The 114279-nt window shown below is 67.4% G+C and carries 100 protein-coding genes and 1 tRNA gene (1 of these 101 only partly in view); 66 read left to right on the top strand and 35 right to left on the bottom strand.

What is annotated here, in order from left to right; genetic code table 11:
* The 5 genes in view from LQV39_RS20850 to LQV39_RS20830 are tightly spaced (each overlapping or abutting the next) and all read left to right on the top strand, a layout consistent with a single transcriptional unit that may run on beyond the window.
* Positions 1-71, top strand: partial view of an NAD-dependent epimerase/dehydratase family protein gene (locus tag LQV39_RS20850; protein WP_230028631.1) — the end only. Its footprint begins 940 nt before the window's first position; only the last 71 of its 1011 coding nucleotides appear in the window; its start codon lies off the left edge, out of view; it ends in the stop codon at positions 69-71.
* Positions 64-1083, top strand: coding sequence for a glycosyltransferase family 2 protein (locus LQV39_RS20845; RefSeq protein WP_230028629.1), 1020 nt, complete (start codon positions 64-66; stop codon positions 1081-1083). The genes LQV39_RS20850 and LQV39_RS20845 overlap by 8 nt, the downstream gene beginning before the upstream one ends.
* Positions 1080-2693: a glycosyltransferase family 39 protein gene (locus LQV39_RS20840; protein ID WP_230028627.1), complete on the top strand. Its 1614-nt coding sequence runs from the start codon at positions 1080-1082 to the stop codon at positions 2691-2693. The genes LQV39_RS20845 and LQV39_RS20840 overlap by 4 nt, the downstream gene beginning before the upstream one ends.
* Entirely contained in the window at positions 2690-3529 is an 840-nt protein-coding gene (locus tag LQV39_RS20835) for a phosphatase PAP2 family protein (protein ID WP_230028625.1), read from the top strand. The genes LQV39_RS20840 and LQV39_RS20835 overlap by 4 nt, the downstream gene beginning before the upstream one ends.
* Positions 3522-3806 carry a lipid-A-disaccharide synthase N-terminal domain-containing protein gene (locus LQV39_RS20830; protein ID WP_230028623.1) on the top strand — a complete coding sequence of 95 codons (285 nt, stop codon included), beginning with the start codon at positions 3522-3524 and terminating at the stop codon, positions 3804-3806. Before LQV39_RS20835 ends, LQV39_RS20830 begins: the two co-directional genes overlap by 8 nt.
* 3 nt (positions 3807-3809) lie before the next feature.
* On the opposite strand, the gene LQV39_RS20825 is transcribed toward LQV39_RS20830, so the two are convergent.
* The gene (locus LQV39_RS20825; RefSeq protein WP_230028621.1) at positions 3810-4787 is read right to left on the bottom strand and encodes a succinylglutamate desuccinylase/aspartoacylase family protein; all 978 of its coding nucleotides are present in this window, start codon (positions 4785-4787) and stop codon (positions 3810-3812) included.
* Positions 4788-4891: 104 nt separating this feature from the next.
* Here LQV39_RS20825 and LQV39_RS20820 point away from each other — a divergent pair, with 104 nt between their 5' ends.
* Both LQV39_RS20820 and LQV39_RS20815 read left to right on the top strand, forming a co-directional pair.
* Positions 4892-6034 carry an acyltransferase gene (locus LQV39_RS20820; RefSeq protein WP_230028619.1) on the top strand — a complete coding sequence of 381 codons (1143 nt, stop codon included), beginning with the start codon at positions 4892-4894 and terminating at the stop codon, positions 6032-6034.
* A gap of 80 nt (positions 6035-6114) precedes the next feature.
* On the top strand, positions 6115-6474 hold the full coding sequence (locus LQV39_RS20815) for a hypothetical protein (RefSeq protein ID WP_230028618.1): 360 nt from the start codon (positions 6115-6117) through the stop codon (positions 6472-6474).
* A 167-nt stretch (positions 6475-6641) separates the two neighbouring features.
* Here LQV39_RS20815 and LQV39_RS20810 read toward each other — a convergent pair whose 3' ends face one another.
* The 3 genes from LQV39_RS20810 to LQV39_RS20800 are packed head-to-tail and all read right to left on the bottom strand — an operon-like array spanning position 6642 to position 8665.
* Complete coding sequence (locus LQV39_RS20810) at positions 6642-7112, bottom strand: hypothetical protein (protein WP_230028616.1); 471 nt, start codon at positions 7110-7112, stop codon at positions 6642-6644.
* A 32-nt stretch (positions 7113-7144) separates the two neighbouring features.
* A complete protein-coding gene (locus tag LQV39_RS20805; protein ID WP_230028614.1) occupies positions 7145-8026 on the bottom strand; it encodes a pirin family protein in 882 nt (293 codons plus the stop codon).
* Between the two features lie 45 nt (positions 8027-8071).
* Positions 8072-8665, bottom strand: coding sequence for an FMN-dependent NADH-azoreductase (locus LQV39_RS20800; protein ID WP_230028612.1), 594 nt, complete (start codon positions 8663-8665; stop codon positions 8072-8074).
* 109 nt (positions 8666-8774) lie between these two features.
* Here LQV39_RS20800 and LQV39_RS20795 point away from each other — a divergent pair, with 109 nt between their 5' ends.
* Both LQV39_RS20795 and LQV39_RS20790 read left to right on the top strand, forming a co-directional pair.
* On the top strand, positions 8775-9701 hold the full coding sequence (locus tag LQV39_RS20795) for a LysR family transcriptional regulator (RefSeq protein ID WP_230028610.1): 927 nt from the start codon (positions 8775-8777) through the stop codon (positions 9699-9701).
* A 113-nt stretch (positions 9702-9814) separates the two neighbouring features.
* Positions 9815-10267: a GNAT family N-acetyltransferase gene (locus tag LQV39_RS20790; protein WP_230028608.1), complete on the top strand. Its 453-nt coding sequence runs from the start codon at positions 9815-9817 to the stop codon at positions 10265-10267.
* An 8-nt stretch (positions 10268-10275) separates the two neighbouring features.
* Here the strand turns inward: LQV39_RS20790 and asd are convergent, their stop codons facing one another.
* Positions 10276-11130, bottom strand: a complete 855-nt coding sequence (asd, locus tag LQV39_RS20785) for an archaetidylserine decarboxylase (RefSeq protein WP_230028606.1) — start codon at positions 11128-11130, stop codon at positions 10276-10278.
* Between the two features lie 195 nt (positions 11131-11325).
* Between asd and LQV39_RS20780 the strand changes: the two genes are divergently transcribed.
* The 8 genes from LQV39_RS20780 (at position 11326) to LQV39_RS20745 (ending at position 21310) form a co-directional block, all read left to right on the top strand.
* On the top strand, positions 11326-13512 hold the full coding sequence (locus tag LQV39_RS20780; protein WP_230028604.1) for a TonB-dependent siderophore receptor: 2187 nt from the start codon (positions 11326-11328) through the stop codon (positions 13510-13512).
* A 136-nt stretch (positions 13513-13648) separates the two neighbouring features.
* Positions 13649-15274 carry an AMP-binding protein gene (locus LQV39_RS20775; protein WP_230028602.1) on the top strand — a complete coding sequence of 542 codons (1626 nt, stop codon included), beginning with the start codon at positions 13649-13651 and terminating at the stop codon, positions 15272-15274.
* A 7-nt stretch (positions 15275-15281) separates the two neighbouring features.
* Positions 15282-17657 carry a bifunctional salicylyl-CoA 5-hydroxylase/oxidoreductase gene (locus LQV39_RS20770; RefSeq protein WP_230028600.1) on the top strand — a complete coding sequence of 792 codons (2376 nt, stop codon included), beginning with the start codon at positions 15282-15284 and terminating at the stop codon, positions 17655-17657.
* Positions 17657-18412, top strand: coding sequence for an SDR family NAD(P)-dependent oxidoreductase (locus tag LQV39_RS20765; RefSeq protein WP_230028598.1), 756 nt, complete (start codon positions 17657-17659; stop codon positions 18410-18412). The genes LQV39_RS20770 and LQV39_RS20765 overlap by 1 nt, the downstream gene beginning before the upstream one ends.
* A gap of 26 nt (positions 18413-18438) precedes the next feature.
* Positions 18439-18900 (top strand): MarR family winged helix-turn-helix transcriptional regulator, encoded by a 462-nt coding sequence (locus LQV39_RS20760; protein ID WP_230028708.1) that lies wholly within the window; start codon positions 18439-18441, stop codon positions 18898-18900.
* 4 nt (positions 18901-18904) lie between these two features.
* A complete protein-coding gene (locus LQV39_RS20755; RefSeq protein ID WP_230028596.1) occupies positions 18905-19759 on the top strand; it encodes an enoyl-CoA hydratase family protein in 855 nt (284 codons plus the stop codon).
* Position 19760: 1 nt separating this feature from the next.
* Positions 19761-20918 (top strand): acyl-CoA dehydrogenase family protein, encoded by a 1158-nt coding sequence (locus LQV39_RS20750; protein ID WP_230028594.1) that lies wholly within the window; start codon positions 19761-19763, stop codon positions 20916-20918.
* Complete coding sequence (locus LQV39_RS20745; protein WP_230028592.1) at positions 20918-21310, top strand: RidA family protein; 393 nt, start codon at positions 20918-20920, stop codon at positions 21308-21310. Before LQV39_RS20750 ends, LQV39_RS20745 begins: the two co-directional genes overlap by 1 nt.
* Positions 21311-21350: 40 nt before the next feature.
* Here LQV39_RS20745 and LQV39_RS20740 read toward each other — a convergent pair whose 3' ends face one another.
* The 8 genes from LQV39_RS20740 to LQV39_RS20705 form a co-directional block, all read right to left on the bottom strand.
* Positions 21351-21980, bottom strand: a complete 630-nt coding sequence (locus LQV39_RS20740; RefSeq protein ID WP_230028590.1) for a PEP-CTERM sorting domain-containing protein — start codon at positions 21978-21980, stop codon at positions 21351-21353.
* A gap of 150 nt (positions 21981-22130) precedes the next feature.
* On the bottom strand, positions 22131-23396 hold the full coding sequence (locus LQV39_RS20735; RefSeq protein ID WP_230028588.1) for a cyanophycinase: 1266 nt from the start codon (positions 23394-23396) through the stop codon (positions 22131-22133).
* 110 nt (positions 23397-23506) lie between these two features.
* Positions 23507-24382, bottom strand: coding sequence for an EamA family transporter (locus tag LQV39_RS20730; protein WP_230028586.1), 876 nt, complete (start codon positions 24380-24382; stop codon positions 23507-23509).
* Complete coding sequence (locus LQV39_RS20725) at positions 24379-25611, bottom strand: MFS transporter (protein WP_230028584.1); 1233 nt, start codon at positions 25609-25611, stop codon at positions 24379-24381. Before LQV39_RS20725 ends, LQV39_RS20730 begins: the two co-directional genes overlap by 4 nt.
* 41 nt (positions 25612-25652) lie before the next feature.
* Positions 25653-26315: an HD domain-containing protein gene (locus tag LQV39_RS20720; RefSeq protein WP_230028582.1), complete on the bottom strand. Its 663-nt coding sequence runs from the start codon at positions 26313-26315 to the stop codon at positions 25653-25655.
* Entirely contained in the window at positions 26296-26982 is a 687-nt protein-coding gene (locus tag LQV39_RS20715; RefSeq protein ID WP_230028580.1) for a ribonuclease HI family protein, read from the bottom strand. Before LQV39_RS20715 ends, LQV39_RS20720 begins: the two co-directional genes overlap by 20 nt.
* Positions 26983-27059: 77 nt before the next feature.
* Positions 27060-27608 carry a YXWGXW repeat-containing protein gene (locus LQV39_RS20710; RefSeq protein WP_230028578.1) on the bottom strand — a complete coding sequence of 183 codons (549 nt, stop codon included), beginning with the start codon at positions 27606-27608 and terminating at the stop codon, positions 27060-27062.
* 310 nt (positions 27609-27918) lie between these two features.
* Entirely contained in the window at positions 27919-28146 is a 228-nt protein-coding gene (locus LQV39_RS20705; protein WP_230028576.1) for a hypothetical protein, read from the bottom strand.
* Between the two features lie 196 nt (positions 28147-28342).
* Here LQV39_RS20705 and LQV39_RS20700 point away from each other — a divergent pair, with 196 nt between their 5' ends.
* The 7 genes from LQV39_RS20700 (at position 28343) to LQV39_RS20670 (ending at position 39961) form a co-directional block, all read left to right on the top strand.
* A complete protein-coding gene (locus LQV39_RS20700; RefSeq protein WP_230028574.1) occupies positions 28343-31462 on the top strand; it encodes a penicillin-binding transpeptidase domain-containing protein in 3120 nt (1039 codons plus the stop codon).
* A gap of 89 nt (positions 31463-31551) precedes the next feature.
* The gene (locus LQV39_RS20695) at positions 31552-32847 is read left to right on the top strand and encodes a hypothetical protein (RefSeq protein WP_230028572.1); all 1296 of its coding nucleotides are present in this window, start codon (positions 31552-31554) and stop codon (positions 32845-32847) included.
* On the top strand, positions 32844-33425 hold the full coding sequence (locus tag LQV39_RS20690; RefSeq protein WP_230028570.1) for a hypothetical protein: 582 nt from the start codon (positions 32844-32846) through the stop codon (positions 33423-33425). Before LQV39_RS20695 ends, LQV39_RS20690 begins: the two co-directional genes overlap by 4 nt.
* A gap of 15 nt (positions 33426-33440) precedes the next feature.
* Complete coding sequence (locus LQV39_RS20685) at positions 33441-34490, top strand: hypothetical protein (protein ID WP_230028568.1); 1050 nt, start codon at positions 33441-33443, stop codon at positions 34488-34490.
* Positions 34487-35497, top strand: coding sequence for a hypothetical protein (locus tag LQV39_RS20680; protein ID WP_230028566.1), 1011 nt, complete (start codon positions 34487-34489; stop codon positions 35495-35497). Before LQV39_RS20685 ends, LQV39_RS20680 begins: the two co-directional genes overlap by 4 nt.
* Positions 35498-35588: 91 nt before the next feature.
* The gene (locus LQV39_RS20675) at positions 35589-37652 is read left to right on the top strand and encodes a hypothetical protein (protein ID WP_230028564.1); all 2064 of its coding nucleotides are present in this window, start codon (positions 35589-35591) and stop codon (positions 37650-37652) included.
* Complete coding sequence (locus tag LQV39_RS20670) at positions 37649-39961, top strand: SUMF1/EgtB/PvdO family nonheme iron enzyme (protein ID WP_307727861.1); 2313 nt, start codon at positions 37649-37651, stop codon at positions 39959-39961. The genes LQV39_RS20675 and LQV39_RS20670 overlap by 4 nt, the downstream gene beginning before the upstream one ends.
* 139 nt (positions 39962-40100) lie before the next feature.
* On the opposite strand, the gene LQV39_RS20665 is transcribed toward LQV39_RS20670, so the two are convergent.
* Positions 40101-41627 (bottom strand): FHA domain-containing protein, encoded by a 1527-nt coding sequence (locus LQV39_RS20665; protein WP_230028563.1) that lies wholly within the window; start codon positions 41625-41627, stop codon positions 40101-40103.
* 130 nt (positions 41628-41757) lie between these two features.
* The gene (locus tag LQV39_RS20660) at positions 41758-42732 is read right to left on the bottom strand and encodes a PP2C family serine/threonine-protein phosphatase (RefSeq protein ID WP_230028561.1); all 975 of its coding nucleotides are present in this window, start codon (positions 42730-42732) and stop codon (positions 41758-41760) included.
* A gap of 74 nt (positions 42733-42806) precedes the next feature.
* Here LQV39_RS20660 and LQV39_RS20655 point away from each other — a divergent pair, with 74 nt between their 5' ends.
* Positions 42807-43286 (top strand): GNAT family N-acetyltransferase, encoded by a 480-nt coding sequence (locus LQV39_RS20655; RefSeq protein ID WP_230028559.1) that lies wholly within the window; start codon positions 42807-42809, stop codon positions 43284-43286.
* Here the strand turns inward: LQV39_RS20655 and LQV39_RS20650 are convergent.
* The 5 genes from LQV39_RS20650 to LQV39_RS20630 all read right to left on the bottom strand — a co-directional run bounded on the left by LQV39_RS20650 (position 43248) and on the right by LQV39_RS20630 (position 49292).
* Positions 43248-43745: an SH3 domain-containing protein gene (locus LQV39_RS20650; RefSeq protein ID WP_230028557.1), complete on the bottom strand. Its 498-nt coding sequence runs from the start codon at positions 43743-43745 to the stop codon at positions 43248-43250. The genes LQV39_RS20655 and LQV39_RS20650 overlap by 39 nt on opposite strands.
* A gap of 6 nt (positions 43746-43751) precedes the next feature.
* Positions 43752-45353: a hypothetical protein gene (locus tag LQV39_RS20645; protein WP_230028555.1), complete on the bottom strand. Its 1602-nt coding sequence runs from the start codon at positions 45351-45353 to the stop codon at positions 43752-43754.
* Positions 45354-45366: 13 nt separating this feature from the next.
* Positions 45367-47751 carry an FtsW/RodA/SpoVE family cell cycle protein gene (locus tag LQV39_RS20640; protein WP_230028553.1) on the bottom strand — a complete coding sequence of 795 codons (2385 nt, stop codon included), beginning with the start codon at positions 47749-47751 and terminating at the stop codon, positions 45367-45369.
* A complete protein-coding gene (locus LQV39_RS20635) occupies positions 47748-48725 on the bottom strand; it encodes a protein kinase (protein ID WP_230028551.1) in 978 nt (325 codons plus the stop codon). The genes LQV39_RS20640 and LQV39_RS20635 overlap by 4 nt, the downstream gene beginning before the upstream one ends.
* Positions 48726-48839: 114 nt before the next feature.
* Positions 48840-49292 carry a YMGG-like glycine zipper-containing protein gene (locus tag LQV39_RS20630; protein ID WP_230028549.1) on the bottom strand — a complete coding sequence of 151 codons (453 nt, stop codon included), beginning with the start codon at positions 49290-49292 and terminating at the stop codon, positions 48840-48842.
* A 207-nt stretch (positions 49293-49499) separates the two neighbouring features.
* On the opposite strand from LQV39_RS20630, the gene LQV39_RS20625 reads away from it, so the two are divergent.
* Positions 49500-50636: a metallophosphoesterase gene (locus LQV39_RS20625; RefSeq protein WP_230028547.1), complete on the top strand. Its 1137-nt coding sequence runs from the start codon at positions 49500-49502 to the stop codon at positions 50634-50636.
* A 98-nt stretch (positions 50637-50734) separates the two neighbouring features.
* Entirely contained in the window at positions 50735-52198 is a 1464-nt protein-coding gene (locus LQV39_RS20620) for a M20/M25/M40 family metallo-hydrolase (protein WP_230028545.1), read from the top strand.
* 45 nt (positions 52199-52243) lie between these two features.
* Here LQV39_RS20620 and LQV39_RS20615 read toward each other — a convergent pair whose 3' ends face one another.
* The gene (locus LQV39_RS20615) at positions 52244-52588 is read right to left on the bottom strand and encodes a DUF1566 domain-containing protein (RefSeq protein ID WP_230028543.1); all 345 of its coding nucleotides are present in this window, start codon (positions 52586-52588) and stop codon (positions 52244-52246) included.
* A gap of 281 nt (positions 52589-52869) precedes the next feature.
* On the opposite strand from LQV39_RS20615, the gene LQV39_RS20610 reads away from it, so the two are divergent.
* The 3 genes from LQV39_RS20610 to LQV39_RS20600 all read left to right on the top strand — a co-directional run bounded on the left by LQV39_RS20610 (position 52870) and on the right by LQV39_RS20600 (position 57718).
* Positions 52870-54303 carry a choice-of-anchor Q domain-containing protein gene (locus tag LQV39_RS20610; RefSeq protein WP_230028541.1) on the top strand — a complete coding sequence of 478 codons (1434 nt, stop codon included), beginning with the start codon at positions 52870-52872 and terminating at the stop codon, positions 54301-54303.
* A 291-nt stretch (positions 54304-54594) separates the two neighbouring features.
* Positions 54595-56016: a right-handed parallel beta-helix repeat-containing protein gene (locus LQV39_RS20605; protein ID WP_230028539.1), complete on the top strand. Its 1422-nt coding sequence runs from the start codon at positions 54595-54597 to the stop codon at positions 56014-56016.
* Positions 56017-56137: 121 nt separating this feature from the next.
* Positions 56138-57718, top strand: a complete 1581-nt coding sequence (locus tag LQV39_RS20600) for a right-handed parallel beta-helix repeat-containing protein (protein ID WP_230028537.1) — start codon at positions 56138-56140, stop codon at positions 57716-57718.
* Between the two features lie 57 nt (positions 57719-57775).
* On the opposite strand, the gene LQV39_RS20595 is transcribed toward LQV39_RS20600, so the two are convergent.
* Positions 57776-58459, bottom strand: coding sequence for an SOS response-associated peptidase (locus LQV39_RS20595; RefSeq protein ID WP_230028535.1), 684 nt, complete (start codon positions 58457-58459; stop codon positions 57776-57778).
* Between the two features lie 260 nt (positions 58460-58719).
* Positions 58720-59070, bottom strand: coding sequence for a hypothetical protein (locus tag LQV39_RS20590; protein ID WP_230028533.1), 351 nt, complete (start codon positions 59068-59070; stop codon positions 58720-58722).
* Between the two features lie 139 nt (positions 59071-59209).
* Here LQV39_RS20590 and LQV39_RS20585 point away from each other — a divergent pair, with 139 nt between their 5' ends.
* Positions 59210-59404: a hypothetical protein gene (locus LQV39_RS20585; protein ID WP_230028531.1), complete on the top strand. Its 195-nt coding sequence runs from the start codon at positions 59210-59212 to the stop codon at positions 59402-59404.
* A gap of 3 nt (positions 59405-59407) precedes the next feature.
* Here LQV39_RS20585 and LQV39_RS20580 read toward each other — a convergent pair whose 3' ends face one another.
* From LQV39_RS20580 to LQV39_RS20570, 3 genes are all read right to left on the bottom strand, one after another.
* Positions 59408-59959, bottom strand: coding sequence for a hypothetical protein (locus LQV39_RS20580; protein WP_230028529.1), 552 nt, complete (start codon positions 59957-59959; stop codon positions 59408-59410).
* Between the two features lie 400 nt (positions 59960-60359).
* Complete coding sequence (locus tag LQV39_RS20575) at positions 60360-61808, bottom strand: NAD-dependent succinate-semialdehyde dehydrogenase (protein ID WP_230028527.1); 1449 nt, start codon at positions 61806-61808, stop codon at positions 60360-60362.
* Positions 61809-61889: 81 nt separating this feature from the next.
* A complete protein-coding gene (locus tag LQV39_RS20570; protein WP_230028525.1) occupies positions 61890-62357 on the bottom strand; it encodes an Lrp/AsnC family transcriptional regulator in 468 nt (155 codons plus the stop codon).
* Positions 62358-62486: 129 nt separating this feature from the next.
* On the opposite strand from LQV39_RS20570, the gene LQV39_RS20565 reads away from it, so the two are divergent.
* From LQV39_RS20565 to LQV39_RS20510, 12 genes are all read left to right on the top strand, one after another.
* Positions 62487-66008, top strand: a complete 3522-nt coding sequence (locus LQV39_RS20565; protein WP_230028704.1) for an indolepyruvate ferredoxin oxidoreductase family protein — start codon at positions 62487-62489, stop codon at positions 66006-66008.
* Positions 66009-66076: 68 nt separating this feature from the next.
* Positions 66077-66161 (top strand) — tRNA-Leu (locus tag LQV39_RS20560).
* An 88-nt stretch (positions 66162-66249) separates the two neighbouring features.
* On the top strand, positions 66250-67035 hold the full coding sequence (locus tag LQV39_RS20555) for a hypothetical protein (protein ID WP_230028523.1): 786 nt from the start codon (positions 66250-66252) through the stop codon (positions 67033-67035).
* A gap of 29 nt (positions 67036-67064) precedes the next feature.
* Positions 67065-69299 carry a penicillin acylase family protein gene (locus LQV39_RS20550; protein WP_230028521.1) on the top strand — a complete coding sequence of 745 codons (2235 nt, stop codon included), beginning with the start codon at positions 67065-67067 and terminating at the stop codon, positions 69297-69299.
* Between the two features lie 132 nt (positions 69300-69431).
* Positions 69432-70055 carry a PEP-CTERM sorting domain-containing protein gene (locus LQV39_RS20545; RefSeq protein ID WP_230028519.1) on the top strand — a complete coding sequence of 208 codons (624 nt, stop codon included), beginning with the start codon at positions 69432-69434 and terminating at the stop codon, positions 70053-70055.
* A gap of 120 nt (positions 70056-70175) precedes the next feature.
* On the top strand, positions 70176-70727 hold the full coding sequence (locus LQV39_RS20540; RefSeq protein WP_230028517.1) for a thymidine kinase: 552 nt from the start codon (positions 70176-70178) through the stop codon (positions 70725-70727).
* 14 nt (positions 70728-70741) lie between these two features.
* Positions 70742-71230, top strand: a complete 489-nt coding sequence (locus LQV39_RS20535; RefSeq protein ID WP_230028515.1) for a hypothetical protein — start codon at positions 70742-70744, stop codon at positions 71228-71230.
* Between the two features lie 81 nt (positions 71231-71311).
* Positions 71312-73606, top strand: a complete 2295-nt coding sequence (locus LQV39_RS20530; RefSeq protein ID WP_230028513.1) for a carboxy terminal-processing peptidase — start codon at positions 71312-71314, stop codon at positions 73604-73606.
* Between the two features lie 179 nt (positions 73607-73785).
* Positions 73786-74400 (top strand): PEP-CTERM sorting domain-containing protein, encoded by a 615-nt coding sequence (locus LQV39_RS20525; protein ID WP_230028511.1) that lies wholly within the window; start codon positions 73786-73788, stop codon positions 74398-74400.
* A 141-nt stretch (positions 74401-74541) separates the two neighbouring features.
* The gene (locus tag LQV39_RS20520) at positions 74542-75732 is read left to right on the top strand and encodes an acyl-CoA dehydrogenase family protein (protein ID WP_230028507.1); all 1191 of its coding nucleotides are present in this window, start codon (positions 74542-74544) and stop codon (positions 75730-75732) included.
* A gap of 12 nt (positions 75733-75744) precedes the next feature.
* Positions 75745-76887, top strand: coding sequence for an acyl-CoA dehydrogenase family protein (locus tag LQV39_RS20515; protein WP_230028499.1), 1143 nt, complete (start codon positions 75745-75747; stop codon positions 76885-76887).
* On the top strand, positions 76884-77348 hold the full coding sequence (locus LQV39_RS20510) for a MaoC family dehydratase (RefSeq protein WP_374199454.1): 465 nt from the start codon (positions 76884-76886) through the stop codon (positions 77346-77348). Before LQV39_RS20515 ends, LQV39_RS20510 begins: the two co-directional genes overlap by 4 nt.
* Here LQV39_RS20510 and LQV39_RS20505 read toward each other — a convergent pair.
* The 5 genes from LQV39_RS20505 to LQV39_RS20485 all read right to left on the bottom strand — a co-directional run bounded on the left by LQV39_RS20505 (position 77345) and on the right by LQV39_RS20485 (position 85941).
* Positions 77345-78265, bottom strand: a complete 921-nt coding sequence (locus LQV39_RS20505; protein WP_230028493.1) for a diguanylate cyclase — start codon at positions 78263-78265, stop codon at positions 77345-77347. The two genes, LQV39_RS20510 and LQV39_RS20505, sit on opposite strands and share 4 nt — an antisense overlap.
* On the bottom strand, positions 78262-82761 hold the full coding sequence (locus tag LQV39_RS20500) for a PAS domain-containing protein (RefSeq protein ID WP_230028487.1): 4500 nt from the start codon (positions 82759-82761) through the stop codon (positions 78262-78264). Before LQV39_RS20500 ends, LQV39_RS20505 begins: the two co-directional genes overlap by 4 nt.
* A 39-nt stretch (positions 82762-82800) precedes the next feature.
* On the bottom strand, positions 82801-84018 hold the full coding sequence (locus LQV39_RS20495; RefSeq protein ID WP_230028481.1) for an acyl-CoA dehydrogenase family protein: 1218 nt from the start codon (positions 84016-84018) through the stop codon (positions 82801-82803).
* 75 nt (positions 84019-84093) lie between these two features.
* Positions 84094-85158 carry a phosphotransferase gene (locus LQV39_RS20490; RefSeq protein WP_230028475.1) on the bottom strand — a complete coding sequence of 355 codons (1065 nt, stop codon included), beginning with the start codon at positions 85156-85158 and terminating at the stop codon, positions 84094-84096.
* An 87-nt stretch (positions 85159-85245) separates the two neighbouring features.
* Positions 85246-85941: a histidine phosphatase family protein gene (locus LQV39_RS20485; RefSeq protein ID WP_230028468.1), complete on the bottom strand. Its 696-nt coding sequence runs from the start codon at positions 85939-85941 to the stop codon at positions 85246-85248.
* Positions 85942-86171: 230 nt separating this feature from the next.
* Between LQV39_RS20485 and LQV39_RS20480 the strand changes: the two genes are divergently transcribed.
* From LQV39_RS20480 to LQV39_RS20405, 16 genes are all read left to right on the top strand, one after another.
* Positions 86172-87878, top strand: a complete 1707-nt coding sequence (locus LQV39_RS20480) for a GspE/PulE family protein (RefSeq protein WP_230028461.1) — start codon at positions 86172-86174, stop codon at positions 87876-87878.
* Positions 87879-87881: 3 nt separating this feature from the next.
* Positions 87882-89129, top strand: a complete 1248-nt coding sequence (locus tag LQV39_RS20475) for a type II secretion system F family protein (protein ID WP_230028454.1) — start codon at positions 87882-87884, stop codon at positions 89127-89129.
* Positions 89126-89602 carry a type II secretion system protein gene (locus tag LQV39_RS20470; RefSeq protein WP_230028448.1) on the top strand — a complete coding sequence of 159 codons (477 nt, stop codon included), beginning with the start codon at positions 89126-89128 and terminating at the stop codon, positions 89600-89602. The genes LQV39_RS20475 and LQV39_RS20470 overlap by 4 nt, the downstream gene beginning before the upstream one ends.
* A 64-nt stretch (positions 89603-89666) precedes the next feature.
* The gene (locus tag LQV39_RS26435; RefSeq protein ID WP_290368616.1) at positions 89667-90194 is read left to right on the top strand and encodes a type II secretion system protein; all 528 of its coding nucleotides are present in this window, start codon (positions 89667-89669) and stop codon (positions 90192-90194) included.
* A 46-nt stretch (positions 90195-90240) separates the two neighbouring features.
* Positions 90241-90807 (top strand): prepilin-type N-terminal cleavage/methylation domain-containing protein, encoded by a 567-nt coding sequence (locus LQV39_RS20460; protein WP_290368615.1) that lies wholly within the window; start codon positions 90241-90243, stop codon positions 90805-90807.
* The gene (locus LQV39_RS20455; protein ID WP_230028436.1) at positions 90797-91423 is read left to right on the top strand and encodes a type II secretion system protein; all 627 of its coding nucleotides are present in this window, start codon (positions 90797-90799) and stop codon (positions 91421-91423) included. The genes LQV39_RS20460 and LQV39_RS20455 overlap by 11 nt, the downstream gene beginning before the upstream one ends.
* Positions 91420-92424 (top strand): prepilin-type N-terminal cleavage/methylation domain-containing protein, encoded by a 1005-nt coding sequence (locus tag LQV39_RS20450; protein ID WP_374199453.1) that lies wholly within the window; start codon positions 91420-91422, stop codon positions 92422-92424. Before LQV39_RS20455 ends, LQV39_RS20450 begins: the two co-directional genes overlap by 4 nt.
* Positions 92421-92843: an agglutinin biogenesis protein MshP gene (locus LQV39_RS20445; protein ID WP_230028426.1), complete on the top strand. Its 423-nt coding sequence runs from the start codon at positions 92421-92423 to the stop codon at positions 92841-92843. The genes LQV39_RS20450 and LQV39_RS20445 overlap by 4 nt, the downstream gene beginning before the upstream one ends.
* Positions 92843-96118, top strand: a complete 3276-nt coding sequence (locus tag LQV39_RS20440; protein ID WP_230028425.1) for a DUF6701 domain-containing protein — start codon at positions 92843-92845, stop codon at positions 96116-96118. The genes LQV39_RS20445 and LQV39_RS20440 overlap by 1 nt, the downstream gene beginning before the upstream one ends.
* Before the next feature lie 143 nt (positions 96119-96261).
* Positions 96262-97203, top strand: a complete 942-nt coding sequence (locus LQV39_RS20435) for an agglutinin biogenesis protein MshI (RefSeq protein ID WP_230028423.1) — start codon at positions 96262-96264, stop codon at positions 97201-97203.
* Complete coding sequence (locus tag LQV39_RS20430) at positions 97200-97853, top strand: PilN domain-containing protein (protein WP_230028421.1); 654 nt, start codon at positions 97200-97202, stop codon at positions 97851-97853. The genes LQV39_RS20435 and LQV39_RS20430 overlap by 4 nt, the downstream gene beginning before the upstream one ends.
* Positions 97850-98551 carry a hypothetical protein gene (locus LQV39_RS20425; RefSeq protein ID WP_230028419.1) on the top strand — a complete coding sequence of 234 codons (702 nt, stop codon included), beginning with the start codon at positions 97850-97852 and terminating at the stop codon, positions 98549-98551. Before LQV39_RS20430 ends, LQV39_RS20425 begins: the two co-directional genes overlap by 4 nt.
* Entirely contained in the window at positions 98548-98931 is a 384-nt protein-coding gene (locus LQV39_RS20420; protein ID WP_230028417.1) for a hypothetical protein, read from the top strand. Before LQV39_RS20425 ends, LQV39_RS20420 begins: the two co-directional genes overlap by 4 nt.
* A 23-nt stretch (positions 98932-98954) precedes the next feature.
* Positions 98955-100727, top strand: a complete 1773-nt coding sequence (gene mshL / locus LQV39_RS20415; RefSeq protein ID WP_230028415.1) for a pilus (MSHA type) biogenesis protein MshL — start codon at positions 98955-98957, stop codon at positions 100725-100727.
* Positions 100727-101635, top strand: a complete 909-nt coding sequence (locus LQV39_RS20410) for an ExeA family protein (protein ID WP_230028413.1) — start codon at positions 100727-100729, stop codon at positions 101633-101635. The genes mshL and LQV39_RS20410 overlap by 1 nt, the downstream gene beginning before the upstream one ends.
* Before the next feature lie 10 nt (positions 101636-101645).
* Positions 101646-102968: a tetratricopeptide repeat protein gene (locus LQV39_RS20405; protein ID WP_230028411.1), complete on the top strand. Its 1323-nt coding sequence runs from the start codon at positions 101646-101648 to the stop codon at positions 102966-102968.
* 108 nt (positions 102969-103076) lie between these two features.
* Here LQV39_RS20405 and LQV39_RS20400 read toward each other — a convergent pair whose 3' ends face one another.
* Positions 103077-104234 (bottom strand): pyridoxal phosphate-dependent aminotransferase, encoded by a 1158-nt coding sequence (locus LQV39_RS20400; protein ID WP_230028410.1) that lies wholly within the window; start codon positions 104232-104234, stop codon positions 103077-103079.
* A 28-nt stretch (positions 104235-104262) separates the two neighbouring features.
* Positions 104263-104718 carry a putative toxin-antitoxin system toxin component, PIN family gene (locus tag LQV39_RS20395; RefSeq protein ID WP_230028408.1) on the bottom strand — a complete coding sequence of 152 codons (456 nt, stop codon included), beginning with the start codon at positions 104716-104718 and terminating at the stop codon, positions 104263-104265.
* Between the two features lie 36 nt (positions 104719-104754).
* Here LQV39_RS20395 and yaaA point away from each other — a divergent pair, with 36 nt between their 5' ends.
* Positions 104755-105525: a peroxide stress protein YaaA gene (gene yaaA, locus LQV39_RS20390; RefSeq protein WP_230028406.1), complete on the top strand. Its 771-nt coding sequence runs from the start codon at positions 104755-104757 to the stop codon at positions 105523-105525.
* 147 nt (positions 105526-105672) lie between these two features.
* On the opposite strand, the gene LQV39_RS20385 is transcribed toward yaaA, so the two are convergent.
* Entirely contained in the window at positions 105673-106512 is an 840-nt protein-coding gene (locus LQV39_RS20385; RefSeq protein ID WP_230028404.1) for an outer membrane protein assembly factor BamD, read from the bottom strand.
* 66 nt (positions 106513-106578) lie between these two features.
* On the opposite strand from LQV39_RS20385, the gene LQV39_RS20380 reads away from it, so the two are divergent.
* Both LQV39_RS20380 and pgeF read left to right on the top strand, forming a co-directional pair.
* Positions 106579-107628: an RluA family pseudouridine synthase gene (locus tag LQV39_RS20380; RefSeq protein WP_230028402.1), complete on the top strand. Its 1050-nt coding sequence runs from the start codon at positions 106579-106581 to the stop codon at positions 107626-107628.
* Positions 107628-108419 (top strand): peptidoglycan editing factor PgeF, encoded by a 792-nt coding sequence (gene pgeF / locus LQV39_RS20375; RefSeq protein ID WP_230028400.1) that lies wholly within the window; start codon positions 107628-107630, stop codon positions 108417-108419. Before LQV39_RS20380 ends, pgeF begins: the two co-directional genes overlap by 1 nt.
* Here the strand turns inward: pgeF and LQV39_RS20370 are convergent.
* Positions 108409-108615, bottom strand: coding sequence for a hypothetical protein (locus tag LQV39_RS20370; RefSeq protein ID WP_230028398.1), 207 nt, complete (start codon positions 108613-108615; stop codon positions 108409-108411). The two genes, pgeF and LQV39_RS20370, sit on opposite strands and share 11 nt — an antisense overlap.
* Before the next feature lie 52 nt (positions 108616-108667).
* Between LQV39_RS20370 and phaC the strand changes: the two genes are divergently transcribed.
* From phaC to LQV39_RS20350, 4 genes are all read left to right on the top strand, one after another.
* A complete protein-coding gene (phaC, locus tag LQV39_RS20365) occupies positions 108668-110425 on the top strand; it encodes a class I poly(R)-hydroxyalkanoic acid synthase (protein ID WP_230028396.1) in 1758 nt (585 codons plus the stop codon).
* Positions 110426-110607: 182 nt separating this feature from the next.
* A complete protein-coding gene (phaR, locus tag LQV39_RS20360) occupies positions 110608-111165 on the top strand; it encodes a polyhydroxyalkanoate synthesis repressor PhaR (protein WP_230028394.1) in 558 nt (185 codons plus the stop codon).
* 185 nt (positions 111166-111350) lie between these two features.
* Positions 111351-112802, top strand: a complete 1452-nt coding sequence (rimO, locus tag LQV39_RS20355) for a 30S ribosomal protein S12 methylthiotransferase RimO (protein ID WP_230028392.1) — start codon at positions 111351-111353, stop codon at positions 112800-112802.
* Between the two features lie 138 nt (positions 112803-112940).
* Positions 112941-114104 (top strand): cystathionine beta-lyase, encoded by a 1164-nt coding sequence (locus tag LQV39_RS20350; RefSeq protein WP_230028390.1) that lies wholly within the window; start codon positions 112941-112943, stop codon positions 114102-114104.
* Positions 114105-114279: the final 175 nt, after the last annotated feature.

The raw sequence follows: 114279 nt of genomic DNA, 5'->3' as shown, positions 1-114279 counted from the left end.
CCACGCCGCTGCGCATCGGCATCGCGCGCTTCGCGGCCTGGTTCCGGCAGCATGGGGCCTGCCATGCATAGCCTGTCGCTGGTGGTGCCCCTGCACGACGAGGAAGACAACGTGCTGCCGCTGACCACCCAGGTACAGGCGGCGATGGCGGCCTCGCCCTGGCCCTGGCAGCTGATCCTGGTCGACGACGGCAGCCGCGACCGCACGCTGGACCGCATCCGCGAAGCCGTGGCCAGCAGTCCGCGCCATGTGCGGGCGGTCATCCTGCGCCGCAACTTCGGCCAGACCGCCGCCATGCAGGCCGGCATCGACGCCGCGCGCGGCAGCGTCATCGCCACCATGGACGGCGACCTGCAGAACAACCCGCACGACATCGTGCGCATGGTGCGGCGCCTGTTGGACGAGGATCTCGACCTGCTGGTCGGCTGGCGCCGCGAGCGCAAGGACGGCTTCTGGCTGCGCCGGCTGCCATCGATGCTGGCGAACCGCCTGATCGCCACCGTCACCGGCGTGCGCCTGCACGATTACGGCTGCTCGCTCAAGGTCTACCGCAGTGCGGTCCTGCGCCAGGTCCGGCTGTACGGGGAGATGCACCGTTTCATTCCGACCTGGATGGCGACCGTGACGGCCCCGGAGCGCATCTGCGAGGAGGAAGTGCGCCACTTCCCGCGCCTCCACGGGCGCTCCAAATACGGCCTGTCGCGCACCTTCAAGGTGCTGCTCGACCTGCTGTCCATGTATTTTTTCGTGCGCTTCCGCGCCAGCCCCGGCCACTTCTTCGGGCGCATCGGCCTGGCCTGCGGCTTCGCCGGCATGGCGGCGCTGGGCTGGCTGGCCTGGCTGAAGCTGGGGGAGGGCGAAGCCATCGCCAGCCGTCCCTTGCTGCTGCTGGCGGTGCTGCTGGTGGTGATCGGGGTGCAGTTCGTGTGCACGGGCATCGTGACCGAAATGCTGGCGCGGACCTATTTCGAAGCCGGCGCCGCGCGGACCTACCTGGTGCGCGAGACCTTGGGCGGCCCGGGCGGCAGCGGCGGCGCCGGGAGTGCCGACCAGCGGCTGCCGGGCAGTGTGGAGCGGCGATGAGGGGCGTCCGCGGCGGGGCCTCCCTCCTGCGCGCCCAGGGAACGCGCGAACGCCGGCTGGCGCGGCGCGCCGGCTTGCGCGAGGCGGCCTTGCCGCTGCTGCTCGCGGCCACCGTGTTGCTCGGGCTGTTCCTGAACCTGGGGGCGATGCCGCTGTTCGATGTCGACGAAGGCGCCTTCGGCGAAGCCACGCGCGAGATGCTGGAACGCGGCGACTACGTCTCCACCTGGCTGAACGGCCAGCCACGCTACGACAAGCCCATCCTCATCTACTGGCTGCAGGCAGCGTCGGTGGCGATGTTCGGGCTGGACGAATTCGCGCTGCGCCTGCCGTCGGCACTGGCGGCCAGCGCCTGGATCGCGGCAATTTTCGCGTTCGGGCGCCGCCACCTGGACCGCGACACCGGCTACGCCGCCGCCTTCATCGCCGCCAGCACGGCCGGCCTCACCGTGATCGGGCGCGGCGCGATCGCCGATGCGCTGCTCAACCTGTTCCTGGCGCTGGCCATGTTCGACATTGTCCGCTATGCCTTTGAACCGCGTCCGGCCCGGCGGCGCCGCGCCTTCCTCTGGATCGGTCTCGGCCTGCTGACCAAGGGGCCGGTGGCGCTGCTGGTGCCGGGCGGCGCCAGTCTGCTGGCCTTCGCGCTGCAGGGCAGGACGCGCGACTGGTGGCGCGCCGTGCGCGACCCGGCAGGCTGGGCGATCCTGCTGGCGGTGGCCTTGCCCTGGTATCTGCTGGAGTACGGGCAGTGCGGCGACGCCTTCCTGGCCGGCTTCTTCATGCGCCACAACGTCGAGCGTTTTCTGGCGCCGCTGCAGGGGCATGGCGGCGGGCCGCTGTACTACCTACCGGCCATCCTGGTGCTGCTCCTGCCCTATACCGGCTTGTTCCTGCGCGCGCTGCCCGGCCTGCGCCGCCTGCGGGCTTCAGCGCTCGACAGCTTCCTGTGGAGCTGGTTCCTGTTCGTGTTCGTGTTCTTTTCGCTGGCCGGGACCAAGCTGCCGCACTACCTGCTGTACGGCGCCACGCCCTTGTTCCTGCTGATGGCGCAGCGGCGCGGGGTCCTACGCTCGAGGCTGCTGGCCTTCGGGCCGCCGCTGCTTTTCCTCGGCCTGGTGGCCGCGCTGCCCCAACTGCTGCAGCGCTTCGCGCCGGGCATCGCCAACCCCTACCTGCGCGAGGCGCTGGGGCAGGACGGGGTGTTCGGCCCGCTGTGGCAGGCGGGGGCGGCGCTGCTGCTCGTGGCCGTGCTTGGTCCGGCCTTGTGGCGTGAGCCGCCGCTGTGGCGGCGCCTGGCCGCGTCCGGATTGCTGTGCTCGCTGGCGCTGGTCGGCCTGTTGCTGCCGGCGGCGGCCGCGATCCAGCAGGGGCCGGTCAAGGAAGCGGCGCTGCTGGCGCGGCGCGCGGGCTGGGAAGTCCACAGCTGGCGCATCAACGTGCCCAGCTTTTCCATCTATCGCGGCGCCGTCACGCCGGCCACGGCGGCGCCGCGCGCCGGGCAGGTGATCCTGACCCGCAGCGACGCCCTGGGCGCGCTCGGCCGCGTGCAACTGCTGTACCGCAAGGGCGGTATCGTGCTGGCCCGCATGCCGGGAGCAAACGGATGAGGCCGCCGCTGCGTTCGCCCTGGGTCTGGCTGCCGCCCGCCACCACGCTGGCGCTGCTGGCGCTGCTGCTGGCCACCGGCGGCAACCAGCCGGTCTTCCTGGCGCTCAACCACGCCGGCCATGCCGTGCCGCCGCTGTTGTGGCTGCACCTGACCATGTTCGGCGACGGCGCGGTGGCGCTCGCCCTGGTGCTGCCCTGCATCCGGCGCCTGCCGCACTGCTTCTGGGCGGCGCTGGCCGCGGCCATTTTCGCCGCCCTCTGGACCCAGCTCACCAAGCAGTTCATCGACCTGCCGCGACCGCTGGCGGCGCTGCCGGTGGACCAGTTTTATCAGGCAGGGCCAGCGTACCGGCGCGTGTCCTTCCCCTCTGGTCACGCGGCGGCGGCCTTCGCCATAGCCGGCATCTGGGTAATGGGGGTGGAGAACAAGCGGCTGCTGCGCGCGCTGGCCCTGGTCCTGGCCACCCTGGTCGGCCTGTCGCGCATCATGGTGGGCGTGCACTGGCCTGTCGACGTGCTGTGGGGCATGCTCGGCGGCTGGCTGGGCGCCGGGGTGGGGCTGGCGCTGCATGGGCGCTGGGGCTGGCGCAGCTCGGGCGTGGCCGGCTTGCTGGCGGGCCTGGTGCTGGCCGCAGTGGCAGCCTCGTTGCTGGTCAGCAGGCATATCGGCATTCCGGACGTGCTGCCGGCGCAGCGTCTGGTCGGCTGCGTCTGCCTGCTCTGGGGCGGCCGGGAGATGGCGCGCATGTGGCCGCAGCTGCGCCGGCGCCGGCGCAGCGCCCGCTCGCCGCCGCAGGCCAGGGAGCCGCAGGTCAAGGAGGGTATCGATGGCTGAGGACGGCTGGTGGTTGCTGGTCGGCTTCGGCGGCCAGGCCTTGTTCATTGGCCGCTTCGTGATCCAGTGGCTGGCCAGCGAGCGCCGGGGCCGCAGCGTGATCCCGGTGGCCTTCTGGTACCTGAGCATCCTGGGCGCGCTGGTGCTGCTCGCCTATGCGCTGCACCGGCGCGACCCCGTGTTCGTCGCCGGCCAGGGGCTGGGGGTGGCGATTTATTTGCGCAACCTGCACCTGATAAAGGTGGAGCAAGCGCAGGCTGGCGAGACCTCGTCGTAAAGCTTATTCGCGGCCGAACTGTGGATTCGGGCGGGTCAGGTAATACCACTCCTGGTTCGGACCGGCGTTCGTGTCCGGGAACAGGATGCGGCCCGAGAACTCGGCCGTGACCGGGGTGCCGTCGGCGCGTACGCCGATCTGGTCGCCTTCCTGCACCGGATCGAAGCTGGCCCAGGTGCGGGTGAAGCTGTCGCCGGCGTCCAGCTTGTCGTGGACGACGACCATCTGCAGCGCTTCCATCTCCTCGAAGGGGACCGGTTCCGGCGCCGGCGCCTCGATCAGCTTCAGGTGAGCGAGGGTGTTCAGGATGGCGCGGTAGGCGACTTCCGGCGCCTGCGGGTCGAGGTGCTGGCCGCACTCCAGGGTCAGGGCGTAGCCGCCGGTGCTGCGCATGTATTCGGTGGTGCCCATGCCGTAGCGCAGGACCGTTTTCAGTTCGGCGGCATCGCCGCGCGAACGGCGCTGTACGCCGCCGCCATAGGCCGCCATCCAGCCGGTCACGAAGCGGCGCACGCCCAGGCGGCGCGCCAGTGCGCGTTCCTCGCGCATGTGCTTGAAAGGCTCGATATCCCCCTCATTGTCGAGCGGGCCGACCATCACGAAAGGCTCGCCGTGGGCGGCGTTGAAGGAGTGCAGGTCGAGCAGCACGTCATGCCGGGCCAGCAGCGGGCACAGCCAGTTGGCGACGCGGTCCTCGAAATCCTGCGGATTCTCTTTCGGCGACAGGTCGCGGTTCAGGTTGCGGTCGCCCGAGCGCGTGTTCCTGGCGTAGGCCAGCGGGTTGACGATGGGGACGAAGGTGACGCTGCCGTTGGCGACGCGCAGCGCGCCGCTGTCGAGCTCCGCCATGACGCGGGTAATGGCCTGGGTGCCGCAGATCTCGTTACCGTGGGTCGCGCCCATGATGATGACGCGCGGGCCGGCGCCCTGGCCGGTGTAGTTGACGGATTTGAAATGCGACAGGCTTGCTGCGGAGCTCATGCTGGTGTTCCAAAGAAATATCGATCCAGCCATTTTATCGGGAATTCCTGGCACGAGGGCGAAGCGCGTGGCATCATCCGGCGTTTTCGTCGACGATCTTCCACATGAGCCCTGTATCACAGCGTATCGATGGCCTCGACACCCTGCGTGCGCTCGCCGTCACGCTGGTGGTGCTGCATCACTACGTGCTGTTCGTCAGCTTCGATGCCAGCTTCGGCTGGGTCGGCGAGATTGGCTGGGTCGGCGTCGACCTGTTCTTTGCCCTGTCCGGCTATCTGATCGGCAACCAGATCTTCCAGGCCCTGCGCCGCCCGGAAGGCCTGTCCTTGCCCCGCTTCTACGCGCGCCGTCTGCTGCGCACCCTGCCGAATTTCTACGTGGTGCTGGCGCTGTATGCGCTGTGGCCGGCCTTTCGCGGCAATACGCCCATGTTGCCGCTGTGGGCTTACCTCAGCTTCACCCAGAACATCGGACTTGAGCCGGGTACCGCGTTTTCGCACGCCTGGTCGCTGTGCATCGAGGAGCAGTTCTACATGCTTCTGCCGGCCTGCGCGCTGCTGGCCGCGGCGCTGGGCCGGCGCGGCGCCGGCGTGCGCCTGGCCTGGTTCGCGGTCGCGCTGGCCTTCGCGGCCGGGATGGCGATCCGCGCCGGCACCTGGCTGGAAGGACAGGAGGCGCGCAACTGGATGCACTTCTATTACAAGTACCTCTATTACTCGAGCCTGTGCCGCTTCGACGAATTGCTGGCCGGGGTCGCGCTGGCGCTGCTGAAGCATGCGCACCCCGGGCTGTGGACGCGGCTGATGGGGCAGGGCAGGCTGCTGCTGGCCGCGGGCCTGCTTGCGTCCGCGCTGGCGCTGCGCTGGTTTTTGGTCGACCACTACGGCCTGTGGACCAGCGTGTTCGGCTTCCCGCTGCTGGCGCTGGGCTGCGCGCTGCTGATCCTGGCGGCGCTGGCGCCGGCCTCGCCGCTGCACCGCTTGCGCGTGCCGGGGGCGTCCAGCCTGGCTTTGTGGTCCTATGCGATCTACCTGATCCACAAGCAGGTCAGCATCCTGGCCGGCCAGGCCATGGGCGGAGCCGGCTATGGCCCGCAACACCCGCTGACCATCGCCGTGGCGCTGGGGGCTTCGGTGCTGGCCGGCTGGCTGCTGTATCGCCTGGTGGAGACGCCCTTCATGTGGCTGCGCGAGCGCTACGTGCCGGGGAATGCCGTGGGGTCGCACGCGGCGGCCGCGACGCGGTGAGAATCCGTGCATTTCGGCGGTATGGCGGTCTGATAAGCTCGCTCTGCCCAAACCCGGGCGGCCCGTTTTCGAGACCGACGATGAAAAACCGTTTATTCCCCTTGCTGGCAATTTGCGCCGTGCTGGCAAGCAGCCTTGCGTGTGCCGAGCCCGCGGCCCTCGCCACCACCACGACCAGGCTGGGCATCTCCGCCACCACGTTTTCCTGCAGCGGAACGGGCAGCTGCCACTATCTGCTCCTGAATTCCCTCTGCCAGGAAAGAATGCTGGACGGTGCGACCAAGGAACGAAGCTGCCGCTATACGGAGGCTGCGCGCTTCAGGCTGTTGCCAGGCCAGAAGAAGACGGTCGCAAACCTGCCTGCCGACTACCTGTACGGGATGAAGATGAACGGGGATCCGAGCGCCCAGGACGTCCTGAACGCGCCGGTGCCGCACTAAGAACCTATCCCAGTAGGCCGGAGTCGCTGCTGGCGCGCCTGACCAGCGAGTGCAGCGTTGCTCGTCGTTGCATGGCTCGCCATGCGGCCTCCTCGCGCCTTGCCCTCGCTTGCCAGTCATCGCCATCAGCTTCCCCCTGTCTACTGGGATAGGTTCTAAGCCGAGGCTCAGCCGGCCTCGATGACGTCGAAAGCGGCCGGCATATCGGCCAGCCAGGCCGCCAGGTGGGCGACCCGCATCGAGGGATCGTAGCCGTCGGTACTGGCGATTGCAGCACGCAGGCCGGGCATGGCGTCCGGCGTGCGCGGACTGGCATAGGCCTCGATCAGCATCGCCAGCAAATCGTTGGGCGGCGTGCCGCCGCGGCGCAGGCGCGCATGGATCACGGCGAGGAGGGCGCGCTGCATGCGCGGGGTCGGATGGGCGATATACGCGAACACGCTGGGAGTATTCGTGATGGCCTCCGCGATGGCCTGCTCGATGCGCTCGGGCTTCCAGTCGGAGGGAATGTCGAAATAGGCCTTGTCCCAGCGTGTGTGGGCGTAGCGGTGGCCCGGCGGGAACGCGTCGACGGTTTCCAGCCCGAGCGCGCGGCTGGCGCGCCCGAGCAGGATTGAGATGGTATCTAGCAGCGGCATGCCGCTAGTCTAACTGAAGATCGTCCGGGCGATCAGGCGAAGCGCCCGGCGCGGAAATCCTCTACCGCCTGGAACACCTCGGCGTTGGTGTTCATCACGAAGGGCCCATACTGCGCGATCGGCTCGTTCAGCGGCCGCCCCGCGATCAGGATGAATCGCGCATCGGCGCTGGCCTTGATGCGCACGCCGTCCGCTTCTTTCGCATTGTCGAGGATGGCCATGCGCGCCTGCGGCACCGCCTTGCCGTCCACCACGACTTCGCCGCGATAGACATAGAAGAAGGCATTGTGCCCGGCCGGCAGCGGCTGCTCGAATTCCACGCCCTGCGGCAGGTGGATGTCGAGGTAGAGCGGCTGGGTCGCTTCGCGCTGCACGGCGCCATCGACGCCATGCGAGCTGCCGGCGATCACCTGCACGGACGCACCCGACGGCAGCGTGAAGCGCGGCACTTCCTCGTTCGGGATGTCGCGGTACCAGGGCGCGCACATCTTGTCCTTCGCCGGCAGGTTGAGCCACAGCTGGAAGCCTTCCATCAGGCCCTCGTTCTGCTCGGGCATCTCGGAGTGCGCCACGCCGCGGCCGGCGGTCATCCATTGCACGCCGCCGTCGCTGACCACGCCTTCGTTGCCGGCGCTGTCGCGGTGGCGCATGCGGCCGGCCAGCATGTAGGTGACGGTCTCGAAGCCGCGGTGCGGGTGCTCGGGGAAGCCGGCGATGTAGTCGCCCGCCTTGTCGCTGCCGAAGGCATCCAGCATCAGGAAGGGATCGAGGCGGCGCTGCAGCGGCTGGGTCAGCACGCGGTTGATCTTCACGCCCGCGCCATCCATCACGAACTGGCCGCCGAGCACGCGCTCGATGCGGCGGCTTTGTGCAACATGCTCCGGTGCGATGTCGACAGCAGTCTGGTTTTCCATCTCGATCTCCTGTTGAAATAACAAGCGGCCCGAAGGCCGCCGGATTTAGGCGATGGCGGCGACGACCGCGTCGGCCTCGGCCTGGCCCTTGCCAGCGGCATCCGGGCCCATCGACTGGCCGTTCGAGTACACGAAAGTCGAGTCGGTCATGCCCAGGAAGTTCAGCAGCATGCGGATGTGCGGCACTTGCGGATCCGCGTCTTCCGGGTAGATGCCGCCGCGCGCGGTGGCCACGAAGACCTTTTTATTCTTCAGCAGGCCTTCCGGACCCGATTCGGTATAGCGGAAGGTGACGCCGGCGCGAGCGATCGCGTCGAACCAGGCCTTCAGCTGGATCGGCATGCCGAAGTTGTACATCGGGGCGCCGATCACGACCACGTCGGCGGCCTGCACTTCGGCGATCAGCGCGTCGTCCAGGGCCACGCGGGCGGCCTGCTCGGGGGTACGCTGGTCGGCCGGAGTGAACAGGGCGCCCAGGGCGGCTTCGTCCAGCACCGGGTGCGATTTCGCGCCGACGTCACGCACGGTCACGATGGCGCCCGGGTTGGCGGCGCTGAGCCTGGCGACGATGTTGCTGGCCACGCGGTTCGATTCGGAGTTGGCGCCGCGCAGGCTGGAATTGATTTGCAGGATGTTCATTTGGTGTCCCTTCGTGTCGGTTGGTGTGTCGATGGAGACACTTTAACGGTTCCATCTATCGTGCGGAAGGCGCTAGAATGGATAACATTATTCAACCAGTGGAACAATTATGCACCTCGAACCGAACGACATGCTGCTCTTCGCCCGCATCGTGGAGGCCGGCAGTTTCAGCATGGCCGCGCAGCGCCTCGACTTGCCGAAATCGACGGTTTCGCGCCGTATCGCCCTGCTGGAAGCCAGCCTGGGCGAGCGCCTCCTGCAGCGCACCACGCGCCGGCTGGTGCTGACGGAATTCGGCGAAAGCCTGCTCGAGCACGCGCGCAAGGTGGCCGAAGAGGTGGAGGCGGCCGGTGCGCTGGCCCAGCACCGCCAGGCCGAGCCGAGCGGCAAGCTGCGGATCTCGATGCCGGGCGACTTCGCCAACCTCGGCATGACGGAGATGATGTCGCGCTTCCTGGCGCGCTATCCGGCGGTGTCGCTGGAACTGGATCTGTCGCCGCGCCGGGTCGACCTGGTGGCCGAGGGTTTCGACATCGCGATCCGCATGGGCGACCTGCCCGAGGATTCGACCCTCAACGCGCGCCGGGTCTCGCTGGAGCGCTTCGGCTTGTACGCGGCGCCCTCGTACATTGCGCAGCATGGCCTGCCGGAGCATCCCGACGACCTGCTGAAGCACGACTTGCTGTGCATCCTGAGCCGCAGCGGCGGCGCCGCGCAATGGATGCTGGAACGCGGCAAGACCCGCTGGGAGCGCCCGGTGCAGGCGCGCCTGACCGCGAACTCGCCGGAGCTGCTGGCGAAGATCGCCTGCGGCGGCGCGGGCATTGCGGCGAGCTCGGATCTTTTCGCCGGGCCGATGCTCAAAAAGGGAGAGCTGGTGCGGGTGCTGCCGGACTGGGACTTGCCGGCGGCGACCGGGTGGGCCGTGTTCCCTGGCCGGCGGCTGATGCCGGCCAAGACCCGGGCTTTCCTGGACATGCTGGACGAGGCTTGCTGTGCGCGGGCGCGGCAGCAGGCAGAGAGCAGGGCGGCTTGATCCACCGCCTACCTCTTCATATGACTAGGTCGACCCGGGCCGGCGATTGCGGCATGCTTCTGAACAGGTCTCTTGAGTACAGGTAGTAAAACACCAACAAAGAGAGGTTCATCATGACGGTGAATGCATTGCTTGAAGAGCTGCCCGGCGAGCCGGCGCAATTCGGTCTTTTTGACGATGTCCGTCACCTGGCTCACGGCCGGACAAAGCTACTCCTTGAAGGATACAAGTTCGATCCCGAACGCAAGCTTCCACTGTATCTGTTCAATCTGCAGGCGTCCGACGGCAGCTATGTCGGGCAATATCATTTCACGCCGGGTACGCCGGACCTGGTAGGGGATACCGGAAACTCCGGCGGCCATGTCGATCCGCCGTATCGAAATCGCGGCCACAGCAAGGCAGCGGTCAAGGCGCTGGCTGCGCTGGCCAGGCGGCATGGGATGAAAAACTTCATCATCACCTGCGGCATGGATAACGACGCGGCCAGGCATGCCCTTGCGCAAGTTGGCAAGGAATTGGCGCTGCCGCATCCCACTCTGCACTTCTTCGAAATACCGGCAGAATAAGTCGGGCTTCAGCCGCCGCTGAAGTCGCCCATCAGCTCACCCAGGCGCACTGAACGCTCCGGCGCCCAGTCCTGGTTGAAGCTGATGGTATTCGCCTTGAACAGCATGACGATGGTCGACCCCAGCAGGAAGCGCCCCATCTCCTCACCCTTCTTCAGGACGATGTTCTGGTCGAGATAAGACCACTCGCTGATCTTCTGCGGGCGCTTCGGGTTCACCACGCCGTGCCACACCGTCGCCATGCTACCGACGATGGTCGCGCCGACCAGCACCATCACGAAAGGCCCGTACTGCTCCGACTCGAACACGCAGACCACGCGCTCGTTGCGCGCGAACAGGTTGGGCACGCCGCGCGCCGTGGTCGGGTTCACCGAGAACAGGGCGCCCGGCACGTAGATCATGCGGGTCAGGCGGCCGTCGCAGGGCATGTGCAGGCGGTGGTAATCCTTCGGCGACAAATACAGGTTGGCGAAGCTGCCGTGCTGGAACTGCTTGGCCAGTTCGGCGTCGCCGCCCACCAGTTCGGTGGTGGTGAAACGGTGGCCCTTGGCCTGCAGGATGTGGTGGTCGTCGATCGAACCGAACTGGCTGATGGCGCCGTCGACCGGGCAGACGAAGGCGGCGTCCGCCAGCGGCCGCGCGCCGGCTTTCAGGGGGCGGGTGAAGAAGTCGTTGAAGCTGGTGTAGCTGGCGATGTCCGAATTCTCGGCTTCTTCCATGTTGACCCCGTACTTGCCGACGAACCAGCGGATCAGCCTGGTCGTCATCGAGCCGCCCTTGGCGCCGGCGACGCGGCCGGCAAAGGTCGTCAGGCGCTGCTTGGGCAGCAGATATTGCGGCAGGACTTTGATGCGATCGGACACGGTAAAACCTCGAATAGAAGATGTCTGATTATAACGGGCAGGCCGGACAAAGGGGCAGCGTTGCATTCTGACATCGTTTTCAGTATGCATACATATTAATTGATGCATGCATATCAAAAATATTTACGTATTGGCAACTGAATGGCGTAAAGATGACGGAAAATGGCGGTCCATTTCAACTTTGAACAGATTGACATGCCAGCCTTTCCATTCCGTTTGACCATCGTGGCCGCCGCCGTTGCGGCCGCCATGGTCCCCGTCCACGCCCAGCAGGCGCCTGTTTCGAAAGAGCAGGCGCCGGCCGCGGACTCCCAAAAAATCCAGCAGGTCGAAGTGAAGGGCGCCGCCGCTTCCTACGACCCGCGCCGCGACGACACCGCCAGCAAGATCGTCGTCAATAACGAGGAAATCGTCAAATACGGCGACACCAACGTGCTCGACGTCCTCAAGCGCGTGCCCGGCGTGACCGTCAGCAGCAGCGGTCGCGGCGGCGAGATCCGCATGCGCGGCCTCGGCAACGGCTACACGCAGATCCTGCTGAACGGCGAACGCGCACCGGCCGGCTTCGACATCAGCTCGCTGTCGCCGGAAGTCATCGAGCGCATCGAGGTGCTGCGCGCCGCCAGCGCCGAGTTCTCGACCCAGTCGATCGCCGGCACCATCAACGTGGTGTTGAAGAAGTCCGTCAAGGCGGCACAGCGCGAACTGAAGCTGGGCTATGGCCATGGCGCCGCGCAGAACAGCCCGACCGCCAGCCTGCAGCTGTCGGACAAGCTCGGCAAACTGTCCTATTCGTTTGCGATGAACGTGTTCCAGAACCGCTTCACCAACGAGCCGGAGACGATCGAAACCTTCTTCAATCCCGCCGGCGTCATGACCGGCCTGCGCCAGAGCAAAACCCCGCAGGACGCCCGCATCAGCGCGGTCAACCTGACCCCGCGCATCAACTACACCTTCGGGAACGGCGACACGCTGACTTCGCAAACTTTTGCCAACTGGGCAAACTTCAGCCAGGTCGAAGCCGGCCGCATCGAGACGCTCCTCGGTCCTATCCCCGCCTATCCGCGGCTCGACCAGAGCATGACCAACCATAACCACGTCTTCCGCGAAGAGCTGAACTGGGTCCACAAGTTCGAATCCGGCGCCAAGCTGGATGCGAAGCTGAGCGGCCTGTATGTCGGCGCCGGCAACTCGATGTACCGCTTCGGCGGCGGCAATCCGGCCGCCAGTCCGCTGAGCGCCTTCATCGAGTCCGATGCCGCCGTGCGCGGCCTGACCTCGACCGGCAAGTACACCAGCAGCCGCTTCGAGGGCCACGCGCTGGCCTTCGGCTGGGACGGCGGCTACCAGAGCGGTGACGACCGGCGTCTCGAACGCGACGCCGCCGCGCCGACGGTCTCGCTGCCGGGCGGCGACGAGTTCTACGAATCCGCCGTGTCGCGCCTGGCCGTGTATGGCCAGGACGAGTGGAACGTGACGCCGGCCTGGTCGGTGTACCTGGGCGCGCGCTGGGAAGGCATCCGCACCTCGACGGAAGGGAATACCTACGCCCAGGTGAAGAACAATTCCTCGGTCCTGAGCCCGATCGCGCAAACCCTGTACAAGATTCCCGGCACCAAGGGCGACCAGCTGCGCCTGGCCGTGACGCGCACCTACAAGGCGCCGAACCAGCAGCAGATCATCCCGCACCGCTTCACCTCGGTGAACAACAGCCAGACCGAACCCGATTCGATCGGCAACCCGAACCTGAAGCCGGAGCTGGCGCTGGGCATCGACGCCTCCTGGGAGCATTACTGGGCCGAAGGCGCACTGCTGTCGGCCAGCGTGTCGAGCCGCCGCATCACCGACTACACGCGCAGCCTGGTGGTATTCGACGGCGCGCGCTGGGTCTCGACCCCGACCAACAGCGGCAATGCGAAAACCTACGGCGTCGAACTGGAAGCCAAGTTCCCGTTGAAGGCGGTGATGGAAACGACGACCAACCTCGACCTGCGCGCCAGCCTGTCGCGCAACTGGTCGACGGTGGACTCGGTGCCGGGCCCGGACAACCGCCTGGACGGCCAGACTCCGCTGTCCGCGACCCTGGGCGCCGACTACAAGACCGGCGCGCTGACCCTGGGCGGCAGCTATGTCTTCAAGAACGGCGGCTTCGTGCGCGTCTCGGGCAACCAGATCAGCTACCAGTCAGTGCGCCGCGACCTGGATCTGTACGCGCTGTGGAAGTTCACGCCGAAGCTGCAGCTGCGCGTGGCGACCTCGAACCTGCTGGCCCAGGACGTCATCAGCCAGAGCAGCTACACGACGGCGGCCGGGACCCAGACCAGCCGTACCTTGAATCCTGTGCATCGCAGTGTTCGCGCAACCGTCGAAATGAAATTCTAAGTCTGCATGCAACCGTGGGCACGGTGTGCCCACCCTACCGGTTGCGCCAGCTCGAGAATAAGCTTGTCTTGAATTTGCTTTAGGCTTAAAGTATCTGCCGGTACGCACCGACCGATCCTTTCTCCGGAGCGCTTCAATGACAAGCTTTTCCGCAGCAGAATTCACGCCCACGGCCCACGTCGACAGCTTCGCGCGGGACCACCTTCCGCCACGCGAGCAGTGGCCGGACCTCGTCTTCGATCTTCCCGAACTCCAGTACCCGGCGCGCCTGAACTGCGTGGCCGAGCTGCTGGACGCCCACGTGGCTGCGGGCCGTGGCGAACGCACGGCCGTCATCGGCGATCAGCTGCGCTGGACCTATGCCGAGCTGCAGCGCCAGGTCGACCGCATCGCCCACGTGCTGCGCGCCGACCTGGGCCTGGTGCCCGGCAACCGCGTGCTGCTGCGCGGTGCGAACTGCCCGATGATGGCGGCGTCGATTCTTGCGGTGCTCAAGGCAGGGCTGGTGGCCGTGCCGACCATGCCGCTGCTGCGCGCCCGCGAGCTCGGCGTCATCGTCGAGAAGGCGCAGGTGAACGCGGTGCTGTGCGCGCGTTCCCTTGCCGGCGAGCTGGAACAGGTGGCGGCGCATCCGCCAGTCGTCTGGTTCGACGATCCCGACAACGCGGACGGCCTCGAAGCGCGCATGGCCCGGCACGAGGCCCCGTTTGCGGCGCTCGACACGGCAGCCGACGACGTCTGCCTGATCAGCTTCACCTCGGGCACCACGGGCGTCCCGAAGGGCACCATGCACTTCCACCGCGACATCCTCGCGATCTGCGACTGCTTCCCGCGCCATACCTTGAAAGCCGGCTCGGACGACATCTTCATCGGCACGCCGCCGCTGGCCTTCACCTTCGGCCTGGGCGGGCTGCTGCTGTTCCCGCTGCGCTTCGGCGCGGCCGGGGTGCTGATCGAGAAGCTGACGCCCGAGGGACTGCTGGCGGCCATCGCGCGCTTCCGCGCCACCGTGTGCTTCACGGCGCCGACCTTTTACCGGCAGATGGCGCCATTGGTGCCGAAGTTCGACCTTGGTTCGCTCGAAAAATGCGTCTCGGCCGGCGAAGCGCTGCCGCTGGCCACCCGCGAGGCGTGGCAGGCCGCCACCGGCATCGCCATGATCGATGGGATCGGCGCCACCGAAATCCTGCACATCTTCATTTCCGCCAGCGGCGACGACATCCGGCCCGGCGCGACGGGCAAGCCGGTGCCGGGCTACCGTGCCTGCATCGTCGACAAGGACGGCCAGCCCGTCGGCCCGGGCACGATAGGGCGCCTGGCCGTCAAGGGGCCGACCGGCTGCCGCTACCTGGCGGACGAGCGCCAGCGCAACTACGTGCTGAACGGCTGGAACCTGACCGGCGACGCCTACGAGATGGACGGCGATGGCTATTTCCACTACCGCTCGCGCACCGACGACATGATCATCTCGGCCGGCTACAACATCGCCGGCGCCGAGGTCGAGGACGTGCTGCTCACCCATCCGGCGGTGCTCGAGTGCGGCGTGGTCGGCCGCGCCGACGAGGAGCGCGGCCAGATCGTCGAAGCCCATGTCGTGCTCAAGCCGGGGTTCGAAGGAACGGCCGGGATGGTGCGCGCGCTGCAGGACTACGCCAAGCAGCACATCGCGCCCTACAAATACCCGCGCGCCGTGCGCTTTACCGACAAGCTGCCGCGCACGGAAACGGGCAAGCTGCAGCGCTTCAAATTACGTGAGTCCTGAACATCGTATGAATATCGTTTGCATAGGCGGCGGACCGGCCGGCCTGTATTTCGCGCTGCTGATGAAGAAGCAGCAGCCCGGGCACCGCATCGTGGTGGTCGAGCGCAACCGGCCCTACGACACCTTCGGCTGGGGCGTGGTGTTCTCGGACCAGACCCTGGGCAATCTGGTGGCCAGCGACGAGCCGACCGCGCGCTCGATCCTGCAGGCTTTCAACCACTGGGACGACATCGACGTCTTCTACAAGGGCGCGCGTGTGACCTCAGGCGGGCATGGCTTCTGCGGCATCGGCCGCAAGCGCCTGCTGAACATCCTGCAGCAGCGTTGCGAGGAGCTGGGCGTCGAGCTGGTGTTCGAGACCGACGTGCAGGACGACCAGGCGATCGCGGCGCACTACGCGGCGGACCTGGTGATTGCCGCCGATGGTCTCAACAGCCGTATCCGCACGCGTTACGCCGAAGATTACCAACCCTTCGTCGAGACGCGGCGCTGCCGCTTCGTCTGGCTGGGCACGAAGAAGAAATTCGACGCCTTCACCTTCGTGTTCAAGGAGACGGCATTCGGCTGGTTCCAGGCCCACATCTACCAGTTCGACGGCGACACCTCGACCTTCATCGTCGAGACGCCGGAAGACGTGTGGCGCAAGGCCGGCCTGGCCGACATGTCGCAGGAGGAGGGCATCGCCTTCTGCGAGCGCCTGTTCGCCGAGCACCTGGACGGCCACCCGCTGATGTCCAACGCCGGCCACCAGCGCGGCGCCGCGATCTGGATCGCCTTCCCGCGCATCGTCTGCGAGCAGTGGGTGCACTGGAACGGCGGCGTGCCCGTGGTGCTGATGGGCGACGCCGCGCATACGGCCCACTTCTCGATCGGCTCCGGCACCAAGCTGGCGCTGGAGGATGCGATCGAGCTGGCGCGCTGTTTCTCCGCCCACGCCGATGATGTGAAAGCCGCACTGGCCGCCTACCAGGCCAGCCGCTCGGTGGAAGTGCTGAAGATCCAGTCCGCGGCGCGCAATTCGATGGAATGGTTCGAGAACGTCGAACGCTACAGCGCGCTGGAAGCCGAGCAGCTCGCCTACTCGATGCTGACCCGCAGCCAGCGCATCTCGCACGAGAACCTGCGCCTGCGCGACCCCGGCTATGTGGCGCGCTTCGAGGACTGGTTCGCGCAGCGGGCGTGCGAGCAGGCCGGCGTTCCCCTGCCCGCGGGCGCGCATGTGCCGCCGATGCTGACGCCCTACCGGGTGCGCGAGCTGCTGCTGAAGAACCGCATCGTGGTCTCGCCGATGGCGCAGTATTCGGCCGTCGATGGCGTCCCCGGCGACTACCACCTGGTCCACCTGGGCGCACGCGCCATGGGCGGCGCGGCGATGGTGTTCGCGGAGATGACCTGCGTGTCGGCCGACGCCCGCATCACGCCGGACTGCCCCGGCATGTACACGCCGGAACACACGGCCGCATGGAAGCGCATCGCCGGTTTCGTGCATGGCCACACCGATGCGAAGATCGCCATCCAGCTCGGCCACGCCGGCGCCAAGGGCTCGACGCGGGCGATGTGGGACGGGATCGACCAGCCGCTCGCCGCCGGCAACTGGCCGCTGATCTCTGCATCCGAGCAGCAGTACCTGCCCGGGATTTCGCAGATGGCGCGCGCGGCGACGCTCGAGGACCTGGCAAGGGTCGAAGCCGATTTCGTGCGCGCCACGCTGGCGTCCGACGAAGCCGGCTTCGACTGGCTGGAACTGCACTGCGCCCACGGCTACCTGCTGTCCTCCTTCATCTCGCCGCTGACCAACCGCCGCACGGACGCATACGGCGGCAGTCTGGAAAACCGCTGCCGTTATCCCTTGCGCGTGTTCCGCGCCATGCGCGCCGCCTGGCCGGCGCACAAGCCGATGAGCGTGCGCATCTCGGCCCACGACTGGGTCGAGGGCGGCATCATGCCGGAGGACGCGGTGCAGATCGCGCGTCTGTTCAAGGAAGCTGGCGCCGACATGATCGACTGCTCGTCGGGGCAGGTGAGCAAGCAGGAAAAGCCGGTGTTCGGGCGCATGTACCAGACCCCGTTCGCGGACCGCATCCGCAACGAGGCCGGCATTCCCACCATCGCCGTGGGCGCGATCTTCGAGGCCGACCACGCCAACAGCATCATCGCCGCCGGGCGCGCCGACCTGTGCGCGGTCGGGCGTCCGCACCTGGCGGATCCGGCCTGGACCCTGCACGAAGCGGCGAAGATCGGCTTTACGGCCATCGCCTGGCCGAAGCAATACCTGGCCGGCAAGGCGCAGCTGGAGCGCAACCTGGAGCGCGAACGCCAGCTGGCCGCGGCGAATACCGGACTTTCGCCGCAGCAGATCGCGGCGCGGCTGCTGGAGGGTTGATGGAAACGCTCGAGGGAAAACATGCCGTGGTGACGGGCGCCAGCCGCGGGATCGGGCTGGCGATCGCGCGCGGCTTGCTGGAACAGGGCGCGCGCGTGACCCTGATGGCACGCTCCGCCGAAGCACTGGATGCCGCGGCGCGCGGCCTGGGAGGAGGCGTGGCCTGGCAGACAGTGGACGTGAGCGATCCGTCCAGCGTCGAGCAGGCCTTCGCGCTCGCGGGCGCGGTCGACATCCTGGTCAACAATGCCGGCCAGGCGGTGGCCGGCCCCTTCCTGCGCACCGATACGGAAACATGGCAGCAGATGCTGGACGTGAACCTGAACGGCGCCTTCCACTGCATCCAGGCCGCGCTGCCGGGCATGCTGGATGCAGGCTGGGGGCGCATCGTCAACCTTGCCTCGACGGCCGGGCTGACCGGCTACCGCTACGTCGCCGCCTACTGCGCGGCCAAGCACGGGCTGGTCGGCCTGACGCGCGCACTGGCGCTGGAGCTGGCGACGAAAGGCGTCACCGTGAACGCGGTCTGCCCCGGCTATACGGACACCGATATCGTGCAGGATGCCGTCGCCAACATCGTGCGCAAGACCGGCCGCACCGAGGAACAGGCGCGCGCCGAGCTGGCGTCCGCCAATCCGCAGGGACGGCTGGTGGCGCCAGGCGAGGTGGCGCATGCAGTGACGATGCTGTGCTTCCCCGCGGCTGCCGCCATGAACGGCCAGGCGATCGCCGTGGCCGGCGGGGAGGTGATGTGAAGCCACAGGGGGAGGCCGCGCCGGACATGACCGCGCGCCTGACCGGCGAGCACCACCAGGCCCTCAAGCTGTGGCTGCGCATGCTGTCCTGCACGGTGCGGGTAGAGGACGCGATCCGCAGCCGCCTGCGCACCACCTTCGGCATCACGCTGCCGCGCTTCGACCTGATGGCGCAGCTGGAGCGCGAACCGGAAGGCCTGCGCATGGGCGAGCTGTCGAAGCGCATGATGGTCACCGGCGGCAACGTCACCGGCATCGTCGACCAGCTCGAACGCGAGCAGCTGGTGGCGCGGGTGCCGGACCCGCTCGACAAGCGCGCGTCGATGGTGACGCTGACGCCGGCCGGGCGCGGCGCCTTTGCCGAGATGGCCGCGGTCCACGAAGGCTGGGTCGCCGAGCTTTTCGCCGACATACCGCCTGCGGACAAGAAAAAGATGATATCGCTGCTCGACACCATGAAGCAGCACCTGAACGACAACAAGGAGTAAGACCATGCGACACTTAGCCGGAGAGCCGCATACGCTGCCGCGCAACCGCAACAACCTGGCCGGCTATCGCGCCGAGCATTTCCTGTACGAGGTCGCTGACGGCGTCGCCACCATCACCCTCGACCGCCCGGAACGCAAGAACCCGCTGACCTTCGAGTCCTACGCGGAACTGCGCGACCTGTTCCGCGCGCTGGCCTACGCGGACGATGTGAAAGCCGTGGTCATCGCCGGTTCGGGCGGCAATTTCTGCTCGGGCGGCGACGTCCACGAGATCATCGGCCCGCTGACCAGGCTGGACATGCCCGGCCTGCTGGCCTTCACCCGCATGACCGGCGATACCGTCAAGGCCATGCGCGCCTGTCCGCAGCCGATTATCGCGGCAGTGGATGGCGTGTGCGCCGGCGCCGGCGCCATCCTGGCGATGGCCTCCGACCTGCGCCTCGGCAGCACGCGCAGCAAAACCGCCTTCCTGTTCGCGCGCGTCGGCCTGGCCGGCTGCGACATGGGCGCCTGCTCGATCCTGCCGCGCCTGATCGGCCAGGGACGGGCGGCGGAGCTGCTGTACACCGGCCGTTCGATGACGGCCGAGGAGGGCGAGCGCTGGGGCTTCTTCAACCGCCTGTGCGCGCCGGATGCGGTGCTGGCGGAAGCGCAGGCGCTGGCGCGCGGCCTCGCCGGCGGCCCGACCTTCGCCCACGGCATGACCAAGAAGATGCTGCAGCAGGAGTGGAACATGGGCGTCGACGAAGCGATCGAAGCCGAGGCCCAGGCCCAGGCCATCTGCATGGCGACCAACGACTTCCACCGCGCTTACCACGCCTTCGTGGCCAGGCAGACACCCCTGTTCGAAGGAGACTGAGATGGCTGACAAGTCCTACCTGCAGTGGCCCTTCTTCGACGGCCGCCACGCCGACCTTGAAGCGGCGCTCGACGGCTGGGCCGGCGATCACGTGCGCGGCGTGCATGGGCATGACGTCGACGCCGATTGCCGCCAGCTGGTGCGCCTGCTGGGCGAAGGCGGCTGGCTGCGCCATGCGATCGCCGGCGATGGAGAGGCGATCGACACCCGCGCCATCTGCCTGATCCGCGAAACGCTGGCGCGGCACAACGGGCTGGCGGATTTCGCCTTCGCCATGCAGGGCCTCGGCTCCGGTGCGATCAGCCTGTTCGGCACCGCGGACCAGCGCGAACATTATCTGCCGCGCGTCGCCCGCGGCGAGGCCATCGCGGCCTTTGCGCTGTCCGAGCCGGGTGCCGGCTCCGACGTCGCCGCGATGCAGTGCGCGGCCCGGCTGGACGGCGATGCCTATGTGCTGGACGGTGAGAAGACCTGGATCTCGAACGGCGACATCGCCGACTTCTACGTGGTCTTCGCCCGCACCGGCGAGGCGCCCGGCGCGCGCGGCATCAGCGCCTTCATCGTCGATGCCGGAACAAAGGGTTTCGAGATCGCCGAGCGCATCGACGTGATCGCGCCGCATCCGCTGGCGCGCCTGCGCTTCGACGGCTGCCGCATTCCGGCATCGCAGCGCATCGGCGAGGCCGGGCAGGGCTTCAAGGTGGCGATGGCGACCCTGGACGTGTTCCGCACCTCGGTGGCGGCGGCCGCACTCGGCTTCGCGCGCCGCGCCCTGGACGAAGCGATGGCGCACGCGACCTCGCGCCAGATGTTCGGCGGCGTGCTGTCGGACTTCCAGCTGACGCAGGCAAAACTGGCGCAGATGGCGACGCAGATCGACGCCAGCGCGCTGCTGACCTACCGCGCCGCCTGGCAGCGCGACCGCGGCGGCAAGGTGACCAGGGAAGCGGCGATGGCCAAGATGACGGCGACCGAATCGGCCCAGCAGGTCATCGACGCCGCGGTACAGATGTTCGGCGGCCTGGGCGTCACCAGCGGGCACCCGGCCGAACAGCTCTACCGCGAGATCCGCGCCCTGCGCATCTACGAGGGCGCGACCGAAGTGCAACAACTGATCATCGCGCGCGAACTGCTGCGCGAGGCAAAGGAATCGACGTGATGGACATACTCCAACCCCCGGGCTGGCCGCGGCCGCGCGGTTATTCGAACGGCGTCGCGGCGAGCGGCCGCCAGGTGTTCGTGAGCGGGATGATCGGCTGGAATGCCGAGGGCCGCTTCGAGAGCGACGATTTTGCGATGCAGGCGCGCCAGGCTTTAATGAACGTGGTCGCCGTGCTGCGCGAGGCCGGGGCGGGGCCGGAGCATATCGTCCGGATGACCTGGTATGTGGTGGACAAGCGCGAGTACCTGGCGGCATCAAGCGAGCTGGGGGCGGCTTACCGCGAGATCATCGGCAAGCATTATCCGGCGATGACGGCGGTGGAAGTCCGGGCCCTGATCGAGGATCGGGCCCGGATGGAGATCGAAGTCACGGCGGTGATGCCGGCCTAGAGCCTGGCGGCCGGGCCACCGCCTGCCGCGACGGCTGAGGTCAGCTGCGGCGTGCCTTGCGGCGGGCGCCGGCGACGCCTGCCAAGCCAAGCCCAAGCAGTGCGAGACTGGCCGGCTCCGGTACATCGGACGCGGCCTCCTGCACGACGAAATCCCTGCCGACGATATAGGCTTCGCTCAGGGTGAACCTGCTGATGTCGGCAGTGTCGCGGACGAAACCGTAGAATGCGCCGCCATTGGTCGCATTCGGTGTCGAAATATTCAGGTCGAAGCTTTCAAGCAGGACATCGGATGCATCGTAAATGGCGATCCTGGCCTGGCCGTAACCCGGAGCATAGTTCAACAGGCCGCCGAAACCCTTGACCGCGCTGCTGAACATGAAGCTCATGCTGTCGTTACCGCCATTCGTGCCGACCATGGGGGCACCGTTCCAGACACCGTTACTGGCCAGGCCATAGCCTCCTGTATAGCCGAACAGAGCGTCGGGATTGCTGGCGCCCCAGTCGATCGTACTGGTTACGACTTCCGGGCCTGGCCCTTGAGCGTTCACGCCCGGCAGTGGCACGGCGGTGCCGGTCATGGAAGTGACCACGGCGGCGCCTGCGCTTGCAGAGAAAACCAGTGCCGTCAGCAAACCGCCGGCGCTCGCCAATTTCAGGAGTTTGTTCATTGTTATATCCCTCGTGTTTTGATGCACTCGGTTAAGCAATAATTGTGCCTGAAATCAATTTCCTATGAGAATCAACGATTTGCCGGCGAGGCAGAGGGTGGCGCCGGATGTTCCGTAAAAAATTCCGACACCAATAGCGCCCGACTGGCATCAACGGATCGAACTACCCAGCACCGCACCGCCCGAAGCACCGTAGTAATACGGCCCGTTCAAGGACGATCCATCCGCATAGGTCTGCACCAGCTGCGAAGCCCAGTTCGACGTATTGAAAGAAGCATTCGCCTTGAAGCTGTACTGCGGCGCCGACGGGTAAGGCGAAGGCTTGCCCGGCTGCCCGCTCAGGCGGTACACCTGGATCCCGCTATTGGAAACCAGGGGCTGTTTCGCCGCGCATTGCGAAGGCGCCGCGGTATATTTGACGAAATAAGCCGAATTCTGCGCGGTATACAGCGAAGTCGTGTTCTCGGCGTTATACGGATTCACCGCCAGTTCCGCCTTGGCCGCGCCGGGTGCGCCGGAAATCAACACCGCCGTTTCCTCGTCGATACCGATCCCCGCCACATCGCCGTAATTCGTCACGCCGCCGGTGCAGCCATTGCCGATCCGCGCCACGAAGGAAAACAGCCGTCCCAGTCGGTCGCGCGTATTGAAATGCGAGTCGGTGATCATCTTGCCCAGCGTCGGCACGCTCACGAAAGGTCCCGTCTGCACGAACTTTTTCGAGGAGGTATTCAGCGGATCGATCGTCACGGCCCTGTCGAAGGGATTGCTCAGCGCCCCGGGCGTCTCGATCGAACCATTCAACGCGGCGAAGGCATACTGCCCCAGCATGGCAGTGCCGGCGCTGGTGCCCCCCACCGGAATGCCCGCGTTCACCGCCTTCTGGATCAAATTGGCCAGCGAGGTGCTTTGCCAGTAATTGTAGTAATCCGCCTGGTCGCCGCCGGCGATGAAGATGGCATTCGCCCGCCCGACCACCTTCAGCACCTGGGGATCTTCGGCCATGGCGCGGCTGGAAATCACCAGTGTTTCGACGGAACTGAGGCCGAGATCGATGCCGCCGACCATTTCGTAGCCGCGCGGCGAGCTCGTGTCGACCTGTCCGAGGCGGCTGTAGATGTAGGGGTTGTAGGCATCGGTGCCGGTCGCGCGGATGATCACGAAACGGCCGCCGGTCGCCGGCGTGATACCGGCGCGGGCGATCATCCAGCGGAAGGCTTCGCCGACGTCGTAGCCGCCGCCCACCAGCGCAATCGACGGACTGCAGGCTCCCTGGGCGCAGGACACCGGTTTGGCGGTGACATTCGCGGTTTCCGGATTGCCGAGATAGGAATAGGTCACCGCCTTGGCCGCCGTAGCGGTATTGGACGCCAGCAGGAAAGCCACGATGCACAGGGATGGATTACGGAATTTCATTGAACCTCCGTCGAAAGGAAAGGGCGTCACTGGGATTGCCGATGCAGGCCTGGAAACCTTAACAAATCCGGCTCATCCAAAATACACACATTTCCACAATCCGGGTGCGCTTAGGCCAGGCGCATGGCAATCGCGCCACAGGCGATCAGCCCGGCCGCCAGCAGGCGACCGCGGCCCACGTGCTCGCGCAGGACCAGCGCCGCGATTGCGGTGGCGAACAGGATCGAGCTTTCCCGCAGCGCGGCGATGGCCGCCACCGGCGCCAGTGTCATCGCCCACAGCGCAATGCCGTAGGAGCCGAGGGTGCTGACGCCGCCCACCGGCAGCAGCAGCGGCCGGGTTCTAGCCAGCGCCGCCAGCGCCTGCGTACGTCCGCGTGCGGCCCAGGCGAGGACCGCGACGCCCGTCAGCAGGAAGATCCACATCGTGTAGGCGGCCGGCGCACCCGAGCGGCGCACGCCGGCCCCGTCGATGAGGGTGTACAGTGTGATCACGCAGGCCGTCATCAGCGCGAAGACGGTGGCGCGCCGCTGGTTCCGCTTCGGCTGGGCGTGGTCCGTACGCGCCGCAAGGAGCATCGCGAGCACGCCGCCGCAGATCAGGCAGACCGCCAGCCACTGCGCGCCGCTCAGGTGCTCGCCAGTCAGCAGGCCGTTCGACAGCGCCACCAGCAGCGGTGCGCTGCCGCGCATCAGGGGGTAGGCGTGGCTCATGTCGCCGTGCTGGTAGGTTTCGATCAGCAGCAGGTAGTAGACGGTCTGGAGGAGGCTCGAGGCGGCGATGAAGGGCCAGCTGGCCGGCGCGGGCGCCGTCAACAAGGGTAGCAGCAGGCCGCTCGCCAGCGCGCCGCCGGCCACCACCAGCACCGTGGACAGCAGCGGATCGCCCTGGCCGGCGCGGCCCTTGACCAGCGCGTTCCAGGTGGCGTGCAGCAGCGCGGCGCCCAGCACCGCGGCGATCACATAGGGCGGTATGCCGGTGCTCACGCGTGGGCGTGGCTGCGGAAGTAGCGCCGCGCGACGACGATCGCCGCCGCCTGCATCGCCGCGCACAGGAAGAAGGGGCCGCCCAGGCGCCAGTCCTGCGGCGGCAGGTGGCTGGCGGCGCCCAGCAGCCAGGTGCCGAGCAGCGGCATCAGGATCACGCCCAGGCTGCCGACCGACTGCAGGGAACCCATCAGCTCACCCTGTTCGGCGCTGCCGCTGGTCTTCGAGATGATGCCCTGCAGGGCCGGTCCGGCGGCGAAGGCCAGCAGGTTACACAGGATGAAGACGTACATCATCCAGCCCTGGGTGGCGAGGGCGTACAGCATGTAGGTGATGGCGCCCGAGGCGAGACCCAGCAAGGACAGCCGGACTTCGCCGAAGCGCCGGATCAGCGCGGACAGCAGGCCGGCCTGCACCACGATGCTGGCGATGCCGACGCAGAACATGGCGATGCCGTTGTCGCGCGGCGTCCAGTCGAAGCGGAAGGTGGTGTACAGCACCCAGATCGACTGCAGCATCATCTGGGCAAAGGTGACCAGCGTGTAGGTGACGACCAGGCCGCGGATCTCGCGCCGGCGTACCAGCCGCGCCAGCCCGCCGAATGGGTGAATATCGGATAAGCGGAACGGCTTGCGCTGGCCGGGCGCCAGCGATTCCGGCACCGCGATCCAGCCGTAGACGAAGTTGGCGGCCGACAGGGCGGCGGCCACGTAGAAGGGCAGGTGCAGCGAGACGTTGCCGAGTAGGCCGCCCAGCACCGGGCCGCAAACAAAACCCATGCCGAAGGCGGCGCCGATCTTGCCGAAGCTTTTGGCACGGTCTTCTGGGCGCGTCACGTCCGAAGCATAGGCCGAGGCCACCGACATGCTGGCCGAGGAGGCGCCGCCGATCACGCGGCCGATGAACAGGCAGGCGAGGTTGGGCGCCCAGGCCGTGGCCAGGAAGTTGATGCACATGCCGCCCATCGAGTACAGCAGGATGGGACGGCGTCCGAGGCGGTCGCTGGCCGCGCCCACCATCGGCATGAACAGGAACTGCATCAGGCCGAACACCGCCGCCATCAGGCCGTACCACAGCGACTGCTGCTCGTTACCGTGGACGAATTCGCCGACCAGCGCCGGCAGCACCGGCACGATCAGGCCGATGCCCAGCATGTCGATGAACACGCAGATCAGGACGAAGTTCAGGTTGCCGGCAGAGGGCTTGGTGAGGGTCGCGCTATTGGCCATTCCCTAATGGTAGCACTGTGCGTGACAGATCCTGTCAGGAGTCAGCCGCCGCACCACTCGGCGGCAAAATCGTCGCGGAAGTCCATCAGCACTGCCAGGCGCCGCTCGCCCAGTCGCCGTCCGGCTTCGGTCTGCATCATGCCGGGCAGGCGCGCCAGCTTGACCATGATATGGTCGAGCGAATACGCCTGGTCGTCGAGCGGGCGGTCGAGGGCCAAGGGGTCGCTGCCGTGCGCAAGACCGCGCCCCATTTTTCCTGAGATGTAAAACATGCGCGCCAGCCCGACCAGGCCAAGCCCGTCGAGGCGGTCGGCGTCCTGCACGATCTGCGCTTCCAGCGTGCGTGCCGTGATCGCAGCGGAAAAACTGTGCGCTTCGATCGCATGGGCCAGCGCGTCCATTTTTTCAGCCGGGAAGCCGAGCGCCGGCAGGCGTTCGCGCGCCAGTTCGGCCGACAGGCGTGAGGCGGTGGCGCGGGCCGGGTCGTTCTTCGGCAGGTTGACCAGGTCGTGCAGGTAGCAGGCGGCCAGCACCACCAGCACGTCGGCCTCGGGATGGTCGCTCAGCAGGGATTGCGCATTGCGCCAGACCCGGTCCAGGTGGCTGGCGTCGTGGGCGCCGTCAAGGTCGCCGGCGGCGCATTCGAGGGCGAGGGCGGCCAGGCGGGTGCGCCAGGCTTCGAGTTCAGGGGTGTTCAGCTGCATCGATGTCAAGTGTGGGTGAATCGTCGAAGGCGCGCTGCGACAGCGCGTCCGCCTGGGTGTTCTTGTGGCGCGGGATCCAGCGCAGCGTGAGGCCGTCGATGCGGGCCATCAGGGCGCGCGCCGTATCGCGGTAGGCCTGCAGGGCCGGCGCGGCTTCGGCGTCCGGACCGGCGGCGTCGCCGATCACGACCTGGCTGTCGCCATACACGGTGAGGCTGGACACGCCGCGCGCGACTGCCGCTTCGAGCAGGGCGATGAGGGCGCGGTACTCCGCTTCGCTGCTGTTGCCGTAGCCGGCAGGCTGCGAGATCTCGACGCTGCCCTCCGGGCCTTCCAGGCGCGCGCCGATGCCGCAGCGGCCCGGATTCGGGCGTGCCGAACCGTCGAACCAGGCGCGCCAGGTGCTGGCCTTCCCCTCGTGGCGGCGGGCCTGGCGCAGGCGGGCCTGCTCGCGCAGGGCGTCGCGCGCGGCGCTGCGGCTGGCCTGGGCTTGCTGCTCGGCGGTGCGGGACTCGACCAGGGCGGCGAGCCCGGCCAGGCCGGCCTTGAGTTCGAGGGTGCGGCGCAGCGCCTGCTCGTCGCTGAGGCCCTGGGTGGCGGCCAGGCGCCGGCTGGCCGCGCGTTCGCCCTTGTAGGCGATCTGTTGAAGACGGTAATGCTCAATCATGCCGGCAGGATACCCGAAAATGCAGAAAGCGCCGGCAAAGCGGCGCTTTCGAGGGGGAGGGACTTGCCGGTCAAGACTTAACGGCGCCAGCCGTTGTCCGGACGACGGTCGTAGCGGTTGGGCACGCCGTCGCCGTCGCGGTCGCGGTCATAGCGGTTCGGGACGCCATCGCGGTCCTGGTCGCCGCGTCCGCCGCGGCGGCCGTGCTCGTAGCGGTCGGGGATGCCGTCGCGGTCGCGGTCGTGGCCGCGGCGCGCTTCGTAGCGGTCCGGGACGCCGTCGCGGTCACGGTCGCGGTAGCCGCGGTCGTAGCCGCCATAGGCGCTCCAGGCTGCCGGCCGCATGGCCCAGCCGCCGCGGTCCTGGTACCAGGTCGGCGCGTTGTAGACATAGCCCGGGCGTTCGGCAATCCAGTAGCCCGGCGCCCATACGTGGCGGTGGCCGTTCCAGTTCCAGTAACCCGGCGCCCACACATAGCCGTGGCGCGGGGCAGGGACGCGTTCGTACAGGGGCGCCGGCGGCGCGCTGCCGATGTAGAGGCTCACGTTGCTCGCGGCAAGCGAAGGCAGGGGAGCGGCGGCTGCGCCGGCGAGAATCAGTGCTGCGAGGGTAAGGGTGCGTTTCATGTTCGGTCTCCAGTCCAGTGCGGATCAAGATGCGTTTGCGACGATTCCACTATAGCCCGCTGTGCGGCGACTGTGCGTGCCTGAAAGACTCGCTTACATCTGAAACAGAATTCAGCCGTTCTGCGATGCCTGGGAACCACATGCATGTGGAAATGGTCGTACGGAATCCTGCGCGGCCGAGCGGGCGCTGGAAGAGGGACTGCGAGGGAGGTCAGACGGAGGAGGTAAGGCGGCGGAGCGGAGGCGGCAGTTCAAACGGCCGCGGGCAGGGTCCGGCAGGGGTGCCGGTGCCGCCCGCGGACGCCGGCGTTCAAATCCTGCTCCCGGCGCGCTCGGCTTGCAGCGAGGCGCGTTTTTCGGCGTCGGTCATGCGCTTGGCGGACACGTGCACGATCGGCATGTTCGGCTGGACGGCGACTTCGACCCGGGCTGGCACGCTGGCCTGTGCGGGCGGGATCGCATCGACAGCCACGCTGGCCACGCCGGCAACGCTGAGCGAAAACAGGAAGGCGGCTTCCATGTGTTTGAGGACGTTCATGATGTATCTCCTTTCGGTTGGGGTGGTAATTCGTGTTTCGATGTGAGCACTGTATCCAAGTGGACCTTTAGTCTCCAGCAGCTTGCGACAGGCCGTCAAAAAAGCGGCATGAAATGCGAAAAAGCGCGGCCGAAGCCATGCCTTTTCCGGCGCCCCCCGCTAGGGACGCTCGACAATGACGAGTGGGAGAGCGGGCATGATGGGGACGGTGTTCGAGGCCCTGGCGGCTGGACAGGCGCGCTGGCGGCGCGCGCGCAACCTGCGGGCGGGACAGGCAGGCGCAAGGCCGCGCACGCAGGCGCCGGCGCGCGCGATGCCGGCCGGCCCAAGCGCGCTGCGCTGGCTGGGCGCGGCCTGCTGCCTGCTGGCCTTGGCCGGCGCCGCTGCGATTGCCGTGCATGCCCGCTGGATCGCGGCCTCGGGCGAAGCGGCGGCTGCCGGCCCGGCCGGGCTGGCGGCGCTGCAGCCTGTGCTGGCGGGCGCCGCGTTCACGGTGCCGTCCGGGCCGGCGGCCGTGCTCGAGCCCCACGGCGATGCCGCGCTGCTGATCCTGTCCGGCCTGCGTCCCGAGCCGGCCCAGCGCATCGACCTGTGCAGCCAGATGCTGGAGCCGGCGCGCGGCCACCTGCTGCCGCTGCGGATCGGCTACCGCTTCGATGAGGTCGCGGCGCTGGCCGCCCGCAACGCCACTGCCGCCAGCCCGGTCGCGCTGCGCAACGTCGTGCTGGCGGATGAGGCCATGCCGCGCGTGCTGGTCAGCGGCAGCGCCGCGGCGCCCGCGCTGCGCTGGGAGGGCTATCCGGCGCGCTGGGCCGGCGATGCGGGCGCTTCTTTCTTCGCGGCCACGGCCGCCGGCCAGGCGCGGCTTGGCCGCCAGGGCTGGCTGCTGTGGGACCGGAAAGCCATGCGCATCCTGCGGCGCTCGAGCAGCGCCTGCGCGGTGGGCGAACTGGTGCTGCAGCTCTTCCGTCCATCGCCCACGTCCGGCACGCGCGCGCTGGTGCTGGCATTCCCGGTTGCGGGCGCGCCGGTGGAGGCCTGGCTGGCGCCGGGCGCTTACCGTGTGCCCCGGCAAGCTGCGCCGGCCATGGAAGACCAGCGGCTGTTCGACGCTTTGCTCGAGCATGGCCTGGTGCGTATGAAAGCGGACGGCCTGGCCGAGCTGGCCCCGCCCGACCTGGCGGCCTGGCGCACGCAGGGCCGCACCGGCTGGGATCAGGTGGACATGGGCGCCGATACCCAACGCCTGCTCGAGCGCCTCTACCGCCACGCCGATGGCGATTTCGTCCGCGAGCAGGTCCGCATCTTCAACAGCGAGCGCCGTCTGCTGGCCTGGCGCCTGCGTCCCTCGCCGGGCTTCGATGCGCTCAGCTGGCGGATCGAAGCCGCCGGTGCGCCGGCGCCGCTGGCCCGCGACCTGCCGGCGGCCGCGACCCGCCTGTTCGCGCGCCTTCCGCAGGGCTGGGGCGGCTGGCAGCGCGTGGCCGCCTGGCCGCTTGGCGGTGAGCGTGCCCGCCTGCGCCTGTCCCTGCCGGCGCCGGCGCGGGAGGGCGAGGCGCTGCAGCTGATGCTGGTCGGCCGCCTTGCCGGCGTCACGGGAGCACATCTGCGTTCCGCCACGCCGGCCTGCGGCGGCCGTGCCTGCACCGGCGCCGACGAAGTGCAAATACTCGACCTGGCGCTGGAGCAGGGCGCGCGCGAACTGGTCCTGGACGCCGCGCCGCTGGGCATGGATGCGCTGGCGGCGCCGGGCGATGCGCGCTACCGCCACCTGGTGCTCAAGGATGGCGCGCTCGCCTGGCAGCGGCTGCCGGCGGCGCAGGGACGGCGCGGCGGCGCGCAGGCCGAGGTCGCACTGGCGGATCGGCGCGGGCGCAACCTGTGGGTCGACGGCGCCCCCAGCGAGCCCGCGCGCCTGGCCGGGCTGGCGCCGCTGCTGGGCGTGCACGCCGGGCATGCCAACAGTGTGGCGGGCATGCTGGCGCGCCTACCGGGTGCCGGCAGCCACCGGGCCGCGCTGACGCTCGACCTCGAACTGCAGGCGCAGGCGAAGGGGGCGCTGGACTGCATCGCCATGCGCCGCGGCGCCTGGGATGGCCGGCGCTGCAGCGGCGGCGCCGCGGTCCCGGCCGGGCGCCAGGCCGGCATGGTGGTGCTGGATGCCTCCACCGGCGACATCCTTGCCGCGGCCGGCGCGGGCGCGGGCCAGGTCGATGCCGCCAACTGGGCGGAAGCGCGCGATTTCGACCGCATCGATCCGGCTGCCAGCCCGCTGCGTCTGCCGGCCTTCCAGCACGACGGCGGCGCCGAACGCAGTCCCGGCTCGACCTTCAAGATCGTCAGCGCCCTCGGGCTGGAGCTGGCGGCGCGCCAGGATCCACGCCTGGAAAGCCTGCTGGCGGGCGCGCCGCTGGCCGCCATCAACGCCGCCGCGGCCTCGCGCGGCTACGCCTTCCGCACCGATGCGCCCACCTATCCCTTCGACGGCCGCGCGCGCATCACGAATTTCCGCGACCAGGGCCTGGACCGGCGCGCCCAGGACGGCCGTCTCGGCCTTCAGCAGGCCCTGACCTACAGCCTGAACACCTGGTTCGCCTGGACCGGAGAACTTTCCGACCGCAGCCTGCTGGGTCGGTCCGAGGGCGGCGCGCCCGACCTGCAGCCCCTGAGCCCCGACGCGCTGGACCAGGTGCGGCCCATCGTCGCGATGGCGCGCCGGCTGGGCTTCGGCCAGGCGCTGCGGCTGGACGGCGGGCTGCTGCCGGCGGACTACGCCTGGTCCACCTGGGATGCGCTGCAGGCCAGCCCCAGCGGTATCGACCCCGTCCACACCCGCCACGAGCTGCGCCAGATGACGATCGGACTGCGCATGCAGGCCACGCCGCTGCAGATGGCGCTGGTGGCGGCCTCGGTGGGCGAGGGCAGGATCGTCACACCGCGCCTGCTGGCCAGCCTGGACGGGCGCGCGGCGCAGGCGTCGAAGGGGCCGGCACTGGACGTCCGGCTGGACCGTATCCGCGCCGGCATGAAGGGCGTGATCGATACCGGCACCGCCGCCGGCGCATTCCGTGGCGCCGAGCTGGCGGCGCTGCGCCCCGGCCTGTACGGCAAGACCGGCACCGCCCCGGTCGGCGACGGCGACCTGGCCACGGTCTGGTTCACCGGCTGGCTGGAGCCCGGCAGCCTGCCCGGCCAGACCCGGCGCCTGGCCTTCGCCGTGTTCGTCAGCCGCTCGGAAGAGACGGGCGGCGCCCATGCCGCGCCGGTGGCCGCCGCCGTGCTGCGCGCCATGCAAGGAAGCAAATGGACGCCGTAGCCCGAATAGAAGGGTGATTACCGTCCTTCAGCGCGCCTCGCTTTTGTGTTTGTATGGCATCATTTGCTGAACACACGAAAGAGGAAGGTATGCGTCTGCCGGGAACCCGGTACCAGGAGCCAGGTTGGGAAGAAGTGCGCAAGCTGTTGGGGCAATGCTCGCTGGCGGCCTTGCGCACCTGCGATCCCGTGCGCCTGTTCGATCCCGCCGCGCGTGAGGAACTCCTGGCCGACTACGTCGAGCTGACCGGCGAGCGCCTGCGCCAGGCCCGCCACAGCCCGCGCGCCCAGGCATCCGGCAACAGCTATGGCGACACCGTGCTGGAACTGGCGCTCGGCCTGCTCTACGAATTGCAGGCGCGCCGCGCCGACTGGGAAGCCTTTTGTACGGCCGCCGCGGCCGAGCATGCGCGCATCGAAGCCTTCTGGCGTGAGGCCGGCGGCGAAGCCCTGCTGCGCAAGAAGCTGAACGACATGTACGCGGTCCTGCGCGACAAGGTCGACGCCGACAATTACCAGGCCGCCTGCGGCCGGCCCTGCAGCCCGAACCGCATCTACGCCTACCGCATGCTTGACACGGCCTATGGCGACATCGCGCGCCTGTTCGCGGACTGGGAGCAGCACCGCGCCCAGGTCGGCGCCATCCTCGGGCGCGAGCTGCAGGGCACGCCGATCGAGGTCCGCCAGCTGCGCACGATCGCCGACTGCCGCCCCGAGTGGGTGATGCGCTGGAGCGGGACGCTCGAATCCTTTACGGGCAGCCCGGGCCCGCTGCACACCCGTTCCAAGCGCTTCGCCAGCCTGAAGGCAGCGCCGGACAAGATTTGTGAGATGCTGCGTGAGATCGGCGAGTACGAAGCGCTGTCCTCGAACCAGGACCGCGACTGGCTCCAGGACCGCGACGATGCAGCGCTGTGGATGGACGACTACTGGCGCGTGCTGCAGGAATCGGAAGAGGCGTCGACGCCCGGACCCGACCGCATCCTCGAAGCGCGCGAAGATGCGCTGGACGCCGGCGGCATGGCGGAACCCGAACGGGACTCAATTGAAGCGCCGGTCCACGACCCGCAACTGGAAGTGCTGGCCGCGGCCGTTTCACTCCCCCCCGGCTACATGCAGGCAGCGGGCGAGGCCGAGCAGCGCGCCGGCTGGGTGGCGCGCGAACTGGCCGGGGATGGCCTGATCGTCAGGCTGGCCGTGTATGCGAAGCTGCTGGGACCGGGCGACGAATCCTACCCGGACGCCTGGCGCGACTCGGCCAGCGGCCAGCTGCCGACCATGCAGCAGCTGGCCGGCCTGGCCCAGGTATCGCTGCCGACGCTGCGCAAGCGGCGCGACGCGGCGATCGCCCGCCTGGAGGCGGCAACCATGAGGAGAACGGGATGAACACGAAGACCGCAGCGCAATCCTCGCTGGCGCAGCGCGTGCAGGAAAGCCTGCTGCTGGGCCGGCGCGTCGAGGGCGACCGCCTGGTGCTGGCTGACGCCACCCTGCTGGCGGCGTTGGACGGCACGCGGCCGCTGACGGCGAACGAACGTGCGGCCCTGCAGGCCTCGCCGCTGACCGCAAGGCGCTTGCGCCAACTGGCGATCGAGCGCAGCGCGGCGCAGGCGGGCGAGGTGGCGATGCAAGGATGGCGCGGCAGCCAGGGCCGCCTGCGCGCGGCGAGCAGCGGCGAGATCGACGCCCTGCGCACCGACGACGGCTGGTTCACCCTGCACCTGGTCGCGGAAGGCAGCGGCTGGCGCACCATCCTGCAGATGGCCGCCGATGCGCCTTTCGCGCCGGCGCTGCTGGCCGCCCGCGCGCCGCTGCGTGTGCGGGACGGCGCCGGCCGCACGATCCTGGAAGGCCGGCTGGACGCGGATGGCGAATGCGAAGCGGCCTGGCCCTTCGCCGCCTCGCCGGCCAGCCATTTGCAGGCGCACGACGCGGCCTTCAGCGTCGAAGCGCTGCCTGGATGAGGACAGGATGAGAACATGAGGCTGGGTTTCTTCAAGCGCGCCGCACCTGCCGTTGACGCCTGTGAGCTGGGCAGGACCGTGGTCGCGCTGACGTTGCCGGCGGGGAGCGCGCCGCCGTCCGGCTGCCAGGCGGTCGTCGTCGGTGTCGATGGGCGCACGCGGCGCCTGCAGGCCGCGCGCCGGATCGAGGCGCGCGAGGGCGAGACGGTTTTCGCCTTCCACCCCGGCCCGTACACGGCCGACCTGCAGCCTTTCGAGACGGCGCCGGAAATCGGCCTGCGCACCAGTTTCGCCATCGACGCGCCGGACCCCCAGGCTTCCCAGCAGCGCTTCGACCTTTACCTGTCGTCCGAGGTGCCGGGCCGGCTCGAACTGGCGGCCCTGGTGGCGGGCATCGAGGCCGCGCTGCGCCACGAACTCGCCGGCGGCGGCCTCGAACTGCCGCCCTGCACGACCCTGGACGAGTGGAACGCCTTCCGCCAGGGCCTGAACCAGCTGCTCTACATGCGCTTCGGCGTGACTGTCGACGACTGCGTGCCGGTCGACCTGGGGAACACCCGCGACTATGCGCGCGAGCTGGGGCAGCGTGCGCTGGCGGCGGCCGGGCCGGCGCCGGCGAAGGTGGAAGCCAGGCCCCCCGCGGCCGAGCGCTTCGACCCGGCGCTCGAAGATGCCAGAGCGCTGCGCCGCCTGTTCCTGGAACTGCCTTGCCTGATGTGCGGCCTGCGCCTGGCGGCGATGCCCGCCGCCCAGGAGCAGTTCCACCGCCAGCAGGCCCTGCTGCAGCGCCTGGACCTGGTGTCGGTGGGCGTCAACGCCATGCCGGCGCTGGCGCTGGCGGCGCCCGGACAGGCCTTGCCGGCCGGGGAACAGCTGCGCCGTGCACGCCACAGCCGCCGCGCCTGCGTCTCGCTGGACGAGGCCTGGGCCCTGCTGGCGCGCCTGCGCCAGGCCGGCGAGGCGGCGCTGCCGCAGCTGTACGGCGAAGCCGAACGCATCGTGTCCAACCTGGAGGCGGATTGCGCCGGCCGGCGTACCGTATCCGACGATGAGGAGATGCCATGACGCCGGACACCGTGCAATGCCGCTGCCCGCTGGCCGACGGATCCAGCCTGACGCTGACCGCCACGCGCCGTCCGCGTATGAACCGCGCCGACGTCAAATGCAGCGTGCCGGACGACGCGCGCCAGGCCGAGCGGATGCAGCAGGTGCTGCGCCTGGCGCGCCTGACCGAAGCCAGTTTCGACAGCCGCGACCAGGTCGTGCTCAGCATGGACCGTCGCCCGCCCGAGGGTGAGCGCGGCTGGGAGCTGGCGGCGGTGCTGGCCGACCGCATGGTGCGCGGCCTTCTGCGTGCGGATGCGGCGGCGGCGGCGAACGGCTGGTCGGATGTATGGGAGCGCGGTTGTATCGACGGGCATACGCTGGGCGCGGCGCTGGCCGGCAGTGTCCTGCTCGGCGGCCCGGACGGCCTGCCGCATCTGGGCCTGCTGAGCGGTCATGCGGATCCGTCGGCGGCGGTATCGAGCGCGCGCGCCTGGTTCCCGCTGCACAGCGGCGCGGAAGGCGGCATGGGCTGGGTCGAGGTCAGCGTGCATCCGCTGGCGCGCGTCAGCGGCGAGGACGCGGTCGAGGAAGAGCAGACCATCGCGGCGCCGGACCAGGATGCGGCGCGCCAGCTGGCCGTGCGCCAGGTTTTGAGCAGCGCGCGCCACTTCGACGGCCGCGCGCTGGGACGCTGGCGCAGCGTGGTGCGCTTCAGCACCGGGGAATTCGCCGGCCGCTCCTGGGAGCTGGCGCTGGTGATGGCCGACCGGCTGGCGCGGGGAAGGGAATTCGTGCCGCGCGGGCGCCTGATCGCCAGCGGCTGCTCGAGCGCCTGGCATGCGGGACGGGTCGACACGGTCGAGGGCGTGAACCCCAAGTGCGCGCTGCTGCTGCGTGAAGCCGGCCCCGGCGACCGTATCCTGCTGCCGCGCGCCTGGCAGGAGCAGCTGCCGGACGGCTTTGCGGAACAGCTGCGCATGCAGGGAGCGAGTATCGCCTGCGTGGAGCGGATCGGGATCATTTGAAGGCGTCGCACGATAGGTGTGCGCAAAACGGACTGGTCTGGCGGCTGCTAGAATCGTCGGGCTGCTGAGTGGGTAGAAGAAGGAGTAGGGTATGTTCAAGATGTTCGGTATCGGCGGAAGCGCCTGCCCCCGTTGCGAGCACGGGAACCGCGGCGAAGCGGCTTACTGCGAAAGCTGCGGCCTGCTGCTGGGCGCGCCGCGCCACAAGCCGGTGCTGGTCGATAACCGCTGGGCGCCGGGGCCGGACGAACTGGCCGTGTTCTTCGGCGTGCGCGAGCTGTCCGGCATCTTCGTCAAGACCCTGCACGTGCCGGCCACCGCCCGCGCCTACATCCTGCAGGGCGAGCAGGCCACCGAAGTGCCGCAGGGCGAATACGAGATCGAAGGCTTCTTCACGCGCCTGAACAACCTGCTGCGCAACCAGCATGCCGAGATCCTGGTCACGCGCAGCGGCGCACTGCCGGTCGCATTCAGCCTGCAAGGCCTGGCCACCTGCGAACACCTGCAGGTCGACGCCACGCTGACCCTGTCCATCAGGATCGAGAACGTGCCGGCCTTCGCGCGCCACTTCATGACCATGCCGGGCACGATCAAGGACGTGCAGCTGCGCGAGCTGATCGAGCCCCAGGTCGCCCAGCTGGCGCGCGAATTCATCGCCGCGCGCTCGCTGCGCGACATGGCTGGAAGGCAGGCGCTGCGCCTGGAGCTCGACCAGCACCTGCAGGGCGGGCTGGCGCTGCTGCTGTCCCAGTACGGCCTGGCGGTGACGCGGGTCGACACCATCGCGCTGCGCCACGATAAATTCGACGCCAACCGCGCCCGCATCGGCACCCTGTGGCTGGCCGCCGACGAGCAGCGGGTACGCATCGAACATGCCAGGCACCTGGATGAGCTGTACAACGAACAGGAATGGAACCGCGTCCGCCGCGAGGAGCAGGAAGGCCGGCTGCGCCACCGCCGTGCCGAGCTGGCCCAGGACGCGAGCCTGGAACGCGCCGGCCTGTCGCTGAAGAATGCCGAGCGCGCGCAGGCGATCCGCGGCCGCCAGATCGAACTATATGGCCGCATCGTCGAATCGCGCACGCGCAAGCAGGCCATCGAACGCGGCGCCGTCGACACGGTGGCGGCGCTGGAACACGAACTGGCCGGCAAGCGCGGCGCGCGCCTGGACGAGGCCGCGCAATGGCAGCAGCTGCGCGAACTGGCCGGTATCCGCATGCGCACCGAACTCGAAGTGGCCAGGCAGGATGCGGCGCAGGCGCGCGCCATTGCGCAGCAGCGCTTTGCCCACCAGCTGCTGCAGCAGCAGATCCGCAACAAGATCGAGCAGGCGCGTGGCATCGAGGATGCCAGCCGCCAGCGCACGGAACTCGCCCGCCTGCACGAAGCGGAGCAGGCCGCTGCGCGGCGCGCGAAAGAAATCGAGGACGAGGAACACGCGGCCCGCCTGAAACTGCTGCAGGTCGAGAACGAGGCGCACCGCCGCGAAGCCGAGCGCGTGCTCGAATGGCAGGAAGCCCAGGCGGCGGGCCGCCTGTCGGTGGACGGCGAGCAGGTGCGCCAGCAAGTGGAAAGCCTGCGTCGCGAAGGCGCCTCGCAGGACGCCCTGGCGCAGCACGAAAAGCTGCTGCGCACCATCGAGGCCGATGCGCTGGCCGGCAGCTACGAGCGCGAAGGCCTGCGCGAAGAGCGCGCCCACGAACTGGACCTGGCGCGCGCCGAGATCGAACGCGCGCAGGCGCTGGGCGCGCTCGACGACAGCGCGAAGCTGGCGCTGGTGAACCCGGCCAACGCGGCCCTGCTGGCGGACGTGATGAAGACGCGCGAGCATGTCAACATGAGCCCCGAGCAGCTCGCGGCCCTGGCCGGGGTGGTCGCCGCCGCGAATACCGATGCCTGGCGCCTGGCCCAGGAGCAGGTGGAGCAGGAACGCGCCCGCCGCAACGCCGAAGCGGAACGCGAGCGCCGCCACCAGCTCGAACTGCTGGCGCTGCAGAACGACGTCAACAAGACGGCGCTGGCGACCCAGGCCCAACTGGGCGCCGGGGTCGCGGGTGCGCTGGCGGGCGCCGTGAAAGCCTGCCAGCACACCGCAGCCCACCAGGGCGACCGCTACTGCGCGGCCTGCGGCGCCGCGCTGCCGGCACGGGGATGATGCAGACCGCGATCGACAAACTGCGCGAGCTGCGCGCCTTGCACGAAGACGGCCTGCTGAGCCGCCAGGAGTTCGACAGCCGCAAGAACGCCATCCTCGACGCCGCCTATGCGCCGCCGCTGGCGGACGGCCCGCCTGCGTCCGGGCCGGCGCTCGCATCGGCGCCCATGCGCGGCACCGAGATCGGCCTGATGGCCGGCCAGGAAGTCGGTCCCTTCGAACGCCGCTACCGGCTCGAGCGCCTGATCGCCCACGGCGGCATGGGCCAGGTGTGGCAGGCCACCGACCTCGCCACCCAGGCGGAACTGGGCCACAGCGCCCAGGTCGCACTGAAGATCCTGCCGCCCCAGCTGACCCAGCACACGGCCCATGCGCGCCTGCTGATCGAAGAAGCGGCGCGGGCGCGCCAGCTGGCGCATGAGCACATCGTGCGGGTCTACGACTGGGCCCAGGACCCGGCCACGTCCAGCTACTTCATCATCATGGAATGCCTGGAGGGCGAGGACCTCGACAGCCTGCTGGCGCGCGAAGGCAGGCTGGGACTGGCGCGCACGCTGGCGCTGCTGCGGCCGGTCGCCGCGGCCCTCGACCATGCCTGGGAGCGCCATCACCTGGTCCACCGCGACATCAAGCCGGCGAATGTCTTCCTGACCCGTGACGGCGACGTCAAGCTGCTCGACTTCGGCATCGCCGCGCGCGCCCGCGGCAGCGGTGGGGCAGTTGGCAATGGCGCACTGGAGGCGCCGGCCAGCTCCGGCACCGCCGGCTACCGCGCGCCCGAGGCGGGACAGGGCCAGGAGGCGCCGGCGCGGGGGCTGGACGTGCACGCGGTGGCGGCCATGGTCTACCGGATGCTGAGCGGACGCCTGCCTTTCGATCCCGGCCAGGCGGAACGCGGGTCGCCGGCGCGGCCGGAAGGCCTGAACGACGGCCAGTGGGCAGCATTGCAGGCCGGCTTCGCGGCCAGCGCCGCCGAACGGCCCGGCAGCGTCAGCGAGTTGCTCGACCGCCTGGAACACGCGGCGGGACCGAGCGAGGACGAGTTGCGCGCCCAAAGCGAAGCGGAGCAGGCCGCGCGCCAACAGGCCGAACAGGCCGAACAAGCCGCGCGCGCAGCCAGCGAGGCGGAAGCCCAGCGCCGCGCCCAGGAAGCCGCCGCCCGCAAGCGCATCGAAGTGGAAGCGAAGGCCGCCGCCCAGGCCGCAGTCGACCGCCAGCGCCGCGAACAGGAAAAACTGGCGCGCCTGGCGGCCGAGGAAGCCCGCCGCGTGCGCAAGGAAGAACTGCGGCGCCAACTGGCCGAGCGCCGCGCCGAAGAGGCGGAAAAGGCGCGGCTGGAAGCCGAGCAGACCCAGCGCAAGCTGGCCCAGGCCAAGGCCGCGGCAGCCTATCTCGCCCAGCAGCAGCGCGCCCGCGCCGAGCAGGCGGCGCGCAACCAGGCCGAGCTCGAGGTCATGATGCCGACCCCGGCCAGCCCGGTGGCCGACCTCGAAGGCATCCTGCGCGACCGCTTCCTGGATGGCGAGGGCAAGGGGCCGGAACTGGTGCTGCTGCCGACCGGACGCTTCCAGATGGGCTCACCGGACCATGAGCGCAAGATCGCGATGGATGCCGGCTCGCAGAAGGGCTGGCTGGCGCGCGAGCTGCCGCAGCACTGGGTCGGCATCGACAGGCCGATCGCCATGGGCCGCTATCCGGTAACGGTGGGCGAATGGCGGGTCTTCGTGCGCGCCACCGGCTGGCGCCAGAGCGGTGAAGTGAACTGGGAAGCGCCGGGCTTCCCGCAGACCGATGCCCACCCGGTGGTCGGCGTCAACTGGTACGACGCGCTGGAGTACGTGCGCTGGCTGTCGGAAGCCACCGGGCGCAGCTACCGCCTGCCGAGCGAGGCCGAGTGGGAATACGCCTGCCGCGCCGGCACCAGGACGGCCTTCAGCTTCGGCGACACCATCTCGACGGAGCAGGCCAACTACGACGGCAACTTCACCTACAACGGCGGCGTGCGCGGCGAATACCGGCGCGGAACGACCCCGGCCGGCATGTTCCCGCCGAATCCCTGGGGCCTGTTCGACATGCACGGCAATGTGTGGGAGTGGGTGCAGGACGTGGTGCACGACAGCTACGAGGGCGCCCCCCTCGACGGCAGCGCCTGGGAAGAGGGCGGCGACCAGGCCCGCCGCATCCTGCGCGGCGGTTCCTGGCTCTACAACCCGCGCTACCTGCGCTCGGCGCTGCGCAACGGATTTTCGAGCGCCTTGTCGAACGACATCGTCGGCTTCCGTGTCGTGCGCGAGCTGATGGTGGGATAATCGGTCACGTAACATCAGTGACTGGAGGTTGCCGTGCGCATCCCCGACGATATCCGTATTCCCATCATTGTCTTTTCGCTGCAGGCCGTGTTGTTGACGGGTGCAGCCCTGATCTTCCTGGTGCTGCGGCCGGGCTGAGTCAGGCGCCCGACAGCTGGAGCGCCGCGCGGCGGTCGGCGCCGCGGGCGGCCCGGTAGTCGGGATAGGGACTTGCCGTAAAACGTACCCGGCCGTGGAAACCGGCCAGGCGCTCGAGTGCGGCCGTGGGGCCGAGCGGGGTGTCCGCGCCGGTGGCCGGATCGCGGTGCCAGAAGCCGCCGTCGCGGTGGAAGAGTTGCGGCAGCACGGCGGCACGCGGCAACGCGGCGCCTGGGTTCGCCGAGGGTGCGGTGTCCGGTGCGACCAGCATGATGCATTCGGCGGCGCCGCCGGCGTCGATGCGGTGCAGGACCACGGCATGCGGCAGCAGGGCCGTCACCACCAGCGCCGCGACGCCCTTGATGCTGGCGGTCAGTTCGATGCGCATGCCGACCCGCAGCGCCACCGGGCTGTGCTTGCCGGGCCAGACGCCGTCCAGCAGGACGCCGTAGCGCGACACATCCTCGATTTCGAATCCCTGCCGGCCCTGGCGGATCACGGCATGGCGGCCCGAGATGCGCCGGGTCAGGCCGTCGTGCTCCGGACCATGCTCGCCGTAGTGGCACAGCAGGACGTCGGCCTCGGCTTCGAGCAGGCTACCGTTCGGACCCGCTTCCATCCGGCCGACTACCCACTCGTCCAGCGCGAACAGGCGCAAATGGCGCTGCATGCCCGCATCCGGCTCGGCATAGACCAGGCAGGCGCGCGAGGCCGGGCAGGGGTGGGCCGGGCGCGTGGCCGGGAGGTCGATCTCGATCAGGTCCTCGTCCCAGGCGATGGTCGGCAGGGCCATGTCGATCTTGCCTTGCCGGGCGCCGAACTGCAGCTGGGCGATGGAAGCGTTGCGGGCGTCGATCGCGATGTCGAGCGGGCCGGCGGCGTCGAGGCCGTGCAGGCGTGCGATCGAGGCGTCGTCCGCATGGATGCGCACGTTCTTGCGCGCCGCCAGGTAGGTCTGGTGGATCTCGGCCAGAGAGGCGTCCGCGCGCGGGACCAGCAGCACCATGGTGGCGACCCAGGTGCGGGCGCTGCCGCTGTGCTGCTCATCGCGCGCGTGCAGCTCGACGTCGACGCGGTACTGGCCGTGTTCGCGGCCGCGCGAGGAAAACTCGACCACCAGCGGACGCCAGCCGCCGCGCAGGCTGCGCGTGAAGGTCTGCCGGCCGCCGCCCTGGGGCAGCAGGGCCGATTGCAGCAGCAGGGTCAGTTCGGCCGGGGTGTCGTCCGGCATGCCGCGCAGTTCCAGCTTGATGGCCTGGCGGCCGCCGGCGGCGCGCGGATCGAAGCCGCTGATGTGCAGGTGCGGGCGCATTTCCGGACGCGCGGCGGGCGCCGTGTTTGGACGGATGGCGTCGGGGGCGTCGCGCCGGGCGCGCACCGATTGCAGCATGTCGAAGCTGGAGCCGAGGGCATCCGCCGCCGTAGGAGACGCCAAAGCGGGCTGGCCGTGACCATGCGCGCAGGCCTGCTCGCCGGGCATGACCCAGGCGGTACAGTGCGGATGGTCGGGACTGCTGCAGCGTTTCATGGGCGGCGGGTTGAACGGTTGACGGTCGGGTCGAGCTTACGTGATTTTAAGCTGAGGCGGCGCGCCGTATTCATCATTCGGCAAGATTTTTTGCTAAAAAGCATTTTTTGCCACACTGAAGCGGAGCGCCTCAGGCGCCCGGCAGCACGGTCTCCTCGCGCGCACCCGTGCCCGGCGTGCGCAGCAGGATGGCGCTCACGTTATCCGGGTAGAAGAAGGCCGGCGGATGCGATTCGTAGGCGCGCAGCAGGGTGGCCAGCATGCCGGCCGCATCCAGCCGCCCGCCCAGCAACTGCGGCCACTGGCCCACCCAGCCATAGGGATCCGAACAGGACCACAGGCCGTCGGTGGCCAGCAGGTAGCTGGCGTCCGGTCGCAGGCGGAGCGCGCGGCGGTCCGGCAGCGCGCACAGCCAGGACGGCAGGTTCAGCGGCGTCAGTTCGAATAAGGGGTCGTTCAGCTGGGCCGGATTGGCGAAGGCATTCCCGAGGATGAAGGCTTGCGACACCTGCGGCCGGTGCTCGCCGTGCACCTGCTGCCACCATTCCTGCTCGCCCAGCAGGCCGCCCATCGCGAAGGCGGTGGCCGGCACGTGGTCGACGGTGAGCGGGGCCACGCGTTCGCGCGTGATCTCGTACAGGCGCGAGTCGCCCACGTGGTAGAGGATGGGCTCAAGGCCTTCCGGCAGCTCGAGCATGGTGAGCGTGGTGCCGGGACGCGGCCCCGGCCCGGCCAGCTGGGCGAAATGGCGCTGCAGCTCGGCGTGCAGGGCATCGAGGCGGCGCGCCAGCTCGGCCGCGGAGTCCATCGGCGGGATCGCCAGCAGTCCGGCCACCACCGCTTCCGCCGCTTCCCGGCCGTGGCCATGCCCGCCCATCCCGTCCAGTACGGCGATACGCGCATGGCCCTGGCGCCAGCGCGCCAGCTGGCGGCGCTGCGGCTGCTGGTTCTGCAGCCAGACGGCCTGGCCGCCGCTGTCGATCAGCAGCAGATTGTCCTGGTTTTCTTCGCGCAGGCGCGGCCCGGCGCCCAGCCGCGAGGCGGCGGCGACGTCGAGGGCGCCGAAGCGCAGGGAGGAAGCGAGCGAAACTTCTGGTGCATGCATCCCCTTACTGTAACCGCAAATAGCAAAAAGCCAAGCGACGATTAGCGCTACTTTTCCCTTACACTTGCCGGATCATGAAGATCCGATCCCTGACCCCCGACGACATTCCGGCCGCCGCCGCACTGCTGCGCCGCGCCGCCGAAGACTTCATCCTGCACGAATCCACGCCTGAAGGCGCCGCCGCCTTCCTGGCCCAGCAGGGAGAGGAAGCCATGCGCGGATTCCTGGCGCAAGGCTTCGTCTATCACGTGGCCGAGATCGACGGCGAACTGGCCGGCTTCGTCGCCATGCGCCAGCGCAGCCACCTCTACAGCCTCTATGTCGACAGCCGCTTCCACCGCCGCGGCATCGCGCGCAAGCTGTGGGAGACGGCGCGCGAGGCCGCCCTCGGTCCCGGCCACCCGGGCGCCTTCACCGTCAACTCGTCGAACCACGCCTTGCCCTTCTATGCGTCGCTGGGCTTCGTGCCGACCGCGCCCACTCAGGACGGCATCGTGCGCTACAACCCGATGCGTCTAGTGCTGGCCGATCCGGCCCTCGTCGACCCGGCGTAGCCACAGGCTGCTGACCCAGCCTTCGACCGGCCGTCCCTCGAGGCGGGCGCGCACCTGCAGCCAGTCGCCATCGAGGGCGCCGGTCGGCGTGACCAGGGTCCCGGCCGGCAGCACCGCCACGCGGGGGGCGCCGGTAGCCTTGGCTGCGCGCAGGTTCAGGTCGTCGATGACGCGGTAGCGCGCTGCAGGCAGCGTGCGTGCCGGGGGCGGCGGGAATCTTTCCGCGAATGGCAGCGGCTCCGCCGGCCTTGCGGGCCGCGCCGGCATCAAGGCGGCGAACATCAGGCAGAACAAGACACCGAAGGCCAGCGTGCCGCCGCCCGCCAGCGCGAGGTTGCCGGCGGTCGGGCGCCGCCACCATCGACGCGGCGTCAGGCAGCCGGCCAGCGCCAGGGTCAGCGCCAGTCCGAGGACGTAGGCGGCCGCCGTTGCGGCCTGGGTCGGTGCGGCTATCGTCATGGCGCGTCAGGCGTCGAAGCGCAGGACGTAATGGCCGGCGACCAGGTGGTGGCCGGGCGGCAGCAGGTAAGGCTGCTCCGGCGTGGCCTCGCCGATCGCGGCCACGAAACCCAGCTGCTCGTCGAGGTGGTACAAGGCCTGGGTCGCGCTGGCGCGGGCAATGCGGTAGCCGTCCGGCGCCGCCTCGAAGCTGAAGGCATTGCGCGACAGGCCGAGGCGGTCGGCGCTGGACGGCGCGGCGCCGCTTGCCGCGCGCAGGAAACGCGGCGAATCGAGTACGCGTAGCGCGGCCAGCATCGGCGCGCTGCGGCCGAACAGGAAGCGCGCGCCCGGCGCTACCGGCAGCGCGGGCGCCTGCGGCAGGCGCAGCAGGGCCAGGTAGCGTTCGGCCATCTCGGGTGCGATCGCCAGCAGGTCGACCCGGGCGCCGTCGAGCGGGCTGAATGAGGCAGGCGCCGCCACCGGCTCGCGGCCGGCGCCGGTCACCGCGTGCATGGTGTCGGCATCGTCGATGGCGAAGCCCAGCACCGATTCGTGACCGGGCGCGGACGGCGCCAGCGCGCGGTTCAGGCCGATCTCCAGCGCCTGGGCGCCGGTTTCGCGGTAGCGCGACAGGCGCGGCAGGGCCAGCGCCGCCAGCGCGACCCGCTGGCGTGCGACCGGTGCGTAGGTGGCGTCGGCTTCCGTGGCGGCCAGCGCTGGCGCCGGCGATGCCTGCGCGGCCAGCGGCACCGCGGTCATGTCGGCGTTCAGGGCCTGGCGCGGCTTCCAGACGGCGGGGCGAGCCGATGGTGCGGGCGGGGTGCGCACCGGCGCAGGAATCGGCGCGGCGGCGCGCTGTGCCGCGGATTGCGCGGGAACGCTGCGGATGCCCGGCGCCGGCGTGACGCGCAGCAGCAGGCGCAACGGCGCACCCGTGGCATCGACGCCACCGCGTCGCGAGCGGATCGCGTAGTAGCCGCCGGCCTGGTCCCAGCTGCGTTCGAAGGCGTCCTTGGGCCGCACCTGGATTTCGAGCGGCGATTCCGGTCCGTCGTTGATCAAGAGGATCGCGCCTTCCGCGCCGAAGGGCCAGCCGGGCGCCACGTGGGTGGTCTCGTGTTCGTCGTGGCCGATCAGGGTCAGGCGCTGGTTCGGGTAGATCGGGCAGACGGTTTTCCAGACCGCGCTGTCGCGCGAGACGCTGACCGTGTACTGGACCTTTTCGCCCGGCGCCGGCAGGTAGACCGCATGGCCGAAGCGCACCCCGACTTCGCCCGGGGCCAGTTCTTCGTCGCCGACCACGTGGTAGCGCACCTCGTCGCCTTTCAACAGGTCGCCGAAGTCCTTCTGGTGCAGCGCCGCCAGGCCCTCGGCCAGGTCGCGCACGCGGGCGCCGCGCGTGAGATGGCGGTCGTCGTCGACTTCTTCCTGCGGCAGCGCCAGCGTCACGTGCGAGAAGCAGCGGGTGGCGGCGCGGCCGCGCTGCTCGCGCGGGGCGCGTTCGAGCAGGTCGCGCAGCAGCGGACGGCGCGAGAACAGGGCCAGCCCCGGCGCCTGCCAGATCGCCTCGGGGCTGAACACATCGTTGATCCGGGCTAGGGTTTCGTGCTGCACATAGACTGGCATGATTCGTTCTCCTTCATTGATGTTCGGGTTCGCTGGCGACACCCGCAACTAGCAGGGGGCAGATGAAAAACAGCAGGTGCGAGCCGCCCGCCGACAGGAAGCTCATCGGCTGGCCCATCACCGGGAAGATCGCGAGGTTGGTGCCCCACGACAGCAGGAAGTGGCCGGCGACGAAGGCCGCGCCGCCGCACAGCAGGAAGCAGCGGAAGCGGGCGTACCAGGCCAGGCGGAAGTCGCGCGCGCCGGCGCCCGAGAGCCAGCAGCGCACGGCCGTGTGCAGCAGCCCGGCCAGGAACAGTGCCTGCAGCATCCACAGCAGCAAGGCCGCGATCAGGCCGTGCCGGTTCAGGAAGAAGGAGGGCGCAAAGTCGTCCTGCACGGCCGGGATGCGTAGCGCGGCGCCGGCGTCCTGGCCCAGCGCCAACAGGCCGAAGGCGTGGTCGGCGCCGAACCAGCCGCCGCCGGCGATGGCCTGCGCGCCCAGCAGCAACTGCTGGCCGGTGTGCGGGTGCGAGCCTGGATCGAGCCAGACCATGAAGCGGTCGGCGTAAAAATTCCAGCGCGCGAACTCGCCCGGACCGGCGGCGCGCAGCAGCACCACGCCCGCCACCGCGGCCAGCGCGGCGGCAAGGACGGCGCCCAGCAGCAGATACTTGCGGCTGGCCAGCGCATAGGCCAGCGCCATCGCGCAGCCCCAGACCGTCAGCAGGATCAGCGGCGAATAGTCGTCGACCTGCACGAGCGCCACCGCCAGCAGCACCAGGAACAGCAGGGCCGGCGCGCCCAGGCGCAGCGCGCGCAAGAGAACGCCGCCTGGCGCGGGCTGGCCACCGGTCGCGAGCGCCAGGCAGTGGGCGCTGAGGGCGGTCAGCGCGAGCTTGGCGAATTCCACCGGCTGCAAATCGAAGACGCCGGTCTCGTCGCCGAAGGCCACCTGCAGCAGCAGGAACAGCAGCGCGGCGCCGCTCATGCACAGCAGGGCCAGTTCCACGCGGGCTTGCGGCAGCGGACGCGCGTCCGGGCCCGGACGCAGGGCACGCAAGAGGCCGAAGGCGCCCGCGCCGATCGCCAGCAGGGCGCCTGTCTTGCCGGCGTGGCGCAGCCAGGAGGATTCCGGCGCGCCCAGTCCCAGCTCGAGTTGCGAGAGCAGGCCGGCGGCCAGCAGCAGCACGGCGGCGCCGGCGGCGAGCGAGCGTCCGCCGGCCAGCCAAAGGCAGCAGAAGGCGGCCCAGGCCACCAGCAGGCCGATACCGGCGCCGGCCGGCGCACCGCTCTTTTGCAAATACAGCAGGGTCAGGCCGGCGCCGCACAGCAGCAGGGCGCCCACCGCAGCCAGCGCGCGCACGCTGCCCAGGCGGCGTGTGGCGCCGCTCAGGAGCATGGTCGCGGCGACGGCCGCCGCGATACCGAAGGCGAGGCCCAGCGGCAGCAGCGCCTGTTCCGGCAGGCGCCAGTCCGCGCGCCGGGCCCAGGTCCAGCTGACGCCTTCGGGCAGGCGCTGTTCGGCTTCGCGGTAGAGGGCGACGTGCGATACCGGCTGCAGGTGCAGCAGGTCGCCGTTGCGTTCGAGGAGCAGGCGGGTGCGGCCCAGCTGCAGCGCGCCCGCCTTGTCCAGGCTTTCCTCGCGTTCCGCCAGCAGGACGGCATCGTGCGCGTTGGCGGCGGTTTGCAGCAGCAGGGGCGCCTGCTGGGCGCCGGCGCCGCCGGCCAGCAGCATGCCCTCCGGCGTCGATTTGATGGTGGCGGCCGGCGCCGGCACCCCGGCGATGGCGATGCGGTTGCCGCAATCCAGGTTGCCGCCGAAGACCAGCGGACGCGCCATGCCCAGTACCGAAGGCAGCCAGCGGTTCCAGGCGCCGACCATGCGCGCGGCCAGCCGGGCGTCCGGGCAGCTGGGCCGGGCCACGCCGTTCTGGTACAAGGTGGCGCCGTCGTACTGCCAGCGCGTAGCGTCGCGCGTGAAGGCGACGCTGCCGGCGTCGACGGCATCCACGCTGAAGCTCGACGCCCCCAGCTGGAAGCGTTGGCCTTGCGCCAGCAGCACGCTGCCGGCGCGGCGCCGGCTGTCGCCGTGCTGGACCTGCAGCGGCGCCTGGCCGGCGGCCGCGGCCCACCAACTGCCCGCGGCATCGCGGCGCAGCCGGAGCCGTGCGCCCTCCGCCGGCGGCAAGCCGAGTGCGGCGCCGTCCAGCACCATGTCCTTGCCCGCATCCAGCGCCACCGCGACCCGGGCCGGCATCCACGCGGCCGGCGCGCGCAGCAGGCAAAGCAGCTGCAGGGCGCACAGCAGCAGGAGCAGGGTGGCGACGCTCATCCGCACGCTGTCGATCCGGATGCGCGGCCCGGCAGCCGCCCTGGCACCGCGTGCGGCGCCGCGCAACACCGCCGCGCCGCTCATGCCGCGCTCCGCATCGTGTCGTTGGCGCAGGCGCTGCGTGCGCGTTCGATCAGGCGACTGATCTCGAGGGCGTGGCGGGGCCGCTGTTCCGGGCGCGGCGCCAGCAGGGCGCGCAGCAGGCCGAGTGCGGCGTTCGCGGCAGCGGCGCCGGCGAGGCCGGCATGACGCAGGAAGAGCGCAGCCTCGTCGGACGCGAGGATGGCGGGCAGGCCGCCGCCGTGCCGCGCGCGCAGGTAGGCCGCGGCGCCGGGGCCATGCTCGCGCCAGGCGCCGCCGCAGGCGCTGCAGAAGCGCAGCATGGTGCCGGTGACCACATGGTAGAGCAGGGCGCCGAGGGCGAAGTAGTCGCTGCGCGCGTCCGTCACGTAACGGCCGTCGGCGTTGGGGAAGAATTGTTCGGGCGCCTGCCAGTTGGCGGTGCCTGCGTAGGAATGGGCGTTGCGGTCTTGTAGCGGACGGTTGGTGCCGAAGTCGGCCAGCTTGAGGGCGCCGTGGCGGTCCACCAGCAGGTTGGCGGGCTTCAGGTCGAGGTGGCGCCAGCCGTACTGGTGCACTTTCGCCAGCGCCTGGTTGGCCTGGGCGGTCCAGTCCAGCGCCTGCGGGAAGGAGGGGGCGTCGCCGCGGCTGCGCAGCGCATCCAGGTGGCGCGCGAGGTCGGTGTCGAGCAGTTCGAGGACCATCGCCGGCTGGCCCAGGTGCTCGCCGCTGTCGAGCAGGCGCACGATGTGGCGCTGGTCCCAGGGACGCAGGGCGCGCAGGAAGGCGATTTCGGCATGCAGGCAGGCCGACCAGCGGACGCGCTGCGGCGGCAGGGCCAGCGCCATCTGTTCGGTGTTGACCAGCTTGAGCACGGCCGGTGCGCCGCCGCCCGCGGGCTCGGCATGCCACAGGAGGCCATAGCTGGAACTGGCCAGCGGTTCGCGCAGGCGCCAGGCGCCGGCCGTCAGGGTGATGATGTCGCCCGCTTCGAGCATGTGTCCTCCCGTCAAGGCGGCACAGGCGCCGCCGTGCCCGGCTAGCGGGGGGACATGGAAAAGGCAGGCAATAAAAAACCGCGCCGAAGCGCGGTTTTTGTCAGCGGGAGCCGATCAGCGGTGATGGCCCCAGCCGCCACGGTCGTGGTGACGGTCGCCGCGGTCGCGGTCGTAGTAGCGGCCACGATCGTAGTAACGGCCACGGTCGTAGTACGGACGCGATTCGACATACACCGGACGCGGTTCGTAGTAGTAGCGCGGACGCGATTCCACGTACACGGCGGCCGGCGCCGGCTGGTAGTAGCTGCCCGAGTAGTAATTGTTCGCGTAGCCGTAGTTTCCGCGGTCGCGATAATAGTAGTCGTCGTTCGTGCGCACCGAGTTACCCACGGCCGCGCCGATCGCTGCGCCGACCAGGGCGCCATCGCGTCCCCCAGCGCTGCCACCGATGGCCGCGCCTGCCAGCGCGCCGATGACAGTGTTCGCTCCCCGATCCTGAGCCATTGCCGTGGAGGACACGGCGGCCGCGGCCAGGAGTACCGCACCAAAGCATTTTTTGTTCAACATGGCTTTTTCCTTAGCCTCAACGGGGGATCAGGATGATCTCAACGACGCCAGGCATGAACGTACTATAGTCCCCACCGGCGAGGCTGCCACGCGTTAATACAGATTCTTACACCTGCATCAGAGGACGTAACATTTCGAACGTGCAGCACTTGCACTCGGTCTCGCTTGCCCCATCTAGCAGGTGTCACTCTTTTACTCCTCAGGTTTATGGCGCGCCGACGTTCTTCCATTTCTGTTCTTGCAATCCTGGTGCTGGTGCACCTGTATATCGGTCTCCGCTTGCTGCCAGGCATGGATATCGGCGTGCCCGGCATGCTGGTGGGCATCGTTTTACTCGCGGCCTCGGCTGTGCTGGTGCGTCTCGGCCTGGTCGCGCCCAGCCTGCGCCGCAGCCGCTGGTCCGGACCGCTGTCCTGGGCCGGCCTGCTGGCGATGGGCTTCTTTTCCTCGCTGCTGGTGCTGACCCTCTTGCGCGACGTGATCCTGCTGGTGCTCACGCTTGCAGGCGCCGGCAGCCCGGCCATCATCCACGACAGCGCCGTGGCAGTGCCCCTGCTTGCGCTGCTGGTGTCCGTCATCGGCTTCGTCAACGCGCGCCGTCTCGCGCGCGTGGTCACGGTGGACGTGCCTATCGTCAACCTGCCAGAGGAACTGGCCGGCTATGCGATCGCCCAGATTTCCGATATCCACGTCGGCCCCACCATCAAGCGCGCCTATCTGAATGCCATCGTCAACAAGGTCAACGGGCTCAAGCCCGACGCCATTGCCGTCACCGGCGACCTGGTCGACGGCAGCGTGCAGCGCCTGGCCCTGCACACGGCGCCGCTGGCCCGCCTTGCGGCGCCGGACGGCGTGTTCTTTGTGACCGGCAACCACGAATATTATTCCGGCGCCGAGCAATGGATCGCCGAGGTGCGCCGCCTGGGCCTGCGCGTGCTGCTCAACGAGCACGTGATCCGCCGCCGTGGCGCGGCTTCGCTGATGATCGCCGGCGTGACCGACTACACGGCCCAGCATTTCAATCCGGCCCACAGGAGCGATCCGCAGCAGGCGGCGGCCGGGGCGCCGGCCGACGTTGCCGTCAAGGTGCTGCTCGCCCACCAGCCGCGCAGTGCGCCGGCAGCCGCCGACGCCGGCTTCGACCTGCAGTTGTCCGGCCACACCCATGGCGGCCAGTTCTTCCCCTGGAATTTCTTCGTGCCGCTGCAGCAGCCCTTCGTTGCCGGCCTGAACCGGGTGCGCTCGCTGTGGGTGTACACCAGCCGCGGCACCGGCTATTGGGGACCGCCGAAGCGCTTCGGGGCGCCGTCCGAAATCACATTAGTGCGACTGGTCCCGGCTTGAGCGTCCATCAACAATGTATTTACCGCAATAAATTTCCTAAAACTGCGGCGGTTGCGCTATTGTTTCAGTCATTTCGACCCGAACCAAAGGACAAACGCATGAAACGCCGCATCTGCCTTCCCGCCCTGACCTTGATCGCCGCCAGCCTGGCCGCCAGCAGCGTCAGCGCTGCCACTCCGGGCAACGACCCGGCCGCGCTCGCCAAGGTGCGCGACACGGCGATGCAGAGCGACTATGCCTACCAGCGCCTCGAAGACCTGACCGACCTGGTCGGCCCACGCCTGTCCGGTTCCGCCGGCGCCGCCGCCGCCGTCACCCAGGTGGCCGACGAGCTGCGCAAGCTGGGCGCCAGGGTCACCCTGCAGCCGGTCAAGGTGCCGCACTGGGTGCGCGGCGCCGAGACCTGCGAAGTGGTGGACTACAAGGGCCGACCGGCCGGCGTGACCCAGAAAGTCGTGCTGACCGCCCTCGGCGGCTCGGGCGCGACCCCGGCGGCCGGCATCACGGCCGAGGTGATCGTGGTCCGCAGCTTCGAGGAACTGAAAGCACGCGCGGCCGAGGTGAAGGGCCGCATCGTGCTGTTCGACGTGCCTTTCGACCAGAACATGGCCGACCGCGGCCTGGCCGGCAACGCCTACGGACAGGCCGTTGCCTTCCGCGGCGCCGGTCCGCGCATGGCCGCCGAGATGGGCGCGCAAGCCGCCCTGGTGCGCGCCGTCGGCGGCGCCGCTTATCGCATCGTCCACACCGGCGCCACGAACCTGCCGGAAGGCAAGCGTATTCCGGCAGCCGCGATCACGATCGAGGACTCGATGCTGATCGCCCGCCTGTCCAAACGCGGCCCGGTGCGCCTGCACCTGACCCTGACCCCGCAGATCCTGCCCGACGCCGACAGCTACAACGTGATCGCCGACTGGCCCGGCACCGACAAGGCGGACGAGATCGTGCTGGTGTCCGGTCACCTCGATTCCTGGGACCTCGCCACGGGCGCCAATGACGACGCCTCGGGTGTGGTCAGCGCCATGGGCGTGATCGATACCCTGCGCAAGCTCGACTACCGTCCGCGTCGCACCATCCGCGTGGTAGCGTGGATGAACGAAGAAAACGGCGGCCGCGGGGGCAGGGGCTATAACGACGCCTACAAGTCGACGGCCGAGAAGCATTTCGCCGCCTACGAAGACGACAGCGGCTCCGGCCGCCCCTTCGGTCTGCGCGCCGGCGTCGGCCTGCAGTCCGCCAAGCTGATGGCCCCGCTGCAGGCGGCGCTGTACCCGATCGGCGCAGGCGCCTTCCGCCGCGAAGACGTGATTGCGTCGGGCGACCTGCACGAGCTGGAAACCTCGGGCGTGCCGAGCTTCGAGCCGTGGATCGACTCGGCCAACTACTTCAATTACCACCATACGCCGGCCGACACCTTCGACAAGGTCGATCCCGACAACCTGCGCCGCCACACGGCCGTCATGGCAACGACAGCTTGGTTCCTGGCGAACATGGACCAACAGATCGGCCGTTCGAACGTCGCTGTGCCCGTGACGGCAGCACCGGCAGCCGCCGCTAAATAAAGCGGGTCCTGCCGGTGCGCCCGGTGCGGCGGGTAGCCTGGCGGCTCAGGCGCCGACGATCCGCCGCACCGCGCGCGCATGGCCGCGGAAAGGCCGGCCATACACGGTCTGGATGCCGCTGGCGAAGTTCTGCCCCCAGACCAGTTGCGGCCGCGTGTCGTGCTGTTCGCTCGACCAGTACCACACCCGGTCGAAGCGTTCGCGCAGGTTGGCGAACAGGAGGGCAAGCTCCCGCCGCGTGGGCAGGTCGCCTTCCTGCGAGCCCGCCCACTCGCGCGCGGTCGGCCAGCTGACGTCCGATACGTCGTCCGGCAGCAGCACCAGGTGGTAATCCGCTTCCCCGTCCTTGCCCAGGATCAGTCCGGCATAATCCTCGCCTTCCTTGAGCATTTCTTGAATTCTTAGGTATTCGCCCATCGCGTCATCCTCGCATGTGGTCTACGGTCTCTGTACTAAGACCATGTTCACTGCGAGTCAGTTGCCGCGCGCAATACGATGTAGCTCATAACCTTGTTCGCACAAGCTGATCCGTTTTGCGCCATACGGTTTACAGAAATATTTTCTGTAAATATTTAATTACAACGAGAAAATTTTCTTTAAAAAAGATTGAACTAAGGAAGTTTCCTTCGCTCAAAGGGGTACATTCTCTTTTTGCTGCTAGGAACTTTCTCATGAAAAAACTCGTTACTTTTGCTTCGGATATCCGTGTCAACGCCCTGCTGTGCGCCAGCGTCACCGTCCTCCTGACCGCCTGCGGCGGCGGCATGACCGACGCCGGCCAGCAAGCGCAGACTGCCGCTGCCGTCACCTCCAGCACCGACACCACCGTCGCAAACAGTGCCGCCACCACGCCGAACGCTGCCGACGCAGCCGGCGCCCAGGCGACCGAAGCCGCTGCAGCCGGCAGCTTCGAACTGAGCGGTTACGATGGCAGCCTGGCCTCGACCGGCGCCGCCTCGACTGAAGCGGCAGCCCCGGCCGATGGCGCGCCGCGCCTGCTGGCGTCGATCTCGGCATCGAGCCCGACCGTGAGCGCCGCGACCACCACCCCGGCCACCACCTATAACTATTATGTGTCGCCGACCGGCTCCGACACCGCCGCAGGCACCAAGGCAGCCCCGTTCAAGACCTTGGCCCGCGCAGCAAAAGCCGCCACCAAGGCCGGCACCACCGTCTGGGTTGCTCCGGGCACCTACGCCGGCGGCATCAAGACCACCGCCAACGGCACCGCCGCAGCACGCATCTACTGGGTCTCGACCACCAAGTGGGGCGCGAAAGTCGTGCCGCCGTCGAGCTCCTCGAACAACAATGCCTGGGATAACCGCGGCAACTACGTCAGCATCATCGGCTTCGACGTCGACGGCACCAACTCGGGCTCGGGCACCAAGTGGACCCACGGCATCTACACCGGCGGTTCCTACGGCATGATCCAGGATAACCACATCCACCACCTGGCCCGCAGCGTCGCCTGCACCAGCGCCGGCGGCTCGGCCATCGGCGTGGACAGCTACTACCACGGCGTCAAGACCGACATCGTCAGCAACGTCGTCAACGACATCGGCCCGGCAGGCTGCACCTACGTCCAGGGTATCTATGTCAGCACCTCGGGCACGATCAAGAACAACCTGGTCTATCGCGTGGGCGCGGTCGGCATCCACCTGTGGCACGACGCCACCGACGTGGTCATCACCAACAACACCGTGACCAGCTCGAACTTCGGCATGGTGGTGGGCGGCGGCGACTTCTATTACACGACGGCCGGCGCAAACAATGTCTACGTGGCGAACAACATCATTTACGACAACAAGTACGGCATTTCGGAGCAGGGCAAGACTGGCACCGCCAACAAGTATGTCAACAACCTGGTGTTCCAGAACCCGACTTACGACATCTCGCTGCGCAACGGCCTGAAGGCCACCGGCACCGTCAGCTCGAACCCGCTGTTCAAGGCCTACTCGCGCACTGCGGCAACGCCGGACTATCACCTGACGACCAGCTCGCCGGCCATCGGCCGCGGCACCGCGACCAATGCCTACGCAACCGACCTGGACGGCAAGCCGCGTAACGCTTCGACCGGCTACGACATCGGCGCCTATCAGCATTAAACCCGAGCACTAAGCGTCTCAGTTTTGCTCCCCGGACAAGCCCCTGGCTGTCCGGGTTCAGCCCGCATACCGTAAGGTGTGCGGGCTTTTTTGATTGTTACATCCGGCCGTGCATCGGCCATTCGAACTGATCGACATTTAACAATTGTCTGTTCATAAGTACCTGATTCTACTCAGCAATATCCGTTTGCATTCGATTACTGTAGGAAATTTATTTTAAAAAAGATTGAACTAAGGAAGTTTCCTTGCGTCAAAGGGTTACATTCACTTTTTGCCGCAAGGTACTTTCAGATGAAAAAACTCGTTACTTTTGCTTCGGATATCCGTGTCAACGCAATGCTGTGCTGCAGCGCTGCCGTCCTCCTGACGGCTTGCGGTGGCGGCATGACCGATACCGGCAACGGCCAGCAATCGCAGACCGCCGCCGTGGTCACCAGCAGTGCAGACCAGACCGCAGCAAACAGTGCCGCGACCACGCCCAATGCTGCCGATGCAGCCGCGGCGCAAGCGACCGAAGCCGCCGCAAGCAGCTTCGAACTGAGTGGTTACGATGGCGTCCCGGCATCCAGCGGTGCAGCACCGGCGGACGGCGCACCGCGCCTGCTGGCCTCGATCTCGGCATCGAGCCCGACCGTGAGCGCCGCGACCACCGCGACCCCGGCCACCACCTATAACTACTACGTCTCGCCGACCGGTTCGGACACCGCGGCCGGCACCAAGGCGGCACCGTTCAAGACCCTGGCCCGCGCCGTGAAAGCTGCGACCAAGGCCAGCACCACCGTCTGGGTGGCGCCGGGCACCTACGCCGGCGGCATCAAGACCACCGCCAGCGGCACCGCAACCGGCCGCATCTACTGGGTCTCGACCACCAAGTGGGGCGCCAAGATCGTTCCGCCGGCAAGCTCGAGCAACAACAACGCCTGGGACAACCGCGGCAACTACGTCAGCATCATCGGCTTCGACGTCGACGGTACGAAATCCGGCAGCGGCACCAAGTGGACCCACGGTATCTACACCGGCGGCTCCTACGGCATGATCCAGAACAACCACATCCACCACATCGCCAAGAGCGTGGCCTGCACCAGCGCCGGCGGCTCGGCCATCGGCGTGGACAGCTACTACCACGGCGTGAAGTCGGACATCGTCAGCAACGTCGTCAACGACATCGGCCCGGCCGGTTGCACCTACGTCCAGGGCATCTACGTCAGCACCTCGGGCACGATCAAGAACAACCTGGTGTATCGCGTTGGCGCGGTCGGTATTCACCTGTGGCACGACGCCACCAATGTGATCATCACCAACAACACCGTGACCAGCTCGAACTTCGGCATGGTGGTGGGCGGCGGCGACTTCTACTACACGACGGCCGGCGCGAACAACGTCTACGTTGCGAACAACATCATCTTCGACAACAAGTACGGCATTTCGGAGCAGGGCAAGACCGGCACCGCGAACAAGTACGTCAACAACCTGGTGTTCCAGAACCCGACCTACAACATCTCGCTGCGCAACGGCCTGAAGGCCACCGGCACCATCAGCTCGAACCCGCTGTTCAAGGCCTACTCGCGCACCGCGGTCACCCCGGATTTCCACCTGACCAGCAGCTCGCCGGCCATCGGCCGCGGTACCGCGACCAATGCCTACCCGACCGACCTGGACGGCAAGGCGCGTAACGCTTCGACCGGCTACGACGTCGGCGCTTACCAGCATTAATAGCAAGCACTGCGCTTTACCCAAGCGTCCGCGGCGCTGCGTCGCGGACTCCCTCTTGCCCCCGCATCCATACGGCCCTTTCTAGTTGCCGCAGGGGCACTTTGCACCTAAGGAATGTAGAATGAAAAAGCAAGCTTCGTTTTCCCCGGCTCTCCGCATCAACGCACTGCTGTGCTGCAGCGCCGCTGTCCTCCTGAGCGCCTGCGGCGGTAACGCCGACATGGGCGCCGCCGCCAGCCAGACCGCTGCCGCCATCACCAGCAGCGCCGATGCCACCGCCAGCGCCGTGGAACCGAATACGACCGACGCAGCAGCAGCGAGCGCCTCGACCGCGCCTGCCAGTTTCGCACTGAGCGGCTACGACGGCCACCCGCTGGCCGCCGAAGCCCAGGCGACCTCGACCCAGCCGCGCCTCCTGGCCAGCATCACCTCGTCGGCCACCGCCGGCACCCCGACCCAGCAGGTGACGAACCTGTACCGCACCCTGCTCAAGCGCGAGCCGGACTCGGGCGGCCTGGCGTATTGGAGCAACCTGGTCGCTGCCGGCGTGCCGATCAGCTTCGTCGAAGCGCAGTTCAAGGCCAGCCAGGAATACGTCAACCTGCAAGCCGCCACCGGCGGCGGCAGCGGCGCCACGACCACGACCCCGACGACGACCTACAACTATTATGTCTCGCCGACCGGCAACGACAGCGCCGCCGGCACCAAGGCAGCGCCGTTCAAGACCCTGGCGAAGGCAGCGAAAATGGCAACCAAGGCGAGCACAACCGTCTGGGTCGCTCCGGGCACCTACGCCGGCGGCATCAAGACCACCGCCAACGGCACCTCCAGCGGCCGCATCTACTGGGTTTCGACCACCAAGTGGGGCGCCAAGATCGTTCCGCCGTCGAGCTCGTCCAATAACAACGCCTGGGACAACCGCGGCAACTACGTCAGCATCATCGGCTTCGACGTCGACGGCACCAACTCGGGTTCGGGCACCAAGTGGACCCACGGCATCTACACCGGCGGCTCCTACGGCATGATCCAGGATAACCATATCCACCACATCGCCCGCAGCGTCGCCTGCACCAGCGCCGGCGGCTCGGCCATCGGCGTGGACAGCTACTACCACGGCGTGAAGTCGGACATCGTCAGCAACGTCGTCAACGACATCGGCCCGGCAGGCTGCACCTACGTCCAGGGTATCTATGTGAGCACCTCGGGCACGATCAAGAACAACCTGGTCTATCGCGTGGGCGCGGTCGGTATCCACTTGTGGCACGACGCCACCGACGTGGTCATCACCAACAACACCGTGACCAGCTCGAACTTCGGCATGGTGGTGGGCGGCGGCGACTTCTATTACACGACGGCCGGCGCGAACAATGTCTATGTCGCCAACAACATCATTTACGACAACAAGTATGGTATCTCGGAGCAGGGCAAGACCGGTACCGGCAACAAGTATGTCAACAACCTGGTGTTCCAGAACCCGACCTACAACATCTCGCTGCGCAATGGCCTGAAAGACACCGGCACCATCAGCTCGAATCCGCTGTTCAAGGCCTACTCGCGCACTGCCGCGACCCCGGACTACCACCTGACCAGCAGCTCGCCGGCCATCGGCCGTGGCACCGCGACCAATGCCTACCCGACCGACCTGGACGGCAAAGCGCGTAACGCCTCGACCGGTTACGACATCGGCGCGTATCAGCACTAAGCTGTAACGGGGGTAATTCCTGTTCGAGCCCGCATGCCGCAAGGTGTGCGGGCTTTTTCAGTCCTCGTCCTCACCGGCGATGGGCTGGGCGATCTGCGGGCCGCCGGCGCTGGCGTTGTTGACCCTGGTGCTGACCTTGTACCAGTCGAAGTCCTCGGGCGGCACGGCGGCGTGGCGCGCCAGTTCGAGCGCCTGTTGCGGCGTCAGGTTGGGCGACATCCACAGTTCGGCATCTTCCTTGGCCAGCACGACGGGCCGGCGGTCGTGGATATCGAGCATGCCGCCGTGGGCATCGTCGGTGACCAGCACGAAGCCGGCTTCGGCGCGGTTTTCCTCGAAGGGACCGAAGTTGGCCAGCGCCAGCAGGAAGAGGGGAGCGTGGTCCTTGCGGTGGATGTGCCAGGGCTGCTTGTGGCCTTTTTCGCCTGTCCATTCGTACCAGCCCTCGGCGGGCACGATGCCGCGTCCGTTCTTGAGCAGGCGCGACCAGTAGCTGCCGCTCAGCTTTTCGAGGCGCGCATTGATGGCGATCGGGATCTTGCCCTCGGCCCAACGGGGGCGATAGCTCCAGAACACGTCGTCGACGTGGTGCTCGCCGTCCTCCATATGCAGCACAGGGCGATAGGTGCCCGGCGCGGCGTTGGTCGTCGGCGCGGATTCGCTGTCGAACACCGCGTCCGCCCAGCCGAAGGCATTGGCGTAATGGCGCGCGGTCTGGCTTTGGTCAAATCGTCCACACATGGCCCGATCCTACCGCAGTCGCGGCAAACCGGTCGTCCGTTAGCCGGGCAGTATGGCGGTCCACCGGGATTGCAAAGTGGCTGTGCGATTTCGCTGACGTCACGACAGGAATTTGCTAACCCGTCCCGGGCCTTGTGAAGGCCAAAGGCGTCCCAACTTCCTGTCATGTTTCGTCAGGTAGTCTCTCTGCTTCTTTGTGTCTCCACCTCAGTGATCCTCTGAGTGTTTGCCGCTGTCGACATGCGCGACAGCGGCATTTTTTATGCGCCGCCCGCGGGCTTGGCCGGGATGCTGCAGGTGCGCGTGCAGCGCAGGTATTTGTCTTCGCACACCCCGTAGCGTTCCGACTGCCGTTTGTGGAAACTGGCCTGGTCGGCCGCACGCATCTGCTCCGACTGGCCCTGGGCGTGGCTGGCCGTGTTTGCAAACGGATTCTTTTCCACTGTGCCGCGCTCGAGCAGGTCGTCGTTGCCGGTGGCCTTGCGCGCCGTCGCGCGGCACTCCTGGCGCTCGCTGCCGCACATCGACTTGCAGAAGCCGGCGTCTTCGGCGGCCCAGGCGGAAGGAAGGGCGGCAGCACACAGTGCGGCAAGGACAAAGGCACGGATCATGGCAAGTCTCCTGATGTTGGTTGGGTAAAGTATAAACTTTCCTGCAAGAAGGACAAGATGACGTCCCGCTCGTGCATTTGCAGGCGGGCCGATGCAGGCGTATGCTGTACTCACAACATTGCTACAAATGGAGACAACCATGAAGCTTCGTTTCGCACATGTACATCTGCCGGCGAGTTTGCACCGTCCGCTGCGCTTCGGCAGCCGCTGGCGCGGCCATGAGCTGGCGCTGCGTGTCTGCCAGATACTCGCGTTTGCAGTGCTGGCGGTGTTTGGCGGGCAGCTGATTGCCCAGCTGATCAGGTTTGTCGTGCGGACGTTTGCCGCGACCTGAGTCTTACAGGCGTATCGTTATTTCGATCTTCTCGGCGGCTATGCCCAGGGACTCGGCCAGCTTGCGCTTGGCCTCCGCGATTGCATCGGTAAAGTTGCCGCCTCTGCCTTCACTGGCGTCGGCCGCCGCGTAAGTGGCCGCTTTTTCCGCGACCTGCAGCGGCAGGGCGGGGCCCAGTAGCTGTTGCCAGTTCAGCGCGTCCGGATCCAGGTCCAGGCGGCGGAACAGTTCCGCCGTCTCCAGGTAAGCCACCGGAAAGCGCTGGCTGTTGGCGAGCAATTGCCAGGCGCCGGGAATATGGACCATCGCATAGGTCTCGAATTCAATCGTGATCCTTGCCGCATGCGGCGACGGTTTCGTTCGCTTGATCCGCGCGATCAGGAACGCGACGCCGTGCTCGAAATCCATCGCGGCCCACTGCTCGCGGCGGTTCCTGACGCAGACGAGGTACTGGGCCGCCTCCACGCGGATCGGGCTGGCGGTCCAATGGCCGCATCCGCCTTCCTCGCGCATCCGCCGCAAATCCTTGCCAGTGTAGACGATTACACTTTCCATGAGCATTCCGGTAATGACTGACTCGACATTACTGGTTTGCATCATCGGCAGGTTTGATGGTGCTCACCTGCTCGCGCATGCTCTCCGTTCTATCCGAAGCTATCTGGCGCCTATACCCTTGCTTATAGTTGATTAGGGTCAGGGATCAAGGTTCCATCGGCAACTTCATCCAGGCTCGACACTCCAATCGAGTGCAAGGCAAGCCGGGCGCGGCTTTCCAGGCAAAGCAGCCCTCAGCGGGCTTTATTCTGGATGAAGTTGAAAGGATAGTTATGGATAAGCTTCAGATAGTTACCCAATTCCTGGCGATGTTGGAGGACCACCCCCAGGCGGCCCTGGTGCTGATCGCACTGGCGGCCATCATCAAGCAATGGCCGCCCAAGGGGTGACGCGCAGCTGCTTACACCCCGACCATCGACACCGCCTTGGTGTTCAGGTAGGCCTCGAGCGCCTCGGGGCCGCCTTCGGAGCCGTAACCGGAATCCTTGATGCCGCCGAAGGGCAGTTCGGCGCTCGGCGTGGCAGGCTGGTTAATCCACAGCATGCCGACTTCCACGCGGTTCATCAGCAGTTGCGCGTTCTTGATCGAGCGGGTGAAGGCATAGCCGGCCAGGCCGTAGGGCAGGCGGTTGGCTTCATTGATCGCATCGACCAGACTGTCGAAACCGCGGATCGCGGCGACCGGGCCGAAGGGCTCGTCGTTGAACACGCTGGCTTCGAGCGGCACGTCGGCCAGGATGGTTGGCGCAAAGAAGTTGCCGGCTTCGCCCACGCGCTTGCCGCCGGTCGCCAGCACGGCGCCCTTGGCCTGCGCATCTTCGACGACCTTGGCCATCGCCGTCACGCGGCGCGCGTTGGCCAGCGGGCCCAGCGTGATCCCTTCCTGCAGGCCGTCGCCCAGCTTCAGGCCTTCGGCATGCGCCACCAGCGCGCGCGTGAACTCCTCCTTGACCGCGTTGTGGACCAGGAAGCGGGTCGGCGAGATGCAGACCTGGCCGGCATTGCGGAACTTGGCGGCGCCGGCTGCCTTGACTGCCAGCGCCACGTCCGCATCTTCGGCGATGATGACCGGGGCATGGCCGCCCAGCTCCATGGTCGCCCGCTTCATGTGGGCGCCGGCGAGGGCGGCCAGCTGCTTGCCGACCGGGGTCGAGCCGGTGAAGGTGACCTTGCGGATGATGGGATGCGGAATAAGGTAGCCCGAGATTTCGGCCGGGTCGCCGAACACCAGGCCGACCACGCCGGGCGGCACGCCGGCATCGACGAAGCATTGCAGCAGGGCGGCCGGCGAAGCGGGCGTCTCTTCCGGCGCCTTGCACAGGAAGGAGCAGCCGGTGGCCAGCGCTGCCGACAGCTTGCGGACGATCTGGTTGATCGGGAAGTTCCAGGGCGTGAAGGCGGCGACCGGGCCGACCGGCTCCTTCAGCACCAGCTGCTGGGCCGCCGGATTGCGCGCCGGGACGATGCGCCCGTACACGCGCATGCCCTCGGCCGCGAACCAGTCGATGATCTCGGCGCCGGCCATGGCTTCCATCTTCGCTTCCGCCAGCGGCTTGCCCTGTTCCTGGGTCAGCAGGCGGGCGATGTCGCCGGCGCGCTCGCGCAGCAGGTTGGCGGCGCGGCGCATGGTCGCGGCGCGCTCATAGGCGGGGACGGCGCGCCAGGTTTCGAAGCCCTTCTGCGCAGCGGCAAGGGCGCGGTCCAGGTCGGCGATGGCGGCATGGGCCACGGTGCCGATGGCCAGTCCGGTGGCCGGATTGACGACCGGGATGGTCTTGCCGCCGGTGGCTTCGATCCATTCGTTGGCGATCAGGAGTCGGGTATCGGGATAGCTGCTTGTCGTCGTCATGGGTGTCGGTTCCTTGTTGATTTGTTCTGTGAAATGAGACTGCGCCCTCTATGATCGCATTCTCCGGGCTTGCCTGCATGGCTACAAGGGCAAGGCGGTCTCGTACTTCACCTCGCGCAGCGCCACGCTGGTGTTCACCTGCGAGACCCCGTTCAGCTTCACCAGCACGTTGTGCAGGAAGTCGTGGTAGGCGTCCATGTCGGCCACCACCACCTTGACCAGGTAATCCGAGCTGCCGGTGGTCTCGTAGCATTCGACGACTTCCGGCCGCAGCCGCATGGCCTGCTCGAACTGCTCGACCACGCCTTCCGCGTGCCGCAGCAGCGAGACGTGCAGCAGGCACACCACCGCCAGCCCCAGCTTGCGGCGGTCGACCAGGGCGGTATAGCGCACGATGTAGCCGTTGTCCTCCAGCTCCTTCTGGCGCCGCCAGCACGGACTGGCGGACATGCCGATCTTTTCCGCCAGCTCGTTCGAGGAGATCCTGCCGTCCTTCTGCAGCTCGGCGAGAATTTTCATGGATGCTGCATCAATCGAATGATTTTTCATCATTTTGGCCGGAAGTAGACAAGTTCTTGCAATTCTACCGCCGTAAATTGCAAAGATAGAAAAAATCTTTCGCGCCCGGCGTCCTATCCTGTCTCATCATTTACCCAAAACCATAAAAACATGAACGACATGACGAATCCCGCGCAGCTCGGGCTGGCAGACCCCGACTACGCACTCGACGACAACCTGACCCGCACGCGCGGCCGGGTGTTCCTGACCGGCACCCAGGCCCTGGTGCGCCTGCTGTGCATGCAGAAGCAGCTGGACGAAGCGCAGGGGCTGGACACGGCCGGCTTCGTCAGCGGCTACCGCGGTTCGCCGCTGGGCGCCGTCGACCAGGAGCTGTGGCGCGCCAAGAAGCTGCTGGCCGAGCGCCGCATCGAATTCCTCCCCGCGATCAATGAGGAGCTGGGCGCGACCGCCGTGATGGGCTCGCAGCAGGTCGAAGCCAACCCGACCCGCAAGGTCGCCGGCGTGTTCGCCATGTGGTACGGCAAAGGACCGGGCGTGGACCGCGCCGGCGACGCCCTCAAGCACGGCCACGTCTACGGTTCCTCGCCGCATGGCGGCGTGCTGGCCATCCTCGGCGACGACCATGGCTGCGTGTCCTCCTCGATGCCGCACCAGAGCGAGCAGGCACTGATCGCCTGGGGCATGCCGGTGATTAATCCGGCCAACATTCAGGAATATCTGGAATTCGGCCTCTACGGCTGGGCGCTGTCGCGCTTCACGGGCGCCTGGTGCGGCTTCAAGGCGATCTCGGAAACGGTGGAGGGCGGCGCGGTGGTCGAACTGCCGGCCATGCCCAGCTTTGCGGCGCCCACCGATTACACGCCGCCGGCGGACGGCCTGCACAACCGCTGGCCGGACTTGCCCGGCCTGGCGCTGGAGCAGCGCGTGGCCGCCAAGCTGGAAGCGGTGCAGGCCTTTGCGCGCGCGAACTCGATCGACCGCCTGGTGGTCGCGGCGCCCGGCGCCCGCATCGGCATCATCGGCGCCGGCAAGGCCTACCTCGACCTGATCGAAGCGCTGGAGCGCATGGCCATTTCCGTCGAGCGCCTGCAGGAACTAGGCGTGCGCCTGTACAAGCCGGGGCTGACTTACCCGCTGGAAGCGAGCCGGCTGTCGGACTTCGCCCAAGGCCTGGAAGAGATCCTGGTGGTCGAAGAAAAGGGGCCGGTGATCGAGCAGCAGGTCAAGAACCTGTTCTACAACGTGGCGCCCGGGCAGCGCCCCGCCGTGATCGGCAAGACGGACCGCGATGGCGCGCCGCTGCTGTCCGCGCTGGGCGAGTTGCGGCCCTCGCGCATTGCGCCAGTGCTTGTGCAGTGGCTTGGCGCGCGTTTCCCGGCGCTGGACCTGCACCGGTACCTGCCGGATTTCTGCGCCGCCGAACTGCCTTTCAGTGCCGCGGAAGGCGTGCGCCGCACACCTTACTTCTGCTCCGGCTGCCCGCACAATACCTCGACCCGCGTACCCGAAGGCAGCCGTGCGCTGGCCGGCATCGGCTGCCACTTCATGGCCACCTGGATGCAGCGCGACACCTATTACCTGTCGCAGATGGGCGGGGAGGGCGTCAGCTGGGCCGGCACCTCGCCTTTCGTGAATGAACCGCACATCTTCCAGAACCTGGGCGACGGCACCTTCTACCATTCCGGCTCGCTGGCGATCCGCCAGAGCGTGGCCGCCGGCACCAACATCACCTATAAGGTCTTGTACAACGACGCGGTGGCGATGACCGGCGGCCAGCCGGTGGACGGCACCTTGTCGGTGCCGCAGATCCTGCAGCAGGTGATCAGCGAAGGCGTCAGGAAGGCCGTGGTGGTCACCGACTACCCGGACAACTACGAAGGCGTGACCCTGCCGGAAGGCGTGACGGTCCATCACCGCGGCGAACTGGATGCGATCCAGCGCCAGCTGCGCGAGATTCCCGGCGTCACGGTGCTGGTGTACGACCAGACCTGCGCCGCCGAAAAGCGCCGCCGCCGCAAGAAAAACAAGCCCGATAACATCGTGTTCCCGGACCCGGCGCGGCGCATGCTGATCAACCCGGCCGTCTGCGAAGGCTGCGGCGATTGCGGCGTGCAGTCCAACTGCCTGTCCATCCTGCCGCTGGAGACGGAGCTGGGCCGCAAGCGCCAGATCGAGCAGTCGTCCTGCAACAAGGATTACTCCTGCGTCGAAGGCTTCTGCCCGAGCTTTGTCTCGGTGCTGGGCGGTACGCTGCGCAAGCCGGCTGGCGTCAGGATGTCCCTGGCCGACCTGGAACGCGCGCTGGAAAGCTATCCGGTTCCACGGCTGCCGGCGCTGGCAACGCCCTTCGAGATCCTGGTGGCCGGCGTCGGCGGCACCGGGGTCGTCACGGTGGGCGCACTGATCACGATGGCGGCCCACCTGGAAGGCAAGGGCGCGTCCACGCTGGACTTCATGGGCTTTGCGCAGAAGGGCGGCGCGGTGCTCTCGCACGTGCGGGTGGCGAGCTCGCCGGAGCGCCTGCACCAGGTCCGCATCGACCTGCGCCAGGCCGACGCCGTCTTCGCCTGCGACCTGGTGGTGGCCGGCATGCCGGACGGCCTGGCCGTCATCCGCCACGATCACACGAAGGTGGTCGCCAACGAACACGAGATCCCGACTGCCGACTTCACGCGCGACCGCGACGCCCAGGTCGACCGCGAAGGCCTGCTGGGCAGGCTGGGCGCCGCGACGGGCGAGGCGAACCTGCTGCGCCTGAACGCACAGGCGACGGCCGCGCGCTTCCTCGGCGACCCGATCGGCAGCAACATCCTGCTGATGGGCTATGCCTGGCAGCAGGGGCTGGTGCCGGTCGGCCTGCCGGCCCTGATGCGGGCGATCGAACTGAATGGCGTGGCGGTCGACATGAACAAGCGCGCCTTCACGCTGGGCCGCCTGCTGGCCGCCGACCGCGCGAAGCTCGACGGCATGGCCCAGCCGGCCCAGGTGATCCAGTTCGCGGCGCCGAAATCGCTGGAAGAGATGGTCGCCTTCCGCGTCGACTGGCTGACGCGCTACCAGGACGCGTCCTACGCGCAGCAGTACGCGCAGGCGGTGGCTGCCGTCGCGCAGCGCGAGCTTGCGCTCGAAGGCAGCGGCTCGCGCAAGCAGGTGGCCAAGGCGGTGGCGCGCAACCTGTTCAAGGTCATGGCCTACAAGGACGAGTACGAAGTCGCGCGCCTGCATGCCGACCCGGCCTTCCGTGAACAGATCGCCGCCCAGTTCGAAGGCGACTACAAGCTGGGCTTCCACCTGGCGCCGCCGCTGTTCGCGCGCAAGAAGCCGGGTTCCGGGGTGCCGGCCAAAATCGCCTTGGGCGGCTGGATGATGCCGGTGTTCGGCGTGCTGGCCCGCTTCAAGGGCTTGCGCGGCACCATGCTGGACCCCTTCGGCTGGACCCACGAGCGCAAGGACGAGCGCGCGCTGCGCGACCGCTACCTTGCCTTCGCGCGCGGCCTGGCGACCGGCCTGCGCGTGGACAACAAGGAGGCGGCGCTGAAGCTGGCGCAGCTGCCGGAGCAGGTGCGCGGCTACGGCCACATCAAGCAGGCGGCCATGGACAAGGCGCAGCGAGAATGGGCGACGCTGGAAGCGCGTTACCGCGACGGGGTGGTGGTGGAGCTGAAGCGTCGGGCCTGAATGGTGCGACTGTGAAGCGATGCGAAACTAACACCATGGCCGCCGACCGTAGTACAATCCCGGCCGGCGCGGGCATGGCGGAACTGGTAGACGCATCAGACTTAAAATCTGCCGCCGCGAGGCGTGCCGGTTCGATTCCGGCTGCCCGCACCACCATCTTCATTCTTCAGTTGGGTCCCTGCATGGTGTAGCATGCGCAAAGCAAACGCTACACACAGCAATCGAAGTGCAAGGACCCGAATTGAACATCACGATTAACGACGAACTCCGTACTTACGTCGACCCCCTCACGCCCGCCGAACACGAAGCCCTGGAACGCAGCCTGCTCACGGAAGGGTGCCGCGAGGCCCTGATCCTGTGGCGCGACGTCCTGATCGACGGCCATAACCGCTACGCCATCTGCAGCCAGCACGCTATCCCTTTCCGGACCGTCCAGAACGACAGTTTCGACTCGATCGAAGACGTCAAGCTGTGGATGATCGATAACCAGCTGGCGCGCCGCAGCGTCACCGATTTCCAGCGCGGCCTGATGGCCCTGCGCAAGAAGGAAATCCTGGCCGCGCGCGTGGTCCAGAAGACCGACGACGAGCTGCAGACCGAAGCCGACCAGGCCGTCCCATTCGCCCCGCCCTGGAACACGCGCCAGGAAGTGGCGCGCGCCGCCCGCGTCTCGGCGAATACCATCAGCCAGATCGAGCGCATCCAGAAGACGGCGGCGCCGGAGCTGGTGGATGCGGTGCGCAGCGGCGCCATCTCGATCAGTTCCGCCGCCAACGTCGCTTCGCTGCCGAAGGACGCGCAGGTGGCCGCGGTCGCCGGCGGCAAGAAGGAGCTGCAGCAGGCCGCGCGCCAGGTGCGCGAGCAGAAAAGCGCGGCCAAGCCGAAGAAGGAAGCCGGGTTCGAGACGCCCGAAGACCACATCAAGGCCCTCAAGGCCCAGGTGGCCGAGCTGAAGGACCGCGTCGCCACCCTGATCGGCGAGAACGATGTGCTGAAGCAGAAGCTGGTCCTGCTCGGCGCGGAATAAAAAACGACTATAAAAATCCAGGAGACCCCATGCCGACTTCCCGCCTGATCGCCTCGACCGTCTTGAGCCTGGCCGTGCTGGCCGCGCTGCCGCCTGCGATGGCCGGCGCGGCACCCAAGGCCACCCCCCAGGCTGCGGGCGCGTTCTCGAACGCCGAACTGGCGCGCCTGAAGAAAGCCGCGCAGCGCGTGACGATCCTGCGCGACAAGTGGGGCATCCCGCACGTGTTCGGGAAAACGGACGCGGACGCGGTGTTCGGCATGGTGTTCGCGCAGGCGGAGGACGATTTCAATCGTGTCGAACGCAATTACATCAATGCCATGGGGCGCCTGGCCGAGGTCGAGGGCGAGAAGGAGATCTGGCGCGACCTGCGCATGAAGCTCTACATCGACCCGGCCGACATGAAGGCCAAGTACACGGCCAGCCCGGCCTGGTTGCAGAAGCTGATGAACGCCTGGGCCGACGGCATGAACTGGTACCTGGCCAGCCATCCGCAGGTGAAGCCGAAGCTGCTGACCCGCTTCGAGCCCTGGATGGCCCTCAGTTTCAGCGAGGGCAGCATCGGCGGCGACATCGAGTCGATCAACCTGAAGCAGCTGGAAGCCTTCTACGGCAAGCGTCCGGCGCCGGCACTTGCCATGGCCGACCCGGGCAAGGGCTTCGACAAGGAGCCGCAAGGCTCCAACGGCTTCGCCATCGCGCCCCGGCGCACGGCGGGCAAGCACGCACTGCTGATGATCAATCCGCATACCTCCTTCTACTTCCGGCCCGAAGTCCACATGGTCAGCGAGGAGGGTCTGAACGCCTATGGCGCCGTGACCTGGGGTCAATTCTTCATCTACCAGGGCTTCAACGAGCGTCTCGGCTGGATGCATACCTCGGGCGGCGGCGACGTCATCGACGAATACCTGGAAACGGTAAATGAGCGCGAGGGCAAGTTTTTCTACAAGTACGGCAACGAGGAACGCGCGATGCGCAGCAAGACCATCGTGCTGCCCTACCGGACCGCGGACGGCATGGCCAGCCGCAGCGTCACTGCGTACTTCACGCACCACGGCCCGGTGATCCGGGAAGAGGGCGGCAAGTGGGTGTCCGTGAAAATGATGGACGACCCGGTGCACGCGCTCGAGCAGTCCTATGGGCGCACCAAGGCGCGCGACTACGCGGCCTTCCTGAAGGTGATGGACCTGCGCACCAACTCCTCGAACAACACCGTGTACGCGGATGCCGACGGCAATATTGCCTACTTCCACGGCAATTTCGTGCCGCGCCGCGACCCGCGCTTCGACTGGACCCATCCGGTCGACGGCAGCGACCCGGCCACCGAGTGGAAGGGCCTGCACGAAGTGAAAGAGACGATCACCGTCTTCAACCCGAAGAGCGGCTATATCTCGAACACCAACAACTGGCCCTGCACCGGCTTCGGCGCCAGCAGCCCGGATTGCGCGGCCTACCCGAAATACATGTGGTCGCTGCCGCAGAACGCGCGCGGCATCCATGCGGAGCGGGTGCTGCACGATGCGCAGAACCTGAGTCTCGAGGGGCTGATCGGCAAGGCCTACGACCCTTACCTGACTGCCTTCGAGCCGCTGCTGCCGGCCCTGCTGAAGGATTGGGACGCGCTGCCGCAGGGCGATGCGCTGAAGACGCGCCTTGCCGAGCAGGTCGCGCTGCTCCGTGCCTGGGACCTGCGCTGGGCCGTGGATTCGGTGCCGACTTCGCTGGCCGTCTACTGGGGCCAGGAAATGGTGAAGGAGGCGGCAACCCGCGCCCGCGCCCAGCAAGTGCCGGTGGTCGATTTCATCCAGACCCGGCTGGGCGCCGCGGAGCGCCTGGACGCCCTGTCGCGGGCCTCGGACAAGCTGCAGGCCGACTTCGGCAGCTGGAAGACGCCTTGGGGCGAGATCAACCGCTTCCAGCGTCCCAGCGGCGAGGTCGAGCTGCACTACGACGACAGCAAGGCCAGCATCCCGGTCGCCTTCACCTCGGCCAACTGGGGCTCGCTGGCTTCCTTCGGCATGACGGCGAAGCAGACCACCAAACGCATCTACGGCGACCGCGGCAACAGCTTCGTGGCTGCGGTGGAGTTCGGACCGCGCGTGCGCGCCAGGAGCATCCTGGCCGGCGGCGAGAGCGGAGATCCGAAATCGCCGCACTTCATGGACCAGGCCGAGATGTACAGCCGCGGCCAGTTCAAGGACGTGCTCTTCTATAAAGAGGACATCGAGAAACAACTCGAGCGCAAATACCATCCTGGACAGTGACGCGGTCTGAGCCGTCCCTGCACGCACTTTTATGCATCGCAAAGTGCGCGCAAAACACGTGTTAGCTCGATTGCAACAATTGCATTCCTGATATCTACTGGTCCTCCGATCGATCTTATCAGGAGTGCAATCATGGCCAGCAAAGCCCCACTCAGCAAGCTCTTCTGCGCCGCGGCGCTGCTCTGCGCAACCGCCGCCGCCCAGGCCGACATCACCGTCTACACCAGCCAGGCCGACTGGCTGGCCGCCGTGCAGGCGCCGGGCACCGACACCTTCGACGACCTGACCCTCACGAACCACGGCGAATCCTTGACCCGCAACGCCGGCGCCTACACCTACAATCTGTATTCCGCCACCGGCCTGTACGGTGCCGGCGGCACGGGCGGCGATTACTGGCTGTCGAACAACACCGCGATCGCGCCCATCGTGTTCTCGGGCTTCGGCAGCGGGGTGACCGCATTCGGCGGCAATTTCTTCGCGTCCGATGTGCTGGGCCAGTACACCACCGGCAACCTGATCCTGACCGCGATCGACGGCACCGCCCTGAGCTATGGCCTGGGCGGCGCGGCCACCACCGATTTCCTCGGCTTCGTCTCGACTTCGCCGCTGGTGGCGGTCACGCTGGCCACCGATGGCGGCGCCGGCTACTGGCCGACCGCCAACAACGTCGTGCTGGCCGTGCCGGAACCGGCCACCTACGGCATGCTGCTGGCCGGGCTGGGCTTCGTCGGCCTGATGAGCCGCCGCCGCGGCTAGGCCGCAAGCGTGGCAAGGCCGCCCGGACGCCGATTATCGGCCCGGGCGGTTTTCCGTTGCGGGTCCGCTTGCTATAATTTTGCAAGTTAACAAGTCCAGCGGACTCAGGCGGAAGGCGCAGTGGCAAAACTCTATTTCAGGTATTCGGCGATGAACGCCGGCAAATCCACCTCGCTGCTGCAGGTGGCCCACAATTATGAAGAGCAGGGCCAGAAGGTCCAGCTCTACACCGCCGCGATCGACAACCGCTACGGCGTCGGGCTGATCACCTCGCGCCTGGGGCCGCAGCGCGAAGTCGGCCTGTTCGACGGCGACACCGATTTCCTGGAAAGCGCGCCGGAAGTGGCCTGCGTGCTGGTCGACGAAGCGCAGTTCCTGACGAAAGAACAGGTCGTGCAGCTGCACCGCCTGGCCCAGGTGCGCGGCGTGCCGGTGATCTGCTACGGCCTGCGCAGCGATTTCCGCGGCGACCCTTTCCCGGGCTCGGCCTACCTGCTGGCGCTGGCCGACGACATCGAGGAAATCAAGAACATCTGCACCTGCGGCAAGAAGGCGACCATGAACATCCGCGTCGACGCGGAAGGCCGCCGCATCCGCGAAGGCGAGCAGGTCAGCATCGGCGGCAACGAAAGCTACCGCCAGGCCTGCGGCCGCTGCTTCTACAAGGGCTGAAGGGCAGCACCGGGATGGGCGACATCCTGCTCTACCTGGTGCCATCGCTGGCGCTGGCCTTCCTGATCTGGCTGGTGACCTCGCTGCACCCGCTGTTCTTCCTGTTCAGTGCGGCCGGCACCCTTTGCCACGAGCTGGCGCATTTCTCGGTCGGCCTGCTGCTGGGCGCGGAACCAACCGGCTTCTCGCTCATTCCAAGACGTACCGGGCGTACCTGGGAACTCGGCTCCGTCACCTTTGCCAACCTGCGCTGGTATAACGCCGCGCCGGCGGCGCTGGCGCCGCTGCTGGTGCTGCTGGTGCCGCTGGCGGTGGCCTGGTGGCGCACCCGCGGCGCATGGCATTTCGGCCCGGCCGACCTGGCCCTGACGCTGCTGCTGGCGCCGCAGTTCCTGTCTTTCTGGCCGTCGCCGGTGGACTGGCGGCTGGCGGTGCGCAGCTGGCCCTGGCTGGTAATTATCCTTGTGACAGCAGCCGCGGCCTATATTCTTAAGCTCGGCTGAAGAAGTGCGCAGGCCGACTCTACGTCGTCTGACTATCCTGTAGAATTGGTCGCACCAGAGATCCGCCCGGAGAAACGAACAATGAAGAAGCAGATGTTGATGCTTGCGGTGGCAGCGGCCATGTCGGTCCTGTCGGCCCACGTCGTCACCGCGCAGCCCGAAAAGGTCCAGCTGACCACGGCCCAGAATGCGGCCCAACCCGGCACCGGTCCGCTCAAGCCGTCCGCAGCCCAGACCCAGGCCGCGCTGTGGGCCTCGCGCGTGCTGGCGCGCTACCACTACAAGGCGCTGCCGCTGGACGACGCGATGTCGGCCAAGATTTACGACAACTACTTCAAGACGCTCGACAGCGAGAAGCTCTACTTCACCCAGGCCGACGTCGACCAGTTCGCACCGGCCCGCAGCAAATTCGACGACGCGATCAACAACGAGGACCTGACGCTCCCGTTCCAGATCTATAACGTCTACCAGCAGCGCTTCAACGACCGCATGGCGTATGCACGCGAACTGGTCCAGAAGGGCGGTTTCGACTTCAGCGCCAACGAAAGCCTGCAGATCGACCGCGAGAAGGCGCCCTGGGCGAGGAACGAGGACGAAGCCCGCGACCTGTGGCGCAAGCGCGTCAAGAACGACTGGCTGCGCCTGAAACTGGCCGGCAAGGACGAGAAGGGCATCAAGGAGACCCTCGACAAGCGCTACGAGGGCTACCAGAACCGCCTCAAGAAGCTGAACAACGAGGACGTGTTCCAGATGTTCATGAACGCGTATGCCACCGCGATCGAGCCGCACACCAACTACCTGGGCCCGCGCTCGGCCGAGAACTTCGACATCATGATGCGCCTGTCGCTGGACGGCATCGGCGCCGTGCTGCAGTCGCGCGAAGACTACACCGTGATCCGCGAGATCGTCCCCGGCGGCCCGGCCGACAAGTCCGGCAAGCTGAAGGTCGGCGACCGCATCGTCGGCGTGGCCCAGGGCAATGGCGCCTTCACCGACGTGATGGGCTGGCGCATCGACGACGTGGTCCAGCTGGTGCGCGGCGAGCGCAACTCGACCGTGCGCCTGGACGTGCTGCCGGCCGACGCCGGCCAGGACGGCAAGCACGTGACGATCCCGCTGGTGCGCCAGAAGATCAGCATGGAAGAGCAGTCGGCCAAGAAGCAGATCATCGAAGTCAAGGAAGGCGGCGTGAAGCGCCGTATCGGCATCGTCTCGCTGCCAACCTTCTACCAGGACTTCGAAGCGCGCCGCAAGGGCGACAAGGACTTCAAGAGCGCAACCCGCGACGTCCAGCGCATCCTCGGCGAGCTCAAGAAGGAGAAGGTCGACAATGTGCTGATCGACCTGCGCAACAACGGCGGCGGCTCGCTGATCGAGGCGGTCGAACTGACCGGCCTGTTCATCGACAAGGGCCCGGTGGTGCAGCAGCGCACCGCCGAAGGCCGCATCGACGTCGAGAGCGACACCCAGGCCGGCCTGGCCTGGGACGGTCCGATGGGCGTGCTGATCAACCGCGGCTCGGCCTCGGCTTCCGAGATCTTCGCCGCCGCGATCCAGGACTACGGCCGCGGCATCGTGATCGGCGAACCGAGCTTCGGCAAGGGTACGGTGCAGACCCTGATCAATCTCGACCGCTTCTCGCAGAGCGACAAGATGAAGTATGGCGAGCTGAAGATGACCATCGCCCAGTTCTTCCGCATCAACGGCGGCACCACCCAGCTGCGCGGCGTGACCCCGGACATCAAGCTGCCGGTGACCTCGGACGCCGAAAACTTCGGCGAGTCGTCCTACGACAACGCGTTGCCCTGGGTGCAGATCAAGCCGGCGACCTACCTGCCGTCCGGCGACCTGAAAGAACTGGTGACCCCGCTGCAGAAGCGCCACGATGCCCGCGTCGCCAAGGACAAGGAATTCCGCGACATCGAGCAGGACATCGCCGAAGCCCTGAAACTGCGCAAGGACAACCTGATCTCGCTGAACGAGGCGGTGCGCCGCAAGGAGCGCGAGAACCAGGAAGCCAAGGCCCGCCTGCGCGAATCGCGCCTGGCCGACGCCCAGGAACCGGGCAAGGCCGACGAGCCGGTTGCCGGCCCGGGCAGCAAGGAGCAGCGCGCCAAGGCGCCGAACCCGACCGCGCCGAAGAAGAGCAATGTTGCGCTGAAGGGTGCAGCGCGCTCCGACGACGGCCTGCAGGGCGACGAGCGCAGCCTGGCAGCGGAAATCGCCGCCGAGAAAGCGGCCAAGAACGCCAAGGACGTGTATCTGCAGGAAGCCGCCCACATCCTGGCCGACGAGGCCGGCATGCTGAAGGCCGATACGCGGATGGCTTCGCGCACCATGCCTTACTTGTCAATGATTAAACAAGCCGGCAACTAGGCGAATGTTAAATAGCTAACATAGCCGAAAGTACGGTTGTGCTCCAAAAGAGGGCTTTTCTGCGGAAAAGCCCTTTTTATTTATGCCGCACAATTGAAAATTGCTTTTTTTGCAGCTGTGGTACATTGACTCAGCAATTGCATAGAAAATAATTTTTAACATTGTACCAGGAGCGCATTATGACAATTCGTTATCTCATCGCTGCAGCCTTGATGGCCAGCGCATGCGCCGCACACGCCGATGTGATTCCGTCCTCGGGTGGGGCCGGCATCGTCAGCGGCAGCAATGTTGCTGGCGCAGTGGGTGACTCGAGCGTGATCGCCGGGGTCACCCGCGGCGCCAACAGCGATGCCCTCGTGCAGGCGCTGTTCGCCAAGGTCAGCGCCAGCGTCGGCCACGACATGAAAGTCACCCTGAAGCAAGGCGTCGACGGCGTCTATGTGACGGGCCTGAGCACCGCAAAAGCGGCTGCCCTGGCGGGCGATGGCATGTCGGTGGTCGTGACGCCGGACGGCTTCAAGATCGTCGACAACACCGGCGCCGGCAGCAACACCGCCACCTCGGGCGGCGGCGCCAGCAACACCGGTAGCGGCGGCCCCACCTTTACCCCGGCGATAACCCCTCCGGTCAGCCTGCCGGGCAATGCCGTGCTGCCCAGCGGTCCGGACATCAGCGTCGGCGTCGGCGGCAACCAGGGCCAGGATGCGACCGCGGTGCCGGAGCCGTCGTCCATCGCGTTGATGCTGGCAGGCATGCTGGGCGTGGCCGGTCTCAAGCGCCGCCGCGCACGCTGATCGCCGGTCAGCAAGGCATCACCCTTCGAGCGGGCTGCGGCCCGCTTTTTTACGTCTGTCGCTTTGGGCCGCAGTTCAGGTACAATCTTTGGAACGGTCGTGCTTTTTTGCGCCGGCCAGAAGAACAAGAGGAGACTTCAGATGGACCTGAACTATACAAGCGAGGACCTGGCCTTCCGCGACGAGGTGCGCGCCTTCCTGGAAGCCGAGCTGCCGTCCGACCTGCAGCACAAGGTGCTGAACCACTTGCGCCTGTCCAGGGAGGATTACGTGCGCTGGCACCGGATCCTGGCGCGGCAGGGCTGGGTGGCGCCGGGCTGGCCGCGCGAGTTCGGCGGCCCCGGCTGGACCGCGGCCCAGCGCCACATCTTCGAGGAAGAGTGCGCGCGCGCCGGCACGCCGCCCATCATGCCCTTCGGCGTCAACATGGTGGCGCCGGTCATCATGGCCTTCGGCAGCCAGGCCCAGAAAGAACACTACCTGCCGCGCATCATGTCCTGCGAGGACTGGTGGTGCCAGGGCTATTCCGAACCGGGCGCCGGCTCGGACCTGGCGTCGCTGAAAACGACTGCCGTCAGGGAGGGCGAGCACTACATCGTCAACGGCCAGAAAACCTGGACCACGCTGGCCCAGCACGCCGACATGATCTTTTGCCTGGTGCGCACCGATCCGAACGTTCGGAAGCAGGAGGGCATCTCCTTCCTGCTGATCGACATGAAGACCCCCGGCATCACGGTCCGTCCCATCATCATGCTGGACGAGGACCATGAGGTGAACGAGGTCTTCTTCGACAATGTGCGGGTCCCGGTGGCCAACCTGGTGGGCGAAGAAAACCGCGGCTGGACCTACGCCAAATACCTGCTGGGCCACGAGCGCACCGGCATCGCCGCCGTCGGCCGCTCCAAGCGCGAGCTGGCGCGTCTGAAGCGCCTGGCCGGGCGCGAGCAGAAGAACGGCCGCCCGCTGATCGAAGACCCGCTGTTCGGCGTAAAAGTCGCGGAGCTGGAGATCGAGCTGATGGCGCTCGAGACCACGGTCCTGCGCGTGCTTGCCCAGGCCCACCAGGCGCCGGGACCGGAAGCCTCGGTGCTGAAGGTGCGCGGCACCGAGATCCAGCAGCGCCTGACGGAATTGATGGTCGAAGCCGCCGGCCCGATGGCCTTGCCCTTCGATGCCGCCTACCTGGAAGGCGAGACGGAACACAGCGCGATGGACGACGACTTCGCCGCGCCGCTGCTGCCGCACTACTTCAATTACCGCAAGACCTCGATCTACGGCGGCTCGAACGAGATCCAACGCAATATCATCTCCCAGATGATCCTGGGCCTGTAAGGAAGAACACCAATGGACTTCGAATTCAAGGAAGAACAGCTGCAGCTGGCCGACGCCCTCAAGCGCTGGATCGCGCGCGACTACGGCTTCGAGACCCGCCGTGGCATCGTGCAGTCCGACGCCGGCGTGTCCGGCCAGGCCTGGGCCACGCTGGCCGAGCTGGGCCTGACCGCTCTGCCGGTGCCGGAAGAGCAGGGCGGCTTTGCCGGCGACGCCGTCGACATGTTCGTCGTGATGCAGGAGCTGGGCCGCGGCCTGGTGGTCGAACCCTATTTCGCCACCATGCTCGGCGCCGAGTTCCTGAAATTGGGCGGCGGCCACGGCGGCCTGCTCGAACAGGTGGCGGCGGGCGAACTGAAACTCGCCTGCGCGCTGGGCGAGCGCCAGTCGCGGTACGACATGCGCGACATTGCCACTAGCGCCAAACAGGATGGCGACGGTTGGCTGCTGGACGGTGAGAAGAAGGTGGTGCTGCATGGTGCACACGCCGGCATGCTGGTCGTCTCGAGCCGTAGCGGCGGCGCCCAGCGCGACGAGGACGGCATCACCCTGTTCGCGGTGCCTGCCGATGCGCCGGGCGTGCGCATCACCGGCTACCGCATGCTGGACGGCCAGCGCGCCGCCGACGTCCGCTTCGACGGCGTCAGGGTCGGCGCGGATGCCCTCATCGGCCAGCCGGGCGCGGGATGGAGCGTGCTGGAAGCGGCCCTCGATTACGGCGCCGGCCTGCTGTGCGCGGAAGCCGTCGGCGCGATGGATGCGCTGTTCGCCGCCACCCTCGACTATCTCAAGACGCGCCAGCAGTTCGGGGTCCCGATCGGTAAATTCCAGGCCCTGCAGCACCGCATGGCCGACATGTACATCCACCTCGAACAGGCGCGCTCGATGGCCCTGCTGGCGGCGGTACGCCTGCGCTCCGGGAGCGCTGCCGAGCGGCGCCAGGCGGTGTCTGCCGCCAAGTACCGGGTCGGGCAGGCCGCGCGCTTCGTCGGCCAGCAGGCGGTCCAGCTGCATGGGGGCATGGGCGTCACCGACGAGCTGCCCGCCGCCCACTACTTCAAGCGCCTCACCACCATCGAACTGACGCTCGGCGATGCGGACCACCACCTGGCGCGCTTCATGGCGCAGCCGGGCTTCACGGGGATGGCGGCATGAGCATGACGAAACCCGCCGAGTGGTATTTCGAGGACTTCTACCCCGGCCAGGAGATCGACCTCGGCACCCGCGGCGTGAGCGAGGAAGAAATCATCGCCTTTGCCAAGGCCTTCGACCCGCAGCCCTTCCACACCGACCGGGAAGCCGCGGCGCAGTCGATCTACGGCGGCGTGATCGCCAGCGGCTGGCACACCTGCAGCATGATGATGCGGATGGTGGTCGACGGGCTGATGGCGAAATCCTCGAGCATGGGTTCGCCGGGCCTGGACGGCGTGCGCTGGCTGGCGCCGGTGCGCGCCGGCGACACGCTCAACGTGCGTTACCAGACCACCCGCGTGAAAGCCTCGAACTCGAAGCCGGACCGCGGCGTGGTGTGGTCGAAGTGGGTGGCCATCAACCAGCACGGTGAGACCGTTTGTACGGTTGAAGGCATGGGCATGTTCGCCCGCCGTCCGGCTTAAGCTGTGCTGGTCCGGTACTGATTCCGCCCGCCGGCCTTGGCCTGGTAGAGCAGGGCGTCCGCCACCTGCACCAGGTCGGCAGGCAGGCTGTGCTCGCCCGGCACCATGGACGAGATGCCGATGCTGACCGTTAGGCGCTGGCTGGTGGGCGAGGCCGCGTGCGGCAGGTCCAGCATCTCCAGCTCGTGCATCAGGCGCCGCCCGACGCCGACCGCGCCCTGCTCGTCGAGCTGGGGCAGCAGGATCGCGAATTCCTCGCCGCCGTAGCGCGCCACCAGGTCCTGGCCGCGGCCGGCGGCGCGGCGCATTGCGCCGGCCACTTCCACCAGCGTGGCATCGCCGGCCGGATGGCCGTAATGGTCGTTGTACAGCTTGAAGTGGTCGATGTCGACCATCAGCAGCGACACCGGCAATTGCGCGCGGCCGCAGCGCCGCCATTCCATTTCCAGGCGCTCGTCGAAGGCGCGGCGGTTCGCGACGCCGGTGAGCGCGTCGGTCAGGATCAGGGCGCGCAGGGCGTCGCGCTGGCGCTTGACCGTCAACTGGGTCCGCACCCGCGCGCGCACCACGGCGGCGTTGACCGGCTTGCTGATGAAGTCGGCCGCGCCGGCGCCCAGTGCGCGGGTCTCGTCTTCCGGCGACTTCAACGCGGTGACGAAGATGACCGGGATGTCGCTGGTCTCGGGCGCGGCGAACAGCGCCTTGCACACGGCGTAACCGTCCATGCCCGGCATGACGGCGTCCAGCAGGATCAGGTCGGGATGCTGGCTGCGCGCGATCTCGAGCGCACGCGGGCCGTCCAGCGCGAACAGGACTTCGTGCTCGTCCTGCAGGGCAACATGCAGGATCTGGATGTTCTCCATGGCATCGTCCACCACGAGGATGCGGCCATTGACGGCCATATCGGTCCAGCTCATGCATCCTCCTCCTTGTCCAGTAAAGCGGCCGGCAAGGCCTCGACCAGGGCCGCCGCGGCGTCGAAGCGCAGCGTTGCCACCGCATCCGCCAGCTGCTGCACGGCCTCGGGCGACAGCCTTGCAAGGGCTGGGCGCAGCGCTTCGAACTGCGCCATCGCCTTCATGTTGTTATTTTGTAGCAAATCGCGTAAATGCGCCAACGCGTCCCGCAGGGGTGGTTGTTCAATGACTTTCCCGGCGCACCCCGGCGCCGGCGGACCGGCAGGGAGTTCGTCGGGCAGGCTGCGCGCCGCCTCCAGCACGGTTGCCAGCGCGGCCTCCAGCCTGGCCAGGCGCAGGGCGAGCGCAGCCTCGTCTTCCCCGCGCAGCGCGTGTTCCAGGTCCAGCGCCTGGCCGGCCAGCTCGGTGGCGCCGAGGTTGGCCGCGACCCCGCGCAGGCGGTGGATGGCCTGGCCGGCGCGCACCCGGTCGCCGGCCGCCAGCAGCGTGCGCACTTCGGCGATCACGCCGCCCTGCGAGGCTTCGAAGCGCCTGAACACCGCGGCGAAACCGGCAAAGCTGCCGCCGAAGCGCGGCAGCGTGGATTTCAGGTCGATGCCCGGCAGGAGCGCCGGCGGCATGGCCGGCGCCGGCGCCGCGGCGTCGGGACCGGCCGGGTCGCCCGCGAGCCGGCCGGTCAGGCGGCGCAGCGCGTTCACCAGTTCGTCGACGTCGATCGGCTTGGCCAGGTAGCCGTCCATCCCGGCCGCCAGCGCGCGCAAACGGTCCTCTTCCATCGCATTGGCGGTCATCGCCAGGATCGGCAGGGTGCCATAGCCCATCGCGCGGATCGCGCCGGCGGCTTCGAAGCCGTCCATGACCGGCATCTGCAAGTCCATCAGCACGGCGTCGTAATGCTGGCTGCGGTCGGCCAGCATGCTGACCGCCAGTTGGCCATTGCCGGCGAAGTCGACGCCGGCGCCGGCGTGCAGCAGCACGTAGTTCGCGACTTCCTGGTTCAGCAGGTTGTCCTCGACCACCAGCACGCGCATGCCGGCTAGCCGTCCGCCCAGCGGCGCCGCCGGGGCCGCCGGGGCGGGCAGCCCGCCATCCGCCAGCTCGGCCAGCGCCTCGTCCAGGGTGGCCGGCGTAAAGGGCTTGGCCAGCACGGCATCGACGCGCAGGTCGGCCGCCAGCGCGTCCAGGCGCTCGCGCTCCGGATCGGCCGCCAGCAGGGCGCAGCGCGGCATGGCGATGCCGCCGTCGGCGCGCGCGAAGGCCAGTACCGAGGCGCCGTCCAGGTCGGGCATGGCGCTGTCGATGAAGGCCAGGTCGTAGCGGCGCCCGCCGCGCAGCAGGGCCAGGGCCTCGGCGCCGGTGGCGGCGCGGTCCACGGCCCAGCCGCGGCCTTCGAGCGCCCGTGCCAGCGCCTCGCGGCTGCTGGTGTTGTCGTCGGCGACCAGCACGTGCTTGTTCTCATCCGGGGCAGCCAGTGCGGGCGGGGCGCCGGGCTCAAACCCGAACCAGGCCGAGAAACGGAAGCAGGCCCCTTCGCCGGGCCTGCTCTCGACGCGCAGGTCGCCGCCCATCAGCTCGACCAGGCGGCGGCTGATCGCCAGGCCCAGGCCGGTGCCGCCGTACTTGCGGCTGGTCGAGCTGTCGGCCTGCGAGAAGGCTTCGAACATGCGCTGCTGCTGGGCCAGGGCGATGCCGATGCCGGTGTCGCGCACCGCGAAGGCCAGCTCGACGCGGTCAGCAGCGAAGCCCACGGCCTCGATCGCCAGCACCACCTCGCCGCGCTCGGTGAACTTGATCGCATTGCCGACCAGGTTGAGCAGGACCTGCTGCAGGCGCATCGGGTCCCCGACCAGGCGCCGCGGGACCGCCGGGTCCACCGCGAACACCGGTTCGATACCCTTGTGCCAGGCGCCAGCCGTACCCAGCACCGCAATGCTGGCCAGGACGTCTTCGATGCGAAACAGCGTGCGTTCGAGCGCCAGTTGGCCGGCTTCGACCTTCGAGTAGTCCAGCACGTCGTTCAGCATGGACAGCAGCGAGCGCGCCGCCATCTGCATCCGCGTGACATAAGCGCGCTCGCGGCGCTCCAGCTTCGCTTCCTCGAGCAGGCGCGCCAGGCCGATGATGGCGTTCATCGGGGTGCGGATCTCGTGGCTCATGTTGGCCAGGAACTCGCCCTTGGCGCTGCTGGCCGCTTCGGCCGCGCGCAGGGCATCCTCGAGCCGCGACTGGGTCCGTTTCAGCTCGGTCACGTCGGCGTGCAGCATGTAGAAGCCGCGCACCCGGCCTTCCACGTCGAAGTCGGGGATATAGCTGCCCCAGGCGTGGATGACCTGCGTGCTGCCCTTGCGCTGCAACTGGCGCTCGAAGAACTGCGGTTCGCCGCGCAGCACGCCGTCCAGGTAGGGCTGGACCTGGGCCATCTGCACCTCGTCCAGCAGCTCCGCGGCAGTGTGGCCGATCACTTCGCCGGCCGGCCGTCCCAGCCACTCCAGATAGGGGCGGTTCGCGAACTGGCAGTGCAGCTCGGCGTCCCAATAGCCGACCAGGGCCGGCAGGTGGTCGGTCACTGTGCGGATCATGCGTTCGCTCTGTTCCAGGCGCTGGCTGGCGGCGCGCAGGGCGGCGTCGGTCTGGACCCGGACCGTGATGTCGCGGATGGTGCCGTGCAGGATGCCCTTGCCGCCGATATCGATACTGGTCAGCAGAACGTCGGCGTAGAACTGGGCGCCGTCGCGCCGCATGTGCATCCACTCGAACTGGTAGGTGCCGGTGTCGATCGCCCGCCGCATGTACTCATGTGCCAGTTGATCGGAGCGGCGGCCATTCGGCTGGAACTCGGGCGACACGCTGACCGGCGACAGCTGCAGCAGTTCGTCGGGATCGCGGCAGCCGAACAGCGTGGCCGCGGCCTGGTTGGCGCTGACGAAGCCGGCGCCGTAGGCGACCAGCACGTGGGCGTCGGCCGAGCCCTCGAACAGGGCGCGGAACAGGACTTCGTTGTCGCGGTTGCGCTCTTCCTGGGCGCGCCGCTCGGTGATGTCGAGCACCACCGCGTTGATGCCCGCCAGGTCGTTGTCCGGCCCGTACACCGGGTAGTAGCTGCACATCCAGTGGCGCATCACGCCCGGCTCGGCGGGTGAATCCCCGCTGTCCTCGATTTCGATCAGCGGCCGGCCGCTGGCCAGCACCCGGCGGTAGGGCTCCTCGACCGCCACGCCGCGCGCGCCCAGCAGTTCGGGCAGGGTGTGGCCGATGTGGGCCGCGGCCGGGATCGCATTCAACGCCGCCAGGTAGTCGTTGACCATGACGATGCGCAGCTCGCGGTCGAGGAAGGCCAGGCCGACCGGCGCGGTCGCGTACACGGTGGAGAGCAGGGCGTTCGAGCGCTGCAGCTCGTTGGTGCGCGCCGCCACCAGCGCTTCGAGGCGGGTCCGGTATTGCAGCAGGTCGCCCTCGACCTTGCGCAGCGCGCGCGCCACGGCGGCTGCCTCCTTGATGCGCAGTTCGGGAATCCGCAGCGGCTGGCCGCGCCCGAGATCGGCCGCGGGTTCGGTCAGGGCGCCGACGTCGCGCGCGATCGAACCGCCGATGCCCCAGGCCAGCAGCAGGCTGGTGCCGAGCAGGATGCCGATCCCGGCCAGGGTCGTGCCCGGGGCGCGGCCCAGCAGGTCGCGCTGGGCGTGGCGCGGAAAGCCGATGGTGACGGTCCAGTCGTGCGCCGGCGTGCTGGCATAGGCCGCATTGACGAGTTGGTGGCCGGGCCGGTCGAGGACCGCCCTGCCGCTCGGGCTGTGCGCCAGCGCCGCCTGCAGTTCCGGCGGGATCGGCGAGCCGATGCCGCGCACGGCTTCGCCGCTGCGCGCGACCAGGCGGCCGTGGTTGTCGTAGACCTGGGCGTCCCAGCGCTCGGGCAGCTGCTGGCCGGCCAGCAGTTCCGTGATCCGCCGCGGGCGCTGCTCGACCGAGAGGGCGTAGGCCACCTTGCCATCGCGCCAGACCGGCACCGCGATCGAGATCACCCAGGGCTGGGCCGCGTTCCCGCGATGCAGGCCGGAGGTGACCGAATCGCCGGTTTCGAAGACGCGCCGGATGTCGGACTCGTTGCCGCTGCTCGTGAGCGCGGTGCCCCAGGGGTGGCGGGTGTCGAGCAGGTCGCGGCCGTCGGCGGCGCTGAGGACGAAGGCATAGGCGGGGAATTCGGGACGCAGCACGCGGCGCGCGGCGGCGTAAAACCCGGCCAGGTCATCCTGCGCCAGGCTGGGCTGGCTGGCGAGCGCGCGCGCGGCGGTCTCGCCGTTGTCGAGATCGCGGTCGACGGCCGCCGCCAGGGCTCGCGCGATCATCTGCGCGTCCTGTGCCACGTGCAGTGCCTCGCGGCGGTCGGCGTCGCGTGCGAACGCGAAATAGCCGAGCAGGATAGGCAGGGCGCAGGCGAACACCAGGGTGATCAGCCGCGACCGGATCGAAGGATAAAAACGTCGTTGAAACAGCTGCACTGCGCGCTCCGCCACCATCGCGGTGCCCGTGCGCCGCGTTCAGGCGTATTTTGCCAGTTCCAGTTTGGCGATGGCGTTGCGGTGGACTTCGTCCGGCCCGTCGGCCAGGCGCAGCGTGCGGTTGCCGGCCCACTGGTAGGCCAGCGGGAAGTCGTCCGAAACGCCGGCCGCGCCGTGCGCCTGGATCGCCCAGTCCAGCACCTGCTGGGCGACGGTGGGCGCCAGCACCTTGATCATCGCGATCTCGGACTGGGCCTGCTTGTTGCCGACGGTGTCCATCAGCCACGCCGTCTTCAGGGTGAGCAGGCGCGCGGTGTCGATGCGGATGCGGCTCTCGGCGATGCGCTCGCGCCAGACGCCCTGTTCCGAGATCCTGCGGCCGAAGGCGACCCGGCTGTCGAGACGGCGGCACATCAGCTCCAGCGCGCGCTCCGCCACGCCGATCGCGCGCATGCAGTGGTGGATACGGCCCGGTCCCAGGCGGCCCTGGGCGATTTCGAAGCCGCGTCCTTCGCCGAGCAGGATGTTATTTGCAGGGACGCGCACGTTCTCGAACAGGATCTCGCAGTGGCCATGCGGGGCGTCGTCGTAGCCGAACACGGGCAGCGGGCGCTTGATCGTGATGCCGGGCTTGTCGTTGGGCACCAGGATCATGGTCTGCTGCCTGTGCCGGTCCGCGGAAGGGTCGGTCTTGCCCATCACGATGAACAGCTTGCAGCGCGGGTCGCCGGCGCCGGAGATCCACCATTTGTGGCCGTTGATGACATATTCGTCGCCTTGCCTCTCGATGCGCGTTGCGATATTGGTGGCGTCGGAGGAGGCGACGTCCGGTTCGGTCATCGCGAAGGCGCTGCGGATCTCGCCATTCAACAGGGGCTCGAGCCACCGCTGCTTGTGTTCCTCCTGTGCGTAGCGCTCGAGGGTTTCCATGTTGCCGGTATCGGGGGCAGAGCAGTTGAAGACTTCGGGCGCCCAGGCGACCCGGCCCATGATCTCGCACAGCGGGGCGTAGTCGAGGTTGGACAAGCCTTCGGGCGCGCGCTCGGAACGCGGCAGGAACAGGTTCCACAGGCCTTGCTGGCGGGCGAGGGGCTTCAGGCGTTCCACCAGTGCGGTCGGTTGCCAGCGGTTGCCGTTCGCGCCATTGCGGTCGACTTCTTCCTTGAAGGCTTTCTCGTTCGGGTAGATATGCTCGTCCATGAAGGCGAGCAGGCGGGTTTGCAGGTCGCGGCAAGCGTCGGAGTAAGCGAAATCCATGGGATGTTTCCTTCGTCTATATCGTCGTCCGCGCGAAGGCGGGGACCAAGTTCGGCCATCGGGCCGGCGGCGCGCCTAGCTGCTGCGGAGCGCAAACTGCCAGGCCATCTCCGCCATCGGCCGCGCGGCCTTGCCGTTTTCCAGCGCCTGGCTGCTCGCCGCGGTGCCGTCGACATAGCGCTTCATGATGCCCTGCATGATGCCGGCCAGACGGAACAGGTTGTAGGCCAGGTAGAAGTCGAAGTCCTCGCGGCGAATCGCGCGGCCGGTGCGGCGGGTGTAGGCGGCGATGTACGCGTCTTCGCTGGGGATGCCCAAGGCCGGCAGGTCGAGGCCGGCGATGCCGCGGAACTTGCCGGGCGGGATATGCCAGCTCAGGCAGTGGTAGGAGAAGTCGGCGGCCGGATGGCCCAGGGTCGACAGCTCCCAGTCCAGCACCGCCAGGATGCGCGGCTCGGTCGGGTGGAAGATCATGTTGTCAAGGCGGTAGTCGCCATGGACGATGGCGGTGTCGTCGCCCGGCGGGATGTTCTTCGGCAGCCATTCGATCAGCTTGTCCATCGCTTCGATTGTTTCGGTCCGGGAGGCCTGGTACTGCTTCGTCCAGCGCTCGATCTGGCGCGCGAAGTAGTTGCCCGGCTTGCCGTAGTCGGCCAGCTTGACATCCGTGTAATCGACCGTGTGCAGCTGGGCGATCACGCGATTCAGTTCATCGTAGATGGCGGCGCGCTCTTCCCGCGTCATGCCGGGCAGGGGCTGGTCCCACAGCACGCGGCCCTCGACGAACTCCATCACGAAGAAAGCGCGCCCGATCACGGCTTCGTCCAGGCACAGCGCGTACTGGCGCGCGACCGGGAAGCCGGCCTTGTGCAGGGCGTCCATCACACGGAATTCGCGGTCGATGGCGTGGGCGGAGGGGAGAAGCCTGGCGGCGGGGCCGGGCTTGGCTCTCAGTACGTAATGCTTGCCTTGGCTCGAGAGCTTGAAGGTCGGGTTGGATTGCCCGCCCTTGAACTGCTCCACGCCGGGCGCGCCACCCGGGTAGCCATCGACGTGCTGCTGCAGCCAGGCGCCGAGGGCTTCGGCGTCGAAGCGCTGGCGTTCGGATACGGGCTTGGTGCCCATCATTTCTTCAAACATTCCACCCCCCGTCGTTCCCGCGGAGGCGGGAACCCAAGTTGTTTTTATCGGAAAATCATACCCCGCGCACGAACGAGCGTGCTATTTTCAGCGCGACTTCCGGTACTGCTCGAACAGCAGCTCCATCGTGGTCGCCCGCGCCGCCGGTTGCAGCGGATCCGGCGGACTGTGATTCACGCAGCGCACGACCCAGTCCCGCTCCTCGTCGCCGACGTCGAGCGCATTGATGCAGCCCGGCGCCTGCGCGAGCCCGCCCAGGAACAGGCGTTGGCCAGTGAGGGCAAGCGACAGGATCGCGCAGTTGACGCCGCCGTGCAGGACCAGCAGCACCGTGTCCCAGCCGGCGTCGGCGCGCAGGCGGGCGATGGCGGGATGGACCCGGTCCATCAGCTCGCCGACCGATTCGCCGCCCAGGAAGCGCTGTTCGGCCGGCACCAGGCCCTCGAAAGCGCCGGTGAAGGCCCGCTTGAGCTCATCGGTAGGGATCGTCGAGAGCCGGCCGCCGCGAATCTCTTCCAGTTCCGGCCACACCTGGGGCGCGATGGCCTGCCCGGTCAAGGCTAGCACCCGCGCCGCCGTCTCCACCGTACGTGGCAGCCCCGACACAATCACCCGGTCGAAGCGCACGCCGGCCGCCGCAAAAGCATGCCCGGCCGCGTCCGCCTGCGCCCGCCCATCCTCGTTCAGCGGCACGGTCTCCGGCAGATACGGCTTACCCGCCCCATCGAAATAAGTGACGCTGCCATGGCGCATCAGAAAAATCCGCCGGCGTCCAGTTGTCATACCGTCTCCATTTGCGTTCTCTCAAACCGGGGGGCAGACCCCGAATTTTGGCAATTTCTCATCAGTTGTTTCCAAAAATTGGGGTCTGACCCCGATTTGATGTTGGTCATCTTACATGGCGATGGGGCTTGACGTTACGTATGGACGACAGAAACTAATTCCTTAGGTCAATTTCTCGACTTTCTGTTTTACAATTGAAGGACTAGTCCTACAAAACGTTAAAGGGTATCATGGCGAGGCCAGAAAAAGTCCGGCTCGGGGAAATCCTGGTGCAACAGAAGCTGCTGTCGGAAGAGCAGCTGAATGCCGCTCTGGCCGACCAGAAGCGCTCCGGGCGCAAGCTGGGCCGCGTGTTCGTCGAGAGCGGCTTCGTCACCGAGGAGCAGATTTCGGGCGCGCTGGCGCGCCAGCTCGGCATCCCTTACATCAACCTCAAGTTCTACAACATCAACCAGGACATGGTCCGGCTGCTGCCCGAGACCCAGGCGCGCCGCTTCCGCGCGCTGGTGCTGGAAGACCGCTCCGAGACGGTGCTGGTCGGCGTCTCCGATCCGACCGACCTGTTCGCCTACGATGAGATCGCGCGCCTGCTGAAGAAGGGCGTCGAGCTGGCCGTGGTCAACGAGACCGAGGTGCTGCAGGCGATCGACCGCATCTACCGCCGCACCGGCGAGATCACCGGCCTGGCGCGCGAGCTGGAGCAGGACCTGGGCGACTCGACCTCGGTCGACTTCGGTGCGCTGGCCTCCAGCTCCGGCCTCGAAGAAGCGCCGGTGGTCAAGCTGCTGCAGTCGGTGTTCGACGATGCCGCCCAGGTGCGCGCCTCCGACATCCACATCGAGCCGCAGGATGGGCGCCTGCAGATCCGCTTCCGCATCGACGGCGTGCTGCACCTGCAGACCGAAGCCGACATCAAGATCGCGACGCCGCTGGCGCTGCGCCTGAAGCTCATGGCCGATCTCGACATCTCGGAAAAGCGCCTGCCGCAGGACGGCCGCTTTGCCGTCAAGGTGAAGAACCAGCGCATCGACGTCCGTATCTCGACCATGCCGACCCAGTACGGCGAGTCGGTGGTCATGCGTCTGCTGAACCAGGTCGGGATGAACCTGCGACTGGATGCGATCGGTATGCATCCGCGCCTGGTCGAGCGTTTCCGCGCCATCGTCCAGCGCCCCAACGGCCTGGTACTGGTGACCGGGCCCACGGGTTCCGGCAAGACCACGACCTTGTATAGCGCGCTGGCCGAACTCAACTCGGTCGAGAAGAAGCTGATCACGGTCGAGGACCCGGTCGAGTACCGCCTGCCCGGCATCAACCAGGTGCAGGTGAACGACAAGATCGAACTGAATTTCGCGCGCGTGCTGCGCAGCGCGCTTCGCCAGGACCCGGACATCGTGCTGGTCGGCGAGATGCGCGACCAGGAGACCGCCCAGATCGGCCTGCGCGCCGCAATGACCGGCCACCTGGTGCTCTCGACCCTGCACACCAACGATGCGGCGTCGACCCCGCTGCGCCTGATGGACATGGGTGTGCCGCGCTACATGGTGGGCGGCTCGCTGCAGGCCGTGCTGGCCCAGCGGCTGGTGCGCGTGATCTGCGAAAGCTGCACCCAGCCGCATGCGGCGCCGGCGCCGGAACGCGCCTGGCTGCGCGCGGAACTGGGCGACAAGGCCGAGAGCGTGCCGCTGTTCCATGGCCGCGGATGCTCGCACTGCAACGGCACCGGCTACCGCGGCCGGACCGGGGTCTACGAGCTGCTGGAGATGACCCGCGCGGTGCACGAAGCGATCAACCATCCGGACCCGGGCCACTTCCTGAAGGCGGCCCACGCCGAGATGCGCGGCGAGACCCTGCGCCGCAGCGCGGTGCGCCTGGCGGTGCAGGGCAAGACCACGGTGGCCGAAGCCATGCGCGTCAGTAACCAGCTCGAGGACTAAAGCGTGCCCTTCTTCGCCTACAAAGGCCGCAACGGAAGCGGCGAACTGGTGGCCGGCGTGCTGGAAGGCGCGGACAGCGGCGCCATCGCCGACCAGCTGTTCGGCGGCGGCGTGACCCCGCTCGAGATCAGCCCGACCACGCGCAAGGCTTCGTCCACCAGCGCCGGCGGCGAGAAAGAAGGACTGTGGGAGCGCCTGACGGCGAAGAAGGTGACCTCGCTCGACGTCCAGCTGTTCAGCCGCCAGATCTACACCCTGCTGAAATCCGGCGTGCCGATCATGCGCGGCCTGGCAGGCCTGCAGGAGTCGGCCGTCAACAAGAGCTTCGGCATCGTGATCCGCGACCTGCGCGAATCGCTCGACGCCGGCCGCGAACTCTCGAACGCGATGCGCCGCCACCCCGACGTGTTCACGCCTTTCTACCTGGCGATGGTGCGCGTGGGCGAGATGACCGGCCGCCTGGAAGAAGTCTTCCTGCGGCTGTTCGACCACCTCGAATTCGACCGCGACATGCGCGAGCGCGTGAAGACCGCGCTGCGCTACCCGACCTTCGTGATGATCGCGATGGTGGCGGCCATGATCGTGGTGAACGTGTTCGTGATCCCGCAGTTCGAGAACGTATTCAAGAGCTTCCACGCCGAGCTGCCGCTGATGACGCGGATCCTGATCGGTACTTCGCGCTTTACGGTGGAATGGTGGCCCGCCTTCCTGGCAGGCGGCATTGGCGCCGTGGTCGCCTTCCGCAGCTGGACCGCATCGACCCCCGGCCGGCTGGCCTGGGACCGTTTCAAACTGCGCCTGCCGATCGCCGGCAAGATCATCCACAAAGCCACCATGGCCCGCTTCGCCCGCAGCTTCGCGCTGTCGATCCGCAGCGGCGTGCCGATCGTGCAGGCGCTGACCGTGGTGTCGCAGACCGCCGATAACGCTTATTTGTCCCTGCGCATCGAGCAGATGCGCGATGGCGTCGAGCGCGGCGAGAGCATCCTGCGCACCGCCACCAACGCCCAGGTCTTCACGCCCATCGTGCTGCAGATGATCGCGGTGGGCGAAGAGTCGGGCTCGCTCGACGACCTGATGGACGAAATCGCGATGATGTACGAGCGCGAAGTGGACTACGAACTGAAGACCCTGTCGAGCCAGATCGAGCCGATCCTGATCACCTTCCTCGGCGTGCTGGTGCTGGTGCTGGCGCTGGGTATCTTCCTGCCGATCTGGGACCTGGGCAAGGCTGCCCTGCACAACAAATGAAGACGCAATCGAATAACAACGGGCAGGGCGGCTTCACGCTGCTGGAATTCGCCCTGGTGGTGGTGGTGTCGAGCATCCTCAGCGCCATCGCGCTGAACCGCTACGAATTTTATCGCGAGCAGGCCGAGATCACGGCGGCGCGCCAGGTCGTGGCTGCGCTGCGCACATCGCTGCAGGCGCGCAGCGCCCAGCTGGCATCGGATGGCCGCCAGCAGGACCTGCAGAAGCTCGCCGTCGACAATCCGATCGAGCTGCTGTCCTGGAAACCGGCGAATTACCTGGGCGAGTACTACGCGCCGGACCCCAAACAGATCGGCCAGGCCGGCTGGGTGTTTGACCCACGCGACAAAACCCTTGTGTATTTACCCAAGAATACCGAAAGTTTTTCTTTCAGCACATCAAGATTGCTCAGATTCAAGGTAGAATTTATTCGCACAAGTAAAAGCCTGGCCCTGAATCAAGTCAGCGGATAGGCGGTCGTTAATACCCACAAGCGGCAACCAATCCGCAACCCACTTCACACATTCGGAGAAACTAATGAACAAGAACTTCAAGGTCCAGGCGCAGGGCGGTTTTACCCTGATCGAACTGATCGTCGTGATCGTTATCCTGGGCATCCTGGCGGCGACTGCGCTGCCGAAATTCGCCAACCTGGGCGGCGATGCGCGCCTGGCGAGCCTGAAAGCGGCCGGCGGTTCGCTTAACTCGGTGGCGGCAATGACCCATGGCCGTTACCTCGCCAACTCGACCGGCACCCCGCTGAGCTCGATCAGCCTGGAAGGCAACCCCGTGGCGATGAGCACTACCACCGGTTACCCGACCGCTGACGGAGCTCTCGCCACCGCCGCAGGCATCAACATTGCTGACTACACGATCCTGAGCGCGGCCGCCGCCGCTACCGCCACCACCCCGCGCGTGCCGGCCAATTCGATCGTGATCATTCCGAAAAGCGTTGCCGGCACCTCGACCGCCCGCACCTGCTACGTGACCTATACCGAAGGCCGTAACGCTACCAATCCGGCGCCGACCATCGCCGTCTTCCCAACGTCCGGCGACCAGTGCTGATCGCTTGATGGATGACCGTGGTTGCCGTTCGCTAACTCCTTCCAGGATGCGTGGCCGCCACGGCTCTTCCGTACGCGCCGCCGGCTTCACAATGGTCGAACTGATCGTCGTGCTGATCTTGGTTGGCATCCTCGGCGCCATTGGCGCCGCACGTTTTTTTGACCGCGCCGGTTTCGACGCCGCCGCCTTCGGCGATCAGAGCGCCGCCATGCTGCGCTATGCCCAGAAGCTGGCGATCGCCCAGAGACGCAAAGTGTACGTGCAGACCAGCACTTCCGGCCTGAGCCTGTGTTACGCCAGCGCCAGCCCTTGTGGCACCGCCGATCGCGTGCCGGCGCCGTCCGGTGCCAACAGCGGCAGCTCGGCCACGCGCGCTTTCTGCACCGGCGGCGGCGCCTACGACCCGGCCTGGGATTGCGAAGGCGTCCCCACCGGCGCCACCCTGAGCCTGAACCCGGGCGCGCCCGGCAACATGTATTTCGATGGCCTGGGCCGCCCCTACCTTGCCGGCGATAGCGGCGACAGCAGTTTCGTGGCCCTGACCCTGACCATCAAGGGCGACGACGTGACCCGCACCGTGTCCGTCGCGCAGGAAACCGGCTATGTATTCTGAGCGCCCGGCCTTGCGCCAGCGCGGCGTGACGATGATCGAACTCATTCTGTTCATCGTGATCGTCGGCATCGCCGTCGGCGGCATCATCACGGTAATGAACATGACCAGCCGCGGCAGCGTCGATCCGGTGCGGCGCAAACAGGCCCTGATCATCGCCGAAGGCCTGCTGGAAGAAGTCGAACTGGCCAGGTTCTCGTACTGCGACCCGGCCGATCCGGCGGCCGACGATGCCGACAACACCACGTCTACCGCCGCCTGCACGGCCGTCCCCGAACGCTGGGGCCAGCTGGCGCCGGAGCCCACGGCTTCCGGCCGGCCTTACGACAACATCAACGACTACGTGACGGCGCCGGACACCTGGACCACCTCGTTCAACAATGGCGCCGGCGACCTGGTCGACGCCAACGGCGTCAAGCTGGACGTGACAGGCTATAGCGCGCGCCTGAAAATCACGCCCGCGCTGCTGGGCGGGATCGGCAACGACCTGACTGCGCCGCCGAACGCCGCCAACACCGCCGACGCCAATGTCCTGCGCATCACTGTCGAAGTCAGCTACGACGGCGAATCCGTGACCCTGGACGGCTACCGCCTGCGCTACGCGCCCAATCATCTATGACGCGACTGCCGGTCCGGTTCCGCCGCAGCGGCGGCTTCACTCTTGTCGAGGCGGTCATGACGATCGCCATCATCGGCATCATCGGCGGCATCGTCGCCGTGTTCATCCGCGCGCCCATCCTCAGCTACCGCGACACGGTCGACCGCGCCGAGCTGACCGACCAGGCCGACCTGGCGCTGCGCCGCATGGCGCGCGACATCCGCCTGGCGCTGCCGAACAGCGTGCGCGTCAGGGAGACCACCGATGACCAGGGCGTGCATGCGGGCGCCCATCTGGAACTGCTGCTGACCCGTTCCGGCGCCCGCTACCTGACCCCCAGCGACGGCGTGGCCCTCGCCAAGACGCTCAGCTTCGAAGATGCCGGCAAGCGCGACTTCCTGGCGCTGGCGCCGCCCAGGACCTTCGACGAGGTGCGCGTCGGCGACTTCGTGGTCGTGTACAACCTCGGTCCGGATCTGGCGCCGGCCGACGCCTACAGCCTGGAAGCGACCGGCGAGATCGCCGGCAATGCCGGCAAGCCGGGGAACACCGCGGGCTGCCCGGCCACGTCTCCCGTGACGGCGGCCGGCAATATCGCCCGCATCTGCGCCTTGACGCCGCCTTCGACGGTCAACGACGCCGAGCTCGGCGCGCCGGTACGGACCATCACGCTGGCCGGCAATCCTTTTGCGCTGCAGCCGATGGCGATGGCCTCGCCGCTGCAGCGCTTCCAGGTCATCTCGGGCGCGGTCAGCTTCTACTGCGCGAAGGGCACGGATGGCCGCTGGGTCCTGTGGCGCGCCTGGGACTATCCGATTACGGCGATGCAGGCCGTACCGGCCGGCGGCAAGCGCGCCATGGTCGCTTCCGGCCTCGACACCTGCGACGACATCTTCGCCTACGGTTCCGCAGCCTCCCAGCGCACCGGTCTGGTACGCATCGCGCTGGCCCTGCGCGGCCGTAACGAGAACCCACCCGTCATCCGCCTGGTGCACCAGGTCCACGTGGACAACACGCCATGAACCGCATGCTCCGCCTGTCGCGCCAGGCCGGCGTCGGCATCGTCACCGCGATCTTCCTGCTGGTCGTGCTGGCCGGCCTGGGCGTCGCCATGGTCGGCATCTTTACCTCGCAGCAGGCCAGCGCCAACGTCGACCTGCTGGGCGCGCAGGGCTATCAGGCCGCGCGGGCAGGGCTGGAATGGGGGATTTTCCGGGCGCGCGCCGGCAGCTGCGCGGCCTCTACCTCGTTCAGGATGCCCGCCGGGACCTCGCTGTCCGCGTTCACGGTGGTCGTCGGCTGCACCGCTTACGGCGCCGATCCCATGGTCCGCCATGTGATCACAGCGGAGGCCTGCAACATGCCGGATGCGGCGGCCACCAGCTGCCCCGAGGTCAACAATGCCGAATCGGTGCGCCGCAAACTGGAGGCCGAACTCTGATGCGTTTCATCTCCACCCAGCTGCTGGCCTTCGTGGCCGGGCTTCTGCTGCTTGCCGCCGGCCTGCCGGCCCGCGCCGACACCCCGGTCTCGCTGCTCCTCAGCTTCCGCGGCAACGTCAACTTCGTCGGCACCGAGGAAGTCTTGCGCGTCAAGAACAACAACGATCCCTGCAGCCTGGTCAAGACCGGCACCGTCCTCTACGCCGCGCTGTCCGGCATTCCGAAGGGCGCCACCATCAAGAGCGCGCAGCTGTACTGGGCCGGTTCCGGCAACACGGGCGACTACAAGGTCACCTTCGACGGCACCGACGTGACGGCGCCGCTCAAGTCGGACACCACCGCCAACCGCCGCTACACGGCCAAGGTCTACGCCAACGGCACCTATTACAATTATTTCAGCGGCGCCGCCGATGTCACCACCATCGTCAGCAAGAAGGGCAACGGCACCTACAGCTTCAGCGGCCTGACGGTCGATAACGGCAGCCCCTGGTGCGCAGTACAGGGCGTGGTCGGCGGCTTTGCCCTCGTCGTGGTCTATTCGCACCCGGACGAACCCTTCCGCATGCTGAACCTCTACGAAGGCTTCCAGTCCTTCCAGAACACCAGCCTGAAGATCGACCTCGGCGATTTCAAGGTACCGGACCCGCTGCCGGCCAAGGTAACAGGCCGCGTCGGTCACATCACCTGGGAGGGCGACCAGACCCTGTCGCAGGGCGGCGAGCAACTGCTGTTCAACGACACCGAAATGGTGAGCACCTATCCCTACCCCTACCAGAATTACTGGTTCAACCCGCCGGGCAACCAGTTCAACTCGGCCAGCAACGTGACCGGCGATGCGACCTCGTACGGCATCGACTTCGACGTCTACACCCTCACGTCGCCGACCATCAAGCCGGGCCAGCGCACCGCCACCACGACCTACCGCTCAGGCCAGGATATGGTCATCCTCAGCGCCGAGATCGTGGCCATGCCCTACGTGGCCAACGCCGACCTGGCGCTGGCCATGACCCGTACCGGGGACCTGACGGTGGGCACCCAGTCCAGCTATACGCTGACCGTGACGAACGGCGGCGTCGACGACGAAGTGGGACCGGTGACGGTGGTGGACACCCTGCCGGCCGGCCTCACTCTGGATTCCGCCGGCGGCACCGGCTGGACCTGCACCAGCGTCAAGAGCAGCACCAAGACCGTGGTCACCTGTACCCAGGACGGGCCGGTGAAGGCGAACGCAAAGATGTCGCCGATCGTCATCAAGGTGACGCCCAGCGCCGCCGGCAACTACACGAATTCGGCGACGGTGTCCGGCAAGACCGGCGACGACAACAGCGCCAACGACACGGCGACGAACGCCGCTACCGCGGCCACTCCCGCCGCGGCGGCCGCTTACGTGCTGACCAGGGAGATATGCACGGTTGGCGCCACCATCGTCAGTAACGCGGAAGATGCCGGATGCCACAAATTCAGCGGCCCGGTCACGGCGGCGGACGGTACGACGCCGGTCTACGTCACCTCGGTCGCGACCGTCAACGGCCAATTGGTGGCCAGCAAGAAGAGTGACACCGATACCCTGGTGCCGCTCGAATTCAAGTTCGGCTGCACACCGGCGTCGACGGTCGGCATCGGTTACGCCAGGGGCGCGTTCAGCTGCAACAAGGCCGACTGGACCCCGATGCAGGTCAAGTTCCAGGCGGGGCGGGCCTCCGCCGTCGCCAGCGACGGTTCCGCGCCCCTGTTCAGTTTTGCCGACGTCGGGCGCCTGACGATGAGCATGCGTTCCGGCACCACCGAGAGCCCCACGGTCGGTTTCGTGTCCCGGCCCTCGTACATCGGTTTCGATTCGATCGAACGGACGAATGCAAACGGCGGCTATCGCGACCAGAAGGGCGACGCCGACAACGGCTGGCTCAAGCTGGACCGGGGTTTCGTGAAGGCCGGCGAGCCCTTCATCATGCGCATTTGCGCGCGCATGGCGGACAAAATATGCGCCCCGAGCTTCGGCCTGGAGGCGGAAGCCGCCGATTTCGACTTCCAGCTCGACGTCTTCGCTGTGAACGTGAAGGGCTTGCCCAAGCTGCCGATCACGACCAACGATACCGAGCGCCTGGTGCGCGAAGCCTTCGTGATCAACTCCAAATTCAGGCGCAACTCGCTGTATCCCAACATGTACACCGCGCAGGCGACGTGGTACGAGGCCGGCATGCTGGGCATCACGCCGCGCCTGACGGAATACCTGGGCACCGGCCAGGTCGGCGGCTCGTCCGCGGCGCCGGACAGCGCCGGGCGCCTGGTGGCGGGCACGCGCGTGGTCGGGCGTTTCTATCCCGATCACTTCGTGACCGATACCACCGCCAAACTCGACTGCCTGCCGCCGATGAACTGCCCGACCGCGGCCGGCTACGAGGTGGAGGGGGCGGTGTATTCGATGCAGCCTTTCGATTTCGGCATCCAGGCCTACGGCTTGCCAAAGGCGAATGGCGAAGCCACCTTGCTGAAGCTGTTCCAGAACCAGATCATCGACCCCGCCAGCCCGCGTCCCCTGACCCTGACGGCGGCCAAGGCGCCCAACCTGTCGCAGATACCCGACGTGGGCCGCTTCGACAGCGACCCGAGTGCGCAGCTGAAGCCGCCGGCCGCGGCCGACGATTACCCGGAGCAGAAGGGCATCGCGGTCTGGCGCCTGGGCGACAAATACGATCCGGCCAAGCGCACCGTCAACACCTGGGGCGCGCCGACCGCGATCTACCTGCGCGCCAGCATGAAGGAACTCAGGGGCGCGGACCCATCTCCCGGTTACACCGAAGAGAACATCACCTCGATGACGCCCGCCACCGCGGCAGCCGGCACGCGCTACGAGGACGGCCTGGTGGTGGTCGCCGGCCGCCTCGATGTGGCCAACGTATTCGGCTCGGACCTGCTGCGCCTGCCGGTGCCGCTGACCGCGCAGTACTGGAGCGGCAGCGCCTGGCTGCCGAGCATCAAGGATGACAACAGCGTCGCATCCAGCATCAAGCCGGTCAGCTGTATCCGGGCTTTCGCCCAGAACGGGGCGTCGGGCGCCTGCAAGGCCAGCCCGCTGACGGCCACCGGCGCCGTCCCGGTTCCCCTGAAGGCGGGCAAGGGCATCCTGACCCTGCAGGCGCCGGCGCGCGGCACGCAAGGCAGCGTCGACTACACGCTCGACAGCGCCGACGCACCCTGGTTGCCCAGCACCCAGGCGCGCGCGACCTTCGGCGTCTACAAGAGCCCCTTGATCTACCTGCGTGAGGTGTATTGACAACGCCGGCCGGTCGAAATGTGGTGGAAACCGGAAATATTTTTCCTGAGTGAAAAAATGGTATCGGCTTTTTACACAGGTTGAATATAATCAAGGGTCTAGCGAAGATTCCTCGAAACTCAAGAATATCCACGACCCGCCGAATGCGTTTTTTCAGGAAAGCACAACAGACACAGGCCTGGCTCGCGATGGTGCTGCAGCGCGACGGCATCGCCGCCGCCAGCGTTCGCCGTGCGCCCGAAGGCAAGCCGGCGGTGACGCTTGCTTCCTTTTTTCCGGGCGCGGCCAGCGTCGACGCACTCGAAAAGGCGGGCAAGGAGCTGCATAGCGCAAACTACCGCTGCACCACGGTGCTGGGCGGGGGCGACTACCAGTTCATGACGGCCGAGGCGCCCAACGTGCCGCGCGAGGAACTCAAGACCGCCATGCGCTGGCGCCTGAAGGACATCCTCGACTTCCCGGTCGACCAGGCCACCTACGACGTGCTCGACATCCCGCTCGACCCGAACGCCGCCGTGCGACCGCAACAGAGCGTGTTCGCGGTCGCCGCGCGCAACAGCGTGATCCAGGCGCGCCAGAAGCTGTTCATGCAATCGAAGATCCGCCTGCGCACCATCGACATTCCCGAGATGGCCCAGCGTAACCTCTCGGCCCTGCTGGAGCCGGAAGGCCGCGGCCTGGCCATGCTGTCCTTTAGCGAGGACGGCGGCCTGCTGACCGTGTCCTGGCGCGGCGAGCTGTATCTGTCGCGCCGCATCGACGTGACCCTGGCCCAGCTGCTGGATGCCGAGCCCGAGCGCCGTAACCAAAGCTTCGACAAGATCACCCTCGAGCTGCAGCGCTCCCTCGACAACTTCGAGCGCCAGTTCTCCTTCATCAGCGTAGCCAAGCTGGTGCTGGCGCCGAGCGGCGCCGCCGGCCTGCAGGAATACCTGTCCAGCAATCTGTACACCCGTGTCGAGACCCTCGACCTGGGCCAGCTGCTGGACCTCGGCGGCATCCCCGAACTCGAAGGCGCGGCGCGCCAGCAGCGCTTCTTCGTCGCGATCGGCGCGGCGCTGCGCGTGGAGGAGGGGGCGGCATGAGCCAGCAGATCAACCTGTTCAACCCCGAGTTCCTGCAGAAGAAAAAGATCTTCACCGCGAACACGATGGCGATCGCCCTCGGCGTGCTGGTGTTCGGCCTGGTGGCGGTTGGCGTTGCGGCCCGCGTGCGCGTGGCCGGCCTGCAGGCCCAGGCCGACAGCGGCGCGGCCCAGCTGGAGAAGACCCAGAAGCGCCTGGCGAGCGTCACGGCCGAATTCACGCCGAAGAAGGAAGACCCGCGCCTCGCCGAGGAACTGGGCCTGGCCCAGGGCGAGCTGGCGGGCCTGAAGGAGGTCGCCGGCGTGATCGAACGGGGCGAGCTTGGCGACAAGCAGGGCTATGCCGAATACTTCCGCGCGCTGGCGCGCCAGAGCACCGAAGGGCTTTGGCTGACCGGCGTGCGCATCGAAGGCGCCGGCCTCGATATCGGTGTGCGCGGCCGCGCGATGGACCCGGCAATGGTGCCGGGCTTCCTGGGCCGCCTGCGCAACGAGCGCGTCATGCAGGGCAAGCCGGTCGGCAGCCTGCAGATCGGTGAGGCCGCCGCGTTGAAAACGGTCCGCGACGGCAAGGAGACCAGTGCGCCGGCGCCCTACGTCGAATTCAGCCTGCAGTCGGCGCCCCCGGCGCATGCGGGAGACAAACCATGAAGCAGCAGTGGCTGAAACTCGCCGCGCGCATCGACGCCCTGAGCCAGCGCGAACGCATCATGAGCTTCGTGGCCACCGCCGCGGCCCTGGCCTTCATCGCCCACTTCAGCGCGATCGGCCCGCTGCTGCGCAAGCAGGAACTGCTGCGCAGCCAGGTCGTGCAGCAGCAGAACAACATCGCCGGTATCAACGAACAGATCGCCCAGAAGCTGCAGGAAGCCGAAGCCGATCCGGACGCGCCGGTGCGTGCGCGCCTGGCCGCGGTGCGCGAGGAATCCGGCCGCCTGAGCGAGAGCCTGCGCGCGATGCAGCAGGGCCTGGTGGCGCCAGAGCGCGTGGCGCCGCTGCTGGAAACCATCCTGCGCGCGAATGGCCGCCTGAAGATGGTATCGGTGCGCACGCTGCCGGTGGAGCCGCTGAGCGGCATCGGCGCGAAACAGAACCCCGCCGACCCCGCGACCGCGGCGGCAGGCGCCGTGAAGACCGCCGGCAAGCGCGAGCTGCTGTTCCGCCACGGCGTCGAACTCACCGTGCGCGGCAGCTACCTCGACATGGTCGACTACATGACCGCGCTGGAGAGCCTGCCGACCCAGCTGTTCTGGGGCAAGGCCCAGCTCGACGTCGAAGAATACCCGAGCGTGCGCCTGACCCTGACCCTGTACACCCTGAGCCTGGACGAAAAATGGATGAAGCTGTGAACCTGCCCAAAGCTGCCGCGCTGGCCCTGCTGTTCGCCCTGCAGTTTGCCGTCCCGTGCGCGCAGGCGGAAACGCTGCAGGACCCGACCCGGCCGCCGGCTTTGGCCATCGCGGTGAACAATGCGCCTGCTGCCGCAAGCGCCGGTCCGCGCCTGCAGAGCATCCTGGTCGCGCGCGAACCGGGCGGCCGCCACCTGGCCGTGATCGACGGCGAGACCGTGCGCCTGGGCGAGCAGTTCCGCGGCGCGCGCCTGGTCCGCATCGGCGACAACGAGGTCGAGCTGGTGCGCGGCACGGAACGCCAGGTGCTGCGCCTGTACGAGGAGACCGCCGGCGTGACGCCGGCGCACGCGACCGCGCCGAAACAGGCGCGGCGCTGAGAGCCCGGGAAGAGGACGAACCCATGCGACACATATTTTCCATGACGGTGCTGGCGGCGGCGCTTGCGATGGCAGGCTGCCAGACCGCGCCGGCCACCGGCACCTACGACCAGATCAAGCGTGACGTCGCCACCGCGGCCAGCGGCCGGCCAGCTGCCGCGCCGGCGGTCGACGACGCCGTCGCCAACGCGCTGCTGCCGCCGGCCGCCAGCCTGGCGACCCAGCTGCCGAAGGCGCGCCCGGCGCTGGAAGAGCGCTTCAACGTCTCCTTCAACAACGTCCCGGCGCAGCAGTTCTTCCGCGCGATCGTCGCCGGCACCCGCTACAACATCCTGGTGCATCCTGACGTCGGCGGTTCCATCACGGCCAACCTGAAGGACGTGACCCTGCAGGAGACCCTGGACGCGGTGCGCGAGATGTACGGCTACGACTACAGGATCGACGGCACCCGCATCTCGATCAAGCCGCTGACCATGCAGACCAAGATGTTCCGCGTGAACTACCTGATCGGCAAGCGCGCCGGCGTATCGAACCTGCGCGTGTCCTCGACCTCGGTGTCGAACGCCGTGAATGGGCAGAACGGCCAGAATGGCCAGAACGGCAGCCAGGGTTCGAATCAGAACAACCAGAACAACCAGAACGGCGCCAACGGCCAGAACCAGAACCAGGTCGAGAGCACCGACGTCAGCACCACCTCGAGCACCGACTTCTGGGGCGACCTGAAGACCTCGATCGAAGCCATCGTCGGCTCGAAAGAGGGCGGACGCAGCGTGGTGGTCAGCCCGCAGTCGGGCGTGATCGTCATCCGCGCCATGCCGGACGAGCTGCGCAACGTCGACGCCTATTTGAAAGCGACCCAGCTGGCGGTCGACCGCCAGGTGATCCTGGAAGCGAAGATCCTCGAGGTCGAGCTGAACGACAGCTTCCAGAGCGGCGTGAACTGGGCATCCTTCGCCTCGATCAAGAGCGGACATGACAACCGCGTCTCCGGCGGCCTGGTGGCCCCCGGTTCGACCCTGACTCCGCTGCCCTTCGGTGGCGGCCAGCCGGCCACCATCAGCGATCCGAGCACCGGCCTGTCGGCCAGCTCCGGCTTCTCGTTGTCGAACGCCGCCGGCGCGGCCGGTTCGATGTTCGGCCTGGCGGTCCAGACCAGCAACTTCGCGGCCCTGATCTCCTTCCTCGAGACCCAGGGCACGGTGCACGTGCTGTCCAGCCCGCGCGTGGCGGCGGTGAACAACCAGAAGGCCGTGCTGAAGATCGGCACCGACGAATTCTTCGTCACCGGCGTGACCACCAACACCAACGCGACCGCGGCCGGCACCACCACCACGCCGAGCGTGACCCTGCAGGCCTTCTTCTCGGGCGTGGTGCTGGACGTGACCCCGCAGATCGACGAGAAGGGCAACATCCTGCTGCACGTGCACCCCTCGGTGAGCCAGGTCTCGACCGTGAACAAGGCCGTGAGCCTGGGCTCGGCCGGCAACCTGAACCTGCCGCTGGCGGCCTCCGCCACCTCGGAACTGGACAGCATCGTGCGCGGCTCGAACGGCCAGGTGGTGGCAATCGGCGGCCTGATGCGCCAGTCCTCGACGGCCGACAACTCGCAGGTGCCGGGCGCGGGCAGCGTGCCGGTGCTGGGCAACCTGTTCGGCGCCAAGAAGCGCGTGAACCAGAAGCGCGAGCTGGTGGTGCTGATCAAGCCGACCATCGTCGAAGGCATCAGCAACTGGAACGACGACCTGCTCGACGCCGGCCGCCGCATCGAACAGCTCGCGCCGCGGGGGATGCGCTGATGTACGGCGCCCATTTCGGCCTGCGCGAGGCGCCCTTCGGGATCACGCCGGACACCAGCTACTTCTTCGGCAGCCCGGGTTCCCAGGAAGCCTTGAACACGCTGCTGGTGGCGGCGCGCAACGGCGAAGGTTTCATCAAGATCACCGGCGAAGTCGGCACCGGCAAGACCCTGTTGTGCCGCAAGTTCATGGCGACCCTGGGCGACGGTTTCGTCACCGCCTACATCCCGAACCCCTTCCTCGAAGCGCGCACCCTGATGCTGGCGCTGGCCGATGAACTCGAGATCAAGCTCGAAAAGGACGTCGACCAGCACCGCCTGCTGAAGTCCATCACGGAGCGGCTGCTCGAACTGGCGGGGCAGGGCAAGCGCGTGCTGCTGTGCCTCGACGAGGCCCAGGCGATTCCGGTCGAGAGCCTGGAGGCCCTGCGCCTGCTGACCAACCTGGAAACCGAGAAGCGCAAGCTGCTGCAGATCGTCCTGTTCGGCCAGCCGGAGCTGAACCGCAAGCTGGAGCTGGAATCGATCCGCCAGCTGGCCCAGCGCATCACCTTCCACTATCACCTCGGGCCGCTGAGCCGCGACGACCTGGATTTCTACGTGGCGCACCGCCTGCGCGTGGCCGGCTTTGCCGGTGCGCGCCTGTTCTCGGGCGGCGCCATCGCCAAGCTGTACAAGGCCAGCAGCGGCGTGCCGCGCCTGGTCAACGTGCTGGCCCACAAGGCGCTGATGCTATGCTACGGCGAAGGCGGCCACTCGGTGACGCGCGCGCACGTGAACGCGGCCGCGCGCGACACCCTGGCCACCAGCGCCGGCGGCAAACGCGGCCGCCGGCTCCTGCCCTGGGCGGCGCTAGGCGCGCTGCTGGCCGGCGCGGCCGCCAGCGTCGGCTGGGTGATTACACGATGATGAGGCTGCGATGAGCCTGATTAACAAGATGCTCCAGGACCTGGACGCGCGTGGCACGCCGGGCACGGATGCTTTCCCGTCCCAGATACGGCCGGTGGCGCCTGCGCGCGAGCGTCTGGCGGACCGCTTCGAGCGGCGCACGGTAGTGCTGGCCGTCGGCGGCGCCTTCGCGGTCTGCGCGGCGGCGGCGCTGGCCTGGTACGGCTGGGGGCATTACCAGCAGGGCCGTGGCGCGGCCAGGCCTGCGGCCGTGGCCGCGCCGGCCGCCGTCCTTGCGCCCGCGGCGCCGAAGCCGGCGTCGGGCATGAGCAGCACCATCACCATGGGGCCGGCTGCCGATGCCGCACCGGCGGCGCCTGCGCCTGTGCCCGCGCCTGTTGCCGCAGCGCCGGCGCCGGTGCGTGAACAGGCCAGGGACAGCTTCGATGCGCCGCCGTTGAAGGAAGCGCCGGCGCGCAAGGAGCCGAAGAGCGTTGCCGGCTACGAGCCGGACAGCGAGGAAGCGCGCGCCGCGCGCCAGGCCATCATGGCAGAGCTGCAGTCGCGCATGAAGGCGCCAACTGCAAGGCCGGCTGCCGTCGCGCACGCGGCCAAGGAAACGAAGGAATCGAAGCGCGAGGCCAAGCGCCGCAAGCTGGCCGAGGAGCGCGAGCTGAAGGCTGCGCGCCGCGCGAGCACCGCCGCCGGGGCCCGCGCCGATGCCGCCGCTGCCGCCAAAGGCAAGCGCGGCGTCAGCACTGGCGGCGCCCAGGGCCGCCAGGAATCCGGCCCTCAGCGCGCCGAGGGCGAGTACCGCCACGCGCTGAATGCGCTGCAGGACGGCCGCATGACGGAAGCCATGGCCGCGCTGGAACAGGCCCTGAAGCTCGACCCGGCCCACGAAGCCGCGCGCCAGACCCTGGTCGGCCTGCTGATCGAAGCCAGGCGCAGCGACGAAGCAATCCGCCACCTGCAGACCGCGCTGGCCCTCGACGCGCGCCAGCCGGCGCTGGCGATGCTGCTGGCGCGCCTGCAGATCGAACGCGGCGCCTCCGGCGTCGACACCCTTACGCGCACGCTCCCGTACGCGGGCAACAACGCCGACTACCACGCCTTCCTGGCCGGCGCCCTGCAGCGCGAACAGCGCCACCGCGAAGCGACCGAGCAGTACCAGGCGGCGCTGCGGGCGTCGCCGGGCAATGGTGTGTGGTGGATGGGGCTGGGGATGTCGTTGCAGGCCGAGAAGCGCAATGCGGAGGCGCTGGAAGCTTTCCAGCGGGCGCGGGCTAGCGGGAGCTTGTCGGCGGAGTTGACGGCGTTTGTCGAGCGGCGTTTGCAGCAGTTGGGGCGCTAGTTTCGTCGTCCCCGCGAAGGCGGGGACCCGAGTTCTGCTAGAGCTGACGGAACGCATGCAAACTTGGATCCCCGCCTTCGCGGGGATGACGGGCCAGAACTACGTGTGCTAGACGTTCGCCAGCCGCTCCAAAGCCAGCTTCAAAGTCTCATCCCGCTTCGCAAAACAAAACCGCACAATCCCCGACTCCGTCCCCCGGCTGTAAAACGCCGACACCGGAATCGCCGCCACCTTCACCTCCCTCGTCAGCCACTGCGCGAACGCCGCTTCGCTCAGATCCGAAATCCCGTCATAGCGCACGCACTGGAAGTAGGTCCCGTCCGCCGGCAGCAAAGTGAAGCGCGATTGCGCCAGGCCTGCGCGGAACAGGTCGCGCTTGCGCTGGTAGAAGGCGGGCAGCTCGAGGTAGGGCGCGGGATCGCGCATGTAGCCGGCAAGGCCGTGCTGCATTGGCGTGTTCACGGTGAACACGTTGTACTGGTGGACCTTGCGGAACTCCGCCATCAGGCTCGCGGGGGCGGCCACGTAGCCGACCTTCCAGCCGGTCACGTGATAGGTCTTGCCGAAGCTCGAGACGACGAAGGCGCGCTCGGCCAGCCTCGGATCGCGGCTGACGGATTCGTGGCGCTGGCCGTCGTAGACCATGTGCTCGTAGACCTCGTCGGACAGGATCAGGATGTCGGTGCCCTCGACGATGGCGGCCAGTGCATCGAGGTCGCTGGTGCGCAGGATGGTGCCGGTCGGGTTGTGCGGGCTGTTGATGACGATCATCCGGGTGCACGGGCTCACGGCGGCCGCGATCTCGTCCCAAGGCACGCTGTAGCCGTTTTCGCCGACCCGCATGGACACCGTCACCGGCACGCCGCCGGCCAGCTGCACGGTCGGCAGGTAGCTGTCGTAGGCCGGTTCGACGATGATGACCTCGTCGCCGGGATGCACGGCGCACAGGATGGCGGTGGTCAGGGCCTGGGTGGCGCCTCCCGTCACCGTGATCTCGGTGTTGGCGTCGTAGGCGCGGCCGTACAGGGCATGTATCTTGGCGGAGATCGCTTCGCGCAGCGCGGGCACGCCGGCCATCGGCGGATACTGGTTCAGGCCGGCCTGCATGGCCTCGTCGACGAGTTCCAGCAGGCGCGGGTCGCAGCCGAAATCGGGAAAGCCCTGGCCCAGGTTGACCGCGCCGTGTTCGGCGGCGAGATTGGACATGAGGGTGAATACGGTGGTGCCGACGGCCGGCAGCCGCGACTTCAGAATGGGAGTTGGCATGGTGTTGAAGACGGCTTGTACAGGTGATTCATTCTAGCGCGGCGGGCGCCTCGCTCTTGACCCAGACCTCCGGCGTCATGATCCGGAACAGACCTTCCTTGACGGTCTTCCTGGCCAGCTTGAGCAGGGCCTTGTCCTTGGTCACGAGAATGGCGGCGCCGGCATCGCGCGCGATTTCCAGGAATTTCTGGTCGTCGCGGTCGGTGCAAACCGGCAGGCGGACGGCGCGGCTGTCGGGCGCCACCACGCGGATCAGGGCGTCGAAGCGGTCGGCGGCATCGGGCCGCGTGCTGTCGTCGAGCGGTAAATGGGGATAATGGAGGACGATCCGGTATTCGGCGCGGCAATCGGCGCGCGTTACCGCCTCGACCGTGCCGGACTCCAGGGCAGCCAGCAGGCTGGCCCAGCGTGGGTCGCGGAACACGAAGAGGTCGAGGCAAACATTGGTGTCGATGACGATGCGTTTCTCTGGAGCAGGTATCATGTCGGCAATTCTACCGGTTGTCTTCGTTTCTTACCTATGCTGATCGTCCTTTCGCCCGCCAAATCACTCGACCTCGACTCAAAACCCACCACCAAACTGCACACCAGCCCGCAATTCATCGACCGCGCCGCGGAACTGATCCGCGTGCTGAAGGACTATTCGCCGGCCCAGGTCGGCGAGCTGATGGATATTTCCGACCAGCTGGCGGTGCTCAATGTGACCCGCTACGCCAGCTGGCATCCGGACCACGCCGACGCCCGCCAGGCCGTGATGTCCTTCGACGGCGACGTCTACGGGGGGCTGGACGCGCGCAGCCTGAAGCCGAAGGCGCTGGCCTGGGTGCAGGACCACGTGCGCATCCTGTCCGGCCTGTACGGCCTGCTGCGCCCGCTGGACCAGATGCATCCTTACCGCCTGGAGATGGGTACGAAGCTGGCCAACCCGCGCGGCAAGGACTTGTACGCCTTCTGGGGCGAGACCGTGACGCAGGCGCTGAACGAGACGCTGGCGGCGCAGGGCGCGACGGCGCTGGTGAACCTGGCGTCGGAAGAGTATTTCCGCTCGGTGAAACCGAAGCTGCTGAACGTGCCGGTGATCACGCCGGTGTTCGAGGACTGGAAGAACGGCAAGTACAAGATCATCTCCTTCTTCGCCAAGCGGGCGCGGGGGATGATGGCGCGTTATGCGGCGGAGAAGGGCATTACCGATCCGGTCAAGCTGAAGAAGTTCGATGCGGATGGGTATGCGTTTGACAAGGCGGCTTCGACGGAGCGGGAGTGGGTGTTTCGTAGACGAGTCGAGGCTTGAACGCGTAGCGCCGCGTACGTTTGCACGTCGTTCCCGCGAAGGCGGGAATCCAAGTTTGCTAGCGTTTCGACCGCGCGTGCCACTTGGGTCCCCGCCTTCGCGGGGACGACGTCGAAAAAAACGCCCGCATCAAGCGGGCGTAATCTTTTACTGCACAACATCCTTCGGCGCCGGCTGCGGCCCCGATTTCGCCCAGAACTTCCACCAGGCTGCATCTCCCGAGCCTTTGCCACCCAGGAAATGGCTGTTCGGGTAGTTTTTCTGGAAAATGCGCTGGGTGTCGTCGCGCAGCTCGAGCATGCCCAGCTTGTCATAGGCGCGGATCATGATGAACAGCGCTTCCTCGCGCGCCGGCGCATCCGAGTAGTCGGTCACGGCGCCCTGGGCGCGATTCAGCGCAGCCAGGTAGGCGCCGCGGCGATAGTAATAATTCGCCACGTGGACTTCATAGGCCGCCATCGCGTTGATCAGGTAGCTCATGCGCTGGATCGAGTCCGGCGCGTATTTGCTGTTCGGGAACTTGTCGACCAGTTCCTTGAAGGCGGCGAAGGCTTCGCGCGTCGCTTTCGGGTCGCGCTCGGTCGGGTCCTGAGCGTAGATGAAGCTCATGAAGCCGATCTGGTCGTTAAAGTTGATCAGGCCGCGCAGGTAATACATATAATCGACGGCAGGGTGGTTCGGGTGCAGCTTGATGAAGCGCTCCACCGCGGCCAGCGCCTCGGCCTGGTCCTGGGCCTTGTAGTGGGCGTAGGCAATTTCCATCTGTGCCTGGGCCGCATAAGTGCCGAAGGGATAGTTCGATTCCAGCTTTTCGAACAGCTTGATGGCGGCTTCGTAGTGGGCGCCATCCATTTCTTCACGCGCCTCAGCGTATAATTTCGACGCTGACACGTTCTTGCTTTCGTCCGACTTTCCCGGTAACAAACCGCAAGCTGACAAACTGAGCAGGGCCGACGTCACAACCAATACAGACAATTTTTTTTGCATGAGCTTTTTGCAAGAAAGTTTTTACCGAGATTCAACGAACGGCTGATTATAGCCGATGGGAACAACGTGATATTAAATGCTGCGCCGAATTCGGCGGAAATCCTTTCCAATCCCGATTTGGACGACGATCTGGACGCCGAGTTCGCGCCCGAACCTGGCCTGGCGCCAAGCGCCGTCGACTTTTCGCCGATTACCCTGACCCTGGATCCGTCGCACTGCGGCCAGCGCCTCGACAAAGTCGTCGCCGGCCTGGTGCCGCAGTTCTCGCGCAGCCGCCTGCAGCAATGGTTCGACGAAGGCCACATCCTGGTGGACGGCAAGCCCGCCAAGGGCAAAGCCACGGCCTACGGCGACGAGACCATCAACGTGGTGCCGCAGCCGGCGCCCGAGGACACCGCCTTCACGCCGGAAGCGATGGAACTGAACATCGTCTACGAAGACGAATCCATCATGGTCATCAACAAGCCGGCCGGCCTGGTCGTGCACCCGGGTTCGGGCAACTGGTCCGGCACGCTGCTGAACGGCCTGCTGCATTATTGCCCGCAGCTGGTCTCGGTGCCGCGCGCCGGCATCGTGCACCGTCTCGACAAGGATACCAGCGGGCTGATGGTGGTCGGCAAGACCCTCGAAGCCCAGACCGACCTGGTGCGCCAGCTGGCGGCGCGCACCGTCAAGCGCGAGTACTTTGCGCTGGTGTGGGGCACGCCGCGCCTTTCCGGCACTGTCGATTCGCCGATCAGCCGCCACCCGACCGAGCGCACCAAGATGGCGGTGTCGAACGCGCCGATGGCCAAGCCGGCCATCACGCACTACGAGCTGCTGGCGAAGGGTGAGCTGGACCGCCGTCCGGTGAGCCTGGTGCAGTGCCGCCTCGAAACCGGCCGCACCCACCAGATCCGCGTGCACATGCAGTCGCTGGGCTACAGCCTGGTCGGCGACACCGTGTACGGCAAGCCGCACCTGCTGTCCTTCTTCCACCGCCAGGCCCTGCAGGCGCGCCGCCTGGGCCTGAGCCATCCGGCGACCGGCGAGCACATGGAATGGGTCGTGCCGCTGGCGGCCGACTTCGCCGAGCTGCTCGAACGTTCCGGCATCGAAGAGCCGGAAGCGGCTTGATGGCTGGACTCGATCCTGCACAGGTCCTTTGGCCGGACTGGCCGGACCTGCCGCCGAACATTGGCGCGCTGGCGACCACCCGCCTCGGCGGCGTCAGCCTTGCGCCCTTCGACGACCGCAAGGGCGGCGGCGGCCTGAACCTGGGCCTGCACGTGAAGGACGATCCGGAAGCCGTGCGCGAAAACCGTGCGCGCCTGCAGGCCCTGTTGCCTGGACGCCCGGCCTGGATCGCGCAGGTGCATGGCGCCGATGTGGTCGACGCCAGCCTGGTGCAGCCGGGCGCCCCGGTGCAGACCGGCGATGCCGGCACCGCGTCCGAACCCGGCGTGGTGTGTGCGATCCTGACCGCGGATTGCCTGCCGGTGCTGTTCGCCGATCTGGACGGGAAGGTGGTCGGCGCGGCCCACGCCGGCTGGCGCGGACTGGCGGCCGGCGTACTGGGCGCGACCGTGGCGCGAATGCGGGGGCAGGGCGCCGGCGAGATCACCGCCTGGCTGGGCCCGGCGATCGGCCCGCAAGCCTTCGAAGTCGGACCGGACGTGCTGGACGCTTTCCGCGCCGCGCTACCGGACGGCGAGGCGGAGCAGGGCTTCCGTCCCTATCCTGGCCGCGAAGGAAAATACCTGGCCGACATGCCGCTGCTGGCGCGGCGCATGCTGGCGCGCGACGGAGTCGTTCGGGTGCACGGCGGCAATCGCTGTACTTTCACCGAAGTCGAGCGCTTCTATTCCTACCGTCGCGACGGGGCAGGGAGCGGGCGTCAGGCGAGTTTGATCTGGATTAAACCTTAGGGCCCGCACCGCGCGTAGCCTGCTGTGCTTCGCGCTTGCGCGCCCGTCCGCGCCGCCATGCTCCCGTCAGGTAGAAAACAAGAGATAATGGCAACATCCCGTAAAACAGAAAGGTCATGAGGCCGGCCACGACGGAGGTTTCGGTGGCCGCCATCAGGGTTACGACATACATCCATCCGATGGCGACGATCCACATGGCTTTATCCCTGTTTTCATTGAATACCCGATTCTAAACAATGGATGCCGATATGAATACGCCCGAAGCACCTTCGCAGCCAGGCGCTGCATGGATGTCGCAGTTTTCCGATCCCTCTGTCTGGCAATCCTGGATGAAATTCGCCGACCCCTCGGCCATGGGCGGCGGCATGGCCCAGCAGGCGGCGCCGGTGATGCGCATGCTGGGCGATTTCGGCGCCGGCCTGCCGCAGGCCAAGCTGGAAGCGCTGCGTAACGATTACCTGCAGAAGGCAATGCGCCTGTGGCAGGACGTCATGAGTGGCAAGACGCCCGAGTTCAAGGACCGGCGCTTCTCGGCGCCGGAGTGGACCGCGAATCCGATGTCGGCCTTCAGCGCCGCATCCTATCTGTTGAATGCCGAATTCCTGATGGCGATGGCGGAAGCCGTCGACGCCCCGGCGCGTGACAAGCAGAAGATCCGCTTTGCCGTGCAGCAGATCGTCGACGCGCTGTCACCAGCCAACTTCCTGGCGACCAATCCGGAAGCCCAGCAGAAGATGATCGAGACCAAGGGCGAGAGCCTGACCAAGGGTCTGCAGAACATGCTGGCCGACATGCAGAAGGGCCGCATCTCGCAATCCGACGAGGCCGCCTTCGAAGTCGGCCGCAACGTCGGCATCACGCCGGGCACCGTGGTGTTCGAGAACGAACTGTTCCAGCTGATCCAGTACACGCCGGCATCGCCTACCGTGCACGAAGTGCCGCTGCTGATGGTGCCGCCCTGCATCAACAAGTTCTACATCCTCGACCTGCAGCCGGAAAACTCGCTGGTGCGCTACCTGGTCGAGCAGGGCAACACCGTGTTCATGATGTCCTGGCGCAATCCGGACCAGAGCATGGGCAACACGACCTGGGACGATTTCGTCGACCAGGGCGCGGTAACCGCCATCAATGTTGCGCGTGAAATCTCGGGCAAGGACAAGGTGAACGTGTTCGGCTTCTGCGTCGGCGGCACCATCGCCGCGTCCGCGCTGGCGGTCGAGGCGGCGCGCGGTCGCCAGCCGGCGGCCAGCCTGTCGCTGTTCACGACCCTGCTGGACTTTGCCGACAACGGCGTGCTGGACGTCTTCGTCGACGAAACCCAGGTGGCCATGCGCGAACAGCAGCTGGCCAAAGGCGGCCTGATGCCGGGACGCGACCTGGCGACGACCTTCTCATCGCTGCGCCCGAACGATCTGGTGTGGAACTATGTCCAGCAGAACTACCTGAAGGGCAAGACCCCGCCGGCCTTCGATCTGCTGTACTGGAATGCCGACAGCACCAACCTGCCGGGCCCGATGTTCTGCTGGTACTTGCGCAATACCTATCTGGAAAACAAGCTGAAGGTGCCGAATGCGCTGGCGGTGGCGGGCGTGAAGGTCGATCTCGGCAAGATCGACTGCCCGGTCTTCATCTATGGCTCGAAGGAAGACCACATCGTGCCCTGGGAAGCCGCCTTCGCCTCGATGAACCTGCTTAATCCGAAGAAGGCCAAGGCCAACCGCTTCGTGCTGGGCGCTTCCGGCCACATCGCCGGCGTGATCAACCCGGCATCGAAAGGCAAGCGCAGCCACTGGATCAATACGGCAAACGGCCGCAACCGTCCGAAGAATGCCGGCGAATGGTTTGCGGGCGCCACCGAAGTCAAGGGCAGCTGGTGGACCGAGTGGGCCAAGTTCCTGGCCGAGAACGGCGGCAAGGATGTGGCGCCGCCTGCCCAGCCGGGCAACGAGCGCTACCAGGCGATCGAGCCGGCCCCGGGGCGCTACGTAAAAGCACGCGCAGACTGATTTCTTGCTGGGAAGGCAACTTGCAAGATGAATAAATGAGTTGCCTACCGAATAATTGCTGCACCTGCGTTCGCAACGTGGTATTTTTATCGTCTATCCTCTTGGAATCGGAGACACCACGGACAGCTTCCCGTCCGTGGACCGCATAACAGAGCGCTGCGGCGCAATATTTGGAACCTGAGATGAGCAGTGGAAAAAAGAGTAGCGAACGCCTGATCAAGAAATACCCGAACCGCCGTCTGTACGACACCCAGACCAGCTCCTACATCACCCTCTCCGACGTCAAGCAGCTGGTGCTCGACGCCGATGAGTTCACGGTGGTCGACGCCAAGACCAGCGAAGACCTGACCCGCAGCATCCTCCTGCAGATCATTCTGGAAGAAGAAGCGCACGGCGCGCCGATGTTCTCGAGCGCCGTCCTGTCGCAGATCATCCGCTACTACGGCCATGCGATGCAGGGCATGATGGGCTCCTACCTGGAAAAGAACGTCCAGGCCTTCACCGACATCCAGAGCAAGTTTGTCGGCTCCGCCACCGGCGCCCTCGAAGGCAAGCCCTTCTCGAACGAGATGTGGACCCAGTTCATGAACATCCAGGGCCCGATGATGCAGGGCATGATGAACAACTACATCGACCAGAGCAAGAACCTGTTCCTGCAGATGCAGGAGCAGATGCAGAGCCAGAGCAAGGCGATGTTCGGGACTTTCCCGTTTGGGGTGCCGACGGATACGAAAAAGTAAGTTACCGGTGAAACCGTCATTCCCGCGCAGGCGGGAATCCAAGTTTGTTGAGCAGGCGATAAGCATGCAGAACTTGGGTCCCCGCCTTCGCGGGGACGACGTGGTAACTTTTCACCCCCCGGTTTTCCTGAACCCCCGCTTCCTGTACAATCGCGGATTGCCCAGAATTTTCCGCCGCAATCCACATGCCTGAACTCCGCCGCAATCCGCTTCCTGCCTCCCAAGATTCCGCCGTCGCCGTCGCCGAGGCTGCGCCGCCGGTCGTGATCCCGCCAGCCGCGGCCGGCGTCGCCGCGCCCAAGGTCGGTTTCGTCTCGCTCGGCTGCCCGAAGGCCCTGGTCGACTCCGAACAGATCCTGACCCAGCTGCGCGCGGAAGGTTACGAGACCGCCAACTCCTATGACGGCGCCGATCTCGTGATCGTCAACACCTGCGGCTTCATCGACGCCGCCGTGCAGGAGTCGCTGGACGCCATCGGCGAAGCCCTGGCCGAGAACGGCAAGGTGATCGTCACCGGCTGCCTGGGCGCCAAGAAGGATGCGGCGGGCGACGACATCATCACCAAGGTGCACCCGAAGGTGCTGGCCGTGACCGGCCCGCACGCCGTCACCGAGGTGATGGAGTCGGTCCACCTGCACCTGCCGAAGCCGCACGATCCCTTCGTCGACCTGGTGCCGGACCATGGCGTCAAGCTGACGCCGAAGCATTATGCGTATTTGAAGGTTTCGGAAGGCTGCAACCACCGCTGCAGCTTCTGCATCATCCCGTCGATGCGCGGCGACCTGGTCTCGCGCCCGATCCATGAGGTGCTGAAGGAAGCGGAAAACCTGTTCAAGTCGGGCGTGAAGGAACTGCTGGTGATCTCGCAGGACACCAGCGCCTACGGCGTGGACGTCAAGTTCCGCACCGGCTTCTGGAACGGCCGTCCGATCAAGACCCACATGACCCAGCTCGCCGAAGCGCTGGGCCAGATGGCCAGGCAGTACGACGCCTGGGTGCGCATGCACTATGTGTATCCGTACCCGCACGTCGACCAGGTGATCCCGCTGATGGGCGAGAACCTCGTGCCTTACCTGGACATCCCGCTGCAGCACGCGCACCCGGACGTCCTGAAGCGCATGAAGCGTCCGGCCAGCGGCGAGAAGAACCTGGACCGCATCCTCGCCTGGCGCAAAATGAACCCGGACCTGGTGATCCGCTCGACCTTCATCGCCGGCTTCCCGGGCGAGACCGAAGAGGAGTTCGAATACCTGCTGGACTTCCTGCGCGAGGCGCAGATCGACCGCCTGGGCTGCTTCGCCTACTCGCCGGTCGAAGGCGCCACCGCCAACGAGATCGCGAACCCGGTGCCGGAAGCCGTCCGCGAAGAACGCCGCGCGCGCGTGATGCTGCTGCAGGAAGAGATCTCGCTGAAGCGCATGCAGGCCAAGGTGGGCAAGAAGATCCGCGTGCTGGTCGACGAAGTCGGTCCGCGCGAAGCCATCGGCCGCACGGCTGCGGATGCGCCGGAGATCGATGGCGTGGTCCACATCAAGCGCGCGCTGACGCCGGGCAAGGCCAAGCCGGCGGTGGGCGAGTTCATCGAGGTGGTCGTTACGAAGGCCGATGCGCACGATTTGTGGGCGACTGTGGCCTAAGAGTTAACCCGTCGTTCCCGCGCAGGCGGGAACCCAAGTTTGCACGCGTTTCGACTGATTTACGAACTTGGATCCCCGCCTGCGCGGGGATGACGGTTTTAAGTTCAGCGGTGCATTTTTGAGTACGGAGCAAAAATAATGACCAAAAAATCCCTCCAGACGACCCTGATCCATACCGACTACGTCGCTCCCCAGGGCTTCGAAGCCTTCCCCAGCGCCATCCACCACGCCTCCACGGTCCTGTTCAAGGACGTCGCCAGCATGCGCAGCGGCGAGTGGAAGGACAAGAACGCCTACACCTACGGCCTGCACGGCACCCCGACCACTTTCACGCTCGAAGCCCGCCTGGCCGAGATCGAAGGCGGCAAGCACTGCCTGCTGGCGCCCTCCGGCCTGGCCGCGATCGCGATGGTCGACCTGGCCCTGCTGAAGTCCGGCGACGACGTCCTGCTGCCCGAAAACGTCTACAACCCGAATCGCGAACTGGGACGCTGGCTGAGCGCCGACTTCGGCATCACCGCGCGCTACTACGACCCGCTGGTCGGCGCCGGCATCGCGGAACTGATCCAGCCGAACACGAAGCTGGTCTGGGCCGAGGCGCCGGGCTCGGTGTCGATGGAAGTGCCGGACCTGCGCGCGATCTGCGCGGCGGCCAAACAGAAGGGCGTGCTGGTCGCGCTGGACAACACCTGGTCCGCCGGCATCGCGCTGCGCGCTTTCGATCTCGGCGTCGACATCGTCATGCAGGCGCTGACCAAGTACCAGTCGGGCGGCTCGGACGTGTTGATGGGCGCCGTCATCACGCGCGAGAAGGCGCTGATCGACCGCATCGCGCTGGCCCACATGCGCCTGGGGATGGGCGTGAGCGCCGACGATGCCTGGCTCGTGATGCGCGGCCTGCCGACCATGAAGCTGCGCTTCGACGCCCACGACGCGGCGGCGCGCAAGGTGGCGGCGTGGCTGAAGAATCGTCCGGAGATCGCGAAGGTGCTGCACCCGGCCTTCGAGGATTGTCCCGGCCACGAGCATTTCAAGCGCGACTTCACCGGCGCCGGCGGCCTGTTCTCGGTGCTGTTCGACGCCCGCTACACGGAAGCCCAGACCGACCGCTTCGTCGATGCGCTGGATTTCTTCGGCATCGGCTATAGCTGGGGCGGGGCGAACAGCCTGGTGATGCCGTACCGGATCCAGGGCATGCGGCGGAACTGGCCGGATGCCGGGATCCTGGTGCGTTTCAATATCGGTTTGGAAGATACCGATGACCTGATTGCGGACCTGGAGCAGGCGTTCGGCAAACTGTAATCGCTGCCTCGTCGTTCCCGGCATTGCCGGAAACGACTTCCCGCGAAGGCGCACTGCTGTCCAAGATAGTTCGTTACCTCTTCGTTAAAGTCTACGTCGCTGTCTCGGTTGTAGTGTCCGGGCCTTTTTTCGACACGTTCGAAAAGGCTCGGGGTCGACAACAGGTGGCTCGAAG

The organism is Massilia sp. Bi118 (genome assembly GCF_918697865.1).
GTDB lineage: Bacteria > Pseudomonadota > Gammaproteobacteria > Burkholderiales > Burkholderiaceae_D > Telluria.
The sequence above is the reverse complement of the archived record's forward strand: the minus strand, read 5'-3'. Positions and strand labels throughout refer to the sequence as shown.

What these genes read in the sequence shown, in the direction of transcription:
- LQV39_RS20845 (WP_230028629.1), top strand. Translation starts at nt 64, where the DNA reads ATGCATAGCCTGTCGCTGGTGGTGCCCCTGCACGACGAGGAAGACAAC.
- LQV39_RS20840 (WP_230028627.1), top strand. Translation starts at nt 1,080, where the DNA reads ATGAGGGGCGTCCGCGGCGGGGCCTCCCTCCTGCGCGCCCAGGGAACG.
- LQV39_RS20835 (WP_230028625.1), top strand. Translation starts at nt 2,690, where the DNA reads ATGAGGCCGCCGCTGCGTTCGCCCTGGGTCTGGCTGCCGCCCGCCACC.
- LQV39_RS20830 (WP_230028623.1), top strand. Translation starts at nt 3,522, where the DNA reads ATGGCTGAGGACGGCTGGTGGTTGCTGGTCGGCTTCGGCGGCCAGGCC.
- LQV39_RS20825 (WP_230028621.1), bottom strand. Translation starts at nt 4,787, where the DNA reads ATGAGCTCCGCAGCAAGCCTGTCGCATTTCAAATCCGTCAACTACACC.
- LQV39_RS20820 (WP_230028619.1), top strand. Translation starts at nt 4,892, where the DNA reads ATGAGCCCTGTATCACAGCGTATCGATGGCCTCGACACCCTGCGTGCG.
- LQV39_RS20815 (WP_230028618.1), top strand. Translation starts at nt 6,115, where the DNA reads ATGAAAAACCGTTTATTCCCCTTGCTGGCAATTTGCGCCGTGCTGGCA.
- LQV39_RS20810 (WP_230028616.1), bottom strand. Translation starts at nt 7,112, where the DNA reads ATGCCGCTGCTAGATACCATCTCAATCCTGCTCGGGCGCGCCAGCCGC.
- LQV39_RS20805 (WP_230028614.1), bottom strand. Translation starts at nt 8,026, where the DNA reads ATGGAAAACCAGACTGCTGTCGACATCGCACCGGAGCATGTTGCACAA.
- LQV39_RS20800 (WP_230028612.1), bottom strand. Translation starts at nt 8,665, where the DNA reads ATGAACATCCTGCAAATCAATTCCAGCCTGCGCGGCGCCAACTCCGAA.
- LQV39_RS20795 (WP_230028610.1), top strand. Translation starts at nt 8,775, where the DNA reads ATGCACCTCGAACCGAACGACATGCTGCTCTTCGCCCGCATCGTGGAG.
- LQV39_RS20790 (WP_230028608.1), top strand. Translation starts at nt 9,815, where the DNA reads ATGACGGTGAATGCATTGCTTGAAGAGCTGCCCGGCGAGCCGGCGCAA.
- LQV39_RS20780 (WP_230028604.1), top strand. Translation starts at nt 11,326, where the DNA reads ATGCCAGCCTTTCCATTCCGTTTGACCATCGTGGCCGCCGCCGTTGCG.
- LQV39_RS20775 (WP_230028602.1), top strand. Translation starts at nt 13,649, where the DNA reads ATGACAAGCTTTTCCGCAGCAGAATTCACGCCCACGGCCCACGTCGAC.
- LQV39_RS20770 (WP_230028600.1), top strand. Translation starts at nt 15,282, where the DNA reads ATGAATATCGTTTGCATAGGCGGCGGACCGGCCGGCCTGTATTTCGCG.
- LQV39_RS20765 (WP_230028598.1), top strand. Translation starts at nt 17,657, where the DNA reads ATGGAAACGCTCGAGGGAAAACATGCCGTGGTGACGGGCGCCAGCCGC.
- LQV39_RS20760 (WP_230028708.1), top strand. Translation starts at nt 18,439, where the DNA reads ATGACCGCGCGCCTGACCGGCGAGCACCACCAGGCCCTCAAGCTGTGG.
- LQV39_RS20755 (WP_230028596.1), top strand. Translation starts at nt 18,905, where the DNA reads ATGCGACACTTAGCCGGAGAGCCGCATACGCTGCCGCGCAACCGCAAC.
- LQV39_RS20750 (WP_230028594.1), top strand. Translation starts at nt 19,761, where the DNA reads ATGGCTGACAAGTCCTACCTGCAGTGGCCCTTCTTCGACGGCCGCCAC.
- LQV39_RS20745 (WP_230028592.1), top strand. Translation starts at nt 20,918, where the DNA reads ATGGACATACTCCAACCCCCGGGCTGGCCGCGGCCGCGCGGTTATTCG.
- LQV39_RS20740 (WP_230028590.1), bottom strand. Translation starts at nt 21,980, where the DNA reads ATGAACAAACTCCTGAAATTGGCGAGCGCCGGCGGTTTGCTGACGGCA.
- LQV39_RS20735 (WP_230028588.1), bottom strand. Translation starts at nt 23,396, where the DNA reads ATGAAATTCCGTAATCCATCCCTGTGCATCGTGGCTTTCCTGCTGGCG.
- LQV39_RS20725 (WP_230028584.1), bottom strand. Translation starts at nt 25,611, where the DNA reads ATGGCCAATAGCGCGACCCTCACCAAGCCCTCTGCCGGCAACCTGAAC.
- LQV39_RS20720 (WP_230028582.1), bottom strand. Translation starts at nt 26,315, where the DNA reads ATGCAGCTGAACACCCCTGAACTCGAAGCCTGGCGCACCCGCCTGGCC.
- LQV39_RS20715 (WP_230028580.1), bottom strand. Translation starts at nt 26,982, where the DNA reads ATGATTGAGCATTACCGTCTTCAACAGATCGCCTACAAGGGCGAACGC.
- LQV39_RS20710 (WP_230028578.1), bottom strand. Translation starts at nt 27,608, where the DNA reads ATGAAACGCACCCTTACCCTCGCAGCACTGATTCTCGCCGGCGCAGCC.
- LQV39_RS20705 (WP_230028576.1), bottom strand. Translation starts at nt 28,146, where the DNA reads ATGAACGTCCTCAAACACATGGAAGCCGCCTTCCTGTTTTCGCTCAGC.
- LQV39_RS20700 (WP_230028574.1), top strand. Translation starts at nt 28,343, where the DNA reads ATGATGGGGACGGTGTTCGAGGCCCTGGCGGCTGGACAGGCGCGCTGG.
- LQV39_RS20695 (WP_230028572.1), top strand. Translation starts at nt 31,552, where the DNA reads ATGCGTCTGCCGGGAACCCGGTACCAGGAGCCAGGTTGGGAAGAAGTG.
- LQV39_RS20690 (WP_230028570.1), top strand. Translation starts at nt 32,844, where the DNA reads ATGAACACGAAGACCGCAGCGCAATCCTCGCTGGCGCAGCGCGTGCAG.
- LQV39_RS20685 (WP_230028568.1), top strand. Translation starts at nt 33,441, where the DNA reads ATGAGGCTGGGTTTCTTCAAGCGCGCCGCACCTGCCGTTGACGCCTGT.
- LQV39_RS20680 (WP_230028566.1), top strand. Translation starts at nt 34,487, where the DNA reads ATGACGCCGGACACCGTGCAATGCCGCTGCCCGCTGGCCGACGGATCC.
- LQV39_RS20675 (WP_230028564.1), top strand. Translation starts at nt 35,589, where the DNA reads ATGTTCAAGATGTTCGGTATCGGCGGAAGCGCCTGCCCCCGTTGCGAG.
- LQV39_RS20670 (WP_307727861.1), top strand. Translation starts at nt 37,649, where the DNA reads ATGATGCAGACCGCGATCGACAAACTGCGCGAGCTGCGCGCCTTGCAC.
- LQV39_RS20665 (WP_230028563.1), bottom strand. Translation starts at nt 41,627, where the DNA reads ATGAAACGCTGCAGCAGTCCCGACCATCCGCACTGTACCGCCTGGGTC.
- LQV39_RS20660 (WP_230028561.1), bottom strand. Translation starts at nt 42,732, where the DNA reads ATGCATGCACCAGAAGTTTCGCTCGCTTCCTCCCTGCGCTTCGGCGCC.
- LQV39_RS20655 (WP_230028559.1), top strand. Translation starts at nt 42,807, where the DNA reads ATGAAGATCCGATCCCTGACCCCCGACGACATTCCGGCCGCCGCCGCA.
- LQV39_RS20650 (WP_230028557.1), bottom strand. Translation starts at nt 43,745, where the DNA reads ATGACGATAGCCGCACCGACCCAGGCCGCAACGGCGGCCGCCTACGTC.
- LQV39_RS20645 (WP_230028555.1), bottom strand. Translation starts at nt 45,353, where the DNA reads ATGCCAGTCTATGTGCAGCACGAAACCCTAGCCCGGATCAACGATGTG.
- LQV39_RS20640 (WP_230028553.1), bottom strand. Translation starts at nt 47,751, where the DNA reads ATGAGCGGCGCGGCGGTGTTGCGCGGCGCCGCACGCGGTGCCAGGGCG.
- LQV39_RS20635 (WP_230028551.1), bottom strand. Translation starts at nt 48,725, where the DNA reads ATGCTCGAAGCGGGCGACATCATCACCCTGACGGCCGGCGCCTGGCGC.
- LQV39_RS20630 (WP_230028549.1), bottom strand. Translation starts at nt 49,292, where the DNA reads ATGTTGAACAAAAAATGCTTTGGTGCGGTACTCCTGGCCGCGGCCGCC.
- LQV39_RS20625 (WP_230028547.1), top strand. Translation starts at nt 49,500, where the DNA reads ATGGCGCGCCGACGTTCTTCCATTTCTGTTCTTGCAATCCTGGTGCTG.
- LQV39_RS20620 (WP_230028545.1), top strand. Translation starts at nt 50,735, where the DNA reads ATGAAACGCCGCATCTGCCTTCCCGCCCTGACCTTGATCGCCGCCAGC.
- LQV39_RS20615 (WP_230028543.1), bottom strand. Translation starts at nt 52,588, where the DNA reads ATGCTCAAGGAAGGCGAGGATTATGCCGGACTGATCCTGGGCAAGGAC.
- LQV39_RS20610 (WP_230028541.1), top strand. Translation starts at nt 52,870, where the DNA reads ATGAAAAAACTCGTTACTTTTGCTTCGGATATCCGTGTCAACGCCCTG.
- LQV39_RS20605 (WP_230028539.1), top strand. Translation starts at nt 54,595, where the DNA reads ATGAAAAAACTCGTTACTTTTGCTTCGGATATCCGTGTCAACGCAATG.
- LQV39_RS20600 (WP_230028537.1), top strand. Translation starts at nt 56,138, where the DNA reads ATGAAAAAGCAAGCTTCGTTTTCCCCGGCTCTCCGCATCAACGCACTG.
- LQV39_RS20595 (WP_230028535.1), bottom strand. Translation starts at nt 58,459, where the DNA reads ATGTGTGGACGATTTGACCAAAGCCAGACCGCGCGCCATTACGCCAAT.
- LQV39_RS20590 (WP_230028533.1), bottom strand. Translation starts at nt 59,070, where the DNA reads ATGATCCGTGCCTTTGTCCTTGCCGCACTGTGTGCTGCCGCCCTTCCT.
- LQV39_RS20585 (WP_230028531.1), top strand. Translation starts at nt 59,210, where the DNA reads ATGAAGCTTCGTTTCGCACATGTACATCTGCCGGCGAGTTTGCACCGT.
- LQV39_RS20580 (WP_230028529.1), bottom strand. Translation starts at nt 59,959, where the DNA reads ATGGAAAGTGTAATCGTCTACACTGGCAAGGATTTGCGGCGGATGCGC.
- LQV39_RS20575 (WP_230028527.1), bottom strand. Translation starts at nt 61,808, where the DNA reads ATGACGACGACAAGCAGCTATCCCGATACCCGACTCCTGATCGCCAAC.
- LQV39_RS20570 (WP_230028525.1), bottom strand. Translation starts at nt 62,357, where the DNA reads ATGAAAAATCATTCGATTGATGCAGCATCCATGAAAATTCTCGCCGAG.
- LQV39_RS20565 (WP_230028704.1), top strand. Translation starts at nt 62,487, where the DNA reads ATGACGAATCCCGCGCAGCTCGGGCTGGCAGACCCCGACTACGCACTC.
- LQV39_RS20550 (WP_230028521.1), top strand. Translation starts at nt 67,065, where the DNA reads ATGCCGACTTCCCGCCTGATCGCCTCGACCGTCTTGAGCCTGGCCGTG.
- LQV39_RS20545 (WP_230028519.1), top strand. Translation starts at nt 69,432, where the DNA reads ATGGCCAGCAAAGCCCCACTCAGCAAGCTCTTCTGCGCCGCGGCGCTG.
- LQV39_RS20535 (WP_230028515.1), top strand. Translation starts at nt 70,742, where the DNA reads ATGGGCGACATCCTGCTCTACCTGGTGCCATCGCTGGCGCTGGCCTTC.
- LQV39_RS20530 (WP_230028513.1), top strand. Translation starts at nt 71,312, where the DNA reads ATGAAGAAGCAGATGTTGATGCTTGCGGTGGCAGCGGCCATGTCGGTC.
- LQV39_RS20525 (WP_230028511.1), top strand. Translation starts at nt 73,786, where the DNA reads ATGACAATTCGTTATCTCATCGCTGCAGCCTTGATGGCCAGCGCATGC.
- LQV39_RS20520 (WP_230028507.1), top strand. Translation starts at nt 74,542, where the DNA reads ATGGACCTGAACTATACAAGCGAGGACCTGGCCTTCCGCGACGAGGTG.
- LQV39_RS20515 (WP_230028499.1), top strand. Translation starts at nt 75,745, where the DNA reads ATGGACTTCGAATTCAAGGAAGAACAGCTGCAGCTGGCCGACGCCCTC.
- LQV39_RS20510 (WP_374199454.1), top strand. Translation starts at nt 76,884, where the DNA reads ATGAGCATGACGAAACCCGCCGAGTGGTATTTCGAGGACTTCTACCCC.
- LQV39_RS20505 (WP_230028493.1), bottom strand. Translation starts at nt 78,265, where the DNA reads ATGAGCTGGACCGATATGGCCGTCAATGGCCGCATCCTCGTGGTGGAC.
- LQV39_RS20495 (WP_230028481.1), bottom strand. Translation starts at nt 84,018, where the DNA reads ATGGATTTCGCTTACTCCGACGCTTGCCGCGACCTGCAAACCCGCCTG.
- LQV39_RS20490 (WP_230028475.1), bottom strand. Translation starts at nt 85,158, where the DNA reads ATGTTTGAAGAAATGATGGGCACCAAGCCCGTATCCGAACGCCAGCGC.
- LQV39_RS20485 (WP_230028468.1), bottom strand. Translation starts at nt 85,941, where the DNA reads ATGACAACTGGACGCCGGCGGATTTTTCTGATGCGCCATGGCAGCGTC.
- LQV39_RS20480 (WP_230028461.1), top strand. Translation starts at nt 86,172, where the DNA reads ATGGCGAGGCCAGAAAAAGTCCGGCTCGGGGAAATCCTGGTGCAACAG.
- LQV39_RS20470 (WP_230028448.1), top strand. Translation starts at nt 89,126, where the DNA reads ATGAAGACGCAATCGAATAACAACGGGCAGGGCGGCTTCACGCTGCTG.
- LQV39_RS26435 (WP_290368616.1), top strand. Translation starts at nt 89,667, where the DNA reads ATGAACAAGAACTTCAAGGTCCAGGCGCAGGGCGGTTTTACCCTGATC.
- LQV39_RS20460 (WP_290368615.1), top strand. Translation starts at nt 90,241, where the DNA reads ATGCGTGGCCGCCACGGCTCTTCCGTACGCGCCGCCGGCTTCACAATG.
- LQV39_RS20455 (WP_230028436.1), top strand. Translation starts at nt 90,797, where the DNA reads ATGTATTCTGAGCGCCCGGCCTTGCGCCAGCGCGGCGTGACGATGATC.
- LQV39_RS20450 (WP_374199453.1), top strand. Translation starts at nt 91,420, where the DNA reads ATGACGCGACTGCCGGTCCGGTTCCGCCGCAGCGGCGGCTTCACTCTT.
- LQV39_RS20445 (WP_230028426.1), top strand. Translation starts at nt 92,421, where the DNA reads ATGAACCGCATGCTCCGCCTGTCGCGCCAGGCCGGCGTCGGCATCGTC.
- LQV39_RS20440 (WP_230028425.1), top strand. Translation starts at nt 92,843, where the DNA reads ATGCGTTTCATCTCCACCCAGCTGCTGGCCTTCGTGGCCGGGCTTCTG.
- LQV39_RS20435 (WP_230028423.1), top strand. Translation starts at nt 96,262, where the DNA reads ATGCGTTTTTTCAGGAAAGCACAACAGACACAGGCCTGGCTCGCGATG.
- LQV39_RS20430 (WP_230028421.1), top strand. Translation starts at nt 97,200, where the DNA reads ATGAGCCAGCAGATCAACCTGTTCAACCCCGAGTTCCTGCAGAAGAAA.
- LQV39_RS20425 (WP_230028419.1), top strand. Translation starts at nt 97,850, where the DNA reads ATGAAGCAGCAGTGGCTGAAACTCGCCGCGCGCATCGACGCCCTGAGC.
- mshL (WP_230028415.1), top strand. Translation starts at nt 98,955, where the DNA reads ATGCGACACATATTTTCCATGACGGTGCTGGCGGCGGCGCTTGCGATG.
- LQV39_RS20410 (WP_230028413.1), top strand. Translation starts at nt 100,727, where the DNA reads ATGTACGGCGCCCATTTCGGCCTGCGCGAGGCGCCCTTCGGGATCACG.
- LQV39_RS20405 (WP_230028411.1), top strand. Translation starts at nt 101,646, where the DNA reads ATGAGCCTGATTAACAAGATGCTCCAGGACCTGGACGCGCGTGGCACG.
- LQV39_RS20400 (WP_230028410.1), bottom strand. Translation starts at nt 104,234, where the DNA reads ATGCCAACTCCCATTCTGAAGTCGCGGCTGCCGGCCGTCGGCACCACC.
- LQV39_RS20395 (WP_230028408.1), bottom strand. Translation starts at nt 104,718, where the DNA reads ATGATACCTGCTCCAGAGAAACGCATCGTCATCGACACCAATGTTTGC.
- yaaA (WP_230028406.1), top strand. Translation starts at nt 104,755, where the DNA reads ATGCTGATCGTCCTTTCGCCCGCCAAATCACTCGACCTCGACTCAAAA.
- LQV39_RS20385 (WP_230028404.1), bottom strand. Translation starts at nt 106,512, where the DNA reads ATGCAAAAAAAATTGTCTGTATTGGTTGTGACGTCGGCCCTGCTCAGT.
- pgeF (WP_230028400.1), top strand. Translation starts at nt 107,628, where the DNA reads ATGGCTGGACTCGATCCTGCACAGGTCCTTTGGCCGGACTGGCCGGAC.
- LQV39_RS20370 (WP_230028398.1), bottom strand. Translation starts at nt 108,615, where the DNA reads ATGTGGATCGTCGCCATCGGATGGATGTATGTCGTAACCCTGATGGCG.
- phaC (WP_230028396.1), top strand. Translation starts at nt 108,668, where the DNA reads ATGAATACGCCCGAAGCACCTTCGCAGCCAGGCGCTGCATGGATGTCG.
- phaR (WP_230028394.1), top strand. Translation starts at nt 110,608, where the DNA reads ATGAGCAGTGGAAAAAAGAGTAGCGAACGCCTGATCAAGAAATACCCG.
- rimO (WP_230028392.1), top strand. Translation starts at nt 111,351, where the DNA reads ATGCCTGAACTCCGCCGCAATCCGCTTCCTGCCTCCCAAGATTCCGCC.
- LQV39_RS20350 (WP_230028390.1), top strand. Translation starts at nt 112,941, where the DNA reads ATGACCAAAAAATCCCTCCAGACGACCCTGATCCATACCGACTACGTC.